General features: G+C 67.4%; 114 protein-coding genes, 2 tRNA genes and 1 pseudogene (1 of these 117 only partly in view). 41 read left to right on the top strand and 76 right to left on the bottom strand.

The window, feature by feature from the left end; genetic code table 11:
- The 3 genes and pseudogenes from D6T64_RS15920 to D6T64_RS15915 all read right to left on the bottom strand — a co-directional run.
- On the bottom strand, positions 1-954 hold the 5' portion of the coding sequence (locus D6T64_RS15920) for an outer membrane protein assembly factor BamB family protein (RefSeq protein ID WP_233551259.1). The gene continues 942 nt to the left of window position 1, outside the view; the window shows 954 of its 1,896 coding nt (coding positions 1-954); it begins with the start codon at positions 952-954; its stop codon lies beyond the left edge, outside the window.
- A 123-nt stretch (positions 955-1,077) separates the two neighbouring features.
- A pseudogene (locus D6T64_RS23675) lies at positions 1,078-1,176 on the bottom strand (hypothetical protein); the annotation flags it as partial.
- A 24-nt stretch (positions 1,177-1,200) separates the two neighbouring features.
- On the bottom strand, positions 1,201-2,079 hold the full coding sequence (locus tag D6T64_RS15915) for a MurR/RpiR family transcriptional regulator (RefSeq protein WP_233551274.1): 879 nt from the start codon (positions 2,077-2,079) through the stop codon (positions 1,201-1,203).
- A 187-nt stretch (positions 2,080-2,266) separates the two neighbouring features.
- Between D6T64_RS15915 and D6T64_RS15910 the strand changes: the two genes are divergently transcribed.
- From D6T64_RS15910 to D6T64_RS15895, 4 genes are all read left to right on the top strand, one after another.
- Positions 2,267-2,707, top strand: a complete 441-nt coding sequence (locus D6T64_RS15910) for a single-stranded DNA-binding protein (protein ID WP_119975657.1) — start codon at positions 2,267-2,269, stop codon at positions 2,705-2,707.
- Positions 2,708-2,778: 71 nt separating this feature from the next.
- A complete protein-coding gene (locus D6T64_RS15905; RefSeq protein WP_199719193.1) occupies positions 2,779-3,282 on the top strand; it encodes a hypothetical protein in 504 nt (167 codons plus the stop codon).
- A gap of 238 nt (positions 3,283-3,520) precedes the next feature.
- Complete coding sequence (locus D6T64_RS15900; protein WP_119975656.1) at positions 3,521-3,790, top strand: hypothetical protein; 270 nt, start codon at positions 3,521-3,523, stop codon at positions 3,788-3,790.
- A 42-nt stretch (positions 3,791-3,832) separates the two neighbouring features.
- A complete protein-coding gene (locus tag D6T64_RS15895; protein WP_158594902.1) occupies positions 3,833-4,141 on the top strand; it encodes a helix-turn-helix domain-containing protein in 309 nt (102 codons plus the stop codon).
- A gap of 116 nt (positions 4,142-4,257) precedes the next feature.
- Here the strand turns inward: D6T64_RS15895 and D6T64_RS15890 are convergent, their stop codons facing one another.
- The 6 genes from D6T64_RS15890 to D6T64_RS15865 all read right to left on the bottom strand — a co-directional run bounded on the left by D6T64_RS15890 (position 4,258) and on the right by D6T64_RS15865 (position 8,788).
- Positions 4,258-4,701 (bottom strand): DUF7255 family protein, encoded by a 444-nt coding sequence (locus D6T64_RS15890; protein WP_233551254.1) that lies wholly within the window; start codon positions 4,699-4,701, stop codon positions 4,258-4,260.
- A 158-nt stretch (positions 4,702-4,859) separates the two neighbouring features.
- A complete protein-coding gene (locus tag D6T64_RS15885; RefSeq protein ID WP_119975654.1) occupies positions 4,860-5,402 on the bottom strand; it encodes a hypothetical protein in 543 nt (180 codons plus the stop codon).
- 384 nt (positions 5,403-5,786) lie between these two features.
- Positions 5,787-6,053: a helix-turn-helix transcriptional regulator gene (locus D6T64_RS23530; RefSeq protein WP_325049807.1), complete on the bottom strand. Its 267-nt coding sequence runs from the start codon at positions 6,051-6,053 to the stop codon at positions 5,787-5,789.
- 296 nt (positions 6,054-6,349) lie between these two features.
- Positions 6,350-6,423, bottom strand: a tRNA-Ile gene (locus D6T64_RS15875).
- A 17-nt stretch (positions 6,424-6,440) separates the two neighbouring features.
- On the bottom strand, positions 6,441-7,700 hold the full coding sequence (locus D6T64_RS15870) for a glycosyltransferase (RefSeq protein ID WP_233551250.1): 1,260 nt from the start codon (positions 7,698-7,700) through the stop codon (positions 6,441-6,443).
- Between the two features lie 152 nt (positions 7,701-7,852).
- Positions 7,853-8,788, bottom strand: a complete 936-nt coding sequence (locus D6T64_RS15865; RefSeq protein ID WP_199719186.1) for a DMT family transporter — start codon at positions 8,786-8,788, stop codon at positions 7,853-7,855.
- Positions 8,789-8,831: 43 nt separating this feature from the next.
- Between D6T64_RS15865 and def the strand changes: the two genes are divergently transcribed.
- On the top strand, positions 8,832-9,404 hold the full coding sequence (gene def / locus D6T64_RS15860; protein ID WP_119975651.1) for a peptide deformylase: 573 nt from the start codon (positions 8,832-8,834) through the stop codon (positions 9,402-9,404).
- 10 nt (positions 9,405-9,414) lie between these two features.
- Here def and D6T64_RS15855 read toward each other — a convergent pair whose 3' ends face one another.
- From D6T64_RS15855 to D6T64_RS15790, 14 genes are all read right to left on the bottom strand, one after another.
- The gene (locus D6T64_RS15855) at positions 9,415-9,720 is read right to left on the bottom strand and encodes an AzlD domain-containing protein (RefSeq protein ID WP_119975650.1); all 306 of its coding nucleotides are present in this window, start codon (positions 9,718-9,720) and stop codon (positions 9,415-9,417) included.
- Positions 9,717-10,499 carry an AzlC family ABC transporter permease gene (locus D6T64_RS15850; protein WP_119975649.1) on the bottom strand — a complete coding sequence of 261 codons (783 nt, stop codon included), beginning with the start codon at positions 10,497-10,499 and terminating at the stop codon, positions 9,717-9,719. Before D6T64_RS15850 ends, D6T64_RS15855 begins: the two co-directional genes overlap by 4 nt.
- Positions 10,500-11,372, bottom strand: coding sequence for a sensor histidine kinase (locus D6T64_RS15845; protein WP_119975648.1), 873 nt, complete (start codon positions 11,370-11,372; stop codon positions 10,500-10,502). It lies immediately after the preceding gene.
- A gap of 89 nt (positions 11,373-11,461) precedes the next feature.
- A tRNA-Asn gene (locus tag D6T64_RS15840) sits at positions 11,462-11,534 on the bottom strand.
- A gap of 144 nt (positions 11,535-11,678) precedes the next feature.
- Entirely contained in the window at positions 11,679-12,695 is a 1,017-nt protein-coding gene (locus D6T64_RS15835; RefSeq protein ID WP_119975647.1) for a D-isomer specific 2-hydroxyacid dehydrogenase family protein, read from the bottom strand.
- Positions 12,682-13,527 carry an ATP-binding cassette domain-containing protein gene (locus tag D6T64_RS15830; protein ID WP_233551248.1) on the bottom strand — a complete coding sequence of 282 codons (846 nt, stop codon included), beginning with the start codon at positions 13,525-13,527 and terminating at the stop codon, positions 12,682-12,684. Before D6T64_RS15830 ends, D6T64_RS15835 begins: the two co-directional genes overlap by 14 nt.
- Positions 13,528-13,752: 225 nt before the next feature.
- The gene (locus tag D6T64_RS15825) at positions 13,753-15,387 is read right to left on the bottom strand and encodes an ABC transporter substrate-binding protein (protein ID WP_119975646.1); all 1,635 of its coding nucleotides are present in this window, start codon (positions 15,385-15,387) and stop codon (positions 13,753-13,755) included.
- A 40-nt stretch (positions 15,388-15,427) separates the two neighbouring features.
- A complete protein-coding gene (dnaG, locus tag D6T64_RS15820; protein WP_119975645.1) occupies positions 15,428-17,350 on the bottom strand; it encodes a DNA primase in 1,923 nt (640 codons plus the stop codon).
- Positions 17,350-18,600, bottom strand: coding sequence for a deoxyguanosinetriphosphate triphosphohydrolase (locus tag D6T64_RS15815; protein WP_233551246.1), 1,251 nt, complete (start codon positions 18,598-18,600; stop codon positions 17,350-17,352). The genes dnaG and D6T64_RS15815 overlap by 1 nt, the downstream gene beginning before the upstream one ends.
- Positions 18,593-19,744 carry a tRNA dihydrouridine synthase DusB gene (gene dusB, locus D6T64_RS15810; RefSeq protein ID WP_119975643.1) on the bottom strand — a complete coding sequence of 384 codons (1,152 nt, stop codon included), beginning with the start codon at positions 19,742-19,744 and terminating at the stop codon, positions 18,593-18,595. The genes D6T64_RS15815 and dusB overlap by 8 nt, the downstream gene beginning before the upstream one ends.
- Positions 19,745-19,846: 102 nt before the next feature.
- Positions 19,847-20,512 carry a DsbA family oxidoreductase gene (locus D6T64_RS15805; RefSeq protein WP_233551244.1) on the bottom strand — a complete coding sequence of 222 codons (666 nt, stop codon included), beginning with the start codon at positions 20,510-20,512 and terminating at the stop codon, positions 19,847-19,849.
- A gap of 37 nt (positions 20,513-20,549) precedes the next feature.
- A complete protein-coding gene (locus D6T64_RS15800; RefSeq protein WP_119975642.1) occupies positions 20,550-21,404 on the bottom strand; it encodes an isoprenyl transferase in 855 nt (284 codons plus the stop codon).
- Positions 21,401-22,141 carry a DNA repair protein RecO gene (gene recO, locus D6T64_RS15795; protein WP_119975693.1) on the bottom strand — a complete coding sequence of 247 codons (741 nt, stop codon included), beginning with the start codon at positions 22,139-22,141 and terminating at the stop codon, positions 21,401-21,403. Before recO ends, D6T64_RS15800 begins: the two co-directional genes overlap by 4 nt.
- 37 nt (positions 22,142-22,178) lie before the next feature.
- A complete protein-coding gene (locus D6T64_RS15790) occupies positions 22,179-22,544 on the bottom strand; it encodes a nuclear transport factor 2 family protein (protein WP_119975641.1) in 366 nt (121 codons plus the stop codon).
- A gap of 151 nt (positions 22,545-22,695) precedes the next feature.
- On the opposite strand from D6T64_RS15790, the gene D6T64_RS15785 reads away from it, so the two are divergent.
- Positions 22,696-23,373, top strand: coding sequence for a hypothetical protein (locus D6T64_RS15785; RefSeq protein ID WP_119975640.1), 678 nt, complete (start codon positions 22,696-22,698; stop codon positions 23,371-23,373).
- A gap of 76 nt (positions 23,374-23,449) precedes the next feature.
- Here D6T64_RS15785 and leuA read toward each other — a convergent pair whose 3' ends face one another.
- On the bottom strand, positions 23,450-25,222 hold the full coding sequence (gene leuA, locus D6T64_RS15780) for a 2-isopropylmalate synthase (RefSeq protein WP_119975639.1): 1,773 nt from the start codon (positions 25,220-25,222) through the stop codon (positions 23,450-23,452).
- A gap of 337 nt (positions 25,223-25,559) precedes the next feature.
- Here leuA and D6T64_RS15775 point away from each other — a divergent pair, with 337 nt between their 5' ends.
- Positions 25,560-26,129: a hypothetical protein gene (locus tag D6T64_RS15775; protein WP_147364590.1), complete on the top strand. Its 570-nt coding sequence runs from the start codon at positions 25,560-25,562 to the stop codon at positions 26,127-26,129.
- A gap of 143 nt (positions 26,130-26,272) precedes the next feature.
- Positions 26,273-27,058 carry a hypothetical protein gene (locus D6T64_RS15770; RefSeq protein WP_119975637.1) on the top strand — a complete coding sequence of 262 codons (786 nt, stop codon included), beginning with the start codon at positions 26,273-26,275 and terminating at the stop codon, positions 27,056-27,058.
- A gap of 413 nt (positions 27,059-27,471) precedes the next feature.
- On the opposite strand, the gene era is transcribed toward D6T64_RS15770, so the two are convergent.
- From era to hrcA, 8 genes are all read right to left on the bottom strand, one after another.
- Complete coding sequence (era, locus tag D6T64_RS15765; RefSeq protein ID WP_119975636.1) at positions 27,472-28,374, bottom strand: GTPase Era; 903 nt, start codon at positions 28,372-28,374, stop codon at positions 27,472-27,474.
- A complete protein-coding gene (locus tag D6T64_RS15760) occupies positions 28,361-29,686 on the bottom strand; it encodes a hemolysin family protein (protein ID WP_119975635.1) in 1,326 nt (441 codons plus the stop codon). Before D6T64_RS15760 ends, era begins: the two co-directional genes overlap by 14 nt.
- A complete protein-coding gene (gene ybeY, locus D6T64_RS15755; RefSeq protein ID WP_119975634.1) occupies positions 29,683-30,150 on the bottom strand; it encodes an rRNA maturation RNase YbeY in 468 nt (155 codons plus the stop codon). Before ybeY ends, D6T64_RS15760 begins: the two co-directional genes overlap by 4 nt.
- The gene (locus tag D6T64_RS15750; protein WP_377011570.1) at positions 30,147-31,259 is read right to left on the bottom strand and encodes a PhoH family protein; all 1,113 of its coding nucleotides are present in this window, start codon (positions 31,257-31,259) and stop codon (positions 30,147-30,149) included. Before D6T64_RS15750 ends, ybeY begins: the two co-directional genes overlap by 4 nt.
- Positions 31,249-31,626, bottom strand: a complete 378-nt coding sequence (locus D6T64_RS15745; RefSeq protein ID WP_119975633.1) for an HIT domain-containing protein — start codon at positions 31,624-31,626, stop codon at positions 31,249-31,251. Before D6T64_RS15745 ends, D6T64_RS15750 begins: the two co-directional genes overlap by 11 nt.
- A 71-nt stretch (positions 31,627-31,697) precedes the next feature.
- A complete protein-coding gene (locus D6T64_RS15740) occupies positions 31,698-32,483 on the bottom strand; it encodes a 16S rRNA (uracil(1498)-N(3))-methyltransferase (protein ID WP_119975632.1) in 786 nt (261 codons plus the stop codon).
- 24 nt (positions 32,484-32,507) lie between these two features.
- On the bottom strand, positions 32,508-33,617 hold the full coding sequence (gene dnaJ / locus D6T64_RS15735) for a molecular chaperone DnaJ (protein WP_119975631.1): 1,110 nt from the start codon (positions 33,615-33,617) through the stop codon (positions 32,508-32,510).
- A 42-nt stretch (positions 33,618-33,659) separates the two neighbouring features.
- Complete coding sequence (gene hrcA, locus D6T64_RS15730) at positions 33,660-34,730, bottom strand: heat-inducible transcriptional repressor HrcA (protein ID WP_119975691.1); 1,071 nt, start codon at positions 34,728-34,730, stop codon at positions 33,660-33,662.
- A gap of 209 nt (positions 34,731-34,939) precedes the next feature.
- Between hrcA and D6T64_RS15725 the strand changes: the two genes are divergently transcribed.
- A complete protein-coding gene (locus tag D6T64_RS15725; protein ID WP_119975630.1) occupies positions 34,940-35,401 on the top strand; it encodes a DUF4870 domain-containing protein in 462 nt (153 codons plus the stop codon).
- Between the two features lie 62 nt (positions 35,402-35,463).
- Positions 35,464-35,874, top strand: coding sequence for a DUF4870 domain-containing protein (locus D6T64_RS15720; RefSeq protein WP_325049805.1), 411 nt, complete (start codon positions 35,464-35,466; stop codon positions 35,872-35,874).
- A gap of 60 nt (positions 35,875-35,934) precedes the next feature.
- Here the strand turns inward: D6T64_RS15720 and hemW are convergent, their stop codons facing one another.
- The 5 genes from hemW to D6T64_RS15695 all read right to left on the bottom strand — a co-directional run bounded on the left by hemW (position 35,935) and on the right by D6T64_RS15695 (position 41,418).
- Positions 35,935-37,161 carry a radical SAM family heme chaperone HemW gene (gene hemW / locus D6T64_RS15715; protein ID WP_119975628.1) on the bottom strand — a complete coding sequence of 409 codons (1,227 nt, stop codon included), beginning with the start codon at positions 37,159-37,161 and terminating at the stop codon, positions 35,935-35,937.
- Positions 37,162-37,165: 4 nt separating this feature from the next.
- Positions 37,166-37,813, bottom strand: coding sequence for a DUF1990 family protein (locus D6T64_RS15710; protein ID WP_119975627.1), 648 nt, complete (start codon positions 37,811-37,813; stop codon positions 37,166-37,168).
- A gap of 4 nt (positions 37,814-37,817) precedes the next feature.
- Positions 37,818-39,671: a translation elongation factor 4 gene (lepA, locus tag D6T64_RS15705; protein WP_119975626.1), complete on the bottom strand. Its 1,854-nt coding sequence runs from the start codon at positions 39,669-39,671 to the stop codon at positions 37,818-37,820.
- Between the two features lie 110 nt (positions 39,672-39,781).
- Complete coding sequence (locus D6T64_RS15700; RefSeq protein WP_119975625.1) at positions 39,782-41,023, bottom strand: amidohydrolase; 1,242 nt, start codon at positions 41,021-41,023, stop codon at positions 39,782-39,784.
- A 29-nt stretch (positions 41,024-41,052) separates the two neighbouring features.
- Entirely contained in the window at positions 41,053-41,418 is a 366-nt protein-coding gene (locus tag D6T64_RS15695; RefSeq protein ID WP_119975624.1) for a hypothetical protein, read from the bottom strand.
- 104 nt (positions 41,419-41,522) lie between these two features.
- Here D6T64_RS15695 and D6T64_RS15690 point away from each other — a divergent pair, with 104 nt between their 5' ends.
- Positions 41,523-42,101 (top strand): DUF4097 family beta strand repeat-containing protein, encoded by a 579-nt coding sequence (locus tag D6T64_RS15690; protein WP_147364589.1) that lies wholly within the window; start codon positions 41,523-41,525, stop codon positions 42,099-42,101.
- A gap of 39 nt (positions 42,102-42,140) precedes the next feature.
- The gene (locus D6T64_RS15685) at positions 42,141-43,016 is read left to right on the top strand and encodes a hypothetical protein (protein ID WP_119975622.1); all 876 of its coding nucleotides are present in this window, start codon (positions 42,141-42,143) and stop codon (positions 43,014-43,016) included.
- Positions 43,017-43,032: 16 nt separating this feature from the next.
- Here D6T64_RS15685 and D6T64_RS15680 read toward each other — a convergent pair whose 3' ends face one another.
- Positions 43,033-43,986, bottom strand: coding sequence for a J domain-containing protein (locus tag D6T64_RS15680; protein WP_119975621.1), 954 nt, complete (start codon positions 43,984-43,986; stop codon positions 43,033-43,035).
- Positions 43,987-44,193: 207 nt separating this feature from the next.
- On the opposite strand from D6T64_RS15680, the gene D6T64_RS15675 reads away from it, so the two are divergent.
- Complete coding sequence (locus tag D6T64_RS15675) at positions 44,194-44,847, top strand: DUF1345 domain-containing protein (RefSeq protein ID WP_233551242.1); 654 nt, start codon at positions 44,194-44,196, stop codon at positions 44,845-44,847.
- A 22-nt stretch (positions 44,848-44,869) separates the two neighbouring features.
- On the opposite strand, the gene D6T64_RS22695 is transcribed toward D6T64_RS15675, so the two are convergent.
- On the bottom strand, positions 44,870-45,034 hold the full coding sequence (locus D6T64_RS22695; RefSeq protein ID WP_158594901.1) for a hypothetical protein: 165 nt from the start codon (positions 45,032-45,034) through the stop codon (positions 44,870-44,872).
- A 56-nt stretch (positions 45,035-45,090) separates the two neighbouring features.
- Positions 45,091-45,828 (bottom strand): SOS response-associated peptidase, encoded by a 738-nt coding sequence (locus D6T64_RS15670; RefSeq protein ID WP_119975619.1) that lies wholly within the window; start codon positions 45,826-45,828, stop codon positions 45,091-45,093.
- Positions 45,829-45,938: 110 nt separating this feature from the next.
- On the opposite strand from D6T64_RS15670, the gene D6T64_RS15665 reads away from it, so the two are divergent.
- Positions 45,939-46,799 (top strand): DUF3097 domain-containing protein, encoded by an 861-nt coding sequence (locus D6T64_RS15665; protein ID WP_119975618.1) that lies wholly within the window; start codon positions 45,939-45,941, stop codon positions 46,797-46,799.
- A gap of 265 nt (positions 46,800-47,064) precedes the next feature.
- On the top strand, positions 47,065-47,268 hold the full coding sequence (gene cspE / locus D6T64_RS15660) for a transcription antiterminator/RNA stability regulator CspE (protein ID WP_035840308.1): 204 nt from the start codon (positions 47,065-47,067) through the stop codon (positions 47,266-47,268).
- 227 nt (positions 47,269-47,495) lie between these two features.
- On the opposite strand, the gene D6T64_RS15655 is transcribed toward cspE, so the two are convergent.
- Together D6T64_RS15655 and D6T64_RS15650 are read right to left on the bottom strand one after the other, a co-directional pair.
- Positions 47,496-48,089: a TMEM175 family protein gene (locus D6T64_RS15655; protein WP_119975690.1), complete on the bottom strand. Its 594-nt coding sequence runs from the start codon at positions 48,087-48,089 to the stop codon at positions 47,496-47,498.
- A 51-nt stretch (positions 48,090-48,140) separates the two neighbouring features.
- Positions 48,141-48,620, bottom strand: a complete 480-nt coding sequence (locus D6T64_RS15650; protein ID WP_119975617.1) for an Lrp/AsnC family transcriptional regulator — start codon at positions 48,618-48,620, stop codon at positions 48,141-48,143.
- A 106-nt stretch (positions 48,621-48,726) separates the two neighbouring features.
- Here D6T64_RS15650 and D6T64_RS15645 point away from each other — a divergent pair, with 106 nt between their 5' ends.
- A complete protein-coding gene (locus D6T64_RS15645) occupies positions 48,727-49,995 on the top strand; it encodes a trans-sulfuration enzyme family protein (RefSeq protein ID WP_119975616.1) in 1,269 nt (422 codons plus the stop codon).
- Between the two features lie 12 nt (positions 49,996-50,007).
- Here the strand turns inward: D6T64_RS15645 and D6T64_RS15640 are convergent, their stop codons facing one another.
- Positions 50,008-51,825, bottom strand: a complete 1,818-nt coding sequence (locus tag D6T64_RS15640; RefSeq protein ID WP_119975615.1) for a DEAD/DEAH box helicase — start codon at positions 51,823-51,825, stop codon at positions 50,008-50,010.
- Positions 51,826-51,929: 104 nt separating this feature from the next.
- On the opposite strand from D6T64_RS15640, the gene D6T64_RS15635 reads away from it, so the two are divergent.
- Positions 51,930-52,718: an SGNH/GDSL hydrolase family protein gene (locus D6T64_RS15635; protein WP_119975614.1), complete on the top strand. Its 789-nt coding sequence runs from the start codon at positions 51,930-51,932 to the stop codon at positions 52,716-52,718.
- 13 nt (positions 52,719-52,731) lie between these two features.
- On the opposite strand, the gene D6T64_RS15630 is transcribed toward D6T64_RS15635, so the two are convergent.
- Complete coding sequence (locus D6T64_RS15630) at positions 52,732-53,985, bottom strand: D-alanyl-D-alanine carboxypeptidase family protein (protein WP_119975613.1); 1,254 nt, start codon at positions 53,983-53,985, stop codon at positions 52,732-52,734.
- The gene (locus tag D6T64_RS15625) at positions 53,985-54,818 is read right to left on the bottom strand and encodes a TrmH family RNA methyltransferase (protein WP_119975612.1); all 834 of its coding nucleotides are present in this window, start codon (positions 54,816-54,818) and stop codon (positions 53,985-53,987) included. Before D6T64_RS15625 ends, D6T64_RS15630 begins: the two co-directional genes overlap by 1 nt.
- Before the next feature lie 199 nt (positions 54,819-55,017).
- On the opposite strand from D6T64_RS15625, the gene D6T64_RS15620 reads away from it, so the two are divergent.
- From D6T64_RS15620 to D6T64_RS15595, 6 genes are all read left to right on the top strand, one after another.
- Complete coding sequence (locus D6T64_RS15620) at positions 55,018-55,854, top strand: Sir2 family NAD-dependent protein deacetylase (RefSeq protein WP_233551270.1); 837 nt, start codon at positions 55,018-55,020, stop codon at positions 55,852-55,854.
- Positions 55,851-56,471 (top strand): histidine phosphatase family protein, encoded by a 621-nt coding sequence (locus D6T64_RS15615; RefSeq protein ID WP_233551240.1) that lies wholly within the window; start codon positions 55,851-55,853, stop codon positions 56,469-56,471. Before D6T64_RS15620 ends, D6T64_RS15615 begins: the two co-directional genes overlap by 4 nt.
- Positions 56,472-56,509: 38 nt before the next feature.
- Positions 56,510-57,343 (top strand): VOC family protein, encoded by an 834-nt coding sequence (locus tag D6T64_RS15610; protein ID WP_119975610.1) that lies wholly within the window; start codon positions 56,510-56,512, stop codon positions 57,341-57,343.
- A 72-nt stretch (positions 57,344-57,415) separates the two neighbouring features.
- Positions 57,416-58,198, top strand: coding sequence for a LamB/YcsF family protein (locus D6T64_RS15605; RefSeq protein ID WP_119975609.1), 783 nt, complete (start codon positions 57,416-57,418; stop codon positions 58,196-58,198).
- A 4-nt stretch (positions 58,199-58,202) separates the two neighbouring features.
- Positions 58,203-59,828 (top strand): 5-oxoprolinase subunit B/C family protein, encoded by a 1,626-nt coding sequence (locus tag D6T64_RS15600; RefSeq protein WP_119975608.1) that lies wholly within the window; start codon positions 58,203-58,205, stop codon positions 59,826-59,828.
- Between the two features lie 4 nt (positions 59,829-59,832).
- Positions 59,833-61,563, top strand: a complete 1,731-nt coding sequence (locus D6T64_RS15595; protein WP_119975607.1) for an acetyl/propionyl/methylcrotonyl-CoA carboxylase subunit alpha — start codon at positions 59,833-59,835, stop codon at positions 61,561-61,563.
- Between the two features lie 276 nt (positions 61,564-61,839).
- On the opposite strand, the gene D6T64_RS15590 is transcribed toward D6T64_RS15595, so the two are convergent.
- On the bottom strand, positions 61,840-62,226 hold the full coding sequence (locus tag D6T64_RS15590) for a hypothetical protein (RefSeq protein ID WP_147364588.1): 387 nt from the start codon (positions 62,224-62,226) through the stop codon (positions 61,840-61,842).
- 59 nt (positions 62,227-62,285) lie between these two features.
- Here D6T64_RS15590 and D6T64_RS15585 point away from each other — a divergent pair, with 59 nt between their 5' ends.
- Both D6T64_RS15585 and D6T64_RS15580 read left to right on the top strand, forming a co-directional pair.
- A complete protein-coding gene (locus D6T64_RS15585; protein WP_119975605.1) occupies positions 62,286-62,798 on the top strand; it encodes a GNAT family N-acetyltransferase in 513 nt (170 codons plus the stop codon).
- A gap of 34 nt (positions 62,799-62,832) precedes the next feature.
- The gene (locus D6T64_RS15580; protein WP_119975604.1) at positions 62,833-63,543 is read left to right on the top strand and encodes a GntR family transcriptional regulator; all 711 of its coding nucleotides are present in this window, start codon (positions 62,833-62,835) and stop codon (positions 63,541-63,543) included.
- Between the two features lie 86 nt (positions 63,544-63,629).
- On the opposite strand, the gene D6T64_RS15575 is transcribed toward D6T64_RS15580, so the two are convergent.
- From D6T64_RS15575 to D6T64_RS15560, 4 genes are all read right to left on the bottom strand, one after another.
- On the bottom strand, positions 63,630-64,493 hold the full coding sequence (locus D6T64_RS15575; RefSeq protein ID WP_119975603.1) for a putative hydro-lyase: 864 nt from the start codon (positions 64,491-64,493) through the stop codon (positions 63,630-63,632).
- Complete coding sequence (locus D6T64_RS15570; protein WP_233551238.1) at positions 64,494-65,747, bottom strand: NRAMP family divalent metal transporter; 1,254 nt, start codon at positions 65,745-65,747, stop codon at positions 64,494-64,496. It abuts the gene before it with no gap.
- A 151-nt stretch (positions 65,748-65,898) separates the two neighbouring features.
- Positions 65,899-66,987 carry a glycosyltransferase family 4 protein gene (locus D6T64_RS15565; RefSeq protein ID WP_119975602.1) on the bottom strand — a complete coding sequence of 363 codons (1,089 nt, stop codon included), beginning with the start codon at positions 66,985-66,987 and terminating at the stop codon, positions 65,899-65,901.
- Positions 66,984-67,886, bottom strand: coding sequence for an alpha/beta fold hydrolase (locus D6T64_RS15560; protein WP_119975687.1), 903 nt, complete (start codon positions 67,884-67,886; stop codon positions 66,984-66,986). Before D6T64_RS15560 ends, D6T64_RS15565 begins: the two co-directional genes overlap by 4 nt.
- A 119-nt stretch (positions 67,887-68,005) precedes the next feature.
- Here D6T64_RS15560 and treS point away from each other — a divergent pair, with 119 nt between their 5' ends.
- The gene (treS, locus tag D6T64_RS15555; RefSeq protein ID WP_119975601.1) at positions 68,006-69,703 is read left to right on the top strand and encodes a maltose alpha-D-glucosyltransferase; all 1,698 of its coding nucleotides are present in this window, start codon (positions 68,006-68,008) and stop codon (positions 69,701-69,703) included.
- A gap of 169 nt (positions 69,704-69,872) precedes the next feature.
- On the opposite strand, the gene D6T64_RS15550 is transcribed toward treS, so the two are convergent.
- The 3 genes from D6T64_RS15550 to glgA form a co-directional block, all read right to left on the bottom strand.
- Entirely contained in the window at positions 69,873-70,124 is a 252-nt protein-coding gene (locus tag D6T64_RS15550; RefSeq protein ID WP_119975600.1) for a type B 50S ribosomal protein L31, read from the bottom strand.
- A 136-nt stretch (positions 70,125-70,260) separates the two neighbouring features.
- The gene (locus D6T64_RS15545; RefSeq protein ID WP_119975599.1) at positions 70,261-71,043 is read right to left on the bottom strand and encodes an ABC transporter ATP-binding protein; all 783 of its coding nucleotides are present in this window, start codon (positions 71,041-71,043) and stop codon (positions 70,261-70,263) included.
- A 75-nt stretch (positions 71,044-71,118) separates the two neighbouring features.
- Complete coding sequence (gene glgA, locus D6T64_RS15540; protein ID WP_119975598.1) at positions 71,119-72,300, bottom strand: glycogen synthase; 1,182 nt, start codon at positions 72,298-72,300, stop codon at positions 71,119-71,121.
- Positions 72,301-72,417: 117 nt separating this feature from the next.
- Here glgA and D6T64_RS15535 point away from each other — a divergent pair, with 117 nt between their 5' ends.
- Both D6T64_RS15535 and serB read left to right on the top strand, forming a co-directional pair.
- On the top strand, positions 72,418-73,662 hold the full coding sequence (locus tag D6T64_RS15535; RefSeq protein ID WP_119975597.1) for a glucose-1-phosphate adenylyltransferase: 1,245 nt from the start codon (positions 72,418-72,420) through the stop codon (positions 73,660-73,662).
- Between the two features lie 77 nt (positions 73,663-73,739).
- Positions 73,740-74,399 carry a phosphoserine phosphatase SerB gene (gene serB / locus D6T64_RS15530; protein ID WP_377011620.1) on the top strand — a complete coding sequence of 220 codons (660 nt, stop codon included), beginning with the start codon at positions 73,740-73,742 and terminating at the stop codon, positions 74,397-74,399.
- A 107-nt stretch (positions 74,400-74,506) separates the two neighbouring features.
- On the opposite strand, the gene fabG is transcribed toward serB, so the two are convergent.
- Positions 74,507-75,214: a 3-oxoacyl-ACP reductase FabG gene (fabG, locus tag D6T64_RS15525; RefSeq protein ID WP_233551237.1), complete on the bottom strand. Its 708-nt coding sequence runs from the start codon at positions 75,212-75,214 to the stop codon at positions 74,507-74,509.
- Positions 75,215-75,347: 133 nt separating this feature from the next.
- On the opposite strand from fabG, the gene D6T64_RS15520 reads away from it, so the two are divergent.
- Genes D6T64_RS15520 through D6T64_RS15510 form a run of 3 tightly spaced genes read left to right on the top strand, consistent with a single transcriptional unit; the run spans position 75,348 to position 76,830 of the window.
- Entirely contained in the window at positions 75,348-75,704 is a 357-nt protein-coding gene (locus tag D6T64_RS15520) for a DUF3099 domain-containing protein (RefSeq protein ID WP_119975595.1), read from the top strand.
- A complete protein-coding gene (locus D6T64_RS15515) occupies positions 75,701-75,991 on the top strand; it encodes a hypothetical protein (RefSeq protein ID WP_233551233.1) in 291 nt (96 codons plus the stop codon). The genes D6T64_RS15520 and D6T64_RS15515 overlap by 4 nt, the downstream gene beginning before the upstream one ends.
- The gene (locus D6T64_RS15510; RefSeq protein WP_119975594.1) at positions 75,988-76,830 is read left to right on the top strand and encodes an SURF1 family cytochrome oxidase biogenesis protein; all 843 of its coding nucleotides are present in this window, start codon (positions 75,988-75,990) and stop codon (positions 76,828-76,830) included. The genes D6T64_RS15515 and D6T64_RS15510 overlap by 4 nt, the downstream gene beginning before the upstream one ends.
- A 77-nt stretch (positions 76,831-76,907) precedes the next feature.
- Here D6T64_RS15510 and D6T64_RS15505 read toward each other — a convergent pair whose 3' ends face one another.
- The 7 genes from D6T64_RS15505 to sufB all read right to left on the bottom strand — a co-directional run bounded on the left by D6T64_RS15505 (position 76,908) and on the right by sufB (position 83,457).
- A complete protein-coding gene (locus tag D6T64_RS15505) occupies positions 76,908-78,506 on the bottom strand; it encodes an ABC-F family ATP-binding cassette domain-containing protein (RefSeq protein ID WP_119975593.1) in 1,599 nt (532 codons plus the stop codon).
- A gap of 70 nt (positions 78,507-78,576) precedes the next feature.
- The gene (locus tag D6T64_RS15500) at positions 78,577-79,185 is read right to left on the bottom strand and encodes a TetR/AcrR family transcriptional regulator (RefSeq protein ID WP_119975592.1); all 609 of its coding nucleotides are present in this window, start codon (positions 79,183-79,185) and stop codon (positions 78,577-78,579) included.
- A 125-nt stretch (positions 79,186-79,310) separates the two neighbouring features.
- Positions 79,311-79,640 carry a metal-sulfur cluster assembly factor gene (locus D6T64_RS15495; RefSeq protein WP_119975591.1) on the bottom strand — a complete coding sequence of 110 codons (330 nt, stop codon included), beginning with the start codon at positions 79,638-79,640 and terminating at the stop codon, positions 79,311-79,313.
- A gap of 4 nt (positions 79,641-79,644) precedes the next feature.
- The gene (gene sufC / locus D6T64_RS15490) at positions 79,645-80,409 is read right to left on the bottom strand and encodes a Fe-S cluster assembly ATPase SufC (RefSeq protein WP_119975590.1); all 765 of its coding nucleotides are present in this window, start codon (positions 80,407-80,409) and stop codon (positions 79,645-79,647) included.
- A 61-nt stretch (positions 80,410-80,470) separates the two neighbouring features.
- On the bottom strand, positions 80,471-80,797 hold the full coding sequence (locus D6T64_RS15485; RefSeq protein ID WP_119975589.1) for a non-heme iron oxygenase ferredoxin subunit: 327 nt from the start codon (positions 80,795-80,797) through the stop codon (positions 80,471-80,473).
- A 2-nt stretch (positions 80,798-80,799) separates the two neighbouring features.
- Positions 80,800-82,038, bottom strand: a complete 1,239-nt coding sequence (gene sufD, locus D6T64_RS15480; RefSeq protein ID WP_119975588.1) for a Fe-S cluster assembly protein SufD — start codon at positions 82,036-82,038, stop codon at positions 80,800-80,802.
- The gene (gene sufB / locus D6T64_RS15475; RefSeq protein ID WP_119975587.1) at positions 82,039-83,457 is read right to left on the bottom strand and encodes a Fe-S cluster assembly protein SufB; all 1,419 of its coding nucleotides are present in this window, start codon (positions 83,455-83,457) and stop codon (positions 82,039-82,041) included.
- A 294-nt stretch (positions 83,458-83,751) separates the two neighbouring features.
- Here sufB and D6T64_RS15470 point away from each other — a divergent pair, with 294 nt between their 5' ends.
- Entirely contained in the window at positions 83,752-84,693 is a 942-nt protein-coding gene (locus D6T64_RS15470; RefSeq protein ID WP_119975586.1) for a COX15/CtaA family protein, read from the top strand.
- Between the two features lie 61 nt (positions 84,694-84,754).
- Here the strand turns inward: D6T64_RS15470 and D6T64_RS15465 are convergent, their stop codons facing one another.
- The 5 genes from D6T64_RS15465 to D6T64_RS15445 form a co-directional block, all read right to left on the bottom strand.
- The gene (locus D6T64_RS15465) at positions 84,755-85,789 is read right to left on the bottom strand and encodes a glycine betaine ABC transporter substrate-binding protein (RefSeq protein ID WP_119975585.1); all 1,035 of its coding nucleotides are present in this window, start codon (positions 85,787-85,789) and stop codon (positions 84,755-84,757) included.
- Entirely contained in the window at positions 85,790-86,515 is a 726-nt protein-coding gene (locus D6T64_RS15460; RefSeq protein ID WP_119975685.1) for an ABC transporter permease, read from the bottom strand.
- Between the two features lie 107 nt (positions 86,516-86,622).
- Positions 86,623-87,930 carry an ATP-binding cassette domain-containing protein gene (locus D6T64_RS15455; RefSeq protein ID WP_233551229.1) on the bottom strand — a complete coding sequence of 436 codons (1,308 nt, stop codon included), beginning with the start codon at positions 87,928-87,930 and terminating at the stop codon, positions 86,623-86,625.
- Positions 87,923-88,564 (bottom strand): ABC transporter permease, encoded by a 642-nt coding sequence (locus tag D6T64_RS15450; RefSeq protein ID WP_119975584.1) that lies wholly within the window; start codon positions 88,562-88,564, stop codon positions 87,923-87,925. The genes D6T64_RS15455 and D6T64_RS15450 overlap by 8 nt, the downstream gene beginning before the upstream one ends.
- 208 nt (positions 88,565-88,772) lie before the next feature.
- On the bottom strand, positions 88,773-89,693 hold the full coding sequence (locus D6T64_RS15445) for a heme o synthase (RefSeq protein WP_119975583.1): 921 nt from the start codon (positions 89,691-89,693) through the stop codon (positions 88,773-88,775).
- Between the two features lie 283 nt (positions 89,694-89,976).
- Between D6T64_RS15445 and tkt the strand changes: the two genes are divergently transcribed.
- The 6 genes from tkt to pgl all read left to right on the top strand — a co-directional run bounded on the left by tkt (position 89,977) and on the right by pgl (position 98,234).
- A complete protein-coding gene (gene tkt, locus D6T64_RS15440) occupies positions 89,977-92,070 on the top strand; it encodes a transketolase (protein WP_119975582.1) in 2,094 nt (697 codons plus the stop codon).
- Between the two features lie 41 nt (positions 92,071-92,111).
- The gene (tal, locus tag D6T64_RS15435; RefSeq protein ID WP_119975581.1) at positions 92,112-93,236 is read left to right on the top strand and encodes a transaldolase; all 1,125 of its coding nucleotides are present in this window, start codon (positions 92,112-92,114) and stop codon (positions 93,234-93,236) included.
- Positions 93,233-94,837, top strand: coding sequence for a glucose-6-phosphate isomerase (locus D6T64_RS15430; protein ID WP_119975580.1), 1,605 nt, complete (start codon positions 93,233-93,235; stop codon positions 94,835-94,837). Before tal ends, D6T64_RS15430 begins: the two co-directional genes overlap by 4 nt.
- A gap of 105 nt (positions 94,838-94,942) precedes the next feature.
- Positions 94,943-96,484, top strand: coding sequence for a glucose-6-phosphate dehydrogenase (gene zwf / locus D6T64_RS15425; protein ID WP_119975579.1), 1,542 nt, complete (start codon positions 94,943-94,945; stop codon positions 96,482-96,484).
- Entirely contained in the window at positions 96,481-97,464 is a 984-nt protein-coding gene (locus tag D6T64_RS15420) for a glucose-6-phosphate dehydrogenase assembly protein OpcA (RefSeq protein WP_119975578.1), read from the top strand. Before zwf ends, D6T64_RS15420 begins: the two co-directional genes overlap by 4 nt.
- Entirely contained in the window at positions 97,464-98,234 is a 771-nt protein-coding gene (gene pgl, locus D6T64_RS15415; RefSeq protein WP_119975577.1) for a 6-phosphogluconolactonase, read from the top strand. The genes D6T64_RS15420 and pgl overlap by 1 nt, the downstream gene beginning before the upstream one ends.
- A 96-nt stretch (positions 98,235-98,330) precedes the next feature.
- On the opposite strand, the gene D6T64_RS15410 is transcribed toward pgl, so the two are convergent.
- The 10 genes from D6T64_RS15410 to uvrA all read right to left on the bottom strand — a co-directional run bounded on the left by D6T64_RS15410 (position 98,331) and on the right by uvrA (position 109,907).
- Positions 98,331-98,696: an RNA polymerase-binding protein RbpA gene (locus D6T64_RS15410; protein ID WP_119975576.1), complete on the bottom strand. Its 366-nt coding sequence runs from the start codon at positions 98,694-98,696 to the stop codon at positions 98,331-98,333.
- A gap of 68 nt (positions 98,697-98,764) precedes the next feature.
- Entirely contained in the window at positions 98,765-99,016 is a 252-nt protein-coding gene (gene secG / locus D6T64_RS15405; protein ID WP_119975575.1) for a preprotein translocase subunit SecG, read from the bottom strand.
- Between the two features lie 144 nt (positions 99,017-99,160).
- Positions 99,161-99,955 (bottom strand): triose-phosphate isomerase, encoded by a 795-nt coding sequence (gene tpiA / locus D6T64_RS15400; protein WP_119975574.1) that lies wholly within the window; start codon positions 99,953-99,955, stop codon positions 99,161-99,163.
- On the bottom strand, positions 99,949-101,160 hold the full coding sequence (locus D6T64_RS15395) for a phosphoglycerate kinase (protein ID WP_119975573.1): 1,212 nt from the start codon (positions 101,158-101,160) through the stop codon (positions 99,949-99,951). Before D6T64_RS15395 ends, tpiA begins: the two co-directional genes overlap by 7 nt.
- A 13-nt stretch (positions 101,161-101,173) precedes the next feature.
- On the bottom strand, positions 101,174-102,181 hold the full coding sequence (gap, locus tag D6T64_RS15390; RefSeq protein WP_119975572.1) for a type I glyceraldehyde-3-phosphate dehydrogenase: 1,008 nt from the start codon (positions 102,179-102,181) through the stop codon (positions 101,174-101,176).
- Between the two features lie 118 nt (positions 102,182-102,299).
- Positions 102,300-102,926: a superoxide dismutase gene (locus D6T64_RS15385; RefSeq protein WP_119975571.1), complete on the bottom strand. Its 627-nt coding sequence runs from the start codon at positions 102,924-102,926 to the stop codon at positions 102,300-102,302.
- A gap of 100 nt (positions 102,927-103,026) precedes the next feature.
- On the bottom strand, positions 103,027-104,016 hold the full coding sequence (gene whiA, locus D6T64_RS15380; RefSeq protein ID WP_119975570.1) for a DNA-binding protein WhiA: 990 nt from the start codon (positions 104,014-104,016) through the stop codon (positions 103,027-103,029).
- Between the two features lie 63 nt (positions 104,017-104,079).
- Complete coding sequence (gene rapZ / locus D6T64_RS15375; protein WP_119975569.1) at positions 104,080-104,955, bottom strand: RNase adapter RapZ; 876 nt, start codon at positions 104,953-104,955, stop codon at positions 104,080-104,082.
- A gap of 118 nt (positions 104,956-105,073) precedes the next feature.
- Complete coding sequence (gene uvrC, locus D6T64_RS15370; protein ID WP_119975568.1) at positions 105,074-107,026, bottom strand: excinuclease ABC subunit UvrC; 1,953 nt, start codon at positions 107,024-107,026, stop codon at positions 105,074-105,076.
- 13 nt (positions 107,027-107,039) lie between these two features.
- On the bottom strand, positions 107,040-109,907 hold the full coding sequence (gene uvrA / locus D6T64_RS15365) for an excinuclease ABC subunit UvrA (protein ID WP_119975567.1): 2,868 nt from the start codon (positions 109,905-109,907) through the stop codon (positions 107,040-107,042).
- A gap of 127 nt (positions 109,908-110,034) precedes the next feature.
- Here uvrA and D6T64_RS15360 point away from each other — a divergent pair, with 127 nt between their 5' ends.
- From D6T64_RS15360 to D6T64_RS15350, 3 genes are all read left to right on the top strand, one after another.
- Positions 110,035-110,649, top strand: a complete 615-nt coding sequence (locus D6T64_RS15360; RefSeq protein ID WP_119975683.1) for a PadR family transcriptional regulator — start codon at positions 110,035-110,037, stop codon at positions 110,647-110,649.
- 56 nt (positions 110,650-110,705) lie between these two features.
- On the top strand, positions 110,706-111,392 hold the full coding sequence (locus tag D6T64_RS15355) for an ABC transporter ATP-binding protein (RefSeq protein ID WP_119975682.1): 687 nt from the start codon (positions 110,706-110,708) through the stop codon (positions 111,390-111,392).
- Positions 111,389-112,665: ABC transporter permease (locus D6T64_RS15350; protein WP_147364587.1), on the top strand; the 1,277-nt coding region annotated here is incomplete at its 3' end. The genes D6T64_RS15355 and D6T64_RS15350, both read left to right, overlap by 4 nt.

Raw genomic sequence — 112,665 nt, 5'->3', positions numbered from 1 at the left:
GGCCGTAACGGGCGCGCTACGCAGCGGAGAATCGAGGCCGGCCTGCCACAGTGGTTCTCCCGAGCCGGCGTCGTAGGCTGCCAGGGAGCCACGGGCCTCATCGTCCACCGCAACCGGCACGACAACCCGCCCGCCGGTAATGATGAACGGCGTTCGCTGCCCAATAGCAGGTGTTGTTCTCGACCACCGCGACTGTACGGTATTCGCCCGGAGGGAACGCACGTCGGATCGTGGCGGATAAGTCCGTTGGGAGTCGATGGTGATTCGTTCGCCGTCCCACTCAACAATGCGATATGTCGCCGGTGAATTGTCCACGCCGCCGAACATGGCCGGCGGGGTGTTCACGTGCAGCGTGGCGCCGGTCGACACGACTCGGGACGTGTGTCGATGGCCGGAGAAGGTCGCAATCGGGGCTCGGGGCAACCCGTCAAGAATCGAACGCCACGGCTGGTCATGACAGAGCATGATCCACGGCATCCCGGGGTCAATGGCATCAAGGTCTGCGCGCAGCCAGACGTTCTGTGTCTCGTGGTCCAGGCCGAGCTCGTGGGTGAACCAGTCCATGGCGACGACATGTAATCCGGGCAGATCGAACGAGTACCAGCGGGGCCCAAGAAAGCTTTCATAGTGGCGAGGTTCACCGGAATGGATGGCGTAGCCGTTGCGGCTGATCAGGTCGGTCGGCTCGGGCACGAGATGGTCGTGGTTGCCGGGAATCGAGTGAACCGTCAGTTCGGTTGCCGTTGTCGCGGCGACAAAGTCGGCAAATTGTTCGGGTAGTCCACGGTCGGTCAGGTCTCCCGTGACGACAAAGGCCGCAAGTTTCGGATGTGCCGAGGCAATGTCACGGAATACCTGCGAAAGACGTTCACCGGTGCCGATTTCAACCGGCTGCGGATAGCCAGCCCCCGAGCCGAGGTGGGTGTCAGTCAGGTGAGCGAAACGGAAGGGCATTTGAATGCGATCCGCAGTGAGGGTGAAAACCGGGTCGGCCTCCGTTGCGTCGACGTACCATCGGTCGGTTCGCCAGCCAGCCGGCCGGGTGACGAAGACGAAACCTCGAGGTTCGTCAATTTGAAAATTCCCGTCGTCATCGGTGCGCGTGACCTGCAGGCCGTCGCTGACGACGATTCCTGGCAGGGGTAAGCCGGCCTCATTGAGTACAGTGCCGTGCATGTGTTCCTCTCTGGTTCTCAGCTGTTAGATGCGGTGAGAGTTGACGAGTGCTTCGGATGCCGCGCGCGCCTCGGCCGCTCCGTCAAGCCGCATGGCGAGCACGCTGTAGATGGCGTCGATCAGCGATAGGTGAACGATTCGGCTGGTCATCGCCTCGACTCGGTAGCGTGTCTCGGAGCTCCCCGCAACGAGGAGAGCGTCGGCAATCTCGGTCAACGGCGAACTCAGAAAGCTGGTGATGCCGACGACGACAGCCTGTGACTGAGCAGCCGCGCGGGCGACGTCCAGCGTCGACGTCGTCGATCCGGTGTGGCTGATGACGAAGCAGACATCGCGGTTATCGAGACCGCGTGCAATCACCTCCTGGGCGATGAAATCAGGGGTAAATGCGGCATCAAGTCCGAGTGTCGTGAACCGGTAAGCCGCGTCGAGAGCGAGAGGGGCCGACGTGCCGACGGCGGCGAAACGCACGCGGCGGGCATTCATCAGCGCGTCGACGATCGCAGCGATCGCAGCCGGGTCGAGGTGGGCCGCTGTGGCCTCAAGCGCTGCGCTACTCTCTCGCAGAGTTCTGAGCACGGTCGCAGTCAACGGATCATCGCTGAGTTCCACGTCCTGGCTCTGGGGCACGGCTGTCTCCCGGGAAAGCAGGAGCTTGAACTCCTGAAATCCGTGCAGCCCAAAACGCTGACAGAAGCGCACCACCGAGCCGACCGAGGTGTTCGAGAGTTGTGCAAGCTCGGTCACCGAATACATCATTACCGCTCGCGGGTCGGCGCGTACCGCTCGCGCGATCTGCGCCTCCGACGGCGAGAACGATGCCGAGTCCAGACGGATCTGCTCGAGGATGGGCTGCTCATCAGCACGCCACAGCCGCGAGACGCTCTCAAACTGTTTCTTCATGATGATCACGCTAGGAATCCCGTGTGAACGATCCGTGACGGCCACTCGAACGGTGGATGAAGTTTCCAGTTATTTTCATTTTTGGAATGAATTTCCACGTGTTCCCGCACGGAACGCACAGCGCACCTCCAAGTAGGCACGGTTCACAACGGTCCGACCATACACATATCTCAGGAGGCCCAGTCCCATGACACTTCACACCCAGCAGTCCCTGTCCGGCTTCATTGCATCGGAGCCGCAGCAGTCCATCACCGAGCACGGCGAGACCCGCTTTTATGCGCGCATCGGGCAGCCGCACTTCCGCCGCGAAGACGACGGCCGGTTCACGGTGCTCGCGCCGACCTTCCACGACCTCGTCGCTTACCGCGCCACCGCCGATCGGGCGCTCACCCGGTTCGCTAAGGGCGACAGCTTCGTCGCCGAACGCTACGTTCGTTCCTTTCAGGTCGAGCACGAGGGCACCGTCATGCAGCGCGAGGAGTTCGTAGCCAAGAAAATCGGCCACGACGTCGCCCGAACGAACTACGAAGTCGATCGCGCCCACCGTGCAGCCGCGGATGCGCCCGCCTTTCAAGAGGTCATCTCGCACGAGCTAGCGTCGTCCACCGCCGGCGCCGCAGCGAACTGAGCGTGGCGATGTCAGAATCCCTGGTCGAATGGGCCCACGGCGACCACGAGAACCAGTTCCGCGCGAGCTCTATGGACGAGCTCGACAGTCCGCTCGCAAACGAGCCGCCGCATCCGATCAATTGGAACCTGCTCAGCGCCGATGACGCCGAGGCCGAGTGGATCGAACTCAACCGCTGGGTGAACTGGCTGCGGCGCACGTACGGGCTGCCGGAATCCGTCGTGCCGCCGTTCTGGCACCGCCACCCCGAGCTGGTCTGGGAGCTGTCAGCGCTGCACCTGCACTGGCTCTGCGCCTACGACCCCGACCAACACGGCTCGGCACCGTTCGGCTGGCACCGAGACTTCGCGGATGCCCGCCAACGCCTCCACGACTGGGTCGCGACCTCAGGCACCCGCCTCGAGCGCGACCGGGCGACGCGGCAGACGTCGTGGCCGGGGGAAGCGCCTGCCGATGCCGTCGAAGATCTGGCCATCGGCAACCGCGACGAGGACTTCGTGCAGTTCGTCATCGACGACGTCGCCCGACGCCGAGATGCCGAGTCCTTGTTCTACGCCCGTAACGACTCTGCTTGATCGGCAGCAACCGTTCTATCGTTCGGCGCCGACAAGCGCCCACTACGCTGGGCCCATCGCGAGCAGGAGGCCTCATCAATGCCAACGTGGGCGATCGAGTATGAAGGCGACGCGTTCGCCCGGTTCTTCTCGTCCCTCGGTGAGTATGAACAGGCCGTCCTGGCGGCGGCGATCGAACGGGTCCTTGCCGTGCACGGCATCGACATCTGTCGGGGCGGGTGGGGCAAGCCGTTGTCCGGTGGGCTACGAGTTTCGCGTCCGCAAATCCCTGCAGGCAATCCTCTCTCAGGCGAACGTCGAGTTGCCGGCCGAGCTGGTCGACGTAGACCGGAACGTGCTCATTCGCGTCTTCTGCACCTTCTACGGCGACAAGATCGTGCTGCTCTACAGCGGGTACGACAAGAAGAATGATCCCTCCGAAAAGCGCCAGCAGCGCGAGATCACGAGGGCCCGCAAGATCCACGAACAATGGAAACGTACGCATCGCGAGCGCGATAGAAAGACTTGACGGGCTATGTGTTAACGCACATAATTGAGGCCGGAGGCACCCGTGTCGAAGAACTTTGCAGACCTAGCCACCCAGGCCAAAGCGGACTGGTCGGAGGACGCACGAACCGTTTACGAGGCGGCCCGCACGTCCTTTGACGCCGAGCTCGCGAGTCGCGTTGAGCTGGGAGCGCTGCTCGCCGCCGCTCGCAAGGCACGTGACCTGACCCAACCATCCCTGTCCAAGGTCACCGGGATTCAGCAGGCAGAAATCAGCCGAATCGAACGCGGCATCGGCAACCCGACCGCAGACACGCTCAACCGCCTGGCGGCTGCCCTCGGCCAGAAGATCACGCTGACACCAGCTCGATAGGCGGATCCGCCCCGGCCTCGAAGCCCTGATCCGCCGAGACCGAAGCGCTAAGCGCGGGCCCGGCGAGCTTTGGCCATGCTCCAGCCGCTCCCGGGTCGGCGGCTGGTGTGGACCCGCTACATCTTGTGCAGCCTGTCCCGTACCCGCTTGTACGCGGCGACCCCGTCTCGGTCCGGCGCAGCGGCTCGAATGACTGGCGGGTGCCCCATTGCGGGCGCCACCAAATCGCGGAGAGCGTCATGGTAGGCGCGCTGACGTTGTCTCCCTCCGGCGCCGAAACCGATCGCAGCCTTACTCTTCCTGTACTTGTCTGAGCGTTCCTCCCACGCATGGCAAAGCGAGCGATAGGCGTCGATATCAAAGCCCAGGTGCGCGTCCACCGGGTAACGGTCGAGGGTGAGCAGCCGAAAACTCGTGAAATGCTGAGATTCGTCGACTTCGATGAACGTACCGCTCCCGACATGCACGAAATCGCCAGGAAGCGAAGTGAGTCGTTTCGCGCTCTGTTCCCCGTGGCGCCCACCCAGCGCGCAAAAGATCGTGTCGAGAACCTCGCGCACCTGTGATGCTGAATCTGGGAGCCCAAGGTGACCGCGCTGGTTCAACCACGGGACTCGGGCGCGAGCCAACACGATGCCATCTGCTGAAGCCGCCAGCGCGAAGGCTCTCGCAGTCACCTACCGGCACGAGCCTCGCCCCGGTTCACGCGCAGCGAGAATTACCAATTCGCTTCCTCAAAGGAAATCACGATCTCGGTGCACATGGTTCTCAGGGCACTCGGGGTCGGATCAGACCAGTCAGGGTACGAGTTGCCCGCGCTGTTGATTCGGAGGGGCTTCAGCCCGCCCTTGCGGCTCAGGCTCTCGTAATGATCGGGAAGCCGGGGATCGACGTGGGCTCCGCCACCCACGTTGGCCGCGTGCCAAACAAAGTAGTGCCGGCTGAGGTTTGTCAGGTGTTCAGGCATTCCCTTGATGGGCTGGAAGCCCGACACGCTCGGGACTGAGACCCAGAGGGCGTCCGCGTGAGTCTCGCCGTTGGAGGGGACCATGTCAACGGCGGAGCGCCAGACCATCGAATCCCGCAGCTTCATCTGCGTGAGCAACGACGTCGACGAGTCCGTGGTGTGCACGAGAGAGCGAATCGACGTGGCGATGCGCTTTGACTCTAACGTGGTGCCCGCATCAAACCGTGCAGCCGATGACCGCAGCCAGTCCACGTGCTCTGCAAGAAGTTCGGCAAGGTCGCGGCGAACGGGCATAACCGAATGCTACCGCCCGATTCGCCTCGATCAGCCGTCGCTGTAGGCGCGTGAAGCGCCTTGGCGACAGTGAGGCATGGCGCTCCTTCAGAGAAACCAACCAAGCATCCGCAAGGCGAGCTCGGAGCGGATGCCGAGAATCTCAAGGAGCGGCACATGTCACCTCGTCGAGCACCATTCCTCTCTTCGAGCATCGTCATCGCAGGCGTCACACTTGCGAGCGCGTTCGTACCGTTGGGCGCAGCATCCGCTGTGGAACCCAGCGCCGCCGGCGGAACCAGCAGCGCCCGAGCGTTGCCCGACCCGCCCACGCCCGATGAGGCAGCGGCTACGGTCGGCACGGTGACTTCCGAATCGAACGGATCGACCATTACGGTCACCAACTCAGCTGGGCTGACCGCGGCGCTGGAAGCAATCAGGCCGGGTCAGACCACCGCCTTGGCGGACGGCATCTACCAGGTACTGATCGGCAGCCGGGGTCGCCCCGCCATCAGGTCTTGGCTCCGTGGTCGCGAAGCGACGGTCGGGCTCATGGAGTCCGTCCAGCCACCGGAGTACATCAGAGACTCGGAAGCGGATCTCTCGGCCGACTCGAAAGCCGGCGGGGCCGCGTCCATCGGTGCGCAGGTCGTAGATAGCCTGCGTCTGCACGCCGAGGTACTCGGCGAGCTCGCTTGTCTTAAGGATGGACTCGAGACCCAACTCTGAGAATCATTCACTGTTCATACCCGTACGTGCTCGAGATCGTCCCAGACCGAGCAGGCGGGCCACGGCGAACTTGGCAGGCGGCGGCTTGGCGAGATCGGGTCGCCGGGTCTCGACTGCTCGCCGGTTGTTGAGCCCGTCGAAACACGCGCTCGACCAGCGGATGGAGATTTTCGTAGAACATCTCGCCAAGTCTCGATCGCTCGTTCCTCGCGCCTCGACCAGCGGGGGTTGCGTTTTAGTAGGGCGACCGGGACTTGAACCCGGGACCGACGGATTATGAGTCCGCTGCTCTAACCAGCTGAGCTACCGCCCCATGCCACACACGAACAGCTAGTCCGTTGCGTGTGTCGCGGCATCGTCGGCGACCAGCAGGGCCACCGGCTCACCACGATACAGGCATTCGAATGTGTTGAGCGTGCGCTTGATGTCGTGCGTGGCGATCAGCTTGAGTGACTCGCGCTTCAGGGCCTCGAGGTTCGCGGCATCCGCTGTCAGCACGGTCGTGAGCTTGTCGGCGAGGTCCTGGGCGTTGCCGGGGGCGAACAGGTATCCGTTTTGCTCATCGTGCACGAGGTGCGGCAACGCCATCGCGTTCGCGGCGACGACGGGCAGGCCCGAGGCCATCGCCTCCATCGTGGCGATGCTCTGCAATTCGGCGATCGAGGGCATCGCGAACACGGTGGCGCGGGAGTAAGCCGCGCGCAGCTCGGCATCCGTCACGTAGCCGGTGAAGGTGACGCGAGAGCGGATGCCGAGGGTGTCGGCCAGGTGCTCGAGGTTGCGCTTCTGGTCTCCCCCGCCGACGATCTCGATCTGAGCCTTCAGCGACGGGGCGAGCAGGGCCGCCGCCTGCAGCAGCACGTCGATCTGCTTCTCACCGGTGACCCGGCCGACGAAGAGGATGCGGTTCTCGGTGCGCGGCTCGAAGTTGGGCGAGTAGTTGTCGGCGTCGATGCCGCAGGACACGGCGTGCACCTCGGTGAGGCCGGTGTACTTCTTCAAAAACTGGGCGGCGCGCAGGGTGGGCGTGGTAACGGCGGCGGCCCGGCCGAAGGTGCGTCGGGCGGCCCGCCATGCGGCCTTGATCACTCGGTCTTGGAAGCCGAGTGGAATCAGCGAGAACTTGACCATGTTCTCGGGCATGAAGTGGTTCGTGCCGATCATGCGGATGCCGCGTTCTTCGGCTTCGATCGACACGCCGCGCCCGACGTTGATGTGGGACTGGAAATGCACGACGTCGGGCTTGAACGAGTCGAGGATGAGGCGGCTTTCGCGGCGCACGATCCACGGCAGGGCGAAACGCAGCCAGTCATGCGGGTACCAGCGCCAGCTGTGCAGGCGGTGCACCATCATCGGCTGGCCCTCGTGCATTTCCATCCAGCTGCCGTGCTTGCGCGAGGCGGCCGGTGCCATGATCTGCACCTCGTGGCCGCGGGCGACGAGCCCGGCGGCGAGGCGCTCAGCGAACCGGGCGGCACCGTTCACATCGGGTGCGAAGGTGTCGGCGGCGATGAGCACGCGGATCGGCTTGGCTCTGCGAGCCTGGGCTTCGGGCGACGATTCGCTCTGCAAATCGGTCGAGTCTGGCACGTGTCGTGGTCCCTACGTTGGTGTGCCGGGGATCATCATCCGGCGAGAAAATCTGGGCGTCGTCGTCGCCTTCGAGATGTACTGACGCTCCATACTAAACCGACACGCCGTCTCTGCGCCCCGGCGCGCGGTCGGTTCTCATTCCCGGCACGTCATCGGTCCAGCTGGCTGCCGAGTTGGGTGTCGAGCTGGGGGTGGTAGCGCGCGAGGCGAAAGACCCCCCAGATGGCGAGCGACCCGGCGACGACGAATGCGACCCCGGCCCACGGCGGCGCCTGCGACGCCTCGCCCAGAACGATGATGCCGATGCCGACCGCGACGAGCGGATCGATGACGGTGAGGCCGGCGATGACCAGGTCGGGCGGGCCGGATGCGTACGCGTTCTGCACGAAATAGGCCCCGAGTCCGGCGGCCAGCAGCAACCCCAGCACGCAGGTCAGCGTGAGCCACTCGAAGTTGCCGTTCTGGATGCGGTTGATGATGACCTTGGCGAGGGTCGCGACGAATCCGTAGACGACGCCGGCGCCGAGGATGTAGAAGATCGCCTGGAACCGGTGGCGCAGGTACCCGAAGGCGAAGCCGAACAGGGTCAGCACGCCCGCGAGCACGATCAGGATCGTGATCAGGTTCTGGTCGGTCACCGGTTTATCGACGGCCGTGAACGCGGCCACCGTGACGAACAGGCCCACGCCACCCACGCACATCACGATCGCGATGACGGATGCCCGGTTCAGCTTCACCTGGCTCAGGCGGGCATTCAGCACCGCCGTCAGAACCAGTGCGACCGCGCCGAGCGGCTGCACCACGATGATCGGGGCGTAGGCGAGGCTTGACAGCTGGAAGACGATGGCCAGGCCCAGCATGAGCGAACCGAACACCCAGGACGGCCGCGCGAGCAGCAACATCAGCTGCCGCGGGTTCAGCCCGCCGGTGACCTCGGCGGTGCTCGCCTCGACCTTGGTGACACCGCGGTGCTGAAACTGCGCGCCGAGCGAGAGGAAGACCGCGCCGATGAGGGCCAGCGGAATACCGATCGCCTGCCGGGGGTCGATGGTGATTTCCGCTGCCAGATCAGTCAGGTCGGTCATCACCTGTCGACCCTATCCACAACCATGGCGATATTCTTGTCAAATGGCCGTGCGATCGATAGTAATTTCCGGGGATCCCGTTCTCCACTCCCCCGCAGCATCCGTCGTCGAATTCGACGACACGCTGCGCACTCTGGTGACGGATATGTTCGAAACGATGGATGAGGCGCCGGGGGTGGGACTGGCCGCGCCGCAGGTGGGTGTGGGACTGCGCCTGTTCACCTACAGCTTCGAAGACGACCAGGACGTGCTCTGGCGCGGCGTGGCGATCAACCCCGAGCTGTGGATCACCCCGGTGCCCGCGGGCGAGGCCGACGAGGACGACCCCAACGAAGACGAGGGCTGCCTGTCGTTTCCCGGGGAACGCTTTCCGCTGCGCCGGGCGCAGTCGGCCATTTTGCGGGCCGTGGACCTCGACCAGAAGCCGTTCGAGATTCGAGCCGACGGCTGGCTGGCCCGAATTTTTCAGCACGAGTACGACCACCTCGACGGCACCCTCTACGTGGACCGCCTCGAGCACGCGCACGCCAAGATCGCGGCGAAGATCACCCGCAAGCGCAGCTGGGGCGTGCCCGGGCTGAGCTGGCTGCCCGGCGTCGACGACCTCGAGGGCTGAGCCCGCCCCCTTAGCTGAAAGCGCGGATCGCCGCGGCGACGCCCGCCGCGGCGATCACGACGACGATGAACGGCGCCTTCAGGGCGAACAGCCCGGCCGCCACGATGACAGCGGGCACCCGGGCGTCAAGCACGATCGCCTGGCCGCTGCCGAGCGTCTGCACGGCGATGAGCGCCGCGAGGAGCGCCACGGTGAGTAGGTCGGCGATGCGGGCCGGGCGGGGCTTGTGCAGCAGCGCGGGCGGCACGAGATAGCCCAGCAGCTTGAGGGCGAGCACGGCAATGGATGCCGCGATGATGATCTGCCAGAGGGTCACGAGGGCATCCGCTCGCCGGAAATGGGGCCGGTGCCGGCCTGTCGGGGGCCGAACCAGTTGAAGAACCCGACCACGACCGCGACGAGGGCAGCGACGAGCACCGGCACACCGGGCATCAGCACCGGCGTGAGGAGCGCCGCGACCACGGCGGCGGCCACGGCCACCGCAACGGCCTGAAGGCGCTTGAGTCGAGGCCACAGCAGCCCGACGAAGGCGGCGGCCGCGGCCGCGTCGAGGCCGTAGGCGCGGGTGTCGCCGAGCGCGTCACCGATCAGGGCGCCGGCGAGGGTCGTGAGGTTCCAGCCGATGAACACGGCGAGGCCGGTGACCCAGAACCCGGTGCGGCGACTCGTCGCGGTCGGCTGGGCGAGGGCGACGGCCGTGGACTCGTCGATGGTCAGCCAGCCCGCCGCGAGCTTCTTGTACCAGGTGTCGTTCCAGCGGCCGCCGGCCACGACCGGGGCGGTGCGCATGCCGTACAGGCTGTTGCGCACACCGAGCAGGGTCGCGCTGGCGATCGCGGCCGGGCCGGAGGCGAGGCCGCCGGCGGCGAGCACCCCGATCAGGGCGAACTGGGAACCGCCGGAGAACATCACGAGGCTGATGAAGCTGGTCTGCCAGATCGTCAGGCCGGCGGCGACCGAGAGGGCGCCGAAGGACACGCCGTAGGTTGCCGTGGCCAGGCCGACCGCGAGGCCGGCGCGCACCGCGAGGCGGTGATTGCGGGCATCCGTCACCGCGAGCGGTTCGAACGGCTCGGGTGCGGTGTCGGGGCTCATCTAACGCGACAGGTCGACGCCGTGCACGCCGTTGTGAAAGCGCAGCGACGGAAACACGGCGGAGACCGAGAAGCCGAGGCCGGGAACCGTGCCGGCGTTGAAGACGCCGCCGAAGAGCTGGGCGCGCTCGCGCATCTGGGTGATGCCGGCACCGGCGATGCTCTCGCTGAGGGCCTTGAGGTCGTCGTCGATCGTGTACGCGGTGCGCGCGGCGACCTCGTCGTCGCTCGAGCTGTCGCGGCGGGCGGCGGCGCGGATGCCGTCGTCGTCGATCAGCATCTGCAGGCCGTCCTGGGTCCAGGCGAACGACACGCGCGCCTCGGTGCCGAGGCCACCGTGCTTGAGCGCGTTCGCGAGGGAGCTCTGCAGGATGCGGTAGATCGCCAGTTCGGCGCCGGGCTTCAACTCGAAGCGCTCCCCCGACTCGGTGAAGTTCACGACGAGGCCGGCGTCGCGCATAACACGGAACAGGTCGCGGGCGGACTGCGGCCCGGGCTGGGCGGCGGCGACGGCCTCCCCCTCGCGGGCGATGGTGAGCACGCGGCGCATGTCGGCCAGGGCGACGCGGCCCTCGTCGACGATGTTCGCGGCGGCGCGCACGGCGGTCGACGGGTCGCTTTCGGCCATGTAGCGGGCGCCCTCGGCGCGGGTGATCAGCCGGGCGATCGAGAGCACGGCGACATCCTGCAGTTCGCGGATGATGCCCAGCCGCCCCTGCTGCTCGGCGAGCGAGAGCTCGAGGTCGATGCGCATCCGCTCGTCGGCGTTGCGGGTGAAGACCCGTCGGCGTGAGCGCACGAGGGTGATGATCCAGAGCGCGAGAAAGACCACGGCGGCCGTGAGGGCGATGTTCGTGAGGAGTGCGGGGGTCACGAACGGGGCCTTTCGTCACGGCTCTACAGCTGGGCCAGAAAATGGGACTAAAAAAGGCCACCCGGGGTGGAGCCCTGAGTGACCTTTCGCTCCCCGACTTGGACTCGAACCAAGAACCTGCGCATTAACAGTGCGCTGCTCTGCCAATTGAGCTATCGAGGAATACGTGCACCAGAGACTTCCTGGTACGGACTAAACAATCATCATTCCTGCGAACAGGTTTTTGTGTTGAACAGCGTTGCTACTTTACCAAGATCTGGGCCGTGCGCAAATTCGCGGCCGAGATTGGGTGCGTCGGGCCGGGGGTCAGTAGCCGAAATGGGGGTCAACGACCCCTACAAATCGGCCCGTCGTCAGGTAAGCGCGTACATTGAGCCGGATTCGCTCGGCTAACAGCGGTGCTGTCATCTCGGGCGTGTCGGCCATATGCGGTGTGATCAGGCATCGAGCTTCGTTCCAGAGCGGATGCCCCGCCGGCAGCGGTTCGGGATCGGTCACGTCGAGCGCGGCCCCGGCGATCGCTCCCGCGGCCAGGGCCGTGACCAGGGCGCCCGTGTCGACGAGCCCGCCGCGGGCGATGTTCACGAGCCGGGCGTGGGCCGGCAGCAGCGCGAGTTCGGGCGCGCCGATCAGGTGCCGGGTGCCCGTCGTGAGGGCTGCCGCGACCACGAGCACGTCGGTGCCCGGCAGCACGGCCGCGAGCTGGTCGCTCGGCACGGTGTGGGCCGCCCCCGGCACCGGCTCGAAGCTGCGCCGCACGACGGTGATCTGCGTCTCGAACGGCGCCAGCAGGCGGATGAGTTCGCGGGCGATGCCGCCGGCCCCGATGATCACGACCTTGGCGCCGTAGAGGGAGCGCCCGTCGGGCACCGGGTCCCATTCCGTGGCGCGTGCGCGCTTCGGCAGCACCCGCATCAGGGCGAGGGTCAGGGCGAGGGCGTGCTCGGCGACCGGCTGCGCATAGGCGCCCTTGGCGCTCGTGACCACGAGGCCGGGGCGGGCGTGGGCGGCGAGCACGCCGGCGAAGGCGTCCACACCCGCCCAGGGGAGCTGCACCCAGCCGACCTGCGGATTGTCGGCGAGTACCCGGCCGAGCTCGCCGGCACGTTGGTAGGAGAGCCAGACGAGGCCGCGGGTGGCCGCGGACAGCGGGGCCAGCGTGCCGCCGGCATCCGTCACCGCGCGGGCGAACGCCGGGGTCGGCTCAGGCAGGATCGAGATCGGGCCGACCACGGGCCGTTCCACCGCAGGCAACACCGTGGCCGGGGTGCCGAGCACTGCGTGGTGCTGGGCGCTGACGGGCTGCGGCTCACTCATCGTCATCGGTGTCGTCCGCGGGCGTCAGGGCGGCTGCGAGCTGCGCCACGTACGGATGCCACGGGTCGGCGAAGACCTCGTCGATCGTGCCGAGGCCCACGAGCACTCCCTGGTGCATAACCCCGATGCGGTCGGCGACCCGGCGCAGCACGGCGAGGTCGCTGCTGATCACGAGGGCCGAGAACAGGCGTTCCCGCTGCAGCTCGGCGATGACGTCGATCACGGCGTCGCGCACGAGCACATCGACGCCCGCGGTGGGTTCGTCGGCGATCAGTAGCGCCGGTTCGAAAACGAGGGCCCGGGCGAGGGCCACGCGCTGGCGTTGGCCGGCCGACAGTTCGTAGGGGAATTTGCTCAGCATCGCGAGCGGCAGCCGTACGGCGTCGACCATGGTGGCGACTTTCACGCCGAGCGCTTTGCGGTTGTACCGGTCGTCACGCTCCAGGATCGGTACCGCGACGATCTCCGCCACGGTCAGGGTCGGCGGCAGCAGGTCTGCGGCGTCCTGCGCGAGCAGGCCGACCTCATAGGTCAGCCGCGCCAGGGCGCGCCGCTTGATGCGGCGCAGGGGATGCCCGAGCACGGTCGCGTCGCCGCCGGTGATTTCGGGGCGCACGCCGGCCCCGGGGTCGGTGACGAAGCCGTCACCGGAGAGCACCCGAGCGATGGTGCTCTTGCCCGATCCGCTCTCCCCAAGCAGGCCGAGCACCTCCCCCGGCGCGAGGCGCAGGTTCAGCCCGTGCACGGCGACACAGGCGGGACTGGCACCGTGCGGCGGATATTCGATCGTGAGATCGCTGGCCACGATGGGCACCGCGGATGCCCCGCCGTGCGTCACGCCACCACCGCACCGTTCCGGGACACGTCGAAGGGGCGGACGGGCGGCCGTGCAACGGAGCTCATCATCCGACTGTAGCCGCGGTATCCGCTCGACCGGCACCGCCCCCTCCCGCGAGTGAGCAATTTTTGCACTTCCCGAGCCCGGGAAGTGCAAAAACTGCTCACTCGCGGGATCGGGCGGGATCTCGCGGGATCGGGCGGGATCTCGCGGGATCGGGCGGGGCTAGGGTGCCCGGGTGAGGGCGGCGTAGCGGAAGGTCTGGGACGGGTCGAGGGTGTCGTCGAGTCCGGTGATGTCCGGGCCGGTCACGGCGACCTGGGTGCCCTGCAGCAGCGGCAGCGTCGGCAGTGCCGCGGCGAGGTCGTCCTGGATCTGTTCGATCAGGGCGGTGCGCTCCCCCGCGTCGACCGTGGTCGCCTGCGTGGCTATCAGGTCGAGCAGCGCCGGGTCGATCCCGGCAGCGACGACGGCGTCGTCGGCGAACACCGGCCGCAGGTAGCTGTCGGCGTCGGCGTAGGCGGGCTCGCGGCCGGACTGGTAGACGGGGTAGGCATCCGCCTGGCGCTCGACGGCGTACTGGGCCGCGCCGGTGTCCTGCAGGGTTACCGCGAACGCGCCGGTGGCCTCGAGCTGGGCTTCGAGCAGGGCGTATTCGGCCGCGGATTCCGGCCCGTACAGCTCGGAACTGAAGTGCAACGTGAACGCGACCGGCAGGGTGATGCCCGCGGCGGTGAGGGTTTCGGCGGCCTGTTCGGGGTCAGGGCCGCCATCCCCGTCGCCGTAGAACCCGGTCAGGGTGTCGGTCGCTCCGACCAGCCCGGTCGGCACGGCCGAATACAGCGGCAGCTTGCTGCCCGTGTAGACCTGGGCGGCGAGCTGATCCCGGTCGATCAGCTCGGCAACGGCCACCCGCACCGCGAGGGCCTTCGCGGCATCCGCTTCGGGCGTGGCGGCGCCAAACGGCTGGCTGTTCGGGTCGAAAGCGAGAAAGCGGATGTCCCCGCCCGGCGCCTCGACGAGGGTGACGGCGTCGTTGCCGCGCAGGTCGTCGATGTCGGAGGCGGAGAGCGCGCCGAGGGCCACGTCGATGTTCCCCTCCTGCACGTCGAGTTTCAGGTTGGCCGCATCGGCGTAGTACTTGACGGTGATGTTCTCGGTGCGGGCCTGACCGATGAGTCCCTGGTAGCCGTCGAACGCCCGGTACTCGAGCATGTTGTCGCGGTCGAAGCGCGTGAGTGTATAAGGGCCGGCGAAGGCTTCCGCGTCGACGATGTCGTCGTCGTTGGTGAGGGCATCCGCCGCGAAGGTCTGCTCGTCGACGATGGCGCCGGCCGCCCCGGCGAGCACCCGGGGGAAGAGGGCGTCGTTTTCGGTGTCGAGGGTGAAGACGACGGTCGTCTCGTCGACGGCCACGGTGCTCGTGAGGTTGGCCAGCGGCGCGCCCGCGCCGGCCCCCGCGTTGATGGTGCGCTGGCGGTCAAAGCTGAAGACGACGTCGGAGGCGGTGAGGGCGTTGCCGTTGGCCCAGTCCAGGTCGGGTTTCAGCACCACGGTGTACTCGGTCGCCGAGGTGAAGCCCGCGGACTGGGCGATGTCGGGCTCGAGGTCGGCGGTGCCGTAGGGGCTGGCGAGCAGGTACGGAAAGACCTGCGACTGTACCGCAAACGATCCGGCGTCGCCGGCGGCCGCGGGGTCGAGGGCCGTCACGGTGCCGGTCGTGCCCACCGTGATCGGTTCGTCGGCGTCGATCACGGGCAGCTGCGGCGAACACCCGGTGAGCGCGAGGGTGGCGACGAGGCCGGTCACCATCACGATGCGCAGCGCGGGTCGGCGAGGCGTGGTGTGCGGCGGTGTCATAGAGAACCCTCCCGAGGTAGGGACCGGGCCGGTCGGATGCTCATTCGTCGCGCAGCCCGCGGCGCTCGGCCTCGACCCGCACCAGTTCGCGCTGCAGCACCGCGTAGACCTCGCGTTGCTCGGGATCGGCGCGTTGCAGCCGGCCGAGCAGCTCGGCCTTCTGCCGCAACAGGTCGCGGTCGATCAAGGCGATGGTGATGTCCTTCACGTAGCGGTGCACTTCTTTCTCGCTGCGTTCGGGCAGGTTCGCCATGGCGAGTTCGTGCACGAGGTTCGCCAGCTGCGGCGGCACGTCGTTCAGCACACGCTCGAGCCAGTCAGCCTGGTCGGCGTGGTCGAGGTTTGCGGCGATCGCGTCGCGCACCACGGCCAGGCCGGTGTGGGTGAAGCTGGTCTGCGCGGCCCGGCCGACGATGTCGACGCCGACGATGACCGGCAGCTGAAGCATCGCCATGAGGCCGTCGCGCTCGAGTCGGGTGACGGGGTCGCCCGGCAGTTCGACGAGCGCGAACGGGCGTTCGACGGCCATGGTGGCGACGGATGCCGCGTCCCCCGGCCCCGGGGAGTGCCGCCCATAGTCGCCGGCCGCGCCCCCGGAACTGCCGTCGCGGTAGCCGTCGGCGCGCGCGTTGCCGGCCTGGGCCTTGGCCTTCGCGCCGGCGACGGCTCGGGACACCTCGACCATGTCGATGCCGAGCATGCGGGCCAGCTCGCGGGTGTAGCCGGGGCGCAGGGTTTCGTCGCGGATGTCGCTGACCAGCGGGGCGGCCGAGCGCAGCGCGGCCGCGCGGCCCTCGACGGTCTCAAGGTTGTACTGGCTGAGCAGCTGGCGGATCATGAACTCGAACATCGGCTTCTTGGAGTCGACGAGCCGGCGCACGGCATCGTCGCCCCGGTGCAGGCGCAGGTCGCAGGGGTCGAGGCCTTCGGGCGGCACGGCCACGTAGGTCTGCGCGGAGAAGCGCTGCTCTTCGGCGAAGGCGCGCATGGCGGCTTTCTGGCCGGCGGCATCGGGGTCGAAGGTGAAGATGACCTCGCCCGCTCCGCTGTCGTCGCTGAGCACCCGGCGCAGCACCTTGATATGGTCGACCCCGAACGAGGTGCCACAGGTGGCGACGGCGGTCGTCACGCCGGCGAGGTGGCAGGCCATGACGTCGGTGTAGCCCTCGACGATGACGACCTGCTGGTTGCGGGAGATGTCCCGCTTGGCGAGGTCGAGCCCGTAGAGCACCTGGGACTTGTGGTAGACGGGGGTCTCCGGGGTGTTCAGGTATTTGGGCCCGGGGTCGTCGTCGAGCAGTTTGCGGGCGCCGAAGCCGATGGTCTGCCCGGTGATGTCGCGGATCGGCCAGACCAGCCGGCCGCGGAACCGGTCGTAGATGCCGCGGTCGCCGCTGGAGACCAGACCGGAGAGTGTGAGCTCTTCGGTCGTGAAGCCACGATTGCGCAGGTGCTTGGTCAGTTCGTCCCAGCTTTTCGGCGCGAAGCCGATGCCGAACATGGTCGCGGCGGCCTCGTCGAACCCGCGGCTGCCGAGAAATGCGCGGCCGACCTCGGCGCCGGGGCTGCCGAGCTGCTCGACGAAGAAGTCCGCGGCGGCCTGGTTGGCGGCGAGCAGCCGCGCGCGGTTGCCGTGTTCGGGCGCGGCGCCGGTGCCGCCCTCGTAGTGCAGTTCGAGTCCGACGCGGGCGGCGAGGCGCTCGACGGCCTCGCTGAAGGTGACGTGGTCCATCTTCTGCAAGAAGGAGTACACGTCGCCGCTCTCGCCGCAGCCGAAGCAGTGGTAGAAACCGACCTGCGGGCGCACGTGGAAACTCGGCGTGCGTTCGTCGTGGAAGGGGCACAGGCCCTTGAGCGATCCGATGCCGGCGGACTTGAGGGTGACGTAGTCGCCGATGATATCGGCGAGGTTGGTGCGGGCCTTGACCTCTTCGATATCGCTCTGGCGAATGAGCCCGGCCATCAGGCCTGCACGAGGTGTTCGTACCAGGCCAGTGCCGACTGGTCGGTGAGGCTCGCGACCTGGTCGACGACGACCCGCTTGCGGGCGGCATCGTCGGTGGCCGCGGCCCAGTCCTCCTGGGATCCGGGGTCGAGGTGCTGGTCGCCGGTCTCAAGCAGCCGGTCGGCGAGCAGGGTGAGCACCTGGCGTTGCTGCACGTAGATCGGCTTGCGGGTGTTGCGCGTCATCACGAACGCGGCGACGATGCCCTTGAGCACGGCGATCTCGGCCTGGATCTCGCGTGGCACGACAACGTGCGCTCCAAAACGGATGAAGTTCTCCGCCGGGAACTCCTGTCGGGTCGCCCGCACCGCGGCGCCGCTGAACCGGCCGATCAGCTGGCTGGTGAGGTTCTTCAGGCGGCCCTGGTCGCGGCGGCCGGCGGTCCAGCCGTCGAGCCAGACATCCAGTGCGTCGAGCCGGTTGAACGCTTTCTGCAGGTCGTTCTCGGACATGTCGTCGCCGACCCACTCCGACATCGTCGCGAGCAGTTCGTCGTGCTTGGCGCGGCTGCTGAGCAGGGCGACGTCGACGTATCCGTTGACGATCGCGTCTTCGAAGTCGTGCACGGAGTAGGCGATGTCGTCGGAGAGGTCCATGACCTGCGCTTCGATGCAGAGCTGGCGGGGCGGAGCCTGGTCGCGCAGCCAGTCGAAGGCGGGCAGGTCGTCTTCGTAGAAGCCGTACTTGGCGCGGCCGCTGGGGTCGGCGACCGAGGAGTTGACCGGCCACGGGTATTTGCAGCTGGCGTCGAGGCTCGCGCGGGTGAGGTTGAGGCCGTAGGAGCGGCCATCCGCCCCGAAGACCTTCGGCTCGAGGCGGGTCAGCAGGCGCAGGGTCTGCGCGTTGCCCTCGAAGCCGCCGATGTCGGCGGACCAGGTGTTCAGGGCCTTCTCGCCGTTGTGTCCGAACGGCGGATGCCCGATGTCGTGCGCGAGGCAGGCGGTGTCGACGATGTCGGGGTCGACGCCGAGCCGGTGCGCGATCTCACGCCCGACCTGCGCCACCTCGAGGGAGTGCGTGAGGCGATTGCGGGCGAAATCGAGGCCGGCCGTGGGGCTGAGCACCTGCGTCTTCGCCGCGAGGCGGCGCAGGGCGCTCGAGTGCAGCAGGCGGGCGCGATCGCGCGCAAAATCGCTGCGACGGGAGCTGTGTTCCTCGGGAAACCAGCGTGCCTCGTCGTGTTCGTTGTACCCGTTGCCGTTAGCCACCGCTGGTATCCCCTTCGCCCTCGGTCAAGTTGACGCGGTCCCGGCCGACCAGTTCGCGCGACTCGAGCCAGTACTGCGGCAGGGACGTCTTCTTCGGCGAGCCCGCCCGGCCGCGCGGCCCTTCGGCACCGGCGCCCGGGTAGGGCAGGTCGCCGTCGAGGGTGCCGAGCAGGTCGCCCAGCTGGGCGAGGGATTCGACCATGGCGAGGCTCGCGCGGGTGTCGCCGCCGACCGGGTAGCCCTTGAAATACCAGGCGACGTGCTTGCGAATATCGCGGCAGGCCCGGGCTTCGCTCTCGAAGAACTCGGTGAGCAGTTCCGCGTGGCGGTAGAAGGCCGCGGCGACCTGGCCCAGCGAGGGCTCGATCGTGAGCGACTCGCCCTTGAAGGCCGCGGCGAGGTCGCCGAACAGCCACGGGCGGCCCAGGCAGCCGCGCCCGACGACGACCCCGTCGCATCCGGTTTCATCCATCATGCGCAGCGCGTCGCCGGCCGACCAGATGTCGCCGTTGCCGAGGATCGGGATGTCGGTGATGGTGTTTTTCAGGGTGGTGATGGCCGACCAGTCGGCCTGGCCGGAGTAGTAGTCAGCGGCGGTGCGGGCGTGCAGGGCGATCGCGGAGACGCCGGCGCCCTGGGCGGCCTTGGCAGCCTCGAGGTAGGTGAGGTGGTCGGCGTCGATGCCCTTGCGCATCTTGATGGTCAGCGGCACGTCACCGGATGCGGTGACCGCGGCCTCGACGATGTCACGGAACAGTCCGCGCTTCCACGGCAGGGCCGCCCCGCCGCCCTTGCGGGTGACCTTGGGCACCGGGCAGCCGAAGTTGAGGTCGATGTGGTCGGCGCGGTCCTCGGCGACGAGCATCGTGACGGCCTCGGAAACCGTGTAAGGGTCGACGCCGTAGAGCTGGATCGACCGCACCGTTTCGCTCTCATGGTGGTTGATCAGGCGCATCGACTCGCGGGTGCGTTCGACGAGTGCCCGGGAGGTGATCATCTCGCTCACGTAGAGGCCGGCGCCGAATTCGCGGCACAGCCGACGGAAAGCGGTGTTCGTGATGCCGGCCATCGGCGCGAGCACTACGGGGATATCGAGCTCGAGCGGCCCGATGCGCAGCGGTTCGGTCGGGGAAGGGAAAGTCATGATCGTTCAAGTCTCCCAGATCGGGCGGCGCTTGCCCGCGCATTCCACGGGCTCAGCACCTAATCCCACCTGTTAGGGGATTATCGGTCGGCGCGCGGCGGGTCAGCGCTCGTCGCGGGCCTGGGTCAGCGCCTGCGTGAAGGCCTCGGGAGCCTGGGCGCCCGAGATGCCGTATTTGCCGTCGATGACGAAGAACGGAACCCCCTGGATGCCGTAGGCGGTGGCCTGGGCGACATCCGCTTTCACGGCAGCGAGGTGGTCGTGGGCGGTGAGGGCCCGCACCACGTCGGCCCGGTCGAGACCGATCTCGGCGGCGATGTCGGCGAGGTCTTCGATGCGGCCGACGTGCAGTCCGTCGACGAAATACGCCTTGAGCAGGCGTTCCTTCATGTCGAGCTGGCGGCCGTGGGCCTTGGCGTAGTGCAGCAGTTCGTGCGCAATGACCGTGTTGGTCTGGTGGATCGCGTCGTAGTCGTAGTGCAGTCCGACGCTCTCGGCGATGCCGGTCACGTTGGCGAGCATCTCGTGCACCTGCGCGACGGGCAGGCCCTTGGCCTGGCTGAGGTAGTCGACCGGGCTGCCGTCGAAGTCGACCGGGGTATCCGGGGAGAGTTCGAAGCTGTGGTATTCGACCTCGACGTTTCCGTCGAAGGCGGCCGCGCCGGCCTCGAACTTGCGCTTGCCGATGTAGCACCACGGGCACTGCACGTCCGACCAGATGTCGACCTTGATGGGAGCGGGCAGGGTGGCTTTCTCGGAGTTACTCACACGTGAGGCAACGTCTGTGCCGCCACACTATTCCCGCTCAGCTGGTGGGCGTGTCGATCGCCCCGCCGTAGCGGCGGTTGCGGGCGGCGTAGAGTTCCACGGCGCGCCACAGGTCGACCCGGGTGAAGTCCGGCCAGAGGGTGTCGAGAAAGACCATTTCGGCGTAGGCGCTCTGCCAGAGCAGAAAATTGCTGGTGCGCTGCTCCCCCGAGCTGCGCACGAAGAGGTCCACGTCGGGCATCTCCGGAATGTACAGGTGCCGGGCAATGGCCTTCTCGGTGACGCCGGAGGGCTTGAGCCGGCCGGCCGCGACGTCCTCGGCCAGGGCGCGCACGGCATCCGCCAGCTCGGTGCGACCGCCGTAATTCACGCACATGGTGAGCGTGAGCACGTCGTTGCCGGCCGTGAGCTGTTCGGCGTACTGCAGCTCGGTGATGACGGATGCCCACAGCCGGGGCTTCCGGCCGGCCCACCGCACACGCACCCCCCACTCGTTGAGCTGGTCCCGCCGGCGGTGCAGCACGTCGCGGTTGAAGCCCATCAGAAAGCGCACCTCATCGGGGGAACGCTTCCAGTTCTCGGTGCTGAAGGCATAGACGCTGAGGTGCTTCACTCCGAGCTGGATCGCACCGGCGACGACGTCGAGCAGCGCGGCCTCCCCCGCCTTGTGGCCCTCGACCCGGGTCAGGCCTCGGCCGTTCGCCCAGCGCCCGTTGCCATCCATGACCACGGCGACGTGGTTCGGAACGACCTTCGCGGGCAGCGCGGGCGGGTACAGACCGGTCCAGTCGAGCGGCTTGAACGCGACGGCGTCCTTGTGGGTGAACGGCTTGGGGGTTTTCGACGCGAACGGGTTCAGCGCTGACGGGTTCAGGGGGGACTTCGCTTTCATCGGGTGACGTGTTCGAGCGAACGCAGGCCGCGGCCCAGGTGGTACTGGGTGTGGGCGGCGACGATGCCGCCGGCCTGTGACCGGGTGCGGGGCTCGGTGGATTCCGCGTGCGGCCAGTCGCCGGTGAGCAGCGAACTCAGCAACGCGATGGTGCCGCGGTCCAGCCGCGGGGATCCGGGGGGCGCGCAGTTGTCGCAGACCACGCCGCCGAGCTGCACGACGACCGCGCTGTGGTAGCCCAGTTCCGTCAGCGCGCCGACGGCGCCGCAGCGGGCGCAGTCCTCGAAGCTCGGCGCCCAGCCGGCCATCGAGACGGCGCGCAGTAGGTAGGAGTCGAGGGTGAGCGAGGGACCGTGTTCCCGCCGCGACAGGGAACGCAGGGCGCCGACCAGCAGGATGTACTGCTGCAGGGAACCCTCGGTCTCGGTGAGTTTGTCGGCGGTTTCGACCATTACGCTGGCGGCCGTGTAACTGTCGTAGTCGGCGGTGATCAACGCGCCGTAGGACCCGAGCGATTCGGCCTGGGTGATGATGTCGAGGCTGCGGCCCTCGTAGAGTTGCACGTCGGCGACCATGAACGGCTCGAGCCGCGCCCCGAACTTGGAGCCCGTGCGCCGCACGCCCTTGGCGACGGCGCGTACCTTGCCGTGCTGGCGGGTCAGCAGGGTGACGATTCGGTCGGCTTCGCCCAGCTTGTGGGTGCGCAGCACGACAGCTTCATCACGGTAAACGGGCACAGTCCAGTATCCCCCCTGCACCTGTGCGCGAACCGCCTCAGCCGTCGGCGGGTTCTTCCATCCACCATTCGGTAAAGGCGCTCGCCCGGCCGTCGGGCGCGAGGCGAATCACCCACAGGTTGCGGTAGCGCGGACCACGCGCGTAGACGGTTGTCGCTTCGACGACCGCGACATGCTCATCACGCACCAGGGTGGTCCACTCGAAGCTGGTCTCCCCAGGCTCGTCGGCGGCCGAGAGCCACTCGGCCAGGATCTCGGCGTGTCCCGTCCACGGTTCCGAGTACGGTTCGGTGCGGTATTCCGCGTCTTCGGTGAAGAGGGCCACAATGTCGGCCGGGGCGTTGGATTCCCAGGCTCGGCGGTATCCGGCGATCCACTGGGCGAGGGCGCGATGATCGGTCATGGCACAGTTCTACCGCCTCCGACTCTCGGCCGATAGTCACCGGCCTCCCAGAGTCGGGAATGCGGTCAAGACAGGCCAGAACTGGCTCTGGTTTTATCCCCGAACTGGGGGGAAACTGGGTGAAACAATTCCCGTCAGTAGGAGGTATCTCATGACCCCGGTCGAGGGCACTTCGCCCGACCTGATGCCCGTGCTCTCGCGCGGCAAGCATCGCACCCCACGCAGCGGCGGCTGCTTCATGGAATTCGCCTCGTACCTCGCGGGCGAGTCGTGGAGCGATCATCCCGCCTGCACGCATCCGGTTCTCGCGTCCCTCGCGAGAATGGTGAACGACTGCACGTCGGACACCGCCCGTTCCCAGCTCTCTCCCCTGATCCCGTCGGTGATCGGCCTGAAAGGCGACGATCGTCGGGTCGCGCCGGTCGTGGCGTTGCGCGCCGCGACCGCGGCTCTTCCGGTCGCCAGCGCTGAACGACAGCGGGCGCTCTCGGTCGGCATCCTCGCCTGCGAGCGGCGACTCGCCGCCCTCGACGAGAGTGCCAGCCGGCAGGCATCCGCTCAGGCCCGGGATGCGTTCGCCCAGGCCCCCGACGCCGAACGCTGGGCCAACGACTTCATCTTCTCGGTGCGGTCCTGGTCACGCACGAAGTTCACCAACCACACGGCGGATTCGATTCTGCGGGTGTCAGTGCAGGGCATCGCCGAGGCCTGCATCAACAACCCCGATGAGCGCCTGAACGCCCTGCTCACCCAGGCCATCGCCGACTGCGACGCGATCTTGCGCGCACCGACGGATGCCCGGGTCGCTCCGGTGCCGGCCCGGTTCTGATCGGTCTGCACCACGACGAACCGCCCCGAACCTTTCAGAGGGTTCGGGGCGGTTCGTCGTCGTGGTCGCGTGGTCGCTAGACCGCAGCGAGCTCGGGGGTTGCGGTCTGCTGCTCGACGCGGATGCCGCGGTTCACGGCCGACACGACGGCCTTGAGCGAGGCGGTCGAGATGTCGGCGTCGATGCCCACGCCCCAGTAGCGCTTGCCGTTGACGTCGAGTTCGACGTAAGACGCCGCGAGGGCATCGCCACCGGCGCTCATCGCGTGCTCGACATAGTCGTAGAGGGTGATGGCGATGCCGCGACTGGCCATGACGGTGAGGAACGCGTTGATCGGGCCGTTTCCGGTGCCGGTCGCGGTGCTCGTGGTGTCGCCGTCGCGCAGGTCGACGGTCAGGTCGACCGAACCGGCCAGGTCGCTCGCGGTGCGGGTGGAGAACAGTTCGAAGCGACCCCACTTCGCGTCGGGCTGCGTGTGCTCGGCGGGCAGGTACTCGTCGTTGAAGATGTTCCAGATCTGGTCACTGGTGACCTCGCCGCCCTCGGCATCCGTCTTCGTCTGCACGACGCCGGAGAATTCGATCTGCAGCTTGCGCGGCAGGTCAAGGGAGTGGTCGGTCTTGAGCAGGTAGGCCACGCCGCCCTTGCCGGACTGCGAGTTGACGCGGATGACCGCTTCGTAGCTGCGGCCGAGGTCCTTCGGGTCGATCGGCAGGTACGGCACGGCCCAGACGAGGTCGTTGACGGTGCAGCCGTCGGTGGCCGCCTGGGCGTCCATCGACTCGAAGCCCTTCTTGATGGCGTCCTGGTGGGAGCCGCTGAAGGCGGTGAAGACCAGGTCGCCGGCCCAGGGGCTGCGCTCGGGCACCGGCAACTGGTTGCAGTATTCCGCGGTGCGCTTGATGGTGTCGATGTCGCTGAAGTCGATCTGCGGGTCGATGCCCTGCGTGAACAGGTTCACGCCGAGCGCAACGAGGTCGACGTTGCCGGTGCGCTCGCCGTTGCCGAAGAGGCAGCCCTCGATGCGGTCCGCGCCGGCGAGGAATCCCAGCTCGGCGGCCGCGATCGCGGTTCCGCGGTCGTTGTGCGGGTGCAGGGACAGCAGCACGTTCTCGCGGTGGGCCAGGTTGCGGGACATCCACTCGATGGAGTCGGCGTAAACGTTGGGAGTGGCCATTTCGACCGTGGCCGGCAGGTTGATGATGACCTTGCGCTCCGGTGTCGGCTCGAAGATCTCGATGACCTGATTGGAGACCTCGACGGCGAACTCGAGCTCGGTGCCGGTGAAGCTCTCGGGCGAGTACTCGTAGTAGATGGTGGTGCCGGGGATCGTGGCTTCCATGCTCTTGCAGAGACGGGCGCCGAAGAGCGCCAGGTCGATGATGCCCTGCTTGCTCTCGCGAAAGACGACCTCGCGCTGCAGGATGCTGGTGGAGTTGTAGAGGTGCACGATGGCCTGCTTGGCACCGGCGATCGACTCGTAGGTGCGCTTAATGAGGTGTTCGCGGGCCTGGGTGAGCACCTGGATCGTGACGTCGTCGGGAATCGCGCCCTCGTCGATGAGGCTGCGCACGAAGTCGAAGTCCGTCTGGCTGGCCGACGGAAAACCAACCTCGATCTCCTTGTAGCCGATGCGCACGAGCAGGTCGAACATGATGCGCTTGCGTTCGGGGCTCATCGGGTCGATGAGTGACTGGTTGCCGTCGCGCAGGTCGACCGCGCACCAACGCGGGGCCTTCTCCATGTGCTTGGTCGGCCAGGTGCGGTCGGGCAGGTCCACGGCGAACTGCTCGTGGTACGCCTGATAGCGGTGGATCGGCAGTGCGGACGCGGTCTGGTTGTTCTTCATTTCTTCGGATCTCCTCGATCGGTATCGATGGTGTCAGCAGCCAACGACAAACTCCGCGACGAGGGAGGCCTTCAGATTAGGACTCGTCGCGGCAGCTAAGGAGGAGCAGACCGTTCAGCACCCCTCCAAGCTAGCACCGTTTGCCCACCCGCGAAGCTCCGCGACCCGCGCCACCGCGCCGCGCTAAGCCCGCGAGGGGTCCGCGAGTGAGCAGTTTCTGCACCAAAACTCCGCGGGAAGTGCAAAAACTGCTCACTCGCGAGATTTGAGCCGTGCGATGCCGGATTGGCCCTGTGGAGAACTCCCACGGGCGAGTCCCGTGCCCTACGGTGACCGCATGCGCCCACATTCCCGCACAATTCTGCCGAAACTCGTTGCTTTCGCAATCGTTGTCGGCCTGAGCGGATGCGCCGCCACCCCCGATTCCACTCCCCCGCCGCCCGCGCCCTCACCGACCGCGGCCGCCGCTCCCGTCTTCGCCAACAACGACGAGGCACTCGCCGCCGCCACGGAGGCCTACGCCGCCTACCTGTCGACCGCCGACCTAGTCACCGCGGAGGGCGGCACCAACCCTGAACGTATCGCGCCCTTCGTAACCGCGGAATATCTCGCGACCGAACTGGCCGAACTGGCCGAGTTTCAGGAGCTTCAGGTACGCACTACCGGCGCGACTGTCTTCAGAGTGACCAAGCTTCAGTACGCCGATTACCTCAACCCGACGGAAGTCGAGGTGGCTGTCTACATCTGCGAAGACGTCAGCGGTCTCGATGTCATTGACGCGGAAGGCACCTCGCTTGTGGCGTCAGACCGGCTGCCGCTGACTCCGTTCGAGGTTCGCTTTCAGATGAAATCCAGCATCCTGGTTGTATCGGCTCGAGTACCTTGGAGAGGTGGGGGCGTGTGTTGATCCTGCGTGGGCTGACAGTGATTGCGATTGTGCTGTCCTTCTTCTCGTCACCTTCCATCACTTGGAGCTTGAGTACGTCCGGCGACGTCCCATGTACTCGGCTGAAGAAGGCATTGAAGCTATGTGACGGGATCAGCACAACCTTGGACGGTACTGTCCTCAACCTCAGCACGACCGAGGAAGAAGCGGCGGCGGCAGACGTCGCCTATGCAAGACGGGCGAATGCCGTCTACGGCACAGGCCGGGTCACTGCCCCCCGAGCCCCGGGCCGCGGCACACGGATCTATGCCGGTCACATCGCGGGCCCCGGCCTCGTCGAGGACTGGCCGGACCGGTTCTACCGCGTCTGCTTTCCCGGCGAACCGGACGATCCGTGCAACCCGCCTGCGCCGGTCGATCTGGTCACCCCGGGGATCCCCGCCGTGCGCATCAGCGATCTGGCCAGTTTCACCCCGGACTCCCCCACCCAGCAGATGCAACCCAACGGCTGGATGGTGAAGGGGCTCGCGACGAACTTCGTGGCGCGAGCATCCGCTCACGAACAAACCGGGGAATTGCTCGGCCAGCCCGCCGACGTGCGCTTCACCCCGGCCGGCTACGGCTGGGACTACGGCGACGGCACCACCGGCAGCTCCGCCACGGGCGGAGCCACCTGGCAAGACCTCAACGTGCCAGAATTCAGCGAGACCGCAACGAGCCACACCTACGAACCCGGCCAATACACGATCACTCCGAGCGTCACCTACACCGCCGAATACCGCTACTCCGGATCCGATTGGCAGCCCGTTGACGGCACCATCACCATTCCCGGAACACCGACGACCGCGACGGCCTGGGTGGTGCGCACCGCGCTCGTCGCCAAGAACTGCCTCGACGACCCCGACGGCATCGGCTGCAACACGAAAGACGACCCCATCCCCAACCAGTGAGCGGCCAGGGGTGAGAAGCCACGGCGGCCAATCCCGTTGGTTGAGATTTCGGCAGGCTCAATCCGGCGGCCTGCGCGCGAAGCGCGCTGGTCGAAACCGGGCGAGCCGACCCCCAGACCGTACGTCGGCTCGCGGTGGTTTCGATACGCGGGCGAAAGGCGTGCCCGCTACTCAACCAGCGGATGGGGAATTCCGCTGGTTGGGCCTGCGCGCGAAGCGCGCTGGTCGAAACCGGGCGAGCCGACCCCCAGACCGTACGTCGGCTCGCCGTGGTTTCGACACGGGCGCGCCAACAGCATGCGCGCCCTGCTCAACCAGCGGAACCTCGCCCCGCTGGTTGGGCCTGCGCGCAGAGCGCGCTGGTCGAAACCTCGTAGGCCAGCCCTCAGGCTGCAGGTCGGCCCTGGGGCGGGCTAGAAGCCGAGGCGGCCGAGCTGCTTCGGGTCGCGCTGCCATTCCTTGGCGACCTTGACCCGCAGCGAGAGAAACACCCGCTTGCCAACGAGCGGCTCGATCTGCTTGCGCGCACGGCTGCCGACGTCTTTCAGGCGGCTGCCCGACTTGCCGATGATGATGCCCTTCTGGCTGTCGCGCTCCACGAACAGGTTCGCGTAGACCTCGACCAGTTCCTGGTCGTCACGCTCGATGATGTCGTCGATCGTGACCGCGATCGAGTGCGGCAGTTCGTCGGTGACGCCCTCGAGCGCGGCCTCACGGATGTACTCCGAAATGCGTGACTCGAGCGTCTCGTCGGTGATCGTGTCGGCGGGGTAGAGCGGAGCGTTCGAGGTGGGAACCAGGCGCATCAGCTCGGTCGCGAGCGTGTCGAGCTGGATGCGACTGGTCGCCGAGATCGGAACGATCGCTTCCCAGTCGCGCAACTGCGATACCGCGAGCAGTTGGTTGGCCACGTTCGTCTTCGACGACGCGTCGATCTTCGTGACGATGGCGACCTTCTTGGCGCGAGGGAAGGCATCCAGCTGCTCGTTGATGAACTTGTCGCCCGGGCCGATGGGCTCGTTGGCGGGGATGCACAGGCCGATCACGTCGACGCCGGCGAGGGTCGCCGTGACGAGGCTGTTCAACCGCTCACCCAGCAGGGTGCGCGGTTTGTGGATGCCGGGGGTGTCCACCAGGATCAGCTGGCCGTTCTTCTGGTGCACGATGCCGCGAATCGCCCGGCGGGTGGTCTGAGGCTTCGACGACGTGATCGCAACCTTTTCCCCCACGAGAGCGTTGGTCAGGGTGGACTTGCCCACGTTCGGGCGGCCCACGAACGACACAAAGCCGGCTCGGTACTGGTCAGTTGCGCTCATCTGGTGTTACTCCTTCGTCATCCGTCACTCCGAGGAATGCGGTCTGCGCGTCAATCAGCGCGTCGTCTCGGTGCACCAGAACGGTGCTGATTCTTTTGCGGCGGCCCTCGGTGCGTTCGGCGACCAGGACGAGGCCACTGATAGCGGCCTCCGACCCGGCGACGGGCAGCCGTCCGAGCACCTTGGCCAGCAGCCCGCCGACCGAATCCACGTCGTCGTCGTCGAGCTCCAGCTCGAAGAGCTCGCCGAGCTCATCGACCGGAAGTCGGGCGCTGACCCGAAAATGGCCGTCGCCGAGGTCTTCGACCTCGACGATCTCCCGGTCGTACTCGTCGCTGATGTCGCCGACGAGCTCCTCGATCAAGTCTTCCAGGGTGACCAGCCCGGCGATTCCGCCGTACTCGTCGACGACCATGGCGAGGTGGTTGGACTCGAGCTGCATCTGGCGCAGGGTCTCGTCGGCCTTTTTCGATTCGGGAACGAAGACCGCCGGGCGGGCAAGGTCGGCCACGGTCAGGGTTTCGGCGTTCGCCGGCCGCTCATAGACGAGGCGGGCCACGTCGCGCAGGTAGAGGATGCCGGTCACGTCATCGACCTCGTCGCCCTGCACGGGCACCCGGGAGTAGCCCTTGCTGAGGAAGAGGCCCATGGCGGCGCCGAGGAGGGCATCCGCTTCGATGGTCACCATGTCGGTGCGCGGCACCATGACCTCACGCACGAAGGTTTCGTTGAACTCGAAGATCGAGTGGATGAGTTCGCGGTCGTCTTCTTCGATCACGTCGAGTTCGGTCGCCTCGTCGACCATGCTGAGCAGCTGGTCCTCAGAGGTGAAGGTGGCGAGCCGGGTGCGGCCGGGCGTGACGCGGTTGCCGAGGGCGACCAGGGCGTTGGCGACCGGGCCGAGCAGCACGCGTACGAAGTGAACGAGCGGAGCGTTGAGCTTCAGCAGGTTGACCGGATTTGCGCGGCCGACACTGCGGGGGCTCGCGCCGACGAGCACGAACGATACCGCCGTCATGATCAGGGCTGAGAGCAGCAGCGCGAGCCAGAGCGCGTCGATCGTGGTCGCGAAGACCAGGGTCACGAGCACCGCCGCGGTGGTCTCCGCGATGATGCGCATGAAGTTGATCGCGTTCAGGTGAGCGCCGGTGTCGTTGGCGATGGCCAGCAGGGACCGACTGGCGCGCGAGTTCTCGGCCAGCTCGGCAATATCAGCGCGGGACTGCGCGGTGATCGACGCGTCGACGGCCGCCATGAGACCCGCGAAACCCACCAACAGGATGGCCGCGGTGAGGAACCACCCGACGATCATTGGGCGCGGCGTCGATCCTGCATGCTGAAGCCGACAAGGATGTCGCGCTGGATGCCGAACATCTCTTTTTCTTCGGCCGGTTCGGCGTGGTCGAAGCCGAGCAGGTGCAGGATTCCGTGGGTGGTGAGCAGCAACAGCTCATCGAGGGTGCTGTGGCCGGCGGTCTCCGCCTGGGCCTGGGCGACCTGCGGGCAGAGCACGATATCGCCGAGAAGCCCGGGAGGCGTCTCCTGCTCCTCGGTGCCGGGACGCAGTTCGTCCATCGGAAAGCTGAGCACGTCGGTGGGGCCGGGTTCGTCCATCCACTGCACGTGCAGCTGCTCCATGGCGCCCTCGTCGACGAGCACGATGGCCAGTTCGGCGTCGGCGTGCACGTGCATGGTGTCGAGCGCGAACGCCGCCAGCCGTTGGATGGCGGCCTCGTCGACAGGGATGGCCGACTCATTGTTGATTTCGATGCTCAACTGGAACTCCGTTTCGGAAGGCGAACGCGTGAACTCGGTGCGCGTGGGGCGGCCCGGTTCGCGAATTCACGCGCCTCGAGCCCTTCCTGGTGCAGGGCCTGTTTCTTGGCGTCGTACTCGGTATAGGCGTCGACGATGCGGCCGACGAGGGAATGGCGAACGACGTCGTCGCTCGAGAGGTGGGAAAAGTGGATGTCGCCGACCGCGTCGAGCACGCGGCCGACGAGCTTGAGGCCGCTCGTGCCGACCGGCAGGTCGATCTGGGTGATATCGCCGGTGACGACCATTTTGGACCCGAAGCCGAGCCGGGTCAGGAACATCTTCATCTGCTCCGGCGTGGTGTTCTGCGCCTCGTCGAGCACCACGAATGACGAGTTGAGGGTGCGGCCGCGCATGTAGGCGAGCGGGGCGACCTCGATGGTGCCGGCGGCGAGCAGCTTGGGCAGCAGTTCGGGTTCGAGCATCTCGCCGAGGGCGTCGTAGAGGGGGCGCAGGTAGGGATCGATCTTGTCGGTGAGGCTGCCCGGCAGAAACCCGAGGCGTTCGCCGGCCTCGACGGCCGGGCGGGTCAGGATGATGCGATCGACCTCTTTGCTCTGCAGCGCGCGCACCGCCTTGGCCATCGCGATATAGGTCTTGCCGGTGCCGGCCGGGCCGATCCCGAACACGACGGTGTTCGCGTCGATCGCGTCGGAATACTCTTTCTGGCCCAGGGTTTTCGGGCGGATGCTCTTGCCCCGCACCGTGAGGATCGCCGGCCCCAGCAGGTCGGAGGGACTCACCGTGCTGTCGGCGTGCAGCATGCGCGCGGACGTGGTGATGACTTCTTCGTCGACGGTGTGGCCGTCGCTGACGGTGTGCTGCAGCTCCTCAATGAGACGGTGCACGGCGTCGCGCTCAACGGTCTTGCCGGTGAGGGTGATCTCGTTGCCGCGCACGTGCACGCTGACCGACGGGTATTGCTTCTCGATCGTGCGCAGGAACCGGTCTGAGGGCCCGAGCAGGCTGACCATGGAACCGTCGATCAGGATGCGCAGCTGGTCGTCGGGCTCGGCTCGATCGGTCGGGTCGTTCGCTGCCGACCCGGGAGTTGCCGGGTTAGAGGGCACCAAGCGAGTCCTCCCCGAGCGTTTCGCTCGCTGTCGGTGATCCGAGCACGTGGGCGTGCACGTGGAAGACGGTTTGGCCCGCGGCTTCCCCGGTGTTGAAGACGAGGCGGAACTGCCCGTTGGTGCGCTCGGCGGCGATCTGGCGGGCGAGGCCGACGAGGTCGGCGAGCAGGGCGGGGTCGCCGGCGGCCAGTTCGACGACGTTGCGGTACTGCGGATCCTTGGTGGTGATCACGACATGTACCGGCGCTTTGGGCGCGATGTCCTCGAACGCAATGAGCCGGTCAGTCTCGGCGACGATGGTGGCCGGGATCTGCCGGTCGATGATGCGGCTGAAGATGGACGGTTCGGCACCGGAAGAAGACATACCTCTATCTTAAGCGAGCGATGCGGCGTGACGCGCTACCCGCCGCGCCGCGCGCCCGGCTACCGGTCGCGCTACCACCGGTGCAGCGCGGCATTGAGCACCGCGAGGGCTGCCGGACCGGCGGTCGAGGTGCGCAGCACGGTGTCCCCGAGCCGCACCGCTGTCGCGCCGGCGGCTTCGAGGGTGCTGATCTCCGCCGGTGACAGGCCCCCCTCGGGCCCGACGACAAGCACGATGTCGCGGCTGTCGACGGTGCCGTCAGCATTCTCGGCGGCAGCGGATGCCGCCACCTCGGTCAGCCGCAGGGTCGCGGTCGGCTCGAGCAGCAGCATCCGCGTCTGCCCGGCAAGCACGGCGAGCTGCTTCGTGCTGGTCAATTCGGCCACGGTCGGCAGCCAGGGGCGAATCGACTGCTTGCTCGCTTCGCGCACGATGGTGGTCCAGCGTTCGCGGCCCTTGGCAACCTTGGCACCTTCCCAGCGGGACACCGAGCGCCCGGCGAGCCACGGCACGATACCGTCGATGCCGAGCTCGGTCGCGGCCTGCACCGCCATTTCGTCGCGGTCGCCCTTGGCCAGGGCCTGCACCAGGCGGATGCGCGGACTCGCCGCCGGCGTCACGGTCGCCGTGTCGACGCGCAGCGTCAACACCGCACCCCCGGGGGCCTGTGCCCCCTGGGCGCTCTCGACGGTTCCGCTGAGGACCAGGCCGGAGCCGTTACCGAGCAGCAGCAGCTCCCCCGCGTGCACCCGGCTGACCGTGACGGCGTGCCGGGCGTCCGGTCCGCTGAGCGTCACCAGAGCGCCGGGCGGGCAGCCCTCCGGCGTGAGGCCGGCGTCGAGATAGAAGTGTGCCATTGAAGTCCCCGGTAGACGACGCGGCTAGCCGCGGAACCGGTCGCGGATCTTCGCGAACAGGCCCTGCTGAAACTGGCTGAGCGACGGCGCCGGAGCCGCATGCCGGGAAGCGAACTGTTCGATCAGGTCACGTTCCTTATGGTCGAGGCGGGTCGGGGTGACAACCTGCACGCCAACGCGCAGGTCGCCGCGGCCGGCACCGCGCAGCCGGGTCACGCCGCGTTCCTTGATGGTGAGCACCTCGGAGCTCTGCACGCCGGCCTTGATCTCGACCTCGATGTCGCCGTCGAGGGCGGCGACCGTGACGCTGGTGCCCAGAATGGCGGACGTCATCGGCACCTCGAGGGTGCAGAGCAGATCGTCGCCGTCGCGGCTGAACACGTCGTGGTGGCGCACCTTCATTTCGAGGTACAGGTCGCCGTTCGGGCCGCCGGCCGGGCCGACCTCGCCGCTGCCGGGCATCTGCAGGCGCAGGCCGGTGTCGACGCCGGCCGGGATGTCGACCGGAACGGTGCGGCGGGCGCGCACGCGGCCCTGGCCCTGGCAGGTCATGCAGGGCGTGGCGATGATGGTGCCGTAGCCGCGGCAGGAGCCGCAGGGGCTCGACGTCATGACGTTGCCGAGCAGCGAACGCACGGCGCGCTGGATGCTGCCGGTGCCGTGGCAGATGTCGCAGGTGATCGGCGAGGTTCCCGGGCGGCAGCAGGTGCCCGAGCAGGTCTCGCACATGATCGCGGTGTCGACCTCGAGGTCGCGGTGCGTGCCGAAGATGATCTCGTCGAGGTCGAGTTCGACGCGAATGAGGGCGTCCTGGCCGCGCTCCCGTCGCGACCGGGGTCCGCGGGTGCTGCCGCCGCCACCACCGAAGAAGGTCTCGAAAATGTCGCCGAAGTTGCCGAAGTTGCCGGCGCCGCCGCCGTCAAAACCAGCCTGCGGGCCCAGGTCGTACTTCTGGCGCTGCTTGGCGTCGCTGAGCACATCGTAGGCGTGCGTGACGAGCTTGAATTTCTCCGAGGCATCCGCCCCGGGGTTCACGTCGGGGTGCAGCTGACGCGCGAGGCGGCGGTACGCCTTCTTGATCTCGTCGGTGGTGGCTTCCCGGCTCACGCCGAGGACTTCGTAGTGGTCAGCCAAAGGTGGCTCTCCTTGAATAGATGGTGATGTCGTGTCGGTCGATTAGTTCTCGCCCAGAAGGCGGGAAAGATAGCGGGCCACGGCGCGAACCGCGGCCATGTTGTTGGAATAGTCCATGCGCGTGGGGCCGAGCACGCCGAGGCGGGCGAGGTTGCCGTGCGAGGTGTAGCCGCTGGAGAGAACGGATGTCTCGGCGAGGCCGAACGGGGCATTCTCGCGCCCGATGCTCACCGACACGCCGCGGCTGCCGGACACCCGCTGGTCGGTGGCCATTTCGCCGAACAGGCGCAGCAGCACCACCTGCTCCTCGATGGCTTCGAGCACCGGGTAGACGCTGCCCTGAAAGTCTTCCTCGGTGCGCACCAGGTTGGCGGCCCCGGCCATGACCAGTTTGTCCTGCCGGTTCGCGCCCACCTGCTCGCCGAGCGTCGCGGTGATCAGGTGCACGGCATCCGTCAGCTCGGGGCTGCCGATCCAGACGAAGGCGGCCAGGGCAGTGGCGGCTTCGCCCATGCTCAGGCCGACCGCGGCGGTGTTGAACCGGGCGCGCAGCTCGCCGAGCGTGATTTCGTCGATGCGACCGGGGAGGTCGACCACGCGCTGCTCGACACCGCCGGAATCGGTGATCAGCACCGAGAGGATGCGGGTCTGCACCGGCCCGGTGGATTCGGCGCTGCCGTCGCTGGTTCCGAGCAGCACGAACTCGATGTGGCGCACCTTCGCCCGCGACAGCGACGGGTACTGCACGAGGGCGACCTGGTGGGTCAGCTGGGAGAGCAGGCGCACGCTGCGGGCCAGCACGTCGTCGAGGTCGCCGGAGTGCCCGAGGAAGGTCTCGATGGCTTGGCGCTGGGCCGGCGTCAGCGGGCGCAGGTCGGCGAGGTGGTCGACGAAGACGCGGTAGCCCTTGTCGGTCGGGATACGACCTGAGGACGTGTGCGGGGCCGCGATGAGCTCTTCTTCTTCGAGCAGTGCCATGTCGTTGCGGATCGTCGCGGCGGAGACCCCGAAGGCGTGCCGATCGACGATGGACTTCGACCCGACGGGTTCGCGGGAGGCGACGTAGTCCTGCACGATGACACGGAGAACGTCGAGGCCACGATCGGATACCACGACAATCGCCTCCTCAGGCTGGCTACGGGTGATGCGGATGATGCGGGTGCGCAGGAGTTCGGGCGCGCTGGCACTCGCGATGAATGAGTGCCAATCATATCGCGGCTGGCTGGATGTACCCATTGCCGCCCGCCAACACGGCGCGTACCGTTAGGTCTGCAGGCCTCAGCCCGCTACACGCTTGTCCACCATTCGCTGGAAGGACCCTGATGAGCGACTCGAACGCCCAAAACCCGAACGCACAGAACCCGAACGCACAGAACCCGAATGACCCGAATCTGTCTGGTCGGCCGCCGCAGCCGCCGTACCAGCCGCAATATCCGTCCGCACCGGCCGCCGCCGGGCTGACCCCCGCGAAGGACATCGAGTGGGGGTCCTACGCCCACCTGGGCGGCCTGCTCGGTTTCGTGCCGGCCCTCATCATCTGGATCGTCTTCAAGGACCGCGGCCGGTTCACCGACGCCGAGGGCAAAGAGGCGCTGAACTTTCAGATCACGGTTCTGATCGGCTACGTCGCCGCGACCGTGCTCACCGTCGTCACATTCGGCCTGCTGAGTTGGCTGTTCACGGTCATCTGGATTCTCAGCGCCATCTTTTCGGTGATGGGCTTCCTGGCCGCGAAAGAGGGCCGCAACTATCGCTACCCGTTCGCGCTGCGCCTGATCAAATAGGCATCCGATAAGCGGATGCTCCGCGACGGCCGCCGCGCACGCGCGGCGGCTATTCTGGGTGCATGTCTACGACTCCCCCGCCCACTGGCCCGCCGACCCCGCCGATGCCCCCGCAGCCGCCGATGTACGGCGCAGCTCCGGTGACACCGATGAACCCGTCCGACGAAAAGATGTGGGCGACCCTCATCCACGTCGGCGGCGTCTTCGGGCTCTTCCTGCCATCCCTGATCGGCTACCTCGTCCTCAAGGACCGCGGCCCGTTCATCCGCTCGCACACGATGACGGCCCTGAACTTTCAGATCACCGTGCTGATCGCCACCGTCGTGGGCTCGGCCCTGACCGCCATCTTCATCGGGTTCATCGTGTTGTTCGCCGTCTGGATCCTCAACATCATCTTCAGCATCATTGCCGCCCTCGCCGCCAACCGCGGCCAGTTCTACAGCTACCCGCTCACCATCAAGTTCCTGAGCTAGTCCAGGCCCTGAGCTAGTCCAAGCCCGGCCACTCCGCACCCCGACAGGTGGGACCCGCCGCTAGTCCGGCAGGATGCGGCGCACGACCGCGTCGGCGAGCAGCCGGCCGCGCAGGGTCAGCTCCAGGTCGCCGTGGATGGCGGCCCGCGCGTTCACGAGTTCGTCGGCGATCAGGCCGGCGATCTCGTGCCGGCCGTGCTCCGTAAGCGACGCGATCGGGATGCCGGTGCGGATGCGGCTGAGCAGCAGCACCCGTTCCACCTCGCGGGTTTCGGCGTCGAGGGTTTCCCGGCCGACCGCCGGGGAATGCCCGGCGAGCACCCGTTCGGCGTAGGCCGCGGGGTGCTTGGCGTTCCACCAGCGCACACCGCCGACGTGGCTGTGCGCGCCCGGGCCCACTCCCCACCAGTCGTGACTGCGCCAGTAGGCGAGGTTGTGCCGGGACTCGTGGGAGACATCCGTCGCCCAGTTGCTGACCTCGTACCAGTGGAACCCGGCGGCGCCGAGTAGTTCGTCGGCGAGTTCGTAGAACTCGGCCTGGGTGTCGTCGTCGATCGCGGCCACGTCGCCGCGGCGAATCTGGCGGGCGAGTTTGGTGCCCTCTTCGACGATGAGCGAATAGGTGCTGATGTGGTCGGGGGCCTGATTGATGGCGTACTCGAGGCTGGTGCGCCAGTCGGCGACGGTCTCCCCCGGGGTGCCGTAGATCAGGTCGAGGCTGACGTCGAGGCCGGCATCGCGGGCCCACTGCACGACGAGCGGAACCCGCTCGGGATCGTGGGTGCGCTCGAGGGTCGCGAGCACGCGCGGCACGGCGGACTGCATGCCGAACGACACCCGGGTGAAGCCGGCGTCGGCAAGGCCCTGCAGGTAGGCGGCGTCGACGGAGTCCGGGTTCGCCTCGGTCGTGATCTCGGCGCCGGGCACGAAACCCCACTGGTCACGAACGGCGTGCAGCATGCGGGTGAGGTCCCCGACCGGCAGCAGGGTTGGTGTGCCGCCGCCGAAGAATACGGTCGAGACCGGGCGGGCGGGAACGCCGGACTCGATGAGCACGCGCCCGGCGGACTCGACCTCGAGCACGGCCTGGCTCGCGTAGTCGCTCTGCTTCACACCGCGCAGTTCGGTCGCGGTGTAGGTGTTGAAGTCGCAGTAGCCGCACCGCACCCGGCAGAAGGGCACGTGCAGGTAGACGCTGAACTCGCGGTCTCCGGCGTCGACGGCGGCGGATGCCGGCAACAGCCCGTCGAGCGGGGCGGGGTCGCCGAGGGGATGCGGACCGGCCACGGCTTTAGAGCGCCCCGACGGGGTGCAGGGCCTTGAGGTACCGCTTCGTGAAGCGGTTCTGCTGCAGGCGCAGGAACGGCCACACCAGCCGGTATTTCCAGGTGCTCGGGCGCGAGAAGGCACGGATCGACAGCCAGACCGAATCGTCGTCACGCTTGTCGACGATGAAGGATTCTTCGCCGCTCTCCGGATGCCCCGCCATGGTGCCGTAGGCGAAGCCCACGCGGGTGGGCTCATCGATCACATACACGACCCGTATGGGCGCCTTCACGGTGAGGGGCCCCACCGGGAAGCTGAGCTCGGCGGTCATGCCGTTGACGATGTAGGGGGTGCCGTCGTCGGCGAAGGTGTCCTCGGCGACGGTCTTGAGGGCATCCGTCTTCGGTGCCCCGTCGGCGCCGAACTCGACCCCGGTGTACTGCACACCGGTGCCGGTGCCGAGGTCGGTGACGGTCATGCCGCTCCCCCGCTGCACGCCCCACGTCATGAGCAGCTTGGTCGCGGCCTGAAAGCGTTCGTCGCCGCTGCCGAGGCGCACTTCGACCTCGATCGGACGGTAGCCCTTGGGCGGGTACGTCATCAGGTCGGGGGCGAGGGTGCCCCCGATCGCGCCGTAGGTCACGGCCGATTCGGTGAAGGTGGAGCGACGCATGAGGCTACTTCTTTTCTTTCTTCGGGGGTTCGTCGCCGGACAGCGCGGCGATGAAGGCCTCCTGGGGCACCTCGACGCGGCCGACCATTTTCATGCGCTTCTTGCCCTCTTTTTGCTTCTCGAGCAGTTTGCGCTTGCGGGAGATGTCGCCGCCGTAGCACTTGGCGAGCACGTCCTTGCGAATCGCGCTGATCGATTCGCGGGCGATGATGCGGGCGCCGATCGCGGCCTGGATCGGCACGTCGAACTGCTGGCGCGGGATCAGCTTGCGCAGCCGGCCGGTCATCAGCACGCCATACTCGTAGGCCTTGTCGCGGTGCACGATGGCGCTGAACGCGTCGACCTGTTCGCCCTGCAGCAGGATATCGACCTTCACGAGGTCGGCCTCGGCCGAACCGGTGGGTTCGTAGTCGAGCGAACCGTAGCCGGCGGTGCGGCTCTTGAGGTTGTCGAAGAAGTCGAAGACGATCTCGCCGAGCGGCATCGTGTAACGGATCTCGACGCGGTCCTCGCCGAGGTAGTCCATGCCCAGCAGGGTGCCGCGGCGGCTCTGGCAGAGTTCCATGATCACGCCGACATAGTCCTTCGGCGCGAGAATGGCTGCCTTGACGATCGGTTCCATCACCTGGGCGATCTTGCCGTTCGGAAACTCGCTCGGGTTGGTCACCGTGACGGTCTTCTTGTCGTCGGTGGTCACCTCGTAGGGCACGCTCGGGGCCGTCGTGATGAGGTCGATGCCGAATTCGCGGTCGATGCGCTCGGTGATGATCTCGAGGTGCAGCAGGCCGAGAAAACCGCAGCGAAAACCGAAACCGAGGGCGACGGATGTCTCGGGCTCGTACCCGAGGGAGGCATCCGACAGCTTGAGCTTGTCGAGTGCTTCGCGCAGGGCGGGGTAATCGCTGCCGTCGATCGGGTAGAGGCCGGAGAAGACCATCGGCTGCGGTTCCGTGTAGCCGGGGAGGGCATCCGTCGCCGGGCGCAGGGCCGTGGTCACGGTGTCGCCGACCTTGGACTGGCGCACGTCCTTCACGCCGGTGATCAGGTAGCCGACCTCGCCGACGCTGAGGCCCTTGCTGATGGTCGGTTCGGGCGAGATGACACCGATCTCGAGCACCTCGTGGGTGGCCCGGGTCGACATCATCTGGATCTTCTCGCGCGGGTGCAGCGTGCCGTCGATCATGCGCACGTAGGTGACGACGCCGCGATAGCTGTCGTAGACCGAGTCGAAGATCATGGCGCGGGTCGGCGCGTTCGGGTCGCCGACCGGGGCCGGGATGGTGCGGGTGGCGAGGTCGAGCAGCTCGGCCACGCCGGCGCCGGTCTTGCCGGACACCCGCAGCACGTCTTCGGGCTTGCCGCCGATCAGGTCGGCGAGCTCCCGCGCGTACTTGTCGGGTTCGGCGGCCGGCAGGTCGATCTTGTTGAGCACCGGAATGATCGTGAGGTCGTTCGCGAGGGCGAGGTAGAGGTTCGCGAGCGTCTGCGCTTCGATCCCCTGGGCCGCGTCGACGAGCAGGATGGCGCCCTCACAGGCAGCGAGGCTGCGGGAGACCTCGTAGGTGAAGTCGACGTGCCCGGGGGTGTCGATCATGTTCAGGGCGTAGGTGACGCCGTCCATCTCCCAGGGCATGCGCACGGCCTGGCTCTTGATCGTGATGCCGCGCTCGCGCTCGATGTCCATGCGGTCGAGGTACTGGGCGCGCATGGCCCGGTCGTCGACGACGCCGGTGATCTGCAGCATCCGGTCGGCGAGGGTCGACTTGCCGTGGTCAATGTGGGCAATGATGCAAAAGTTGCGGATGAACTCAGGGGCCGTGGCGGCCGGTTCAAGCGCCTTGAGGGCTCTGGGTGACATAGTTTGTCCATTCTTCCATGCTTCGTGCGCGTTGGCCGTCGCCCGGGTGTTCGCCGCACGCCGCGGGTATCTCGCTCACGAGTGGGCGCAGATGGTGCCAGTGGCCGGGGTCAGGCGCTGAGGCGGGTGGCGCGCTCGACGACCCGGCCGAAGCCGTCGGCGTAGCGGTACACCTCGACACCGTCGATGAGCACGAGCTCGGCGCGGGAGGCGAGGTCGAGGGGGTCGCCCGACCAGATCACGACGTCGGCGTCGAGGCCCACGGTGAGCGACCCGACCCGGGAGTCGAGCCCGAGAATGGCGGCCGGGTTCACGGTCAGGGCCTCGAGGGCGGTCTGTACCGGCAGGCCTTCCTTCACGGCGAAGGATGCCTGGTGCACGAGAAAGTTCACCGGCACGACGGGGTGATCGGTCGTGATGGCGACCCGCACGCCCGCGGCGGCCAGCACGGCGAGGTTGCCGATGGCGCGGTCGCGCAGTTCCACCTTGGTGCGGGCGGTGAGCATCGGCCCGAAGATGACCGGGATGTTCTTCTCGGCGAGCACGTCGGCGATCTTGTGGCCCTCGGTGCCGTGGTTGATCACGAGGCGATAGCCGAACTCTTCGGCGAGGCGGATGGCGGTGGCGATGTCGTCGTGACGGTGCACGTGCTGGTCCCACGCCAGTTCGCCGGACAGCACCCGGCCGAGTGCTTCCTTGCCGAGGTCCCGCGTGAAGGGCTCACCCTTCACCTCGGCGGCGTCGCGGGCCCGCACGTAGTTCTGGGCCTCGACGAAGGCCTGACGGATGATCAGGCTCACCCCGAGACGCGTGCTCGGCGTCTGCTTCTTGTCGCCGTAGACCCGCTTCGGGTTCTCGCCGAGGGCGCTCTTGATACTGACGGACTCACTGATGACCTGCTCGTCGATGGTGCGGCCGCCCCAGCTCTTGATCGCGACGGACTGGCCACCGATCGGGTTGCCCGACCCCGGCTTGACCACGACGGTGGTGACGCCACCGGACAGGGCGTCACGAAAGCCCTCATCGTCGATGTTGACGGCGTCGATCGCGCGTACCGCGGCCATGTTCGGGCCGGTCATTTCGTTGGTGTCGTTGCCGGCCCATCCGTTGGCCTCTTCATGGATGCCCACGTGCCCGTGCGCTTCGATGAAGCCCGGCAGCACCCACTTGCCGGCCGCATCGATGACGTGCGCGCCGGCCGGAACGGCGAGATCGGCGCCGATGGCGCCGATGCGACCGTCTTCAATGAGCACGGTGCCGTTCGGGATCGTAGCGCCGAGAACGGGCACGACGCGGGCGTTGATGATGGCGGTCAGTGCGGGTTTCAGGGCGGATGTCGGTGCGAGTGTCATGCTCCAACCCTAGGCAGGCTAGCGGCGCGTTATTGCGGCGGGGCGTCGACGATGCCGATGAAGTGGGTGCCGACACCGTCATACTCGGTGCGGCCGAGACCCGACTCCGCCTCGGGCAGTTCGTCGGCGCCGTGGTGCGAACAGCTCACATAGGTGAACTCCGGCCACCACTTCTTGGGGCGTGCCGCCTCGGTATCGCCGCAGATGGAGCACTCGAGCTGAATCCAGACCGGCTTCTTGCCGGTGCGGTTCGCGCGGGACTGCAGCAGCCAGGCCGGCGGATCGCTCTCGAGCTTGGCGAACTGGGCCTCCCCCATGCGCGACGGAATGTCGTGGCGCTTGGCCATCTCGAGGGGTATGTCCAGGCGCAGGGCCACTTCGTGTCGCGTTATCATCTCCCTCAGGATAATTCATCGCGGGCGAGGATAGGCGTTCGCTCTGGTCCGCGTGCACGCGGCCGGGGTACAGTGTTTCCAGGCGGGGCGCCTGGAAAGCATCTATGAACCAACCTCGCTCTCGCGCCCACAAGGCCATATTGATCGTCACCCTGAGCATTCTGCTGCCGATCATCCTGGGCAGCATCATCTTCGTGGCGGCGTCCTTTCGCGGCACCTCCCTCGACGCCTCTGAGCGCCTCCTGCCCGGCCTGGGCGTCGTCGTCGACGCGCGCAACGTGGCCGTGACCCTCGGCCCGAGCACCGACGGGCAGGTGCACGTCTCCGCCCACGGGTCCTACTTCGGCCAGCGCCCGGTCGTCACCGCCGAAACCGTGGCGGGCACGACGACCGTCTCGGTGGACCGGTGCGTGAACCAGTGGTTCAACCGGTGCGACCTGACCCTGACGGTCACCGTTCCGGAGGACATCACGCTGGCCGCCGCCACCGACAACGGCCCGATCCGGGCCAGTGGCCTGACCGGTCGGCTGACCCTGTCGACCACGAACGGCGCGATCGACGCCCGCGGCACCCGAGGGCCCGTGGAACTGCGCAGCACGACCGGTGAGGTCACGCTGCACGGCAATCGCTCGACCGTGGTCGACGCGTCATCCGGCGGCCAGCTGCTCGTCACGGACGACTGAACGGCTCCGGGAACAATCCCTGTCATGGAACAATGAGGGATGCCTGACACTCACTCCCCGCTGGGACTGCTCCTTGATGTGGACGGGCCCATTGCGAGCCCCGTCACCCGCACGATCGCCACGCCGAGCATCATCACGGACCTGCTGCTGCTCGCCGCCGCCAACGTTCCGATCGCCTTCATCACCGGGCGCAGCGCGGCGTTCATTCGCGAGCAGGTCGTCGCCCCACTCGTCGTCGCCGGGCTGCCGGAGAAGTTCCGCATCTACGGGGTGTGCGAGAAGGGCGCCGTCTGGTTCCCGATCACCGCGGCGGGCATGGGCGAGGTCGAGGTGGACGCATCCGTCTCGCTGCCACCGGCCGTGGTCACCGCCGTGCGCCAGCTGGTCGCCGACCGCTTCGCCGACACGATGTTCTTCGACGAGACCAAGCAGGCGATGATCTCGGTCGAGCAGCGCACCGACGTGGACACCGCGACCTACCTCGACGCCCAGCGTTCCTTCGACGAGAAGGCCTTCGAGATTCTGGCCGCACACGGGGTGGGCGTGCGCCTGAAGGATCGTGAGCGACCGGATGCCGCGGGGCTGGTTCCCTTTCGCATCGACCCGACGATCATCTCCACCGACATCGAATCGGTCACCCTCGACAAGAACCACGCCGCCGAGCGCGCCCTGGCCTTCTTCGCCGAAACGGGCCGGTTGCCCTCGCTTTGGCGCTCGGTGGGCGATTCCCGCAGCGACTACCGCATGGCCGACCACCTGCACGAGGCCGGCTACGACGTGAGCCACGTCGACGTGCGCCCCGACGATGGCATTCTCGATAAGCCCTACCCGGTGATCGTCATGGGTGAGCAGATCCACGACGAGGCCGGGGCGAGCTTTCTCGACTACTGGGTCGACCGGCTGGGCCTGCGCTGACCCGGCGGGTCAGGAGCTAGCCCTCGACGAAGCGGATACCCTCCTGCAGGCGGCTGCGCAGGTCGAAGACCTTGTCGAAGCTGCCCCGGTCCATGCCGGGCAGGCCATTACGCAGCAGCCCGATCAGGCGGGAGCGCGGCACGGCGAGCGTCGTCGGGCGCCGGCCCCGCGCCGGCACGACGAGCGGTTCCGGCAGGGCGTCATCGGGCAGCACCACGATCAGCGCGGTGAACCGCACCTTGAGGGTGCGGGTCAGGGACTTCGCGCTGGCCTGCAGGTTGTCCATCGGGGTCGTCTCGCCGAGGGACTCCCCCACCAGTTCGCCGCGTCTCAGCTCGACGGCGCCGCCCCAGTCTTCGGAGAGGATGCCGAACAGGCCCGCCGGACCGAGCACCACGTGGTCGAGCTTGTCGCTGCCGCGGCCGGGGTCCACGTCGTGCCAGGCGGTGAAACCGATGCCGAGCCCGGAAACCAGCTGCGCGGTGGCCTCTTCGGCGAGGGCCTTGGCCAGGTAGTGCCGAATCTCGCGTGGTGCCCGGCGCACCAGGTCGGGAGCGTAGGGGTCGTCGACGGTCGTGCCGCGGCCGGCCCATTCGCGCAGCAACGACAGGTAGCGCTGGCGGGCCTGTCCACCCGGGTGGCCGTGCATCCGGGCTTTCATGCTCGACGCGTTACTCGCACTGCTCGGGCTGCGGGCAGCGGATGCCCCGGCCGACGCCGAATAGGAGTGTCCGCTGGCTGAGGCATCCGTTCCGTCGAAGCGGCCGCGGTCGTAGGCCGCACGATCCTTCGGGTTGCCGATGCGTTCCCAGGCCACCTGCACGGCATGGAACTGCGCAGCACTGCCGCCGACGTCGGGGTGCGTGCGGCGCAGCATCTGGCGGTACGCCCGTCGTAGCTCGTCTTCACTGGCGGACGGGCTCACTCCGAGCACTTCGTAGGGGGTGGACGCGGCGGGACTGTCGTGCATCCTCGGTGGAACCTTTCGGCAAGCAGATGGGGGCAGAGGTCGGGACTGCGGTGGTAAGGGGCACTGCGGTGTTCTCGAGCATTCAACATACCGTCACAGTCTGATATGCCGCCGACCGTGGGCCGGGTGGCGGCTGCACGGCGGCTCCGAGCGTTTCACACGGCCTCGAGCGGGGACACCGGCCCGGAACTGTGTCACGATCAGCCTGTGAAGACTTCCGCGCAGCTGCCTCGGGTGCACCGCTCCAGCATCCGTCTGATCGTGATGCTCGTGGTCGGCCTGCTGGCAGCGACGGTCTCGGGGCTGATCGGCGGGTGGAACTACCCGATCATCGTCGGCTGGGCGGCCGCCTGCCTGACCTATGTCGTGTGGGTGTGGCTGGTCGTCGGGCACCTCGATGCCGCCGCAACCGCAACCCATGCGACCCGTGAAGACCCGGCCCGGAGGGTGACCGAGGTGCTGATCCTGCTGGCGAGCATTGCCAGCCTCGGCACGATCGTGTTTCTGCTCACGGCCGACACCGTCACGGCAGGCTCCGAGCGAGCCCTGGTCGCCGGGCTCGCGGTTCTGAGCGTGGCGCTGTCGTGGACGCTGATCCACACCCTCTTCACCCTGCGCTATGCCTCGCTGTACTACAGCGCCCCGATCGGCGGGGTCGACTTCAATCAGGAGGATCGCCCCCGGTACACCGATTTCGCGTACCTGTCGTTCACCCTCGGGATGACCTATCAGGTCTCAGACACCAACCTGACGAACCACGCGATGCGCATGACGGCGCTGCGGCACGCGCTGCTGTCGTTTCCGTTCGGATCGGGGATCCTGGCGACCGTGGTGAACCTCGTCGCCGGGCTGTCGTTCTAGACGACCGGTCGGGCTCGACGACCTACTTGCGCAGGATGTGAACCGGGATGGCGAGGGCCAGGCCGACGCAGACGATTCCGGAGAAGAAAATGGGCAGGTGCAGGCTGGTGACCTCGAAGGCCAGGCCGAAGAGCCACATGCCGAGAACGAAGACGACCATGGCGAAGAAAAAGCTGACGACATGCATGGGAGGTCCTTTCGAGGCTGTGCCGCAGCGAACCGCACAGCACTGCTCCGAGCGTACTAGTTCTGGTAGTCGCCCGTCGCCGCTGCCTCGGCCCCGTGACCGACGGGCTCGATGAGCTCGGGACCGTTACCCACGACCGGTGCGACCTCGTAGAACTGAAGCTCGGCGGCAACCTCACGGCTCGCCTCTACGGCGGCCGTCACGAGGTCGTGATCGCCCACGGTGTGCGGGTCGAGCCACTGGTCCCACCATTCTTCGGGCAGGGTGACCGGGATCCGTTCGTGGATCTGCTGGAGCGGGCCCTGGGCATCCGTCGTCAGGATCGTCGCGGAGAGCAGCCAGCGGGCCGGATCGTCGGCGGCCAGGGCCGGGTTCTTCCACCAGGCGTAGAGACCGGCGAAGGCGAGCGGCATTCCGTCATCGGAGTGCACGAAGTAGGGCGTCTTGACGGTGCCCACGGTGTGCCACTCGTAGTACCCCGTCGCCGGGATCAGGGCGCGGCGCGAGGCGACGGATGTCTTGAACGTCGGCTTCTCGGCGGCGGTCTCGGACCGGGCGTTGAAGGTGGGGTACGGCGACTTGACCTCGGTCGCGAAGCCCGGCACGAGCGACCAGCGGGCCGACTCGAGACGCCGCACCACCGCACCCGTCTTGGCGGACTCGAGCACGATCGGAATCTGCTCGGTGGGTTTGATGTTGAACGACGGCTCGGGGAGGTTCTCCCCCTCGTGCTCGACGTCGAACATGGCCGCAAGGTCCGGCGACGTATCGGTAATGATGTAACGACCACACATGTTTCAAGGGTAACCCGACGGCCGGCGGGGCACGGGGAACCTTGATACCCCTGGTGTCGCCCCTTGTGTCGCCCGTGAGCTTGTGTTGGTGGTGAACTAACGTCGAAGACATGACTGACAGCCACGGACCCGACCGCTATAGCCAGGATGTGCTCGCAACGGGATGGCGCGACGTGGGCCGCACGGTCGTTCCGACCCGGGAGGCGGTGCGCGACCTCGTCGTGGAGGAGGCCGCTACCGGGTTCTGCGGCGCGATCATCCGCCTCGAGAAGAACATCGTGACGCTCGAGGACTTTCACGGCAAGCTACGCCTGTTCCCCCTCGGCAGCGGGTTTCTGATCGACGGCGATCCGGTCGTGCTGGTGCGGCCGACCGCCGCGCCGAAATCCCGCGCCCGCACTGCTTCGGGATCGATGGCGGTAGCGGATGCGCCCGCCCGCGTCGCGCGGGCCAGCCGCATCTTCGTGGAGGGTCGCCATGACGCCGAACTCGTGGAGAAGGTATGGGGCGCCGACCTGCGCATCGAGGGCGTCGTCGTGGAGTACATCGAGGGCGTCGACAACCTGGCGGAGTTGCTCGTTCAGTTCGCTCCCGAGCCCGGCCGCCGGGTGGGCGTGCTCGTCGACCACCTGGTGCGGGGGTCCAAGGAGAGCCGCATCGCCGATGCCGTGGCGCGCGGACCGTGCGGGCAGAGCGTGCTGGTGGTGGGGCATCCGTTCGTGGACGTCTGGCAGTCGGTGAAGCCGGCCCGGATCGGGCTGCGGGAGTGGCCGGAAATCCCGCGCTCGGTGGAGTGGAAGCACGGAATCTGTGACGCCCTCGGCTGGCCGCACGAGGAGCAGGCCGATATCGCCCGGGCCTGGCAGCGCATCCTTGGCCAGGTGCGATCGTACGCCGACCTCGAACCGGCGCTGCTCGGCCGAGTGGAGCAGCTCATTGATTTCGTGACCGTGGATTCGGGGCGTCCCTGAGGTAACGATTTGCCCTCACGACCCCCGTACAGAGCGCAAACACGCCGATGATCGACCGATTTGGCGCAGAATCACGAAGAATCCAGTGTTGTGGGATAGGGTTAATCCAGAAGTTGTAGTGCTTGCACGTCTTAAACGCATTGAGTGTGGTTCCCAAAGAATCACAGTTGATGCGCCACATTCCTTTCGGAAGCGGACGACGAATACCGCGACGAACGGTCCCGACAGTCGGGGCCGGTCTAACACTCCTGGAGGAGTTTTACAAATGGCAACAGGTACCGTGAAATGGTTCAACGCTGAAAAGGGCTTCGGCTTCATCGCGCCCGACGACGGAAGCGCCGATGTTTTCGCGCACTACTCCGCGATCGCGTCGAACGGCTACAAGTCGCTCGATGAGAACCAGAAGGTCGAGTTCGAGGTAACCCAGGGCCCCAAGGGTCCCCAGGCCGAGAACATCCGCGCCCTCTAAATAAGAGCTGCAGGAACGCCCCCACTTCGGTGGGGGCGTTCTTTCGTTAACCTGCATGGTGGGCCGAACCGCTGGGTGGGTAGAACTGCTGGGTGGGTAGAACTGCTGGGTGGGTCGCTCGCGTGCGCCGAGACCTTCTCGCGGGGCCCGGCCGGCGCAGCTACCGCGCAGCGGCGTAACGACCGCGCAGCGGCGGAACGACCGCGCAGCGGCGCAGCATCCGCGCTTCATTTGGTGTCGTGGTCGAGGCGGGCGACGTAGCGTTCCACCCGGCGGTCAGGCACCAGCCAGATCAGCGCCACGACCGCGTACACCGCGACGCCGAGCAACGGGTTGAACACCGCCAGCACAATGCCGACGACATAGATTATCGGTGACCCCCGACCCTTCCAATCCCGGCCGAGGGCTTGCGCGAGCGCCCCATCGGCGCCCTGATGCCGCACGAGTGCCCGCATCAGAATGTAGAACGCGATCGCCGCGAGCAGCAGGTTGAGCCCGTAGACCATCACCGGCACCTGCGCGAAACCGGATTCATCCGACCAGCGGGTCGTGAACGGAAACAGCGACAGCCAGAACAAGAGGTGCAGGTTGGCCCAGAGGATGCCGCCGGTCACCGTGTCGGCGAGCTGCACGACGTGATGGTGGTTGCTCCAATATATGCCGACGTAGAGGAAGCTCAGCAGGTAGCTGAGGATGGTCGGCACGACGGCGAGCAGTCCGGTCCAGGTGGGTTCCTCGGGCACGTGCAGCTCGAGCACCATGATGGTGATGATGATCGCGAGCACGCCGTCGCTGAACGCCTCGAGCCGGTTCTTGTTCATCCGATCCCCGTTCACGGGCATCGTAGAACCGGGCCGACCCCGAAACTAGGCCTATTTCACGAGGTCTTGCCAGCCGTCGCCGTCGACGTACTCGAAGATCAGGTTGGTCTCGGTGTGGGCGACCGCGGGGTGCTCCGCGAGGTGCTCGAGCACGAAGTCGCGCAGGTGGGAGGCATCCGCTGCCGCCACGTGCAGCAGGTAATCGTCGGCGCCGGCGGTGTGGAACAGGCCGATGACTCCGGGCCAGTGTGGGGCGGCGTTGCGGAAGTCGTCGATCTGCACGCGGGCGTGCTTGGCGAGGCGTACCGAGATGAGCGCCTGCAGCGACGCGCCGAGTGCGGCGAGGTCGATGTTGGCGCGGTAGCCGCGAATGTGGCCGGTCTGCTGGAGGCGGCGCAGGCGCAGCGACACGGTTGATTCCGCGACGCCGATCTCCGAGGCCAGTGCGGCACCCGAGGCACGCGCATTCACCGACAACGCGCGCAGCAACGCCCGGTCGACCCGGTCAAGTTCTGGTTTCTTCGAATCCATGAGCAGGCTCCCTCGTTCATCAGTAGCTTATGCGATGCGTGATCAATTCACAGCAGGGTCTGCAGGACCAGTTGTGTTTCGACACAGAATCTGTTTCCCTATCGGTATGTTGCCACCGTCGTCACCTCAGCCGTCGTCACATCAGCCGTCGTCACATCAGCCGTCCACCCACCTCGACACGCTCGCCGTGCACGCCGGAATGGCGGGAGTCACCGCATCCGGCTCGCACGTTCCCGTCATCGACCTCTCCAGCACCAATCCGCTGGCGAGTGTTCAGTCCGGCGGTGACAGCTACGAGAACCTCGCCACCGGCGGAACGCCGGGTCCGGGAGACTCCGCGGTCTACCAACGGCTGTGGCAGCCCGGCGTCGCCCGGTTCGAGACGGCCCTATCGGCGCTCGAGGGCAGCGAGGGCACCGTCGCTTTCGCCACCGGCATGGCCGCCCTGACCGCGGTGCTGATCGCCACGGTCACCGCGGGGCGCCCGCACATCGTGGCCCTGCGCCCGATCTACGGCGGCACCGACCACGTGCTCGCGACCGGCCTGCTCGGCACGACCGTCACCTGGACGGATGCCGCAGGTGTCGCCGCCGCGATCCGCCCCGACACCGGACTGGTGATTCTCGAGACGCCCGCGAACCCCACGCTCGAGCTCACCGACATCGGCGCCGTGGTGCGCGCCGCCGGCCCGGTGCCCGTGCTCGTCGACAACACCTTCGCCACGCCGGTGCTGCAGCGCCCGCTCGAATCGGGAGCCAGCCTCGTGCTGCACAGCGCCACCAAATACCTCGGCGGGCACGGCGACGCGATGGGCGGCACGGTCTCGGGCTCCGACGAGTGGATGGTGCGGCTGCGGCAGGTGCGGGCCCTCACCGGTGGGCTGCTACATCCGCTGAACGCGTACCTGCTGCACCGCGGCCTGCGCACGCTGCCGCTACGGGTGCGGGCGCAGCAGGCATCCGCCGCCGACATCGCCGAGCGTCTGGTGGGACACCCGGCCCTCGTGCGAGTGCTCTACCCGGGACTTCCCGGCCAAGACCCGCAGGGCCTGATCGGGCGGCAAATCGCTGGCGGCGGGGCACTGCTCGCGCTCGACGTGGTCGGCGGATTCGACGGCGCGGTGCGCTTCACCGAAGGCTGCCGGCTGATCGAGCACGCGGTCTCGCTCGGCGGAGTCGATTCTCTCGTGCAGCATCCGGCGTCGCTCACCCACCGGCCGGTCGAAGCCGGCAAGCGCCCCGGTGCCGGCATCGTGCGGCTGTCGATCGGGCTCGAGCACGTCGACGACCTGATGTTCGACATTCTGGGCGCCCTCGACCGGGTGCTCGAGTCGCAACCGGCGGCGACCGCGGAGTTCGCGACCGCGGGCTCCTAGCTGCGGCCCAGACTAGCTGCGGCCCAGCCGGCTGCGCAGCAGGTTGATACGCATCTGCAGTTGCGTGACGCTCGCCTGGGCGACCGCCGGGCCGCCACACAGCCGGCGCAGTTCGGCGTGGATCATGCCGTGCGGTTCGTTGGCGAGTTTCGACCACATGCCGACGAGGCTCGACAGCAGCGTGCGCTGCTCCTTGAGTGTGCGGTAGAGCGGAGCCGGCTCGATCGGGGCGATCTCACCGCTGACCGGGTCTTTGCGTTTCTCGGTCGACCGTTTGGCCTGCTTGGACTGGTGGTGCCGCAGCAGCTCGGAGACCTGCTCCGGTTCCAGCAGCCCGGGGATGCCGATGAAGTCGAACTCTTCGTCGGTGCCGGGTTCGGCGAGTTCACCGAACTCGTCACCGTCGAACATGACCATGTCGAAGGTCGCCTGCGAGTCTAGGGCCTGCCAGGTGCTGTCGTCGAGGCCGAGTTCATCCGACGCCTTCTCCTGCTTGTTGGCCGCGGCGACCATGGCGTCTTCGGGGTTGTACATGCCGTCGTCGCCGTCTTCACGGTTGCTGCGGTCGAGGGCGTGGTCGCGCTCCAGCTCGAGGGCGTTGGCCAGGCTGAGCAGGGTCGGCACGTTCGGCAGAAAGATCGAGGCCGTCTCGCCCCGCCGCCGGGCCCGCACGAACCGGCCGATGGCCTGCGCGAAGTAGAGCGGCGTGGCGGCACTCGTGGCGTAGACGCCGACCGCGAGGCGCGGCACGTCGACGCCCTCGGACACCATCCGCACGGCGACCATCCAGCGCCGGGTGTTCTTGGAGAACTCGTCGATGCGGTCGCTGGCCTCCTTCTCGTCGCTGAGCACGACGGTCACCGATTCGCCGCAGATCTCCTCGAGGATGGCCGCGTAGGCGCGCGCGGAGGACTGGTCGGTCGCGATGACGAGACCGCCGGCATCCGGGATGCCCTGCCGCACGGCGGTCAGGCGCAGGTTGGCGGCGCGCAGCACCGCCGGAATCCACTCGCCGGTCGGTTCGAGAGCGGTGCGCCAGGCCTGGCTGGTGATGTCCTTGGTGTTGCCCTCGCCGAGCTTGGCCTCCATCTCGTCGCCGGCCCGGGTGCGCCACTTCATGTGCCCGGCGTAGACCATGAACATGACGGGCCGCACGACGCCATCGGCGAGGGCGCGGCCGTAGCCGTAGGCGTAGTCGCTCTGCGACATGCGGATGCCCTGCTTGTCGGGCAGGTAGCTCACGAACGGGATCGGCGAGGTGTCGGAGCGGAACGGCGTGCCGGTCAGCGACAGCCGGCGGGTGGCGTGGCCGAAGGCCTCACGGATGGCGTCACCCCAGCTGAGCGCATCGCCGCCGTGGTGGATCTCGTCGAGGATCACCAGGGTGCGGCTCGACTCGGTGAGCTGCTTGTGCAGCGCGGCCCGGGCGGCGACCTGCGCGTAGGTCACGACGACCCCGTGGTAGTGGCTGCCGTAGGTGCGGTCGGCGTTCTTGAACATCGGATCGAGACGGATGCCCGCGCGCGCCGCGGCATCCGCCCACTGGTTCTTGAGGTGCTCGGTCGGCGCGACGACGGTGATGCGATCGATCGTGCGACGCGAACGCAGTTCGGCGGCGAGCCGCAGCGCGAAGGTGGTCTTGCCGGCGCCGGGGGTAGCGGCGGCGAGGAAATCGCGGGGTTCGTGCACGAAATAGGCGTCGAGGGCTTCGGCCTGCCAGGCCCGCAGCTTGCTGGCGGTTCCCCAGGCGGCCCGTTCGGGGAAGGAAGGCGACAGGTGTTCGGCTGCACTCGTTCCCTGTGCCGGGCCGAAAACTGATGGAGTATTCACTTCCCCCAAATCTACCAACTTGCGCCTCGTCCCGCACGCCGGGCACGACCCCCAGACACGACCCTTGCACTCGAACCCCGCACTCGAACCCTCAGAATGGAAGCATGACGAAGCAGCAACATCCCTGGTCGCGTTATGTGGCCCTCGGCGATTCCTTCACGGAGGGAATCGGTGACCCGGAGCCGACCAGCCCCGGTGGACACCGAGGCTGGTCCGACCGGGTCGCCGAGGTTCTCAGCCAGGGCAGCGACGACTTCGCCTACGCCAACCTCGCCGTGCGCGGCAAACTGATCCGCCAAATCAGCACCGAACAGATCAACCCGGCGCTCGCGCTGCACCCCGACCTGATCACCATTTCCGCCGGCGGCAACGACGTCATCCGTCCCGGCAGCGACCCGGATGCCATCGCTGCCCGCTGCGAAGACGCGGTGCGGCGCCTGAGCGTCGACGGCGCGACGATCGTGCTGTTCACCGGCGCCGATGTGGGGTTCTCCCCCGTGTTCCGCGGCATTCGCGGCAAGGTCGCGATCTATAACGAGCACCTGCGCGCCATCGCCACCCGCTACGACTGCATCGTGGCCGACCTGTGGTCGCTGGCGGAGATCCAGGACGCCCGCATGTGGGCGCCCGATCGGCTGCACCTCAACGCGCTCGGCCACCACACCGTCGCTCGGCTGGTGCTCGGGGCGTTGAACGTGCCGAACACGCTCGCGCCGAGCGAACCCGAGCCGATGCCGGGCACGACCTGGCGGCAGGCCCGCACCGAGGACCTCGCGTGGGCGCGCGCCTACCTGGTGCCGTGGGTGTTGCGCCGGGTGCGGCACCAGTCCTCGGGCGATCACGTGCTGCCCAAGCGGCCGCTCGCCGGGCCGTTCCGCCAGCCCGAGGCCTAGGCCCGGGCGGGCCCTAGCCGTCGATCAGCTCGCCGGGGTGGCCCATCCGCCAGCCGAGGCCCGGATCGGTCAGGTCGGTCTCGAGTTCGAGCGGCACCGTCACGGTCTGGTCGCCGACAAGAAAGTCGAGGCTGCCGATGTCGTCGCCGACGGCGCCGAGCTGCATCGATTCAGCCGCGGCGGTGCCGGTGATCGCCGTGTCCGACCAGACGAGAGCGGATGCCGCCTCCGCAGCGACCACCCGTGCGCTCTGGCCCCACGCGGTCGAGTACTGGCCGAACGACTCCCCCGCCTCGGCGAGGGTGACCTGCTGGAACCCGGGAGCCATACTCTCGATCAGCGCGGCCACGGCCTGTCGCACCTCGAGCCCGGACTCACCGTTCAGCACAACACCGACCACGGTGACGGTTTCGGAGCCGACCGTGATGTCGGCGGAGAAGAGCAGGCAGGAACCCGCGACATCCGTCGTGCCGGTCTTCATGCCGGTGACCGTGACGTCGCTGACGCCGGGGAGCGGGCCGAGCAGGGTGTTGGTGTTCTCGACGGTGCCGATCACCGGCAGGTCGATCGTGGGGATCGCGACCATCGAGGCGAGGGCCGGGTTCGCGGTGACGAGCTTCGCCAGTTCGATCAGGTCGGCGGTGGTGCTGACGCTGTTCGAGGAGATGCCGCTCGCGTCGGCGACGACGGTTCCGGTGAGGCCGTGCTCGGCGAGCCAGTCGGCGGCGGCGGAGAGATACGCCTGCTCGGAGCCGTAGGCCCAGACGATCAGGGACTCCGCGTAGTTGTTTCCGGAGGCCAGGAGCATGGCGAGCATCGCCTCGCGCTGGCTGAGCTGCATGCCGCCGACCACGGGCGCGACCGAACCGCCCTCGGCCAGGGCCTCGTAATAGAAGTCGATATCGACTTCCGTGAAGGTGATTTCGGGGCCCGGCGCGTCGCCGCTCAGCGGCTTGGCGTCGAGAATGACGAGCGAGGTGACCATCTTTGTGATGCTCGCGATCGGCACGGTGCCGGTCGAGCCGCTCGCGGCGAGCACGCCCGGAAACCCGACCGCCCCGACGGCGCTCGAGCCGAAGCTCGGCAGCGCGGGCTGCACGGCCGGCTGGGTGGCGTCGGCCGGCTGGGTGAGGGTCGCGGCGGCGACGGGAACCGGCGCGAGGCCGGTTCCGCCGACGTAGATGATGCCGACGAGGGCGACGGTGACGAGGCTGACGACCGCGATGCGGCGACGACGGTAGGTCTCGCGGCGCGTGTAGTAGGGCATCAGTCGATCCTACGGACCCGGGGGGTGTTCGGCACGCGCAACGCGTACAACGCGACGGCACTCGCCGCGGCGACGTTGAGGGAGTCGACGCCGTGCAGCATCGGGATCGTGACGACCGTGTCGGCGTCGGCCAGGGCCCGGTGGCTCAGGCCGTCGCCCTCGGTGCCCATGACGATGGCGAGGCGCTCCGGGGCATCCGCTGCGAAATCTTCGAGGGACACGGCGTCGTCGGACAGCGCGAGGGCGGCGAGGTGGAAGCCGGCCGCGTGCAGCATCGGCGTCGCCACGTCCCATTCGGGCAGCCGCGTCCATGGCACCTGCAGCACGGTGCCCATGCTCACGCGCACGCTGCGGCGGTAGAGCGGGTCGGCGCAGCGCGGGCTGATCAGCACGGCGTCGGCGCCGAGGCCGGCGACGGCGCGAAAGATCGCCCCGACGTTCGTGTGGTCGACGATGTCCTCGAGGATCACCAGGCGGCGGGCGTCCCGGATCAGGTCTTCGACCGGCGCCAGGGCGGGCCGGTGCATCGACGCGAGGGCACCGCGGTGCAGGTTGTAGCCGGTGAGCGTCTCGAGCACGGCCGGCTCCCCCACGTAGACGGGCACGTCGGGCCAGTCGGCGAGCAAGGGTTCGACGGTGGGCAGCCACTGTTCCTGCAGCAGCACCGAGCGCGGCCGGTGGCCGGCCTGCAGGGCGCGCATCATGACCTTGGTCGACTCGGCGATGTAGAGCCCGTCTTCGGGTTCGGACAGGCGGCGCAGCACGACATCGGTGAGCCGGGAGTAGTCGGCCAGTCCGGGCAGGGAGAGATCGTCGATGGGAATTATCTGCACGGCTGGTGCCTTTCGTCAAGAGAACTTCTCCCAGCCTGACAGGTGAGTAAACAAAGAGGAAAACCGACGCGTTTAGACTCGAGGTGGAGAGTCAATCGAACGGATGGAGCACCTCGTGGCTGAACTTGTGTCGAGTCCCGGTTTGCTCGCCGACCCCGCGCCGGCGCCTGCCCCCGCAGACCCTCGAAGCGAACACGATCTGGATGCCGTCGCCGAGCTGCTGCGCGGTAAGCCCGCCGCCGTGCTGACCGGCGCCGGCCTCAGCACCGACTCGGGAATTCCGGACTACCGCGGCGAGGGCGCCCCCAAGCGCACCCCGATGACGTTCCAAACCTTTATCGCCGACGAACGCGCCCGCAAACGGTACTGGGCGGGCAGCCACCTCGGCTGGCGTCAGTTTCGCGCCGCGGGCCCCAACCTCGGCCACCTCTCCCTCGTGCGCCTCGAAGCGAACGCCGCGATCACCGGCGTGATCACCCAGAACGTCGACGGCCTGCACACCCGCGCCGGCTCCCGGCACGTCGTCGAACTGCACGGCTCGATGGACCGCGTCATCTGCCTCGACTGCGGCCAGGCCTTCGGCCGCGACAGCATCGCGGCACGGCTCGAAGCCGCGAACCCCTCTCTGGCCGGGGTCGAGACGGGGCCGGGCCAGGCGGATGCCGTGCGCATCGCCCCCGACGGAGACGCCGACGTCAGCGACATCGACGCCTTCACCGTTCCCGAGTGCTCGGTCTGCGGCGGAATGCTCAAGCCCAACGTGGTCTTCTTCGGCGAACTCGTGCCCACCGGCCGGTTCCTCGAGGCCACGGCGCTCGTCACCGCGGCGGAAGCCCTCGTGGTGGCCGGGTCGTCGCTCGCAGTGAATTCGGGCATCCGTTTGGTGGAACTGGCCCGGCGCCGAAAACTGCCCATCATCGTCATCAACCGTGGCGCCACCAAGGGTGACGGCCGTGCGGTCATCAAACTCGAGGCCGGCACCTCGGAGACCCTCGCCGGACTCGCCGACCGGCTCGCCCCGGGACGCGTGCGATGACGGGGAGCACGGCCGCGGTGACCCGGCTCTCGATCGTGCGGCACGGCCAGACCGACTGGAACCTGCACAAGCGCATCCAGGGCAGCACCGACATTCCCTTGAACGCGACCGGGCGGGCCGAGGCGGCCACGACCGGCCTGGGCCTGCTGACCCGGTCCTGGGACGGGATCGTGGCGAGCCCGCTGATGCGGGCGGCCGAGACGGCGCGAATCATCGCCGGCGAGCTGGGCCTGGCCCGGCCCGAACTGGTGCCGGCCCTCACCGAACGCCACCACGGCGACATTGAAGGGCTCTCGTTCACGGAGCGCCAGGAGAAGTTCCCGAACGGCGTCGTCGTGCCTGGGCTCGAATCCCGTCAGGCGGTGCTCGACCGGGTGCTGCCGGCGTTCAGCCTGTTGGCGGCGGCGCATCCCGGACAGAGCCTGCTCGTGGTCAGCCACGGCGGCGTGATCGGCACCCTGCTGCGCCACGCGACCGACGGAGAACGGCCCCGTCACGATGAGCTCATCGCCAACGGTTCGGTGCACGACTTCGAATGGCGTGAGGGGCGGCTCGTGCTGCTGCACTTCGCCGCGACCGTGCGCACACCGCAGGACGCCGGACATACGCCAGGGTAGGCATCCGCTGCTGTGACGACGACCAGAAGGAGAAGAGTATGACGGCACGAACCTATCCGGCCGGGGTGACCTGCTGGATCGACACCGAACAGCCAGACCCCGCAGCCGCGAGCCGCTTCTACGGCGGGCTGTTCGGCTGGACCTTCACGAATGTGATGCCGCCGCAGGCACCGTCGGTCTACCTGATCGCACAGTTGGCCGGCCAGGATGTGGGCGCGATCGGGTCCGGGCCGAGCGAGGCGCCGGAGTCGGCCACCTGGAACACCTACATCGCTGTCGCCGAAGCGGATGCCGCCGCGCTCGCGCTGGCCGCCGCGGGCGCGACCGTGACGGACGAACCGCACGATGCCGGGCCCGGCGGCCGCACCGCGAGCGTCCTCGACCCGCAGGGCGCCGAATTCCGGCTCTGGCAGGCATACCGGCGACTCGGCGCACAGTCCGTGAACGTGCCCGGATCCTGGAACTTCAGCGACCTGCGCACGGCCGATATCGCCGGCGCACGAGCGTTCTACGGCGACGCCTTCGGCTGGGAGTACCTGAACCTCGGCGACAGCGTCGAAACGATGGTGAGCGTGCCCGGTTACGGCGACCACCTCGCGGCGACCAGCGACCCCGAGATCTACCAGCGCCAGGCCGGTTCCCCGGCCGGCTTCGCCGACGTGATCGGCGCCATCGAGGGTGTCGCGCCCGATGTCGGATCGTCCTGGCACGTCAAGTTCAGCGTGGCCGATCGCGACGCCAGCGTTGCCCGCGCGGTCTCGCTCGGCGCGACCCTGCTCGAAACCTCGGAGTCCCCGTGGGCGGCGTTCGCCGAGGTTCGCGACCCGCAGGGCGCCGAATTCACGCTGAGCGAGTTTCGACCGCCGGCCTGACCACCGGATGCCGACCAATTTTCGCCGGATTGTTGAACAATCTGTCGAAATGGGGCAGGCTGGGCGAAACGAATGGGGACCCCAGTGGGCATCGACCGCACGACCATCGACCTGAACAGTGACGTCGGCGAGTCCTTCGGCATGTACACCCTCGGCGATGACGCCGCCATCATCAGCTCAGTCTCGAGCGTGAACGTGGCCGGCGGGTTTCACGCCGGCGACCCGAGCACCATCCGCGCCACCTGCGCCGCCGCCGCGGCGGCGGGCGTCACGGTCGGTGCCCACCCGGGCTACCGCGACCTCGCCGGCTTCGGCCGGCGGTTCATCGACATGGAGCCCGCCGAGCTCAGCAACGACGTGATTTACCAGATCGGTGCCGTGCAGGCCCTCGCCCGGGCCGCCGGCACGAGCGTGCGCTACGTGAAGCCGCACGGTGCCCTCTACAACGCCATCGCCCACCACCCGGTGCAGGCCCAGGCCGTGCTCGACGCGATCCTCACGGTCGACCCCACGCTGCCGTTGATGACCCTGCCGGGTTCCGAGGTCGGCCGACTCGCCCGCGCCTCGGGCCTCCGCACGGTCGCCGAGGCCTTCGCCGACCGGGCCTATAACGCCGACGGCAGCCTCGTCAGCCGCACCCGGCCGGGCGCCGTGCTGCACTCCGTATCGGCGGTCACCGACCAGGTGCTGCGCCTCGTGCTCGAGGGGCAGGTCGTCGCGATCGACGGCACCGTCATCGACATGCCGGTCGAGAGCATCTGCCTGCACGGCGACACACCCGACGCGGTCACCCTGGCCGCCGCCATCCGGTTCGCGCTCGTCGGCGCCGGCGTCACGATCCAGAGCTTCGTGTAAGCGGATGCTGCCCCCCACTTCGGTTTCCGGGCTGCGGATGCACCCGGTCGGCGACCGCGGCGTTCTGGTGCAGCTGCGGAGCCTCGACGAGGTGCTCAGCCTGCACGACTGGCTGCAGCGGCATCCGCTGCCCGGCCAGGTCGACGCGGTCGCTGCTGCCGAGACCGTGCTGATCACGGCCGATTCCGCCGCGGCCGCCCGCGGCTTCGCGGCCGCCCTGAGCGCCGCGGACCTCAGCCCGGTCACGGCGACGGATGACGCCCTCGTCACCCTCGACACGGTGTACGACGGCGCCGACCTCGACGAGGTCGCGCGACTGACCGGCCTCAGCCGTGACGGCGTGATCGCGGCCCATGCGGAGCAGGTCTGGACCGCGGCCTTCGGCGGGTTCGCGCCCGGCTTCGCCTACCTGGTCGGTGACGGACGGCTGGCGGTGCCGCGCCGCGACACCCCGCGGCCCGCCGTTCCGGCCGGTGCGGTTGCCCTGGCCGACCGGTACTCGGCGGTGTATCCGCGCGCCAGCCCGGGCGGCTGGCAGCTCATCGGGCGCACGAACGCGACCCTCTGGAACCTCGAGAGGCCCGAACCGGCCCTGGTCCGACCGGGAAACCGGGTGCAGTTTCGGAGTGTGCGCGAGCTCGTGACGGCGGATTCCAGCGGTGCGGTGGCGGCCAGGATAGTGACCGACGGGGCGGCATCCGCTTTCATCGTGGTGCAGCCCGGCGCCCAGACGACCGTGCAGGACCTCGGACGTCCCGGCTTCGCCGACCTCGGCGTGACCCGGTCGGGTGCGCTCGACCGGGGTGCGCTGCGCCGGGCAAACCGGCTGGCCGGCAACCCGGCGACCGCGGCGGTGCTCGAAAACGCCCTCGGCGGGCTCGTGCTCGACGTGCGAACGGACCAGGTTTTGGCAATGACCGGCGCTGCCCTGACGATCGACGTGACGAACGACGGCGTGCTGCGCACCGTTTCGACCGACGCCCCTTTCGCCGTGCACGCCGGAGACCGCCTGGCGCTCGGCACGCCCACCTCGGGCATGCGCTGCTACGTCGCCGTGCGCGGCGGTTTCGACGTCGCCCCGGTGCTCGGCAGTCGGTCGACCGACACGATGTCCGGGCTCGGTCCGGCGCCCCTCGCCGTCGGCAGCGCGCTGCGCGTACTGCCCGCCCCCTCGACGAGCGTCGTCGGAGACGCCGAGCCGTCCCCCGAACCGCCGCCCGCCGTGACCGAGCTGCGGTACGTGCCCGGACCCCGTGCCGACTGGATCGCCGCCGAGTCGCTCGCCGCCTTCACACAGACGGTCTACACCGTCAGCGCCCGGTCCAACCGCATCGGACTGCGGCTCGACGGGCCGGCGCTCTCGCGGTCACTCGCTCCCGGCCTGCCGACCGAGCTGCCCAGCGAGGGAACCGTGTACGGGGCGATCCAGATTCCGGCTTCCGGCCTGCCGGTGCTGTTCCTTGCCGACCACCCGGTGACCGGCGGCTACCCGGTGGTCGGCGTCGTGCTGCACGCCGACCTCGACCGGGCTGCGCAGCTGCCGGCCGGCGCGCGGCTGCGGTTCGTGCCGGCCGCGGATGCCGCCAGCCCACTTTTCGACCCATCCCCCGCTACTAGATCAGAAGGCTGACACCGTGCAGAAGATCCTCATCGCCAACCGCGGCGAAATCGCCGTGCGCATCCTGCGCGCCTGCGACGACGCCGGCCTCGAGTCCGTCGCGGTCTATGCCGACTCCGACGCCGATGCCCTGCACGTACAACTCGCCACCGAAGCATATGCCTTGGAGGGAATGAGCCCCGCCGACACCTATCTGAACGTCGAGAAGTTGCTCACGATCGCCCGCCGCGCGGGGGCGGACGCCGTGCACCCGGGCTACGGCTTTCTCTCTGAAAATGCCGACTTCGCCCAGGCGGTGATCGACGCCGGACTGGTGTGGATCGGGCCGTCGCCGGCGAGCATCCGTCTGCTGGGAAATAAGATCTCGGCCCGGGAGATCGCGATCCGGGTCGGGGCCCCGCTCGTGCCGGGCACCGACAGCACCGTCGAGTCGGCCGCCGAGGTGCGCGCGTTCGCCGAGCAGTTCGGCTTGCCGATCGCCATCAAGGCGGCCTTCGGCGGCGGCGGCCGCGGCCTCAAGGTGGTCTGGGAGCTCGACGCCATCGAGGAATCCTTCGACTCTGCCGTGCGCGAGTCGCAGGCGGCGTTCGGCCGCGGCGAGTGCTTCGTCGAACGCTTCCTGGTGCGGCCCCGGCACGTGGAGGCCCAGGTGCTCGCCGACGGCCACGGCACCGTCATCGTCGTGGGCACCCGCGACTGTTCCCTGCAGCGCCGCAACCAGAAACTCGTCGAGGAGGCGCCCGCGCCGTTCCTGACCGCGGCGCAGAGCGAGCAGATCTACACCTCGGCGAAGGCGATCTGCCGCGAAGCCGGGTATTCCGGCGCCGGCACGGTCGAGTACCTCGTGGCCGACGACGGCAGCGTGTCATTTCTCGAGGTCAACACCCGTCTCCAGGTCGAGCACCCCGTCACCGAAGAGACTTCGGGCATCGACCTCGTGCTCGCCCAGTTCCAGGTCGCCGCCGGCGGACCGCTGCCGGTTTCGGCCGACCCGGAGCCGCGCGGGCACGCGTTCGAGTTTCGCATCAACGCCGAGGACCCGGGCCGCGGTTTTCTGCCCTCCCCCGGCACCGTGACGCTGTTCGCGCCGCCGACCGGGCCCGGCGTGCGGGTCGACACCGGAGTGCAGAGCGGCGACACCATTCCCGGCCAGTTCGACTCGCTGCTCGCCAAGCTGATCGTCACCGGGGCGGATCGGCCGCAGGCCCTGCGCCGCGCCCGCCGCGCGCTGGCCGAATTCACCGTGCACGGGGTCGCGACCGTGCTGCCCTTCCACCGTGCGGTAGTGGCCTCCCCCGATTTCACGGCGACCGACCGGCTCGGTGTGCACACCGGCTGGATCGAGACCGACTTCGGCGATCGGCTCGCGCACGACGCGGAATTCAGCCACGGGGCGGCATCCGTCGCCCGGCGCTCGATCACGATCGAACTCGACGGCAAACGGATGTCGCTGGGCCTGCCCGCAGACCTGCTCGCCGCCCTTGCCGGTGGCGCGGGGGCGGCCGCGACGCCCGCTGCTGAAGTGGTCGACCCGGCCCAGTTGCGCTCGACGATGGGCGGCACCGTGGTCAAGTGGCTCATCGAGGCCGGTGCGACCGTCGCCGAGGGCGACCCGGTGCTCGTGCTCGAGGCGATGAAGATGGAGTCGACCGTGGTGGCACACCGCGCGGGAGTGCTCGCCGAGCTCGCGGTCGAGGCGGGCGACACCGTCGTCGTGGCCCAGCCGCTCGCCACCATCACCGCCTGACCGGCCCGTGTGGCACGGCCGGCCGGCACGGCTGCTTGCCAGCGGATGCCGACCCCGGCCGCGTACGGAATCCGCTACTCGGGTACTGCGCCGCTGCGNATCCGCTACTCGGGTACTGCGCCGCTGCGCGGGGTGTACGCGCCACCCGCGGAGGGGCGCACTACCCGCGCAGCTCCGGATGGAGGCCCCAACATCACCCGATTCCCGTCGCTGCGCGGGGGGGGGGGGTTACGCCGCTACGCGGGGGCACCGGGACGTACCTGAGCGCCTGGCCCATTAATACTCCGGCGAGTCCTCGGAGCTGAGCACAGTGAAGCTGCCGCTGCCCGTGCGCTGCACGGTCAGCACCACGGCTTCCTTCCAGGTGATGCCCTGGTCGCTGGTTGTGCCCGAGACCGTCGTCATGTCCAGGCCGACGAGGTCGACCGAGGGGCCGCCGCACTGCACGGGAAAACTCTCCATCACCGCCCCGCACAGGCGAGTCCCCGACGAATCGTCATAGAGCAGCCCGGTCACCGAGACCGGAGTGTCGGCGGAGCGGGACACGAGCTCGTCGACCGAGATCGAGGCATCCGCTGCGGTGCCGCCGGAGCAGGCCGCGAGCGTTCCGAGGCCGGCAACGACCAGCACCACCGCGACCGCGTCGCGCAACATGAATCTCATCGGCATGCCCCTCTTCGAGGTGAGAAAACGAGCCCGGTTCCGTTCCCTAAGCTTAGAAGATGACTCCCCCAGACACCGAGCGGCTGCATTTTCGGCCGATGACCGCCGATGACCTCGACGACCTGGCGGCCCTGCTCGGCGACCCGGCGCTGATGACCTACTACCCCGCCCCGAAAACGCGGGACGAAGCGCGAGGCTGGATCGACTGGAACCTGCGCAATTATGCCGAGCACGGCTACGGGCTCTGGATCATCGAAACGCGAGCCGGCCAGTTCGTCGGCGACTGCGGCCTCACCTGGCAGCAGGTCAACGGCAGGCTGGAACTCGAGGTCGGCTACCACGTGCGCTCGGCCGATCAGGGCCACGGCTACGCCACCGAGGCTGCACTGGCCTGCCGCAACTTTGCGCGGGACACGCTGCAGGTGCCACGGCTCGTGGCGATCATCCACCCCGACAACCAGGCGTCGCGGCGGGTCGCGCACAAGCTCGGGATGCGTTTTGTCGAAAATGACCTCGGTGGCGCGATTCCGGTGCGCTCCGTGCTCGGCATGCACTTCCCGGTTTCGTTGTAGCCGCCCCCCAGACGCGAGCCGATACTGTGAGCCTATGACCCTCGACGAGATCCTCAGCGACCTGCGCCGACAGACGGCGGTGGTGCGCCACGCGCAGACCGGAAGCTGGGTGGCATCCGTCTTGCGGGATCGAATCGGCGCCGGCCAGCTCGCCCCCGGCGCGAAACTGTCCGAGGAGGCGCTCTGCGACGTGCTCGGCGTGTCCCGCAACACGCTGCGCGAGGCGTTCTCGACCCTCGCCGCCGAGCACATCATCGCCCGCATCCCCAACCGCGGGGTCTTCGTCGCCCGCCCGACCGCCGACGACATTCGCGAGATCTACCGCGTGCGCCGCTTTCTCGAGCCCGCGGCACTGCTCTGGACCCCGCAGACGGATGCCCCGCTGCTGCACGCTGCCGTCGCCCGCGCCCGGGCGGCCCGCGACGCGAACTCAGTCGCGGGCATGGCGACGGCCAACCAGGACTTCCACGCGGGCGTCGTCGCCCTGACCGGCAGCGAGCGGCTGAGCCTGCAGATGAGCCAGGTGCTCGCCGAGATGCGCCTGGTCTTTCACTCGATGGCGGCCGACCCCGAGTTTCACGAGCCGTACATCGAGCGCAATGCCGACATTGTCGGCCTGTTCGACGCGGGCGACCGGGCAGGAGCGGTCGCGGCCCTCGCCGACTACCTCGATCGCGCCGAAGCACGCCTGCTCGCAGCCCACGCCGCGGCGAGTGCCGCTCCCGGCACCGACACCGTGCGCTGACCCAGCTCCGGTCGGGGCAGGTTCGGGTGCTGCGCACAGCAGTCGCTGCACCCCACACCGTGGCGGCCAGATCGGCGTGCTCGTGGTCAGGGCACGTAGTAGTCGCTGTCGCGGGCATCCGTGATGAGCATGTGCCCCGGCGCGTGGCCGAAGGCGAGGGCCGGGCGGGACTCCATGATCGCGGCCTGCGGGGTGACGCCGCAGGCCCAGAACACGGGAACGTCTCCCGGCGCGAGGTCGACGGGGTCGCCGAAATCCGGCCGGGACAGGTCTGTGATGCCGAGCTCGGCGGGGTCGCCGAAGTGCACGGGCGCGCCGTGCACCGCCGGGTAGTGCGCGGTGATGTTGACCGCGTCGAGCACCTGGTCCGCGGGAATCGGCCGCATCGAGACGACGAGCGGCCCGGTCAGTGCCCCGGCCGGCGTGCAGCGGCGAGCGGTGCGGTACATCGGCACGTTGACGCCCTGGTCGATGTGCCGAACCGGCACCCCGCCGGCCTGCAGAGCCGACTCGAAGGTGAAACTGCAGCCGACGATGAAGGTCACGAGGTCGTCCCGCCAGCGTGCGAGCAGGTCGGTCGGAGTCTCGACGAGTACGCCGTGTTCGTAGACGGTGTACCGGCCGAGGTCCGTGCGGATGTCTCCCCCGGCCAGCAGCGCCCCGCTCGTCTGGCCCGCCTCCAGAACGCCGAGAATCGGGCAGGCCTGCGGGTTGTTCTCGGCGAACAGCCGCACGTCGGCGGCTGACTCCGCGGGCACGATGATGAGGTTCGCCTGGGTGAAGCCACGGGACCAGCCCGCGGTGGGGGTGCTGAGTCCGGCCCGGAACAGGGACCGGGCCGCGGCGGGACTGACGGCGCCGGGATCCTGGGGCGGGCGCGGGGCATCCGCTGCCGAGGATCGCGCCGAGATCAGGGCGGCCGGGGCGGGATCGTTCGCGTGGCGACCCATCTAGACCCACAGCTGGCTGAGGCCGCCGAGCGACTGGTAGCCGAGGAACAATGTGAGCAGCCAGGCCGCGACGCCGATTCCGAGCAGCCACTTCGGGTACACGTAGCCGCCGAGCAGGTCGCGGCGACGCCAGGCAACCCAGATGATGAACGCGAAGCCGACGGGGAGGATGAGCCCGTTAACAGCGCCGGCCATGATCAGCAGCGTCGCGGGTGCCTGGCCGATGAAGGTGAACACGGTGGTCGAGACGGCGATGAAAACGACCGTGGCGATGCTGCGCACCCGCGGCGAGGTCTTCGCGGTGGTGACGAACGAGATCGACGTATAAGCGGCGCCGATCACGGAGGTGATCGATGCGGCCCAGAGGATGATGCCGAACAGTTTGAAGCCGATGATTCCGGCCGCGGATTGGAAGGCTTCGGCGGCCAGGTTGTCGCTCGTGAGTGCGACGCCGCCGGCGACGACGCCGAGGATCGCGAGGAACAGGAGCACCCGGATCACGCCGGTGATGATGATGCCGAGGACCGAGCTCTGGGTGATCTCGCGCACGTTTTCGGGACCGGAGACACCGGCGTCGATCATGCGGTGGGCACCGGCGTAGGTGATGTAGCCGCCGATGGTGCCGCCGATGAGCGTGGTGATGATGAGGAAGTCGATGTTGTCGGGGATGACCGCGTTGCGGAGCGCCTCACCGAGCGGCGGGCGCGACACGATCGCGACGTAGCCGATCAGCAGGATCATCACCGCGCCGAGCACGACGACGATCTTGTCGAGGGCGAGGCCGGCCCGCTTGCTGAGGAAGATGGCGATGGCGACCACGGCGGAGAGGATGCCGCCGAGGCGGGCATCGATGCCGAATAAGACGTTCAGGCCCAGGCCGGTGCCGGCGATGTTGCCGACGTTGAAGACGAGGCCCCCGAGGCAGATCAGCGCGGCGAGAAACCAGCCGGCGCCGGGAAGCACGGTGTTGGCCAGTTCCTGCGCGCGCTTGCCGCTGACGCCGATCACGCGCCAAACGTTCAGCTGCACGGCGATGTCGACGAGGATCGACACCACGATCGCGAAGGCGAACGCGGCCCCGAGCTGCACGGTGAAGTTCGTGGTCTGCACGATGAAGCCGGGGCCGACCGCGCTCGTGGCCATGAGGAACATGGCGCCGAGCAGGGCGCTGCGGTGCTTGTTCTTGGGGCGCCGGGGCTGCGTGCCCCTCGGCTGCGTGCCTTCCGGCGTCGTGCCGGGAACCGTCGTTGCCATGGTGCGCTCACTTCTCTGGGACAGAGCACCCGATCACCGATGCGGCGGGCACTGATTGTCGAGAAGCCTACGATTGTTGAACAATCCATGCAAGCAGATTGGGCGCATCCGTCCGGGGATTTACACGCTCGTAACCTGCGTTCCGCCCTGATCAGGCCTTTGGCCGGGTCACCGTTTCTTCCAGCACCCGCAGCAACCGCTCGGCCGAGGCCTCCCAGGTGAAGCGCTCGGCCTCCCCGAGCGACCGATCCGCGACCCGGGCCCATTCCCCCGGCTGCCCGAGGCGACGCACGGCGGCGGCGAAATCCGTGGCGCTCTCGGGCTGGGCGTAGAGAGCCGCGGCGCCGCCGATCTCGCGAAAAATGGGAATGTCGCTCACGATGACCGGGATGCCGAGGCTCATCGCCTCCACCAACGGAATGCCGAACCCCTCATCACGGCTCGCGGTGACGAGCGCCGTCGCCGAACCGAGCACCGCCAGGTACTCCTCGTCGGTCACCCCGTTATGGAAGACGAGCCGCGCCCGCGGCGCAAGGCCCTCCAGACGAGACTGCTCGTCGGGGGCGATGCGGCTCATCAGGTGCAGTTCGTGCTCGGGCAGCTGCGCGGCAGCCCGCACGAGGGTGTCGACGTTCTTGTACGGCATGAAGGAGCCCATGTAGACGAGACGGCCGGTCTCGGGCGCGCGACGGGCCAGCGCGACGGATGCCGCGGCATCCGTCACCGGGTTCGCCGCGTTGGAGACGACGGTCACCGGTCGCTCGGTCAGGTGGTGCTGCTCGAGCAGGTCCCGGGTCGTCTCCGACACCGTCACAATGCCGTCGGCCCGGTTCAGCAGCAGCCGCTGCGGCCACCAGCTGAGGTGGTACAGCCGCCAGAGCACCCGGATCGCGGCGGGCAGGTTGCGCGGCGGCGTGCGGTTGCGGTAGTAGATCAGGTCGTGCACGGTCAGCAGCAGACGGTAGTTGCGCCCCCACGACCCCATGGTCTGCATCGGGCTGAACACCACATCGGGGTGCAGCCGGTTCACCTGCCAGGCCACCAACGGTTCGCGGATGCTGGTGGGCGCGCTCACCCGCTGCCACGGCAGCGCGGGCAGCAGGGCCAACTGCCGAGGGTCGCTGATCAGCATCGTCACCGGGTGCAGCCGGGCCAGCGCGGTGACGAGGCCCGCGGTGTAGCGGCTGATGCCGTCGTGCCGGTCGAAGCGGGTGTACCGGCAGTCGACGACAATCTTCATGACTGGTCCTGGAGTGCCAGGAAGGCGGTGATCGCGGCCGCCGCCTGAGCCGGCTTTTCGTAGTGGATGAGGTGGCCGACGCCCTCGATCACCGTCAGCGATGCCTGCGGAAAAAGGCGGAGCAGCCGGTGTTGCGCGGCGAGCGGCGTGATGTCGTCGCGGTCGGCGGCCACCAGCAGGGTCGGCGCCGTGATTCGCCGGGCGTACTCGCTCACGTCGTGGCCGACCGAAGCCCGGAACGCCTCGAGCACGACCTGCCGGTTTGCGAAAGCCGAGAAGTAGCGGTCGTGTTCGGCGTGGATCCAGGTGCGCAGGGCAGGCTCGCGGGTCTTGGTCATGGACACGCTCATCACGCGCACGATGGCACGATTGCGCAGAAGTGCGTAGCCCAGGCGTTCCGGCAGCCGAGCGCCCGCCCAGTAGTAGAAGACCGCCAGGCGGGTCAGCACGCCACGAGGCCCGGATAGCGCGGGCGCGGCGATCGGGTTCACGAGCACGACCGCATCCGCCGGCAGGCCGCCGGCCACCGCCGCGGAGACGATGATCGAGCCGAAGGAGTGCCCGAGCAGGACCACGCGCCCGGTCGGCGCGAGCTGCTGCACGAAGCCGGCCAGCCAGGCGGCATACCCGTCGATGTCGTGGGAGCGTTCCGGAAACGGGGTGGACTCGCCGAAGCCGGGCAGGTCGGGTGAGACGATCCGCACCCCGGGCAGGTTCTGCGCCACGACGGGTTCGAGGCCGTGGTGGTCGCCGCGGAAGCCGTGCACCATCACGATCGTGGTGGTCGCGGCCGGGTCGCCGTACTCCCAGAAGCGGGTCGTGGAGCCGAGCACGGAGAGGCTGCGGCGCGTCACGGGAATCGCCTGGAGCGACAGGTCGAAGGGCGAGGAAGCGATCATCAGGTCAAGTTTATGGTGCCATCTCGCGCGGCAGTCGACCGTGACGCTGACCATGAACCTAGACTCAAGCTATTCACCCCGTGCTGACAGTGCCTCCCCGTGGGGCCGAGAGGACAACCGTGAGCTTCACCGCCCCCATCCAATTGCCCGGTCTGACCCTTGATCCGCTGTGGTACCGGCGTTCGGTGTTCTACGAGGTCATGGTGAGATCCTTCGTCGACAGCAACGCGGACGGCTCCGGCGATCTCTCCGGCCTCGTTTCCAAGCTGGATTACCTGCAGTGGCTCGGAATCGACACCCTCTGGATTCCCCCGTTCTACAACTCGCCGCTCAAAGACGGCGGCTACGACGTTTCCGACTTCCGCTCGATCCTGCCCGAGTTCGGCACCCTCGACGAGTTCAAGGACCTGGTCACCAAAGCCCACGAGCGCAACATGCGCATCATCATCGACCTGCCGCTCAATCACACGTCCGACCAGCACGAATGGTTCCAGCAGTCGCGGGCCGACCCCGACGGCCCCTACGGGGATTTCTACGTGTGGAGCGATACCGACGAGAAGTACCCGAACATCCGCGTCATCTTCATCGACACCGAGGAATCGAACTGGGCCTTCGATTCGGTGCGGCGCCAGTTCTTCTTCCACCGGTTCTTCTCGCACCAGCCCGACCTGAACTTTGAAAACCCGGCCGTGCACGAGGCGATGATCGAGGTCATCCGCTTCTGGCTCGACCTCGGCGTCGACGGCTTCCGGCTCGACGCCATCCCCTACCTCTACGAGAGCGAAGAGGGCAACGGCGAGAGCGAACCGCCCACGCACGACTTCATCAAGAAGCTGCGCCAGATGGTCGACCGCGACTACCCCGGCCGCATCATGATCGCCGAGGCCAACCAATGGCCGCGCGAGGTGGCCGCGTTCTTCGGCACCGACGACGAACCCGAATGCCACATGGCGTTCGACTTTCCCCTGATGCCGCGCATCTTCTATTCCCTGCGCTCGCAGCACGCCAACGAACTCGTGCGCGTGCTGTCCGAGACGACGGACATTCCCGAGGGCGCCGGCTGGGGCGTGTTCCTGCGCAACCACGACGAGCTCACCCTCGAGATGGTCAGTGAGGAATACCGCCAGGCGATGTACGGCTGGTACGCCTACGACCCACGGATGCGGTCCAACATCGGTATCAGGCGCCGCCTGGCCCCGCTGCTCGACAACTCCCGTGCCGAACTCGAACTCGCCCACGCGCTGCTGTTCGCGCTGCCCGGCAGCCCGTTCCTGTACTACGGCGATGAGATCGGCATGGGTGATAACATCTGGCTGCCCGACCGGGACAGTTCGCGCACACCGATGCAGTGGACCCCCGACCGCAACGCGGGGTTCTCCGATGCCGACCCGGGCAAATTGTTCCTGCCCGTCGTGCAGTCCCTGGTCTACAACTACACGCAGACCAACGTGGAGTCGCACCTGGCCCAGTCCGGGTCGCTGCTGCACTGGGTGCGCAACGTGATCCACGTGCGCAAGGCGCACCCCACGTTCGGGCTCGGGGCGATTCGGGTGCTCTCGACCAACCACGAATCGGTGCTCGCCTTCACCCGCACCTACGCCGGCTCGGGAACGATGTTCGGCGACCAGCCCGAGACGCTGCTCTGCGTGTTCAGCTTCGCCCACAACCCCGTCGCGTTCCGGATCGAAGACGCCGAGATGGCGGGCACCCGCCTCTATGATGTGTTCGGAGGCGCGGTGTTCCCGACCTTCGACGACGACGGCGCCCTCACCCTGACCCTCGGCGCCCAGAGCTTCTACTGGCTGCACTGCGGCTGATCATTCTCGCGAGTGACTCTCGCGAGTGAGCATTTTCTGCACTTCCCGGGCCTGTGAAGTGCAGAAAATGCTCACTCGCGGGGCAGGGCGGGGTGGGGGCGCGAGTGCGGGGTACAAAAAAGGAGCGGCCCGCATAGCGGGGCGCTCCTTTTTCGGGAAGGGGTGTGGCTTATTTGCCGAAGCCCTTGTAACGCGAGTTGAACTTCTCCACGCGTCCGGCGGAGTCCATGATGCGCTGCTTGCCCGTGTAGAACGGGTGCGACTCGGAGGAGATTTCCACGTCGATGACCGGGTACGTGGTGCCGTCTTCCCACTCGATGGTCTTCTTGCTGGAGACCGTGGAGCGGGTCAGGAACGTCGCGCCGGAGGCGAGGTCGCGGAAGACAACCGCGTTGTACTCGGGGTGAATGTCAGACTTCATGAAAATTTCCTCTACGCACTTCAGGTGGACAGACTTGTAACTGGCCACAGTGCTGCTCGATTGTCGGGGAGGCCAAACGGCCAACTCCTGACTTTAGCAGGCCGCAGCGAACGGATGCGACGCACCGGCGAAAAAATCAGACCGCGCGCGCCGCGAATCGGCCGTCGTTTTCGGTCAGCTCGATCGACAGCCCGAAGGCCTGGCTGAGGTTCGCTGCGGTGAGGGCTTCGGCAAGCGGTCCGGCGGCGACGACGCCGCCGTGGGACAGCAGCAGCGCGTGGGTGAACCCGCGCGGAATCTCCTCGACGTGGTGGGTGACCATGATGATGGCCGGCGAGTCGACCGCGCTCGCGTAGCCGCTCAGCAGTTGCAGCAGGCTTTCGCGCGCGCCGAGGTCGAGGCTCGCGGCGGGCTCGTCGAGCAGCAGCATCTCGGGGTCGGTCATCACGGCCCGGGCGATCTGCACCCGCTTCTGCTCGCCGTCGCTCAGGGTGCCGAATTTGCGGGCGGCGAGGTGGTCGAGCTTCCATTCGGAGAGCACCCGCTGGGCGCGGCGCTCATCGATGTCTTCGTATTCTTCGTTCCAACGCCCGGTGACCGAGTAGGCCGCGGTCATGACGACGTCGAGCACCTTCTCGTCGGCCGGAACACGGCGGGCCATGGCGGTCGAGGCAAAGCCGATGCGCGGGCGCAGCTCGAAGAGATCGGTGCCGCCGAGCGGCTCGGCGAGAATCTCGGCTTTTCCGCTCGTCGGGTGGATGAGCGCGGCAGCGATCTGCAGCAGCGTGGTCTTGCCGGCACCGTTCGGGCCGAGGATCACCCAGCGCTGGTCGTCGTCGACGCTCCAGTCCACTGAGTCGAGGATGGTTGTGCCACCCCGGACGACGGAAACCCCGGAAAAGTGAAGAACGTTGACCATACAGCCATGCTATCTGGCCGCCCGCGACGTGAATCACAGCGCGGGCGGCATCCGCTCGTCAGAACGGGTTGATGCCTACAGCAGCGAGGTGTAGATCTCCCGGGTGCGGGTCGCGATCTGGCTCCAGCCGAACTCCCGTTCGGCACGGATGCGGCCGGCGCGGCCCATCTCGGCGGCCCGTGCCGGGTCACTGACGACCTCGGTGAGGGTGGCAGCGAGGTCGGCGACGAACCGGTCGGGGTCGAGCGGGGTGCCGGTGCCGTCGGTCATCTGGTCGATCGGCACGAGCCGGCCGGTCTCACCGTCGGCGACGACCTCGGGAATGCCGCCGGTCGCGGTGCCGACGACGGCGAGGCCGCAGGCCATGGCCTCGAGGTTGACGATGCCGAGCGGTTCGTAGATGGACGGGCAGACGAAGGCGGTGCCGTTGGTGAGCACGGCGGCCAGCTCGGGCTGGGACAGCAGACGGTTGATCCAGACCACGCCGGTGCGGGTCTGCTGCAGCGCTTCGACGCCGGCGGTGACCTCGGCGAGAATGCCAGGGGTGTCCGGGGCGCCGGCACACAGCACGAGCTGCACTTCGGGCGGCAGCGCCGCGGCGGCACGCAGCAGGTAGGGCAGGCCCTTCTGGCGGGTGATGCGCCCGACGAAGACGACGGAGGGCCGGTCGGGGTCGATGCCGAGGGCCCGTACCACGTCGAGGTCGACGAGAGGCTTCCACGTCTCGAGGTCGATGCCGTTGTAGACGGTGCGTACCTTGGACTCGTCGAGCGCGGGGTAGCTGCGCAGGATGTCTCGACGCATGCCGTCGCTGACGGCGATCACGGCATCCGCTGCCTCGAAGGCGGTCTTCTCGATCCAGCTCGAGACGCGGTAGCCGCCACCGAGCTGCTCGGCCTTCCACGGCCGCAGGGGCTCGAGGCTGTGCGCGGTGACGACGTGCGGCACTCCGTGCAGCAGCTTGGCGAAGTGCCCGGCACCGTTGGCGTACCAGGTGTGCGAGTGCACCACGTCGGCGCCGGCGACGTCCTGGGCCATCTGCAGGTCGACGCCGAGGGTGGCGAGCGTGGGGTTCGCGCCGGCGAGTTCGACCGGCACCGGGTAGGCGAAGGTGTCGGCGTCGGTTCGGGGCGCTCCGAAGCAGCGCACGACCACGTCGAGGTCGGTCCGCAGGGCCCGCACGAGCTCGGTCACGTGCACGCCCGCTCCCCCGTAAATCTCCGGCGGATATTCCTTGGTCAACAAATCGATGCGCATGCGCTAAAGCTAGCGCGGCCCGGCGACGGATGCATCCCCGCAGACTCATCTCAGAACATCCCCGACACATCCCCCGATGGGTGGCCGGGGACCCCGGATGGCTCTACTGTAAGGAGCATGAAGGCCAAGAAGATTTTCGGAATCGTTCTCGCTGGTGGTGAGGGAAAACGGTTGATGCCGTTGACCGAGGACCGCGCCAAGCCGGCCGTCCCGTTCGGCGGGCATTATCGCCTCGTCGACTTTGCACTCTCCAACCTCATCAACTCGGGTGTCACCAAAGTTGTGGTGCTCACCCAATACAAGTCACACAGCCTCGACCGTCACGTCTCCCAGACGTGGCACGTCACCGGGGGGCTGTTCAACTCCTACATTGCGTCCGTGCCCGCACAGCAGCGGCTCGGCAAACGCTGGTTCAGCGGTTCGGCCGACGCGATCCTGCAGAGCCTCAACCTGATCCACGATGAAAAACCCGACATCGTCGTCGTGGTCGGTGCCGACCACGTCTACCGCATGGACTTCAGTCAGATGATCGACGCCCATATTGCGTCCGGCGCGAGCGCCACCGTGGCCGCCATTCGGCAGCCGATCGGCCTGGCCGACCAGTTCGGTGTCATCGAGGTCGACCCGACCCACCCGGATCGCATCTCCGAGTTCCTCGAAAAGCCGAAAAACGCGAAGGGCCTCGCCGACAACCCCAACGAGGTTTTCGCCTCGATGGGCAACTACGTCTTCAACACCGACGCGCTCATCGAAGCCGTGCTGCGCGACGGCGAACGCACCGACTCCAGCCACGACATGGGTGGCGACATCATTCCCGACTTCGTCGGCCGCGGCGAAGCGGGCGTCTACGACCTGCAGCGCAATGAGCTGCCGGGTTCGACCGACCGCGACCGCTACTACTGGCGCAACGTGGGAACGATCGACTCGTTCTTCGAGGCCCACCAGGACCTCATCTCGGCCCTGCCGGTCTTCAACCTGTACAACCAGGAATGGCCGATCTTCAGCATGCAGCTGAACTCCCCGCCGGCGAAGTTCGTGCGCGACGGCAAGGGCGCCCTCGGCACCATGATCGACTCGATCGTGTCGCTCGGTTGCGTCATTTCCGGCGCCCACATCGAGCGGAGTGTGCTCGGCCCGTGGACGACGATCAGCTCCGGCGCGCAGGTGGTGGACTCGATCGTCTTCGACCGCGTCAACATCGAGGCCGGGGCCATCGTGCGCCGGGCCATCCTCGACAAGGAGGTCGTCGTCGAAGCCGGCGCTCAGGTCGGAGTGGATCGCAGCCGCGACCTCGCCCGTGGTTTCAGCGTCACCGAGTCGGGCATCACCGTGGTCGGCAAGGGCGTTCGCGTTCAGCCGTGACGAATTCGCTCCTTGCTCCCGCTCCCGCTCCTGCTCCCCTGCCCGCCCACGCGCTGCCCGACCGGGCGGCGCGCTCCGTGACCCCCTACCCGCGGGGGCACCCTGCGTTCCTCGTCGTGCTCGACGCGGACTCGACCCTGATCCGCGATGAGGTCATCGAACTGCTGGCGGATGCCGCGGGTTCCCGCGCGCACGTCGCCGCGATCACCGAGGCGGCCATGCGCGGCGAACTCGATTTCGCCGAAAGTCTGCGGGAGCGCGTCGGGACCCTCGCCGGGCTTCCGGTGAGCGTGTTCGCCGACGTGGGGCGTCTCATCCGCAAGACACCGGGAGTGCACGAGCTGATCGACGGCCTGCACGCGAACGGCAGCCGGGTCGGCGTGGTCTCGGGCGGCTTTCACGAGCTGCTCGACCCGCTCGCCGCCGAGCTCGGGCTCGATCACTGGCGCGCCAACCGCCTCGAGGTGCGCGACGGTTTTCTGACCGGCGGCCTGGTCGGGCCGATCATCGACGCACTCGCGAAAGCGGATGCGCTCACCGAGTGGGCTCTGGCCGACGGGGTGCCGCTGGCCCGCACGGTGGCGGTCGGCGACGGGGCCAACGACCTCGAGATGATGAAGGTCGCCGGCCTCGCGGTGGCGTTCAATGCGAAACCCCGGGTGAAACGGGAGGCGGATGTCGTGATCGACGCCCTCGACCTCAGCCAGGTGCTGCCGCTGCTCGGCCTGCGCGGCTAGAAACATCTCGCGAAAAACACCTCGCGAGTGAGCAATAAATGCACTTCCCGGGCTCGGGAAGTGCATTTATTGCTCACTCGCGGAGAAGCGCGGAGAAGAGGGCGCGGCTAATGGCCCATGCCGAGGCCACCGTCGACGGGGATGACCGCGCCGGAGATGTACGCGGCGTCGTCGCCGGCGAGCCAGGTGACCACCCGGGCGACCTCGGTCGGGGTCGCGAAGCGGTTCGCGGGAATATTGCGCTTGTACTCGGCCTGCTGGGCCTCGGGCAGTGCGGCGGTCATGTCGGTCTCGATGAAGCCGGGCGCGACGACGTTCGCGGTGATGCCGCGCGAGCCGAGCTCACGGGTGACCGAACGGGCCAGGCCCACGAGACCGCTCTTCGAGGCGGCGTAGTTGACCTGCCCCGCCGAGCCGTAGAGGCCGACCACGCTGGAAATGAGCACGATGCGACCGAAGCGGGCCTTGAGCATCCCCTTCGACGCCCGCTTCACGACACGGAAGGCGCCGCTCAGGTTGGTGTCGATGACCGAGGTGAAGTCCTCGTCGGACATGCGCATGAGCAGCGTGTCCTTGGTGATGCCGGCGTTGGCCACGACGACCTCGACCGGGCCGAGGGCCCCTTCGATCACGGTGAACGCCGCATCGATCGATGCCGCGTCGGTGACGTCGGCGCGCACGGTGAGGCTGCCGGCGGGGCCCTCGCCCGAGCGTGAGGTCACGGCCACCCGGTGGCCCTGGGCGACAAACTCTGCGGCAATGGCAAAACCGATGCCGCGGTTGCCTCCGGTCACGAGCACGGTGCGAGTCGACAAATTGAGCTTCCCATCAGGTGAGTCGGGCCCGGGACCCGGCTGGGAATTCAGTCCGGACGTCCCCGCGGATGCCCAACGAGACGTATTCTTGTAAGTGGTGCAGTTGCACCACAACCCCCTAACGATAGCCGACATGAAACAGCAGTCGATAACTTCCCTCCCTATGTCCCCCGAGGAGGAACGACGCCGTCGCATGATCAAATATTCGCTTGCCATGGGCGTGCGTGTCATCTGCATCCTGCTCATGCTCGTCGCGCAGGGCTGGTGGCTGCTCGTCTGCGCGATCGGCGCGATCGTGCTGCCGTACGTGGCCGTGGTCATCGCGAACGTGCAGGTCAGTCCCCCGCAGGCGCCGGTGCTTCGGCCCGGCGGCGTGGAACTCTACCGCGGCGACGACACCGGCACTACCGGCCAGGGCGGTACAACGCAGCACGGCTACGACGCCAGCAGCGACACCGGCGAAATCTACCGCCCCGAGAGCGGCACATGATCGGTCTGGGCTCGCCCGCGACCGACACCTGCTCACGCGCCGGCTGCCGAGAAACGGCCGCCTGGCGCCTCGACTGGCGTAATCCGCGCATCCACACCGAAGACCGGGTGAAGACCTGGGTCGCCTGCGGCGACCATGTCGACTACCTGCGTGAATTCCTCGCCGCGCGCGACTTTCCCCTCAGTGTCAGTCCCCTGCGTGTCAGTCCCCTGCGTGTCAGTCCCCTGCGTGTCAGCCCTCTGCGTGTCAGCCCTCTGGCTGCAGCGGATGCGGCGGCCGATTCATGACGGACTGGAAGTTCGCGTTCACTCGCCGCTGGGCGGGGTATCTGGCCCTGGTCATCGTCTTCGCCGCGGTCTGTTCCGGCCTCGGGGTCTGGCAGCTCGCCCGTCGGGACGAAGCCCTCGTCGAACTGTCGAAGATCGACGCCAACTTCGACTCCGCGCCGGTGCCACTCGACGCGGCCCTGACCACCCTCACCTCGTTCTCGGAGTCCCAGAAGTGGCTGCCGGTCGAGATGACGGGCACCTACCTCGTCGAGGACGAGCTCCTGGTGCGCAATCGCCCCCTGAACATCAACCCCGGCTTCGAGGTGCTCACCCCGCTACGCCTCGCCGACGGCACGGTGTTCATCGTCAACCGCGGCTGGCTACCCACCGGCCAGGAACAGGATGCCCCCGACGTGGTTCCGGCTCCCCCGACCGGCACGGTCACCGTCACGGCCCGACTGAAGGCCGGCGAGCCCACGTTGAACAACCGCACGGCGAGCGGCAACCAGATCGCCACCATCAACCTCGAAGACGTCGCCGAGCGCCTGGACCTGCCCACCTACACGGGAGCCTACGGCTTGATGGACACCGAGACTCCCGCCGTGGCGGAGCGTCCGACGGCGGTCGTCAAGCCCGTCCGCGATGAGGGTCCGCACCTGTCGTACGCCTTCCAGTGGTTCGTGTTCGGACTGATGGCCTTCGTCGGCCTCGGCTGGGCGCTGCGCGAGGAGTACCGCGTCGTGAACGCGGCCGACCCGGAGGAGCGCGAACGCGCCGACGAACGGGCCCGCAAGCAGGCTGCAAAGCCGAAGAGCGATGCCGAGGTCGAGGACGCCCTGCTCGACCGGCAGCACTAGAGCAGCCGGCCAGCAGGCAGCACACACGACACGAGCCCGGTCAGGAAGATTCCTGACCGGGCTCGTGTCGTGTGGCGCTACGCGAGCGAGATGAGCTCGAGGTAGTCCTTGTTCCAGTGGTCCTCGGTGCCGTCGGGCATGATCAGCACGCGCTCCGGGTTCAGGGCCTCCACGGCTCCCTCATCGTGGCTGACCAGAACCACGGCGCCGGTGTAGTGCGCCAGGGCGTCGAGGATCTCTTCACGGCTGGCCGGGTCGAGGTTGTTAGTGGGCTCATCGAGCAGCAGCACGTTGGCGCCCGAGACGACGATCATGGCCAGCGCGAGACGGGTCTTCTCGCCACCGGAGAGCACCCCGGCGAGCTTGTTCGAGTCGTCCCCGGTGAACAGGAACGAGCCGAGCACGCGCCGGGCTTCCATCTCGGTGATGTTCGGCGACGACGACACCATATTCTGCAGCACGCTGCGCTTCACGTCGATGGTCTCGTGTTCCTGCGCGTAATAGCCGATGCGCAGGCCGTGACCGGGCAAAACCTCTCCGGTATCGGGCGCGTCGACGCCGGCGAGCATGCGCAGCAGGGTCGTCTTGCCGGCACCGTTGAAGCCGAGGATGACGACCTTGGAGCCGCGGTCGATGGCGAGGTCGACCGAGGCGAAGATCTCGAGCGAGCCGTAGCTCTTCGACAGGTTCGTCGCCATGATCGGGGTGCGGCCGCAGGGCGCGGGATCGGGGAACCGCAGCTTGGCCACGCGCTCTTCGGCGCGCACGTCGTCGAGCCCCGACAGGAGCTTCTCGGCGCGGGCAACCATCTGGTGAGCGGATGCCGCCTTACTGGCCTTGGCGCCGAATTTCGCGGCCTGCGCGGTGAGCGTCGAGGCCTTCTTCTCGGCGTTGGCGCGTTCCTTCTTGCGACGGTCGGCATCCGCTGCCCGCTGCGTGATGTAGTGCTTCCAGTCCATGTTGTAGATGTCGATGACCATACGGTTGGCATCGAGGTAGAAGACCCGGTTCACGGTGTCGCCGACGAGTTCGATGTCGTGGCTGATGATGATGCAGCCGCCGCGGTAGTTCTTCACGAACTCGCGCAGCCAGATGACGGAATCGGCGTCGAGGTGGTTGGTGGGCTCGTCGAGGATCATCGTGTCCGCGGCCGAGAACAGGATGCGGGCCAGCTCGATGCGGCGACGCTGTCCACCGGAGAGAGTGCGCAGCGGCTGGTCGAGGATGCGGTCGGGCAGCTTCAGGTTGCTCGCGATGGCCGAGGCTTCCGCCTCGGCGGAGTAGCCGCCGAGGGCGTTGAACTGGTCGGTCAGGGTGCCGTAGGTGCGCATCGCGGCGGCGCTGATCTTCTCGTCGGAGCTCGCCATGGCGAGGCTCGAGTCGTGCATGCCGAGCGCGATAGTGCCGAGGCCGCGGGCATCGAGGATGCGGGTGCGGGCGAGCATGTCCGGGTCGCCGGAGCGCGGGTCCTGGGGCAGGTAGCCGATTTCGCCGCTGCGCTCGATGGACCCGGCGGTCGGGTTGGTTTCACCGGCGAGGGTCTTGGTCAGTGTCGTCTTGCCGGCGCCATTGCGGCCGACCAGTCCGATCTTGTCGCCGTCCGAGACACGGAAGCTGACGTCCTCCATGAGGACGCGCGCACCAACGCGGATTTGAAGATCTTGCACGTTGAGCACAGCAATAGTCCGTTCAGAAAGGGATGTGGAGAGGGGAAAAAGTGTGGACCGACCGGTCCAACTGTCTATTCTACAGGAGGGCGCCGCGGAGGGTTTTTTCGAGCCAGTCCCGATAGGTATCCGGGGACCAGCCGACGTCGCGCACGAGGGTGCGATAGCCGTGCGGATGCGCGAGTGCCCAGATTGCCGCGGCGGCCTCGTGGTCGCTGAGCCCGACCCGCAGGGAGCGCCGAGCGCGCAGGGCCGCCGCGTCTTCGCCATAGGAGTGCAGCCTGGCCGTGTCCCGCCGCCGTTCGAAGGCCGCAACGTCAGCGTCCACCGCCGCCGCCTCACTGACGATCTGCTGGATGCCGGCGGTACGTTCGTTCACGAGGGCGCAGCCATCCGCCAGGGCGCGGATGATGTCGCTCGCCGAGTGCGCGTCGTCGATGCGCTGGCGCATGGCTGCGGCCACGGCGTCGGGTGAGCCGCTCGCAGTGGCCGCCCGTTCGAGCAGCGCGGCGAGCAGCTCGGCCTTGGACCCGACCGAGTTGTAGATGGTCTGCACGGCGACGCCCGCCTCGGTGGCGATCGCACCGATCGAGGTTTTCACGTAGCCGTGCTGCAGCATCAGCCGGCCGGCCGCCCGCACGATGTCTTGCCGGGTGCCGGCCGCCTGGGCTTCGCGTCGCGCATTCATTTTATTAGCATACCCTTCTAGCGAGTGGAATCAGATTCGACCGAGCGCGGCATCCGCGAAAACGCCCCGGGAACCTGCCAGATGGCAGGTTCTCGGGGCGTTCCGGTCGTGCGCGGTGGTGCGAGCTACATGGCGAAGCCGAGGGCGCGCATCATGTCGCGGCCGTCATCGGTGATCTTTTCGGGACCCCACGGCGGCATCCAGACCCAGTTGATGCGGAACTGCTCCACGACACCGTCGAGGGCTTCGGCGGTTTGCTCTTCGAGCACGTCGGTCAGCGGGCAGCCGGCCGAGGTGAGAGTCATGTGGATGACGAGCGCGTTGTTCTCGTCGTCCCAGCCGAGGTCGTAGATGAGCCCGAGGTCGACGACATTGATGCCGAGCTCAGGGTCCATGACGTCTTTGAGCGCTTCTTCGATCTCGTCGTAGCGCGTCGGGGTGAGGGAAGAAACCATGCGACTAGTTTACGATCTCGGGAACGAGAAAACGATCGTAGCCCTCGTCCTCGAGGCGGTCGGCGAGCTCCGGACCACCCTGCTCGGCGATCCGGCCGTTCACGAACACGTGCACGAAGTCGGGGTGGATGTAGCGCAGGATGCGCGTGTAGTGCGTGATGAGCAGCAGGCCCAGGCCGGTGTTCTCCTTGGCGCGGTTCACGCCCTCGGACACGATCTTGAGAGCGTCGACGTCGAGGCCGGAGTCGGTCTCGTCAAGAACAGCGAACTTCGGCTTGAGGAGTTCGAGCTGCAGGATCTCGTTGCGCTTCTTCTCGCCACCGGAGAAGCCCTCGTTCACGTTGCGCTCGGCGAAGGACTTGTCCATGCGCAGGTTGGTCATCGCGCCGCGAACGTCCTTGATCCAGGTGCGGATCGCGGGGGCTTCGCCGTCGATGGCCGTCTTGGCCGTGCGCAGGAAGTTCGTAACGGTGACGCCGGGAATCTCGACCGGGTACTGCATGGCCAAGAACAGGCCGGCGCGGGCACGCTGGTCGACGGTCATGGTGAGTACTTCGGCACCGTCGAGCAGGATGGAGCCGCCCTCGACGTGGTACTTGGGGTGGCCGGCGATCGTGTACGCGAGGGTGGACTTGCCGGAGCCGTTCGGGCCCATGATGGCGTGGATTTCACCCTCGTTGATGGTGAGGTTCACACCATTCAGGATCTGCTTCACGCCCTGGTCGGTCTGAACGCTGACGTGCAGGTCCTTGATTTCAAGAACTGACATGGATGTTGTTTCGCTTTCTATACGTGACACCGAGCGCTCGGCTGGTGTCGACCCGCGGGTGTTAGACCGCGAGGATGACTGAGGGGTCGATGTAGACGTCGCCGTCGACCAGGGAAACCTGGTAGACGGGCACCGGGTCGTAGGCGGGCAGTGTGATCGGCTTTCCCGTCTTGAGGGAGAACATGGAACCGTGTGCCCAGCACTCGAGGGTGTCGCCCTCGACGAACCCCTCGGACAGCGAGATGTCGCCGTGCGTGCAGGTATCGCCGATGGCGAAGACGTCACCGTTCATGTCGCGCACGACGGCGATCGGGATGCCGTCGATCTCGACCTTGATCGCCTGGTTGGGTTCGAGCTCGTCGAAACCGCAGATCTTCGTGGCGGCCATGGTCAGCGAGCCTCAACGGCGGCGGGCAGCGATGCCGAGCTGAGCAGCTCGGCCTCGATGGTCTCCTGCAGGCGGGCTTCCAGAGTCGGCGAACCGATCTGCTGAATCACCTCGGTGAGGAAGCCGCGCACGACGAGTCGACGGGCTTCTTCTTCGGTGATGCCGCGGGACTGCAGGTAGAAGAGCTGCTCGTCGTCGAAGCGTCCGGTGGCACTCGCGTGACCGGCCCCGACGATGTCGCCGGTTTCGATTTCTAGGTTCGGGATGGAGTCGGCGCGGGTGCCTTCGCTCAGCACCAGGTTGCGGTTCTGCTCGTAGCTGTCGGTGCCGGCGGCCTTGTTGCCGATCAGCACGTCGCCGATCCAGACCGTGCGGGCATCCTGGCCCTGCAGCGCACCCTTGTAGGTGACGCGGCTGCGGCTGTGCGGGGCATCGTGGAAGACGTAGACCTGCTGCTCAAGGTGCTGGCCGGCATCCGCGAAGTAGAGGCCGAGCAGCAGCGTGTCGGAGCCCGATCCGGCGAGGCGCACCGAGGGGTTGACGCGCACGATGCTGCCGCCGAGGGACACGACGACGTGCTTGAGGCGTGCGTCCTTGCCGACGGACGCGAAGTGGTTGGTCAGGTGCACCGCTCCGGTGTTCCATTCCTGCACGCTGACGACGGTGAGGTTGCTGGACTCACCGAGGATGATCTCGACGTTCTCGCTCAACCGGGCGTCGCCGGTATTCTGCAGGATGACCGTGGCCTGGCTGAAGGGCTTGGCCTCGATGATGACGTGCGCGGCACGCGGCGAGGCGCCGAGGTCGGCACGGGTGACCGTGATTTCCTTGGCTTCTTCACCGCTGACGGTGATCGCGAGGGCCTTCTCGAAGGTGCTCCAGGCGTTGGCCGCGGCGCGTTCTTCGGGCGTGCCGGCCGTGCCGATGCGGGCATCGCTGCGGTCGACCCAGTCGACGGTCACGCCGTCGACTGGGTCTGAGCTGATCGGGTAGACGGAGCCGTCAAGCTCACCGGCCGTGAGGTCGGTGAACTTGGCGACCGGGGAAAGCTTCCAGACGGCTTCACGACCGGTGACAGCGTCGAAATCGGCGACGTTGACGCTCTTGAACCGATCGGAACGGGTCTGTACCGGCACATAGCCGAACCGTCCGTCGGTGTGCGCCTTGTTGCCGTGCTGGGTTGTCGATTCCGGAGGTGCGGTGGGGGCAGGGGTGGTCTTGAGTGTGGGAACGGCGGACATTTAGCCGACGGATCCTTCCATGCCCATTTCAATGAGCTTGTTGAGTTCAAGGGCGTACTCCATCGGGAGCTCCCGGGCGATGGGTTCGATGAACCCGCGCACGATCATGGCCATGGCCTCGTCTTCGGGCATGCCACGGCTCATCAGGTAGAAGAGCTGCTCTTCGCTGACCCGCGAGACGGTCGCCTCGTGGCCGAGCTGCACGTCGTCGACACGGATGTCTATCGACGGGTAGGTGTCGGACCGGGACTGCGTGTCGACCAGGAGCGCGTCGCAGCGCACGGTGTTCGCGGAGTGGTGAGCGGATGCATCCACTCTCACCTCGCCGCGGTACCCGCTGCGTCCGCCACCGCGAGCGATGGACTTGGAGACGATCGAGGACTGGGTGTACGGGGCCATGTGGATCATCTTGGCGCCGGCGTCCTGGTGCTGGCCGGGGCCGGCGAAGGCCACGGAGAGCGTCTCACCCTTGGCGTGCTCGCCCATCAGGTAGATGGACGGGTACTTCATGGTGACCTTGGAGCCGATGTTGCCGTCGATCCATTCCATGGTCGCGCCTTCGCCCGCCGTGGCGCGCTTGGTGACCAGGTTGTAGACGTTGTTCGACCAGTTTTGAATGGTCGTGTAGCGAACGCGGGCGTTCTTCTTCACGACGATCTCGACGACCGCGGAGTGCAGCGAGTCGGACTTGTAGATCGGGGCGGTGCAGCCCTCGATGTAGTGCACGTAGCTGCCCTCATCGGCGATGATCAGCGTGCGCTCGAACTGGCCCATGTTCTCGGTGTTGATGCGGAAGTAGGCCTGGAGCGGAATCTCGACGTGCACGCCCGGGGGGACGTAGACGAACGAGCCGCCCGACCAGACGGCCGTGTTGAGCGCGGCGAACTTGTTGTCGCCGGAGGGGATGATGGTGCCGAAGTACTCTTCGAAGAACTCCGGGTGCTCCTTGAGCGCCGTGTCGGTGTCCATGAAGATGACGCCCTGGGCTTCGAGCTCTTCGTTGATCTGGTGGTAGACGACTTCGGACTCGTACTGGGCGGCGACGCCGGAGACCAGGCGCTGGCGCTCGGCCTCGGGGATGCCGAGCTTCTCGTAGGTGTTCTTGATGTCGTCGGGCAGGTCTTCCCAGGTCTGGGCCTGCTTCTCCGTGGAACGCACGAAGTACTTGATGTTGTCGAAGTCGATCTCGGACAGGTCGGCGCCCCAGGTGGGCATCGGCTTGCGCTCGAACAGCTGCAGCGCCTTCAGGCGTCGCTGGAGCATCCAGTCCGGTTCGTTCTTCAGGTTGGAAATGTCGGTGACGACCTCCGGGGAAATGCCTCGACGCGCGTAGGCGCCGGCCTTGTCCGAGTCGGCCCATCCGAATTCATATGTACCCAGGCCCTCAAGATCGGGGCGGTCTAGCAGAACATCCGACATACTTACCTCTTCTCCTATCCGAAACAACCCGGATATCAGTCCGGTCATTCCCCGGCTGCCCCCTAAATCGGAAACAGCAGAGAATGGATTGTGTGGACGGCTACAGTGCGTACCTAGCTACGCGGCGTACCTAGACTATTCATGGACTCGTGCAACTGCGACGCAGTCCCAGCTCCGCGAATCCACCGAATGGCTCAATTCTACAGGTTGATGCCGAAGACCGGTGTGCTTACCGGGGTTTTAACATGCGCAGCGTCATACAGGCGAAAAAACAGAGCAGAAGTGGTGAACCGGATGTCCCGATGGATTCCAACGCGAATTGACGGAAAAATACGCACGATCGCCTGGCTCTCGCTGATCAGCGAGGTCACGATCATCGGCACCGGTGGCGCTGTGCGCCTGACCGGTTCGGGCCTCGGCTGTCCGACCTGGCCGGCCTGCACGCCGGGCTCGCTCATTCCGACCTCGGAAATGGGCATCCACGGCGTCATCGAGTTCGCCAACCGGCTGATGACCGGGGTCATCGGCATCATCGCGATCGTCGCCGTCATCCTGCTGTGGAACCTGCGCCGCGAACGCCGCGACCTGTTCGTGCTGTCCCTCGTGCTGATCGGCGGCATCGTCGCCCAGGCCCTGGTCGGCGGGGTGACCGTGTTGACCGGGCTGAACCCGTTCATCGTCGGCTTCCACTACATCGCCTCGCTGCTCATGGTCTGCGTCGCCGCCGTGCTCGTCTACCGCGTCTACTCCCCCGTCGGGGCCCGCACCCGAATCGTTCCGGTCGTGGTTCTCGCCCTGACCCACGCGACAAGCTTCTTCGTCGCGATCACGATCGCCGTCGGGGTGCTCACCACGGCGTCCGGCCCGCACTCCGGGGACATCGATGCCGGTCGCAGCGGGTTCAACGTCGAGCTTCTCGAACACCTGCACGCCTGGCCTGCCTACGTGATGTTCTTCCTCACGCTCGTACTGCTGGCGGTATCCGCTGCCCGTCGCCTGCCCGTGCGGCGCTGGGTCGCCGTGCTCCTCCTGGTCGAGATCGCTCAGATCGCCATCGGACTGGTGCAGGCGAACTTCGGCCTTCCGGCCGTGCTGGTGGGTACGCACATGGTGCTCGCGAGCATCCTCGCCGCCGTGATGACGGTCACGATCCTGAGCCTCAAAAAGGTGACGGATGCCCCGGGCACCGAGTCGGCAGCATCCGCCTCGACCGAACCGGTGCTGAGCAACCACTGACAACGGGCAGAGAAAAACCCCGCGTCCGAGGACGCGGGGTTTTTTCATGCCTGCTCGGCGGTTACTCGCTCGGGTCGGTGATGAATCCCTCGTCGAGCATCCACGCGTAGGCGACGTCGGCGGGTTCTTCGCCGTCGACGTCGACCTCGCGGTTCATGACGCGCAGCACCTCGTCGGTGAGCTTCGGCGAGATCTGCGCGAAGATCTCCTCCAGCTCCGGGTAGGTCGCGATGGTCTCACTGAAGAAGACCGGCGCCACGTTGTAGGCGGGGAAGAACGAGAGATCGTCGGTCAGCACGGTGAGGTCGAGGGCGTCGATTCGCCCGTCGGTCGTGAAGACCTCCCCGAAGTTGCACGCGCCGGCGTCGGTCGCGCTGTAGATCGCGCCGGTGTCGTAGATGCCCACGTTGCTATCCGGCACGCTGTCTGCCGCACCACGTTCCATGCCGTAGTGGGCGAGCATGGGGTTCAGGCCGTCGGGGCGGGAGTTGAATTCGGATTCCACGCAGAACGTGCGGGCCTCCACCGGCAGCGCGGCGAGCTCGGACATGGTCGAGATGCCGCCGAGTTCGGCGACCGCCTCGGTGCGCACGGCCATCGCGTAGGTGTTGTTCATCGGAGCCGGTTCACCCCAGGTGACCCCGTTTTCGATGTCGACGTCGTAGACGGCCTGCCACATCTCGTCCTGGTCGCTGATGGCCTCGGCCTGGCCGAGATAGGTCAGCCACGCCGTGCCGGTGTACTCCCAGAGCACGTCGGCCTGCCCGGACAAGAGCAGCTCGCGGGCCGGCTGGCTGCCGGGCACATTGCTGAGGTCGGTGACGTCGAAGCCGGCGGCGGTTCCGGCGATGACCGCGATCTTGCCGAGCAGCAGCTGTTCGGTGAAGTTCTTCGAGGTGACCGTGAGGTCCACGCCCCCCGCGCCATTGACGGGAACGATCGAGCCCGGGCCGACCGGGGGCACGTAGGAGGTCACCGGCTGCAGTCCGCACCCGGTCAGGGCGATCGCGGAGAGCGCGAGCACTCCCGCCGTGAGCACCCCACGACGGGTGCGATTCGTGCGAGAAGAAGACGTGCAAGAGGAAGAACGGTACATCTAGAGTCCCTTCGGGCGGGCGACGTGTTCGACAACACGGCCGACCCAGTCGATCAGCAACGCCAGCAGAGCCACGAGCAGGGCTCCGGTGACGAGCACCGTGGTCAGTGACAGGTTGACGCCGGTCGTGATGAGGATGCCGAGGCCGCCACCGTTGATGAACGTCGCGAGGGCCGCGGTGCCGACCAGCAGCACCAGGGCGGTGCGCACTCCGGAGAGCATCACCGGCACGGCGAGCGGAAGCTCCACCGTGAACAGCACCGCGGTGGCGCTCATTCCCATGCCGCGGCCGGCTTCGACGAGGCGCGCGTCCACCTGGTCGAGACCGATCATCGTGTTGCGCAGCACGGGGAGCACGGCGTAGAGCACGAGGCTCAGCGTCGCCGCCCAGAAGCTGAAGCCGACCCACAGGGCCAGCAGCACCACGACACCGACCGCGGGTGCGGCCTGGCCGAAGTTCGCGATCGCGAGTACCGGAGCAGTGAGAAACCGAAGCGGCTTGCGCGTCAGGGCGATACCGAGCGGAATGGCGATGACGAGCACGATGGCTGCCGCGAGCAGCGTCAGCTGCAGATGCTCCACGGTATATCCCCACAGCGCGGCCGGGGCCAGCGTCGTGAGTTCGATCGTGGAGAGGTCTGCCGTCAGCAGCCAGACCAGCAGCGCGAGGCACGCGAGAATGATGCCGGCGAGCTGGTAGACCAGGCCCTTCCACGATGCCCAGATGGCGCGGCCACGGCTGACGGTGGCGGTCGACGCGGCCGGGTCGACCGGGATGCCGGCGGCCGAGTCTCCCCCGGCGATACCGGCTTCAGCGTTCAGGGTGCGGGTATTCACTGCGCGGCCCGGGTGTCTGCCGCGAGCTCGTCGGCAGCTTCAGCGACCGAATCGACCGAAGCGGCCGAGGCGGCCGAAGCGGCCGAGGCCTGCACCTGGAACATGCCGGTGTTGAGCCCGACGGGTGCCTGGTCGGATTCGAGCACGGCGGCCGTCTGGGAGCGGGTGATGGCGTCCATGACGGTCTGCACGTCGATGACACCCTTGAACATGTCCCGGCGCCCGGTGACGAGAGCGGCGCCGGCGCTCGAGACGAGCATGGTATCGAGCGCGTCGTTCAGCGTGGCTCGGATGCCGACAACCGGAAGCTTCGGGTCGGGAACGTCGCTGATGACGTCGAGTCGGCCGAGTTTGCGCCGGGACAGCCACTGGATGGGACGACGACGGTCGTCGACGATGACCGCGTGGCCGTGGCCGGCCTCGGCGACGCGGGCGAGCACATCCGCTGCCCGTTCGCCGGGGTTGCCGACGACGGCCTCGGCCAGACCGACCTCTTCGACGCGGGTGAGGGTGAGCTGCTTGAGGCCGGCGCCGGAGCCGATGAAGTTCTCCACGAACTCGCTGGCCGGGTCGCCGAGGATGCGCTCGGGGGTGTCGTACTGCTCGAGCTGGGCGCCCTCGTTGAAGATGGCGATCCAGTCGCCGAGCTTCACGGCCTCATCGAAGTCGTGCGTGACGCAGACGATGGTCTTCTGCAGCTCGTCCTGGATGTTGAGGAGTTCGTCCTGCAGGCGCAGGCGGGTGATCGGGTCGACCGCGCCGAACGGCTCGTCCATGAGAAGCACGGGCGGGTCGGCCGCGAGGGCGCGGGCCACGCCGACACGCTGCTGCTGGCCGCCGGAGAGTTCCTTGGGGTAGCGGTCGCGATAGAGCGCCGGGTCGAGGGAGACGAGCTCGAGCAGTTCGTCGACCCGGGCTGCGATGCGCGCCTTGTCCCAGCCGAGCATCTTCGGCACGATGCCGATGTTGGTCGCGACGGTCATGTGCGGGAAGAGTCCCCCGGCCTGGATGACGTAGCCGATGCCGCGGCGCAGGGTGTCACCATTCATCTCGGTGACGTCGTCGCCGTCGACGACGATGCGCCCCTCGGTCGGCTCAATGAGGCGGTTGATCATCTTCAGGGTCGTGGTCTTGCCGCAGCCCGAGGGTCCGACGAACATGACGATCTTGCCGGCCGGGATCTCCATGGTGAGGCCGTCGACGGCGGGTTTGACCTGGCCGGGAAAGCGTTTGGTGACGTGGTCGAGCAGGATGCTCGCACCGGTGATCCCGGTGGGGGTGGTGGTTGCACTGGTTTCAGACACGGATACCTCGGGGGATGGTCAGGCGGCCGAGGCCGACGAGTAGAAGGTCAAGAATGAGGGCGAGCACGATGACGCCGATAACACCGGTCAGTACCGACTCGAGTGAGTTCGCGCCACCGCTGCGGGAGAGCCCCGAGAAGATGAACCCACCGAGGCCCGGGCCGAGGGAGTACGCGGCGACAGCCGCGATTCCCATCACCATCTGGGCAGAGACTCGAACGCCGGTGAGGATGATCGGCCAGGCCATCGGCAGCTCCACCTGCACGAGCGTGCGGAACCGGCTCATGCCGATGCCGCGGGCGGACTCCACGATCGACGGCGCAATGCCGGACAGCCCGACAACGGCGTTGCGCAGGATCGGCAGGGTCGCGAAGAATGCGACCACGATGACGGCAGGAGCTACTCCGAAGCCGAGCGGCGCGATCAGCAGTCCGATCAGGGCGAACGCCGGAATGGTCAGGCCGATGGCCGAGACCGAGTTGGCCACGGAGGTGAGGGCCTTACTGCGGTAGACGAGGGCGGCGAGCACGACGGCCAGCACTGTCGCGAGGATCAGGCACTGCACCACCAGGCTGAAGTGTTGCCACCCGCTGAATAGGATCTGCTCATAACGATCCCCTAGAAAATCCCACACATTAAAACCTCTTCACCTCGTTCACGCACCGATTCACCGCCACCGGCAGAGGCGCAGCTGGTGGCGCGGGTGCCGAACTGGATGGGGACGCGGGCTGAGAGCCGTAGGCGAGGGTGAGGGGCTAGTCTCTCACGACTACCCCCATCCGGCCGCAGCGAGACGTTACGGTTCGATCACGCGAGCCGCTTCTCTCGGAAGGGAAGTGGGGCTAGAAGGGGAGGAGTGGGTCTACCCCGACGGCCACGAAGAGCAGCGTGAGGTAGGCGATCGAGCCGTGGAACACGCGCATGGGCGACACGTGCTCGTGGCGGATGGCGAGGTTGTACAGTCGGTGGGTCTCGTAGATGAACCAGCCACCGGTGACGAGGGCGATGCCGGTGTAGAGCAGACCCATGTCGGCGACCGGGATCAGCAGCAGCGAGCAGGCGACGGTGGCCCAGGCGTACAGGATGACCTGCAGGCCCACTTGGGCACGACCGCGCACCACCGAGAGCATCGGCACTCCGGCGGCGCGGTAGTCCTCGCGGTACTTCATCGACAGCGGCCAGTAGTGCGGCGGCGTCCACAGGAAGATGATCATGAACAGGATGAACGGGGGCCAGGACAGGTCACCGGTGACGGCGGCCCAGCCGATGAGCACGGGCATGCAGCCGGCGACACCGCCCCAGACGATGTTCTGCGCGGTGCGGCGCTTGAGCACGATCGTGTAGAAGACGACGTAGAGCAGGATGGCGCCGAACGAGAGTGCCGCGGCAAGCCAGTTCGTGAAGATCCAGAGCCAGGCGATGGATGCCGCACCCAGTACCCACGCGAAGACCAGCGCCTGCCGGTCGGTCAGTTCTCCCGTGACGAGCGGGCGCCGCTTGGTGCGGTTCATGACCCGGTCGATGTCCCGGTCGATGTAGCAGTTGAACGCGCCCGCCGAACCGGCGCTCAGCGAGCCACCGATCAGGGTGGCGACCATGAGCCAGAGGCTCGGCAGCCCGCGTTCGGCGAGGATCATGGTGGGGGCGGTGACAACCAGCAGGAGTTCGACCACACGCGGTTTCGTCAGGGCGACATACGCCATGACGGTGCGACGGATGCTGCGGGTCCCGCTCACGGCGGTCTTCTCTAAAGCGACGTCCATTGCTCCTCTAACCCCGCGCGAGTGTGTGACACCACGCAAGCCTTCTAATTCTAGGCCATCCCGCCGCAGGGGCCGTTCATGTCACGTTAGGACATGAACCAGCGGCCATCCGTATACTTAATGGGCTGGCCAATTGCAGTTGTCACTCGTGGGCCACCCCCAGGGGCCCCACCCCGACATCGCGAGTCAACCGGCGCGACAACGCATTCTTGTGTGCGGTCGCTCAGATACTGGGGTGGGTTATGACAACTCGCCCTCTTCGCCTTGAGAAGGGTCAATACACGTGGCAGCAATGCAGTGGGATTCCATCGACAATCTAGCGGTCAACACCGCCCGAGTTCTCGCGGCCGATGCCGTCGAGAAGGTTGGAAATGGGCATCCCGGCACAGCCATGAGCCTCGCTCCCGCCGCGTACCTTCTCTTTCAGAAGGTCATGCGCCGCGACCCGGCCGACAATGAATGGATCGGTCGCGACCGCTTCATCCTGTCGGTGGGCCACAGCTCACTCACCCAGTACGTGCAGCTCTACATGGGCGGTTACGGACTCGAACTCGAAGACCTCAAGGCCCTGCGCACCTGGGGTTCCAAGACTCCGGGCCACCCGGAATACGGCCACACCGACGGCGTGGAGATCACCACCGGCCCGCTCGGCCAGGGACTCTCCTCGGCGGTGGGCTTCGCCTACGCCTCGCGCTTCGAGCGTGGCCTGTTCGACCCCGACACCGCGGCCGGCGAGAGCCCGTTCGACCACTTCGTCTACGTCATCGCCGGTGACGGCGACCTGCAGGAGGGCATCACGAGCGAGGCATCCTCGCTCGCCGGCCACCAGCAGCTCGGCAACCTGATTGCCATCTACGACAGCAACCAGATCTCGATCGAAGACGACACCAACATCGCCTTCACCGAGGATGTCGCCGCCCGCTACGACGCCTACAACTGGCACGTGCAGACCGTCGACTGGAAGAAGACCGGCTCCTACGTCGAAGACGTCGCCGAGCTGAACGCCGCCATCACCGCCGCCCAGGGCGTCACCGACAAGCCGTCGCTGATCATCCTCAAGACGATCATCGGCTGGCCGGCACCGAAGAAGCAGAACACCGGCAAGATCCACGGCTCGGCGCTCGGCGCCGAAGAACTCGCCGGCGTCAAGACCGTGCTCGGCTTCGACCCGGAGAAGAGCTTCGATGTGGCCCCCGAGGTCATCGCGCACACCCGCCAGGCCCTCACCCGCGGCGCTGCCGCACACGCCGAGTGGACCATCGGCTTCGATGCCTGGGCCCTCGCCAACCCCGACCGCAAGGTGCTGCTCGACCGCGTGCTCAGGGGCGACCTGCCCGACGGTGTCGACGAGGCCCTGCCCGTCTTCCCCGCCGGCACCGCCGTCTCCACCCGTGCCGCGTCCGGCAAGGTCCTCACCGCCCTCGGCGAGGTCATCCCCGAGCTCTGGGGCGGTTCGGCCGACCTGGCCGAGTCGAACAACACCACCATCGGCGGTGCCGCCTCGTTCATCCCGAGCGAGCACTCCACCGGTGCCTGGACCGGCAACGAGTACGGACGGGTGCTGCACTTCGGCATCCGCGAGCACGCCATGGCGGCGATCCTCAACGGCATCGTGCTGCACGGGAACACCCGCCCCTTCGGCGGCACGTTCCTCATCTTCAGCGACTACATGCGCCCGGCCGTGCGTCTCGCCGCGCTCATGAAGGCGCCGTCGATCTTCGTCTGGACCCACGACTCGGTCGCTCTCGGCGAAGACGGCCCCACCCACCAGCCGATCGAACAGCTCGCGACCCTGCGCGCCATCCCCGGACTCGACGTGGTGCGCCCCGGCGACGCCACCGAGGTCGGCGTCGCCTGGCGCACCATGCTCGAGCGTCGTAACGGCCCGGCCGGCATCGCCCTGACGCGCCAGAACATCCCGGTGTTCGCTCGCGGCGAAGGAGCAGCCGAGGGTGACACCTTCGCATCCGCCGAACTGGCCAAGCACGGTGCGTATGTGCTCGCCGAGGCGGCCAATGGCACCCCCGACGTGATCCTCATCGGCACCGGCAGTGAAGTCCAGCTCGCGGTCGACGCCCGCGAAGCACTCAAGGCCGACGGCATCAACGCCCGCGTGGTGTCGGCGCCCTGCCTCGAATGGTTCGACGAGCAGACCGCGGAGTACCGCGAGTCCGTTCTGCCGGCCGCCATCACCGCCCGCGTCTCCGTTGAAGCCGGAATCGGCCTCACCTGGCGCGGCATCGTGGGAGACCGCGGCCGCAGCGTCTCCATCGAGCACTTCGGTGCCTCGGCGGACTACCAGACCCTGTTCCGCGAATTCGGCATCACGACCGAAGCCGTCATCGCCGCCGCCAGAGAATCCATTGCCGCGCACTAGCGCCGCCACCACGCACTCAAGAATCTAGGAGATCAATAAAAATGACCGAACAGACCACTCCCCTCGCCCAGCTGTCCGCCGCCGGTGTCAGCATCTGGCTCGACGACCTGTCCCGTGAGCGCATCGCCTCGAACGGGCTGCAGAAGCTCATCGAGAGCCACAACGTTGTCGGCGTGACCACCAACCCGACGATCTTCGCCGGCGCTCTCGCCAAGGGTGAGGCCTACGCCGACCAGGTGGCCGCCCTCGCCGCCGCCGAGGTATCCGTTGCCGAGGCCGTCTTCGAAATCACGACGGATGACGTCACCGCCGCGAGCGACATCTTCCGCCCCGTCTATGACCGCACCCACGGCGAAGACGGCCGCGTCTCGATCGAGGTCGAGCCCGGTCTCGCCCACGACGCCGCCGGAACCGTCGCGCAGGCCCAGGAACTGTGGGCGAAGGTCAACCGCCCGAACGCGATGATCAAGATCCCCGCGACCATCGAGGGCCTCGAGGCGATCACCGAGACCATCGCGCTCGGCATCAGCGTCAACGTCACCCTGATCTTCAGCCTCGAGCGTCACCGTCAGGTCATCAACGCGTACCTGTCCGGCCTCGAGAAGGCCAAGGCCGCCGGAATCGATCTCTCCACGATCCACTCCGTCGCCTCGTTCTTCGTCTCGCGCGTCGACACCGAGATCAACGCCCGCCTCGAGGCCATTGGCACCCCCGACGCCCTCGCCCTGAAGAGCAAGGCCGGCGTCGCCAACGCGCAGCTGGCCTATGAGGTCTTCGAGCAGGCCTTCGCGAGCGAGCGAGCCCTGGGCCTGCTCGCCGCCGGCGGCACCAAGCAACGCCCGCTCTGGGCTTCGACCGGTGTCAAGGATGCCAGCCTGCCCGACACCCTCTACGTGACCGAGCTGGTCGCGCCCGAGGTCGTCAACACCATGCCCGAGAAGACCATGCAGGCCACCTTCGAGCACGGCGTCATCCCCGCCGACTCGGTCACCGGCTCCTACGCCGAGGCCAACGCCGTGCTCGACGCCCTCGCGGCGCAGGGTATCTCCTACGATGACGTCACCCGCGTGCTCGAAGAAGAAGGCGTCGCGAAGTTCGTCATCTCCTGGAACGAACTGCTCGAAACGGTTCAGTCGGCGCTCGACGCCGCCAAGGTCCTTCGATGAGCTTTCGCATTTCGGTGAGCGGGGCGGCGGCCGCGGCCGTTCGCTCCGCCGTGCCGACCCTGGTCGATGACCTCGTCGCCTCCGGCATCACGGCCCTCGACCCGGCCCTCTGGGGTCCGGACGCCCAGTCCGAGGCCGCCCTGCGCCTCGGCTGGACCGAGTCCGTCGCGATCTCCCGCCCGCTCGTCGCCGAGATCGTCGCCCTGCGCGACGACCTGCACGCTCGCGGCATCACGCACATCAACCTCGCCGGCATGGGCGGTTCGTCGCTGGCCCCCGAGGTCATCACCCGCACCGCGGGCGTTGAACTCACCGTGCTCGACGCGACCGACCCCGGCCAGGTGCTCGCCGCCCTCGGCACCAACCTCGCCACCTCGGCGCTCGTGGTGTCGAGCAAGTCGGGTTCGACGGTCGAAACCGACAGCCAGCGCCGTGTCTTCGAACGCGCCTACCTGGCCGCCGGCATCGACCCGGCCGAGCGCATCATCGTGGTGACGGACCCCGGTTCGCCGCTCGAGGCATCCGCTACCGCCGCCGGCTACCGCGTGTTCACGGCCGACCCGAACGTGGGCGGGCGCTATTCGGCCCTGACCGCCTTCGGGCTCGTGCCGTCGGGCCTCGCCGGCGTCGACATCGGCGCCCTGCTCGACGAGGCCGAGGCGATCGCCCTGTCCGTCGCCGTCGACTCTCCCGAGAACCCCGGACTGGTGCTCGGCGCGGCGATTGCCGCGACCGTTCCCCGCCGCGATAAGCTCGCGATCCTCGCCGACGGCACCCACATCGTGGGCTTCGCCGACTGGGTCGAACAGCTCATCGCTGAGTCGACCGGCAAGCTCGGCCGCGGCATCCTGCCCGTCGTCATTGAAGCGACCGCACCCGAGCTGACGGCGGCCCTGCCCGACGTGCAGCTCGTGCGCGTGGTCGCGGACGCCGGAACCGAGATCCTGCTCGACGACGGCACCGATGAGATCCGCGTCAGCGGAACCCTCGGCGCGCAGTTCCTGGTCTGGGAATACGCGACCGTCGTCGCCGGCCGTCTGCTCGGCATCAACCCGTTCGACCAGCCCGACGTGGAGTCGGCGAAGATCGCGACGCGTGGCCTGCTCGACTCCCGCCCGGCGCCCGAACCGGCCGCGTTCATCTCGGACGGCATCGAGGTGCGCGGCACCGCCCACGTCATCGGTGCGGCGAGTGACCTCGCCTCGGCGATCGACGCCCTGCTGGAAGAGCTCGGACCCGACGGGTACGTGGCCATCCAGGCCTACGTGAACCGTCTGGCGCTTCCCGAGCTCGCCAGCCTGCGCGACGGTGTCGCGACGCTCTCCAAGCGTCCCGTCACCTTCGGCTGGGGACCCCGGTTTTTGCACTCGACCGGTCAGTTCCACAAGGGCGGACCGGCCACGGGCGTGTTCCTGCAGATCCTCGCCACCCCGGCCGAGGACCTCGACATTCCGGAGCGCCCGTTCACCTTCGGTGAATTGGTGCAGGCGCAGGCCAGCGGCGACGCGAGCGTTCTCGCGGCCGCCGGTCGCCCGGTGCTCACGCTGACGCTGACGGATCCGGCCGCGAACCTCGCGACCCTCTTCGCGGCACTCAAGTAGGCTCGATCTACACCTGCACGCGCTCCACCCGCACCACCAGCACCATCGGACGGGGCCTTCGGGCCCCGTCCCGTTCGATACCCCATACCTCCCCGAAGGAGCTGCATGTCACCGGTGGAAATCACCCCGGAGTTCAACCCGCTGCGTTCACCCTCTGACTATCGCCTGAACAGAATCGCGGGGCCCAGCAGCCTCGTCATCTTCGGCGTCACCGGTGACCTCGCTCGGAAGAAACTCATGCCCGCGGTCTACGATCTCGCCAACCGCGGCCTGCTCCCCCCGGGCTTCGCCCTGGTCGGCTTCGCCCGCCGCGACTGGGACAACGAAGACTTCATGCAGGTCGTTCACGACGCGGTCAAGGAACACGCCCGCACCGACTTTCACGAGGATGTCTGGGCCCAACTGGCCGAGGGCATCCGCTTCGTCTCGGGAACCTTCGACGACCCGGCCGCGTTCGAACGCCTCAAGGACACGATCGAAGAACTCGACCGTGAACGCGGCACCATGGGCAACCATGCCTTCTACCTGTCGATCCCGCCGAAGGCGTTCCCGGAGGTCACCGAACAGCTGCGCCGTTCGGGACTCGCCGAGCAGAAGGACGGCCAGTGGCGCCGCGTCGTCATCGAAAAGCCCTTCGGAAGTGACCTGAAAACCGCCCGCGAGCTCAACGCCGTGGTCGAATCGGTCTTTCCCCCGGACTCCGTCTTTCGCATCGACCATTACCTGGGCAAGGAAACGGTGCAGAACATCCTCGCGCTGCGCTTTGCCAACCAGATGTTCGAGCCGCTGTGGAACGCCAACCACGTCGAGCACGTACAGATCACCATGGCCGAGGACATCGGCGTCGGCGGCCGCGCCGGCTACTACGACGGCATCGGTGCCGCCCGCGACGTGATCCAGAACCACCTGCTGCAGCTGCTCGCCCTGACCGCGATGGAGGAGCCCATCTCCTTCGACGCCGCAGACCTGCGTGCCGAAAAGGAGAAAGTGCTCGCCTCGGTGCGCCTGCCCGACGACCTCGGACTCGGCACCGCACGCGGCCAGTACACCGGCGGCTGGCAGGGCGGTGAAAAGGTTGACGGCTTTCTCGAGGAAGACGGCATGAACCCGGAGTCCGTCACCGAGACCTACGCCGCGCTGCGACTCACCATCGACACCCGCCGTTGGGCCGGAGTGCCGTTCTACCTGCGCGCCGGCAAACGTCTCGGCCGCCGCGTGACGGAGATCGCGGTCGTCTTCAAACGGGCTCCTCAGTTTCTCTTCGCCCCGAGCCAAACGGCTGAACTCGGCCACAACGCGCTCGTCATCCGGGTACAGCCCGACGAGGGTGTCACCATCCGCTTCGGATCCAAAGTGCCCGGCGTGAACATGCAGGTGCGCGACGTGACCATGGACTTCGGCTATGGCCACGCCTTCACCGAGGCCAGCCCGGAAGCCTACGAACGCTTGATCCTCGACGTTCTGCTCGGCGACCCGCCCCTGTTCCCCCGCCACGAAGAGGTCGAACTGTCGTGGAAGATCCTCGATCCGATCGAAGAATACTGGGCCACCCAGGGACAACCCGAACAGTACCGCCCCGGAACCTGGGGTCCCTCCTCGGCCGATGAACTGCTGGCCCGCGACGGCCGAACCTGGAGACGACCATGATCGTTGATCTGCCCAACACGACCACCAGCAAGATTTCCAAAGCGCTGGTGCGCATTCGCGAGGAGGGCGGAGCGGTCGCCCTCGGACGGGTACTCACGCTCATCATCTCGTCGACCCTCGGCCACGAAGAGGAGGCCATCGCCGCGGCCAACGACGCGTCCCGCGAGCACCCGATGCGGGTGATCGTGGTCTCCACCCAGGTTCCGAACGCCGGTGACCCGCAGCCCGCTGCCCGCGTGGACGCTGAGATTCGGGTGGGCGGCGACGCCGGCGCGAGCGAGGTCATCCTGCTGCGCGTCTACGGTGAAGCCGCGAGCGACCCCGAAAGCCTCGTCACCGGCCTGCTGCTCTCCGACGCCCCGGTCGTGACGTGGTGGCCGGGAGAGGCCCCCGAGATTCCCTCGGAGACTCCCCTGGGGCGCCTCGCGAACCGCCGCATCACGGATGCCGCGGCGCAGTCCCACCCGCAGGATGCGCTGTTCCACCTGTGCAGCAGCTACCGTCCCGGTGACACCGACTTCGCGTGGACCCGCCTGACGTTGTGGCGGGGCCAGCTGGCCGCGGTGCTCGACCAGCCCCCGTATGACCCTGTCACTGCCGTACAGGTAACCGGAGCGGCCGCGTCACCGTCGACCACGATGCTGGCGGCTTGGCTGCAGATGCAGCTGGGCGTCACCGTCGACTACGAGCTGACCTCCGGCCCGCTCGCGAACGGTGTGCACGGTGTGCACCTCACCCGGACGTCCGGGGTCATTTCGCTCGAACGGGAGATTCCCGACGTGGCCACGCTCAGCCAGCCGGGACAACCGCTGCAGGACCTGACGCTCAAACGTCGGAGCCTGCGCGACTGCCTGGCCGACGAGCTGCGCCGACTCGACCCGGACGAACTGTATGGTGAAGTCATCATGCGTGGCCTTCCCGGTTTGCACGAGCGTCCGGGAATGCAGGAGAAGGTCACCGCCGAGGCTGGGGAGAAATAGTGAGCAACGAACGGCGTGTGCTGGTTCATCGAGACAAAGAAGCGCTGGCAACGGCGGTTGCGGCGCGGTTCATCACCAAGATGGTCGACATCCTCGACGAACAGGCAGCAGCACACGTTGTCCTGACCGGAGGTTCGGTCGGTATCGCGGTGCTGTCGGCGATCAACGAGTCGTCGGCTCGGGACACGATCGACTGGACCCGGGTGAATTTCTGGTGGGGTGACGAGCGTTGGCTGGTACGGCACGATCCCGAGCGCAATGAATTGCAGGCCCGGGTGGCCCTGCTCGACCACATCGACGTTCCCGAAGAGAACGTTCACCCGATGGGAGCGGCCGGTGAGGGCGTCGAGCTCGATGACGCCGCCGCCGCCTATGCGGAGGAACTCAGCTCCACCGCCCCATCCGGTGCACTGATGCCGAGCTTCGACATCACGTTCCTCGGCGTCGGGCCCGACGGCCACATCGCGTCGCTGTTTCCGCACCGGTCGGCCATTCGGGAACGGGAGGCGAGTGTGCTCTCCGTGCGCCGCTCCCCCAAGCCACCGGCTGAGCGCATCACGCTGACCAGGCCCGTCCTGAACTCTTCCGAGCGGGTCTGGCTGGTCCTCGCCGGGTCCGATAAGGCATCCGCCCTGGGCCTCGCACTGGCGGGCGCCAGCCGCGATGAAGTTCCGGTTGCCGGGATCAAGGGTCGACGCCGCACGGTGTTCTTCATCGACAAGGCTGCGGGCGCAGAGGTTCCGGAGAACCTCATCGCGCCGACCTACTAGACACACCCCGATCTACTAGCAGCGCTCCGATCTACTAGACACACACAGAAGGCCCCGACCAGATGGTCGGGGCCTTTGTGGTGGGCGGGTCGATCGCTAGTTCGGCGCGATCTTGCCGCGGCGCACACGAAGCTGCTGCAGCGCCTCTTCGAGGAGCGACTCGGCTTCCTCTTCGGTACGGCGCTCTTTCACATAGGCGAGGTGGGTCTTGTAAGGCTCGAGCTTGACGACCGACGGCGGATTGGCCTTGTCGCGGCCGGCCGGCAGTCCGGACGACGGGCAGTCGATGGTGACGGGGATCTCCTCGTCGGGGAGCGTCGCCGCGAAGTACCGCACGGTCTCATTGCCGAGGGCATCCCAGTAGGAAACCTTGATGCGCTCCGCGTGATAGCCGCGGTCTTGCTCACCCATCGGTCCGGCTCCTACACGCGAACCCCGAATTGCGCTGCCACCTGATGCCATGATGTTCCTCCGCTGCTAAATAAAGTCAGATGCTTGCGTTCAGATGCTTGATCGGGTCTGACGGGGCGCTACACGCCCGTGTCGAACTTAGTGATCAAACCCAGCACCACGATGCATGTGATCCAGGCCAGGCCCAGAACCACGGTGATGCGATTGAGGTTACGTTCCGCCAATCCGGAGGCACCGAGGTTTGATGTCATGCCGCCCCCGAACATGTCGGAGAGGCCACCGCCCCGCCCCTTGTGCAACAGAATGAGCATGGTGAGCAGGAGGCTCGTAATTCCGAGTAACACCTGCAACACAACCTGGAGAATCTCCACACGAAACCTTTCACAATGCGGCGGGCACGTTGGACACCGCCGCGGACACTGGCAATTATAGCCTGCTGCCGCCCTCCAGCGTCATGCCTCACGGCACGCGCCGAAAAGCGGCAGCAGGATCGTACGGTTGAGACAGCCCTCAGGTCAGCCGACGTGCTTGAGGTAGCGCACGATGTTGCCGAACTCGGTCACGTCGAGGCTCGCGCCACCGACGAGGGCACCGTCGACGTTGGGCTCACGCATGTACGCTGCGATATTGCTCGACTTGACGGAACCGCCGTAGAGGATGCGCGTCTTGTCGGCGACGTCCTGGCCGAGGGTTTCCTGCAGAACGAGCCGCAACTGTGCCGCAACCTGCTCCGCCTGCTCGGGCGTGGCGGCCTTGCCGGAGCCGATGGCCCAGACCGGCTCATACGCCACGACGATGTCCGCCGCCTTGTCGACACCGGCGAGGGCCGCACGCAGCTGCGCGACGGGCACCGCACTCGGGCCGTGCAGCTCGAGGTCCGCGGCGGTCTCACCGACGCAGATCAGCGGAACGAGGTTGTGGGTGAGCGCGGCCGCGACCTTCGCCGCGACCTGCTCGTCCGTCTCGTTGTGCAGCGTGCGGCGTTCCGAGTGCCCGATGATGACGTACTGGCACTCGAGCTTGGCCAGGAACGCGGCCGAGATCTCACCCGTGAAGGCGCCGGACTCCTGCGCCGACACATCCTGGGCACCAAAAGCCAACGGAAGCTTGTCGGCCGAGATCAGCGTCTGCACGCTGCGGATGTCCGTGAACGGCGGGAAGACCGCCACCTCGACCGCGGTGAAGTCGTGGTTCGCGTCCTTCAGGCTCCAGGCGAGCTTCTGCACGAAGGCGATGGCCTGGAGGTGATCCAGGTTCATCTTCCAGTTGCCGGCAATGAGCGGCGTGCGTCGCGGGTTAATGGTTACCATCCGAGGACCTCCAGTCCGGGCAGGCGCTTACCTTCGAGGAACTCGAGGCTGGCACCGCCGCCAGTAGAAATGTGACCAAACTGGTCGTCGGTGAAACCGAGGATGCGCACGGCCGCGGCGGAATCGCCACCGCCGACGACGCTGAGTCCGTCAACCTCGGTCAATGCCTGGGCAACCGTGCGGGTGCCTTCGGCGAAGGGGGCGAGTTCGAACACGCCCATCGGTCCGTTCCAGAACACCGTCTGGGACGAACGAATGATCGCCGCAAACGCGGCAGCGGACTCCGGCCCGATATCAAGGCCGAGACCGGCCGCGCCGTAGGGGGTGTCTTCGATCGCGTCAGCCGCGGTGATGGTGTGCTCGGCATCGGCCCCGAACTTAGAGGCCACCACGATGTCCGTGGGCAGCACGATCTTCACACCGAGGCGTTCGGCCTCGGCGAGGTAGCCGCGCACCGTGTCGAGCTGATCGGCTTCGAGCAGGCTCGCGCCGACCTTGTGGCCCTGGGCCGCGAGGAAGGTGAAGAGCATGCCGCCACCGATCAGCAGCGAGTTGACCCGCGGCAGGAGGTGACCGATCACGCCGAGCTTGTCGGACACCTTGGAACCACCCAGAACCACCGCGTAGGGCGCTTCAGGCTTTTCGGTCAGGCGTTCGAGCACGCCGAGCTCGGTCTGGATGAGCAGGCCCGCGGCGCTCGGCAGGATGGCAGCGAGGTCGAAGACGCTCGCCTGCTTGCGGTGGACAACGCCGAAGCCGTCAGAGACGAGGGCGTCTCCGAGGGCGGCGAGCTGCTGGGCGAAGGCCACACGTTCCGCCTCGACCTTGCTGGTCTCGCCGGCATTGAAGCGGAGGTTCTCGAGGACCACCAGTTCGCCGTCGGCGAGGGCGGCCACGGCAGCCGTCGCCGAACTGCCCACGGTGTCGGTCGCGAAGGCGACCGGCTTGCCGAGCAGTTCGCCGAGGCGCGCCGCCACCGGCTTGAGGCTGTACTTGGCGACGGCCTGGCCGTCGGGGCGTCCCAGGTGGGACACCACGACAACCTGGGCGCCGGCGGCGAGGAGTGCGGTGAGGGTGGGCAGTGACGCCCGCACCCGACCATCGTCGGTGATCTGACCATCCGTCAACGGAACGTTCAGATCGCAGCGAACGATGACGCGTTTGCCCTGGAGGGAACCCAGTGAATCGATAGTGCGGAGCGCCACAGCCTGTCCCGGCTCAGAGGCGGTCGGCGACGAAGACGGTGAGGTCAACCATGCGGTTGGAGTAACCCCACTCGTTGTCGTACCAGGACGCAACCTTGACCTGGTCGCCGATGACCTTGGTGAGGCCGGCGTCGAAGATCGAGGAGTGCGGGTCGCCGACGATGTCGCTGGAGACGATGGGCTCCTCGGTGTACTTCAGGATGCCCTTGAGGGGGCCCTCAGCGGCAGCCTTGTAGGCGGCGTTGACCTCGGCGACGGTCACCGGGCGCGAGGCCGTGACCGTCAGGTCGGTGATGGAACCGGTCGGGACCGGAACGCGCAGCGCGTAGCCGTCGAGCTTGCCGGCGAGTTCGGGGATGACGATTCCGAGGGCCTTGGCGGCTCCGGTCGAGGTGGGGATGATGTTCGCGGCGGCGGCGCGGGCACGACGAAGGTCGGCGTGGGGGCCGTCCTGCAGGTTCTGGTCGGCGGTGTAGGCGTGCACGGTGGTCATGAGGCCACGCTCGATGCCGAAGTTGTCGAGGAAGACCTTGGCGAGCGGCGCGAGGCAGTTCGTGGTGCAGGACGCGTTGGAGATGATGTTGTGCACGGCGGCATCGTAGACATCTTCGTTCACACCGAGAACGAGGGTAGCCACGTCGGCGCCGGTCGCGGGAGCGGAGACGATGACCTTCTTGGCGCCGGCGTCGATGTGCTTCTGCGCGTCGACGGACTTCGTGAAACGGCCGGTGGACTCGATGACGATGTCAACGCCCAGGGCGCCCCAGGGCAGGTTGGACGGGTCGCGCTCGGCGAGGACCTTGATCGGCTTGCCGTCGACGATGATGGTGTCGCCATCAACCTCGACGGTGGCGTTCAGACGGCCGCCGACGGTGTCGTACTTGAGGAGGTGCGCGAGCGACTTCGTGTCGGTGAGGTCGTTCACGGCGACGATTTCGATGTCGCTGCCCAGGGCGAGGGCGGCGCGGAGGTAGTTACGGCCGATACGGCCGAATCCGTTGATACCGATCTTTACAGACACAGGTGACTCCATTTTTTCGAGCGCCGGACGGCGCGGGGAAGGAAGAAAAGCAAGTTTGGGGAGCTGGGGCGCCAGAGCGCCGCCCCAGCCGATCGTACGGGTCGTGCGGGGCGTGCGCCTACTTGAGGAGAAGCAGACCGTTGGTCTTCTCGCGGGCCAGGGCGAAGCGCTCCTGCACGTTCGCCCAGTTGGCGATGTTCCAGAAGGCCTTGACGTAGTCGGCGCGCACGTTCAGGTAGTCGAGGTAGTAGGCGTGCTCCCAGACGTCGAGCATCAGCACGGGCACGGTGCCGGCGGCGAAGTTGCCCTGCTGGTCGAAGAACTGCTGGATGATGAGGCGCTCACCGATGGAGTCCCAGGCGAGCACGGCCCAGCCGGAACCCTGCACGCCCATGGCGGCAGCGGTGAAGTGGGCCTGGAACTTCTCGAATGAACCGAAGAAGTCGTCGATCGCGGCAGCGAGCTCGCCGACGGGCTTGTCGCCGCCGTTCGGGGACAGGTTCGTCCAGAAGATCGAGTGGTTCACGTGGCCGCCGAGGTTGAAGGCCAGGTCCTTTTCGAGCTTGTTGACGTTGGCGAGAGCACCGGTCTCGCGGGCCTCGGCCAGCTGTGCGAGGGCGGCGTTGGCGCCGGTCACATAGGCCTGGTGGTGCTTGCTGTGGTGCAGCTCCATGATTTTGCCGCTGATGCTCGGCGCGAGGGCCGAATAGTCGTAAGCCAGTTCGGGAAGGGTGTATTCAGCCATAACTTATCTCCTCTGGTGTTCGTCGACGCTGGTACTGGTCGACTCGCGGGTAACCGGCGCGTGAAACGCGCCGGACAAATGAGTGACTTATTCAGTCTACTCAGGTCATTTGCGGCTCATCAGCGTGTGCCGGGTAGTGCGGCTCGGTGCCGGGGATGCCCTCATCGGCCGCCTTTTTGTCGGCCATTGCGAGCAGGCGACGGATGCGCCCGGCCACCGCGTCCTTCGTCATCGGCGGATCCGCGTGATGACCGAGTTCGTCGAGGCTCGACTCACGGTTGTTCAAGCGCAGCTCACCGGCATAGCGCAGATGCTCGGGAATCTCGGCACCGAGGATGTCCATGGCCCGCTGGACCCGGGCGCAGGCCGCCACGGCGGCCTCGGCGGAACGGCGCAGGTTGGCGTCATCGAAGTTCACGAGCCGGTTCGCCGTGGCGCGCACCTCGCGGCGCTGGCGCATCTTCTCCCAGCTCTGCACGGTTTCCTGGGCGCCCATGACCTTGAGCATGGCGGCGATCGCGTCGCCGTCCCGGATGACGACGCGGTGAACACCGCGCACCTCGCGGGCTTTCGCCGCGATGCCGAGCCGGCCGGCCACGCCGACCAGCGCCATGGCGGCCTCATTGCCGGGGCAGACGACTTCGAGCGCGGCCGAACGGCCCGGGTCGGTCAGCGAACCATGGGCGATGAACGCACCGCGCCAGATGGCGGCGATCTCTTCTTTGGAACCGGTGGTGAGGCGGTTCGGCAGACCGCGGATCGGGCGCCGACGGGCATCCAGCAGCCCGGTCTGGCGGGCGAGGGTTTCGCCGCCCTCGATCACCTGCACGAGGTAGCGGTCGGTGCGGCGCACGCCGGAGGCGGGCTGCACCTGCACGGCGCTGCGCACGCCGTAGAGCTCGGTGAGGTCCTTGCGCACGCGGCGCACGATCTGGGGGGTGTCCAGTTCGGACTCGATCGCGATGCGCGTGTTGATCATGTGCAGCCCCCCGGAAAACCGGAGGATTGTGGCGAGCTCAGCGGCGCGCACGGTGGTCTTGGAGACCAGCACGCTGGAGAGTTCATTCTTGACGTCGGCGGTGAGGGCCAATCGCGTTTCCATTCTGTCTTATCCTGCTACTGCATGTTGTCGTGCTCGTGCGTTCTGCCTGAGCTATTCGCGCCCCAGGTCGCGGTCTTTGATCCTGACCGCGACGCCGGGAAGTTTTTCGATGCGGGAGGCGAGCTCCCGCGCCATGGCCACCGAACGGTGCTTGCCGCCGGTGCAGCCGATGGCGATCGTAGCGTGGCGTTTGTTTTCCCGCTGGTACCCGGCCACTACCGGCGCGAGCGCGGCCGCATAGTGGTCGAGGAACTCCAGGGCCCCCTGCTGCTCGAGTACGAAGTCGCGCACGTCGGGGTCCTGGCCGGTGTGGCCGCGCAGTTCCGGGATCCAAAACGGGTTGGGCAGAAAGCGCGCGTCGGCGACGAGGTCGACGTCCGTCGGCAGTCCGTATTTGAACCCGAAGCTCATGACGGTGACGTGCACGCCGGCCGCGCCCTCGGCCGAGAACCGTTCGGTGATCGTCGTGGCCAGCTGGTGCACGTTGAGGTCGGAGGTGTCGATGACGAGGTCGCTCGACTCGCGCACCGGTCCCATGCGCACTCGTTCGGCGGCGATGCCGTCGAGCAGGGTGCCTTCGCCCTGAAGCGGATGCGGCCGGCGCACCGATTCGAAGCGACGCACGAGCACGTCGTCGCGGGCTTCGAGAAAGATGACCCGCACCTGGGTGCCACTGCGCAGGGCCTGCACGATCTCTTGGAAGTCGCCGAAGAAATCCCGGCCCCGAATATCGACCACGGCCGCTATTTTGGGCAGGTTGGTGCGGGCGCGTTCGACGAGCTCGACGAGGGGACGCAGCATTTGAGGCGGCAGATTGTCGACGACGTACCAGCCGAGGTCTTCCAGAGCATTGGCAACGGTCGAGCGACCCGCGCCCGACATTCCCGTGACGATCAGCATCTCCTGCTTGTCGGGGTCTGTTGTCATTCTGACTTGCGCCTTCGGTTGAGGGTCTTCACGCATCTAAGCCTACAGATCGACCACTGCGATCCGGACCGCGTGATCAGGAACGCGCGATCAGGAACGCGTGATCAGGAACGCGCGCTCAGGACCGCAGGTGCTCGTGGATGGTCGCTGCGAGCACCGGCCCGATGCTGCGTACGTCGCTGATCGCCTCGACGTCGGCCTCTTTCAGCCGGGCGACCGAACCGAAGTGCTGCAGCAGCACCTTGACCCGGGCCGGGCCGAGACCGGGAATCTCGCCGAGAACCGAGGAGATGTCCCTCTTGCGCCGGGCCCGCTGGTGGGTGATGGCGAAGCGGTGGGCCTCGTCGCGGATGCGCTGGAACAGGAACAGGGCGTCGCTGTTGCGCGGCAGGATCACCGGGTAGTCGGAGTCGGGCAGCCAGATCTCCTCGAGGCGCTTGGCGATGCCACAGAGCTGGATGCCGGTCACCCCGGATTCGCGCAGTGCCCGAGCGGCCGCGGAGACCTGCGGCTGGCCACCGTCGACGATCAGCAGATTCGGCTGATAGCGGAACTTTTTCCGCTTGGCGTCGGCGTCGAGGTCCGCCGCGAGGGGCATCGCCACGATATCGACGGTCGGGTCGAGGGCACCGGGATCGACCGCAGGGATCTCGAGGAGGGCGCCCGGGGCATCCGTGGGCACGTCGACGCCCGGGCGCAGGTAGGCGAGGCGCCGGGTGAGGGTGCGATAGATGGAATCGGTGTCGTCGGTGGTTTCGGGGATGTTGAAGCGGCGGTATTCGTCTTTGCGGGGAAGGCCGTCTTCGAAGACGACCATCGAGGCGACGACGTTGGTGCCGCTGAGGTGCGAGGCGTCGTAGCACTCCATGCGCAGCGGCGCCTGGGTCATGCCGAGGGCCTCCTGGATGTCTTCGAGCGCTTTCGACCGGGAGACGAAGTCGGAGCTGCGCCTCGTCTTGTAGAGCATCAGGGCATGCTTGGCGTTCTGGCCGGCCGTCTCGAGCAGGGCGGCCTTCTCGCCGCGCTGCGCGGCGACCAGGCGCACCTTGCGGTGGCCGACCCCGGCCAGCCAGGTTTCCAGGGCCTCCGCGTCGTCCGGCAGCTCGGGAAGCACGATTTCGCGGGGCGGATTGACGCCGCCGGTGTAGGCGGTCTGCAGGATCGAATCGAGCAGCTCACCGGTCGTGACGTCGAGCTCCTTGTCGACCATCCAGCCGCGCACACCACGGATGCGTCCACCGCGCACGATGAACTGCTGCACGCTCGCGGCCAGCTCATCCTGTTCGATCCCGAACAGGTCGATGTCGACGGTGTCACGGAGCACCACGGCGCTCTTCTCGAGCACAGATTCGAGGGCCTTAGCCTGGTCGCGGAGCTTCGCGGCGCGCTCGTAATGCTGCTCGGCGGCGGCGACCTTCATCTCGGCCGTGAGCTGGTTGATCAGCTTGCGGTCGTGGCTGTTCATGAAGTTGACGAACTCGTTGACGATCAGGCGGTGCTCCTCGAAGCCGACCTTGCCCGAGCACGGTCCGAAGCACTTGCCGATCTGCCCGGCGAAGCAGGGCTTGCCGGATTCCATGGCGCGCTTATAGTTCGCGTTGTTGCAGGTGCGGATTGGGAAGGCCTTGAGCATGAGTTCGACGGTCTCGTTGACCGCCCAGACCTTGGGGTACGGGCCGAAGTAGCGGGCTCCCTTGATTCCGGTGGTGCGAGTGACGAGCGCCCGGGGTGCGTCGTCGGCGAGGGTGACGGCCAGGTACGGGTAAGACTTGTCGTCCTTGAACTGCACGTTGAAGGGCGGGTCGAACTCGTTGATCCAGGTCCACTCGAGCTGCAGGGCCTCGACCTCGGTGCCGACGACGGTCCATTCGAGTGAGGTCGCGGTGGTGACCATGCGGCGGGTGCGTTCGTGCAGGCTGCTGAGTGGCGCGAAATAGTTCGCGAGCCGGGCCCGCAGGTTCTTGGCCTTGCCGACATAGAGCACCCGCCCCCCGGGGTCGCGAAAACGATAGACCCCGGGGTTCGTGGGTATTTCGCCCGTTTTGGGGCGATAGCTCAGCGCATCAGACATCAGTGGACCGAGCCTAACGCCCGGCGAGGATCTCCTTCAGGAAGGTTCCGGTGAAGCTCTTCTTGACCGTACTGATGTGCTCGGGGGTGCCGGTGGCGAGCACTTTGCCGCCGCCGGATCCGCCCTCCGGGCCGAGGTCGATGACCCAGTCCGCGCTCTTGATCACGTCGAGGTTGTGCTCGATCACGATGACGGTGTTGCCTTTGTCGACGAGGCTGTTGAGCACCAGCAGCAGCTTGCGCACGTCTTCGAAGTGCAGCCCGGTGGTGGGCTCGTCGAGCACGTAGACGCTGCGGCCGTTGGAGCGGCGCTGCAGCTCGGTCGCGAGCTTGACCCGCTGGGCCTCGCCGCCGGAGAGCGTGGTGGCGCTCTGGCCGAGCCGCACGTAGCCGAGGCCCACCTCGACGAGGGTCTTCAGGAAGCGGTGTATGGCGGAGATCGGCTCGAAGAACTCGGCCGCCTCCATGATCGGCATGTTGAGCACCTCGGCGATGTTCTTGCCCTTGTAGTGCACGGTGAGGGTGTCGCGGTTGTAGCGGTCTCCCCCGCACACCTCGCACGCGACGTAGACGTCGGGCAGAAAGTTCATCTCGATCTTGATCGTGCCGTCGCCGGAGCAGGCCTCGCAGCGGCCGCCCTTGACGTTGAAGCTGAACCGTCCGGGCAGGTAGCCGCGGGTCTTCGCTTCGATGGTCTCGGAGAACAGGTTGCGGATCTTGTCGAAGACGCCGGTGTAGGTGGCCGGGTTGGAGCGCGGGGTGCGCCCGATCGGGGCCTGGTCGACGTGCACGACCTTGTCGAGTTGGTCGAGGCCGGTGACCCGGGTGTGCTTGCCCGGCAGCTTGCGGGCGCCGTTCAGGCGGTTGGCGAGCACCCGGTAGAGGATGTCGTTGACCAGTGAGGACTTGCCGGAGCCGCTGACGCCGGTGACGGCGGTGAACACGCCGAGCGGGAAGGTGACGGACACCTTCTGCAGGTTGTTGGCCTCGGCGCCGGTGACGGTGATCTCGCGTTCCGGGTCGAGCGGGCGGCGCGTCGAGGGAGTCTCGATGCTCTTGCGGCCGGAGAGGTAGTCGCCGGTGAGGGACTCGGTGTTGGCCAGCAGGCCCTCGTAGGAGCCGGAGTGCACGACGTGGCCGCCGTTGACGCCGGCGCCCGGTCCGATGTCGACGACCCAGTCGGCCATGCGGATGGTGTCCTCATCGTGTTCGACGACGATCAGGGTGTTGCCGAGGTCGCGCAACGCGACGAGGGTTTCGATCAGGCGGCGGTTGTCACGCTGGTGCAGCCCGATGCTGGGCTCGTCGAGCACGTAGAGCACACCGGTCAGCCCAGACCCGATCTGGGTGGCCAGACGGATGCGCTGGGCCTCGCCGCCAGACAACGTCGCCGCCGCGCGGGCCAGGTTCAAATAGTTGAGGCCGACCCGAATCAGGAAGTCGAGGCGCACCTTGATCTCGCGCAGCACTTGGGCGGCGATGGTCGCCTCCCGGTCGGTGAGGGCCAGCTGTTCCATGAACCCGCGGGCGTCGCTGAGGCTGAGCGCGCAGACATCCGCGATGCTCGCGTCGTGGATGCGCACCGCGAGCACCTCGGGCTTGAGCCTGGTTCCGTTGCAGACGTGGCAGTCGACCTCACGCAGGTATTCGGCCCAGCGCTGGCGCTGGGTGTCGCTCTCGGCCTGCAGGTACTGGCGTTCGATGTACGGCACAACACCCTCGAAGCCGGAGGTGTAGCTCATCTCGCGGCCGTAGCGGTTCTTCCACTTCACCCGCACCTCGAAGTTGTCGCCGCGCAGCACGGCGTTCTGCACCTCCTCGGTCAGTTCACCCCACGGGGTGTCGAGCGAGAAGTCGAGGTCGTGAGAGAGGCCGTCGAGCAGCTTCTCGTAGTACTGGAAGAGCCCCTTGCCCTGGGTGGTCCAGGGCAGAACGACGCCCTCGGCGATGCTGAGGTCGGGGTCACCGAGCAGCAGGTCGGCGTCGACGGACATGCGCGTGCCGAGGCCGGAGCATTCGGGGCAGGCGCCGAAAGGAGCGTTGAACGAGAAGGTGCGCGGCTCGATCTCGGTGAGCTGCACCGGGTGGTTGTTCGGGCAGGACAGCTTTTCGCTGTAACTCTGCCAGGCCTCGTCACCGGTCTTGTCGATGAAGTTGATCTGCACGACGCCGTCAGTGAGCTTGAGGGCGGTCTCGAGCGAGTCGGTGAGGCGGGTGAGCAGCTCGGGGCCGGCAACGAGCCGGTCGATCACGACGGAGATGTCGTGCTTCTGCTGCTTCTTCAGGGTGGGCGCTTCGCTCAGCTGGATCTGGTTGCCGTCGACGATGGCGCGGGAGTAGCCGCCGGCCGCGAGCTCCTTGAACAGGTCGACGAACTCGCCCTTTTTCTGCGAGATGACCGGGCTGAGCACCTGGTAGCGGATGCCGCCCTCGAGCTCCATGAGCTGGTCGGCGATCTGCTGCACCGTCTGGCTCTGGATGATCTCGCCGCAGATGGCGCAGTGCGGCACCCCGATGCGGGCCCACAGCAGGCGCATGTAGTCGTAGATCTCGGTGATCGTGCCGACCGTCGACCGCGGGTTGCGGTTGGTGGACTTCTGGTCGATCGAGACGGCCGGACTCAGGCCCTCGATGAAGTCGACGTCGGGCCGGTCGACCTGGCCGAGGAACTGGCGGGCGTAGGCGCTGAGTGATTCCACGTAGCGGCGCTGGCCCTCGGCGAAGATCGTGTCGAAGGCGAGCGACGACTTTCCCGAGCCGGAGAGGCCCGTGAACACGACGAGCGAGTCCTTCGGAATCTCGAGGTCGACGTTGTGGAGATTGTGCACGCGCGCGCCGCGCACGCTGAGCTTGGAACCTGTTTTCACCGGGGTAATTGACACTCATCAATTCTATTCAGTGCCACCGACACTGCCTGAACGTTGCCTGTCATGCCGGGCGGGTCATCCGTTGCCGAGTATGTATATACTCGGAAACGTATTTGCAATGTTCCGTTATTTCGGGGGTTCCATGTCCGTTCGTCAGAGTCTGCTCGCCATCCTCAATCAGGGCCCGTGTTACGGGTATCAGCTTCGGGCGGAATTCGACCGCCGCACCGGGTCGACCTGGCCGCTGAACGTCGGCCAAATTTACAACACGCTGGACCGTCTGGAGCGCGACGGGCTCGTGCAGAAGGCGACCGCTGAGATCGACTCGGAGGGTGGCGAGGCGCACAACACCGTCGAGATCACGGATGCCGGTCGGCTCGAGGTCGCCCACTGGCTCGACTCCCCCGTCGTGCGCACGACGGCCACCCGCGACGAACTCGCCATCAAGCTCGCGATCGCCGTCACCCTGCCCGGCGTCGACATCGCCCACGTGATCCAGGTGCAGCGCACCGCGACCTTCCGCACCCTGCAGGAGCTGACCCGCACCAAGAACGCGACGGATGACCCGGAGTCGTCGGAGCAGCTCGCCTGGCTGCTCGTGGTGGATTCGCTGATCTTCGCCGCCGAGGCCGAGGCCCGCTGGCTCGACCACTGCGAGAACCGACTCGCCCGAGCGCTGGCAGCCGGCACCGCGGCACCGCTGCCGCTGTCAACCGACGTGCCCAAGCGCGGCCGCCCGGCCAAGGCCCGCGCGTGACCGGCCCTGGTCTTCAGATCGACGCCGATCTGCTGCTGCGGCTCGACGGGGTCTCGATGCAGTACGGCCGCGGCGAGACCGCGGTCACGGCCTTGGCCGGGGTCGACCTGCAGGTGAGCCGCGGTGAACTCGTCGCGGTGATGGGGGCATCCGGTTCGGGAAAATCGACGCTGCTGACCGTGGCCGGCGGGCTCACGCCGCCGACCGCCGGCGAGGTCATCGTCGAGGGGCACTGGCTGAGCCAGCTGTCGGCCCGGGAGCTCGCCGTGCTGCGGCGACGCAGCCTGGGCTTCGTGTTTCAGGACTTCAATCTCATTCCCTCGCTCACTGCGCTGGAGAACGTGAGCCTGCCGCTCGAACTCGACGGGTGGACGTCGAAGAAGGCACACCGACCCGCGATGGATGCTCTGCGCGTGGTGGAACTCGGCGATCGTGCCCAGCACTATCCGGCGGACCTCTCGGGCGGCCAGCAGCAGCGGGTCGCGATCGCCCGTGCGGTGGTCGGCGGCCGCTCGCTGATTCTCGCCGACGAACCGACGGGAGCCCTCGACAGCACGACCGGAGAACTGGTGCTGCGAATGCTCCGCTCCCGGGTCGACGCGGGCGCGGGCGGCATTCTGGTCACCCATGACGCCCGCCACGCGGCCTGGGCGGACCGGATCGTCTTTCTGCGCGACGGCCGGATCGTGGACGAGTCGCGGGCATCCGCTGTCTCGAGCCTGCTCGGCGGGCTGCCGCGATGACCGTCTCGCTCACGGGTGGCCGCTCGGGCGGAACGCGCATCGCGTTTCGGATCGCCCGGAGGATGGCCGGACAGTCCCGCGGGCGGAGCGCCCTGATCGCGCTGCTCGTGGCCATTCCCGTGCTGGGGCTGGTCGGCATCACCACGGTGGTGGCGAGCAACGAGGCGACTCCCGCCGAACGCGCGGTCCTCGAGCTCGGGGCGACCGAAGCGCGGATCAGCATCGTTACAGTGCCCACCGCTGATTTCTCCCAGGATCCGCTCGACGACCGGTTCTTCCGTTACGGCTACGCGGAAGATGCCGAGCAGTCGCTCAATGCAGTGCCGGTGTCCGCCGAGTCGCTGTTCCCTTTCGACACCCGTCTGCTCTCGATCCGTTCGACGGATGTCGTGGCCGAGACGAAGGACGGGCTCGGATCCTTTCCGGCCGTGCAGGGGCAGCCGTGGGATCCCGCCTTCGCCGGAAAATGGGACGTGACGGCCGGAACGGCCCCGACCGCAGACGACGAAATCATGGTGACCGCCGCTACGCTCGATCGACTCGGCGCCGGCATCGGGGGCACGGCGACCCTCACCGCGCCCAACGCCGGATCGTTCACGATCGTCGGCACGATCAGCAGTTCGAGCCTCGACGACGACGCGGTTGCCTTCTACGGCCTTCCCGGCGCGTTCGACGGCATCCTGCCCGGGGCCTCCGATTGGATGACCCAGTGGTACCTGCCCGACACCCCGCTGTCGTGGAGCCAGGTTGAAGAGCTCAACCCGCACGGGGTGAGCGTGCTCTCCCGTTCGGTGCTGCTCGACCCGCCCCCGGCGGGCAGTGTGAGCTTTGACTCGGGCGGCTCCTCCCCCGATTTTCTTGTTATCTTCATCGCCCTGCTCGGCGGCTTCGCGCTGTTCGAGGTGGCTCTGCTCGCGGGAGCCGCGTTCACGGTCGGCGCCCGCACCCAGCAGCGCACTCTCGCCACGCTGGCCAGTGTCGGTGGCGACCGACGGATGCTGTTTCGGGTCATGTCCTTCGGCGGAGTCATTCTCGGCAGTGTCGGCGCCGTCGTGGGAACCCTGCTGGGGCTCGGCGGCGCCTGGATCTTCCTGGGCGTCTGGGCTCACGGCAACGCCAGCCGGTACCCGGGGTTTCACGTCGATCTGGTGTCCCTGCTCGTCATCGCGGCCTTCGCGGTTCTCGCCGGTTGGTGCGCGGCCGCGGTTCCGGCGCGCGCGGCCGGCCGGATCGACGTGCTCGCGGCCCTGCGCGGCGCCCAGCGCCCGCCGCG

The organism is Cryobacterium melibiosiphilum (assembly GCF_003602235.1).
GTDB classification, from domain to species: domain Bacteria; phylum Actinomycetota; class Actinomycetes; order Actinomycetales; family Microbacteriaceae; genus Cryobacterium; species Cryobacterium melibiosiphilum.
The sequence above is the reverse complement of the archived record's forward strand: the minus strand, read 5'-3'. Positions and strand labels throughout refer to the sequence as shown.

Excerpts from the sequence above, each read along its gene's own strand:
- sufC (WP_119975590.1), bottom strand. The coding sequence starts at position 80,409 with ATGTCAGTTCTTGAAATCAAGGACCTGCACGTCAGCGTTCAGACCGAC.
- D6T64_RS15465 (WP_119975585.1), bottom strand. The coding sequence starts at position 85,789 with ATGTACCGTTCTTCCTCTTGCACGTCTTCTTCTCGCACGAATCGCACC.
- D6T64_RS15535 (WP_119975597.1), top strand. The coding sequence starts at position 72,418 with ATGAAGGCCAAGAAGATTTTCGGAATCGTTCTCGCTGGTGGTGAGGGA.
- D6T64_RS15800 (WP_119975642.1), bottom strand. The coding sequence starts at position 21,404 with ATGAAAGCGAAGTCCCCCCTGAACCCGTCAGCGCTGAACCCGTTCGCG.
- D6T64_RS15775 (WP_147364590.1), top strand. The coding sequence starts at position 25,560 with ATGCGCCCACATTCCCGCACAATTCTGCCGAAACTCGTTGCTTTCGCA.
- D6T64_RS15740 (WP_119975632.1), bottom strand. The coding sequence starts at position 32,483 with ATGGCACACTTCTATCTCGACGCCGGCCTCACGCCGGAGGGCTGCCCG.
- sufB (WP_119975587.1), bottom strand. The coding sequence starts at position 83,457 with ATGTCGGATGTTCTGCTAGACCGCCCCGATCTTGAGGGCCTGGGTACA.
- zwf (WP_119975579.1), top strand. The coding sequence starts at position 94,943 with ATGTCACCGGTGGAAATCACCCCGGAGTTCAACCCGCTGCGTTCACCC.
- D6T64_RS15850 (WP_119975649.1), bottom strand. The coding sequence starts at position 10,499 with ATGAGCCCCGACACCGCACCCGAGCCGTTCGAACCGCTCGCGGTGACG.
- D6T64_RS22695 (WP_158594901.1), bottom strand. The coding sequence starts at position 45,034 with ATGCATGTCGTCAGCTTTTTCTTCGCCATGGTCGTCTTCGTTCTCGGC.
- D6T64_RS15385 (WP_119975571.1), bottom strand. The coding sequence starts at position 102,926 with ATGGCTGAATACACCCTTCCCGAACTGGCTTACGACTATTCGGCCCTC.
- D6T64_RS15575 (WP_119975603.1), bottom strand. The coding sequence starts at position 64,493 with ATGGGTCGCCACGCGAACGATCCCGCCCCGGCCGCCCTGATCTCGGCG.
- D6T64_RS15500 (WP_119975592.1), bottom strand. The coding sequence starts at position 79,185 with ATGAATGCGCGACGCGAAGCCCAGGCGGCCGGCACCCGGCAAGACATC.
- D6T64_RS15630 (WP_119975613.1), bottom strand. The coding sequence starts at position 53,985 with ATGCCCTACTACACGCGCCGCGAGACCTACCGTCGTCGCCGCATCGCG.
- D6T64_RS15510 (WP_119975594.1), top strand. The coding sequence starts at position 75,988 with ATGACGGACTGGAAGTTCGCGTTCACTCGCCGCTGGGCGGGGTATCTG.
- D6T64_RS15360 (WP_119975683.1), top strand. The coding sequence starts at position 110,035 with ATGTCCGTTCGTCAGAGTCTGCTCGCCATCCTCAATCAGGGCCCGTGT.
- D6T64_RS15825 (WP_119975646.1), bottom strand. The coding sequence starts at position 15,387 with ATGACACCGCCGCACACCACGCCTCGCCGACCCGCGCTGCGCATCGTG.
- D6T64_RS15420 (WP_119975578.1), top strand. The coding sequence starts at position 96,481 with ATGATCGTTGATCTGCCCAACACGACCACCAGCAAGATTTCCAAAGCG.
- uvrC (WP_119975568.1), bottom strand. The coding sequence starts at position 107,026 with ATGTCTGATGCGCTGAGCTATCGCCCCAAAACGGGCGAAATACCCACG.
- D6T64_RS15680 (WP_119975621.1), bottom strand. The coding sequence starts at position 43,986 with ATGCACGACAGTCCCGCCGCGTCCACCCCCTACGAAGTGCTCGGAGTG.
- D6T64_RS15560 (WP_119975687.1), bottom strand. The coding sequence starts at position 67,886 with ATGATCGCTTCCTCGCCCTTCGACCTGTCGCTCCAGGCGATTCCCGTG.
- D6T64_RS15470 (WP_119975586.1), top strand. The coding sequence starts at position 83,752 with ATGTCCCGATGGATTCCAACGCGAATTGACGGAAAAATACGCACGATC.
- D6T64_RS15585 (WP_119975605.1), top strand. The coding sequence starts at position 62,286 with ATGACTCCCCCAGACACCGAGCGGCTGCATTTTCGGCCGATGACCGCC.
- D6T64_RS15915 (WP_233551274.1), bottom strand. The coding sequence starts at position 2,079 with ATGAAGAAACAGTTTGAGAGCGTCTCGCGGCTGTGGCGTGCTGATGAG.
- D6T64_RS15685 (WP_119975622.1), top strand. The coding sequence starts at position 42,141 with ATGCCTGACACTCACTCCCCGCTGGGACTGCTCCTTGATGTGGACGGG.
- D6T64_RS15720 (WP_325049805.1), top strand. The coding sequence starts at position 35,464 with ATGTCTACGACTCCCCCGCCCACTGGCCCGCCGACCCCGCCGATGCCC.
- leuA (WP_119975639.1), bottom strand. The coding sequence starts at position 25,222 with ATGAAGAACAACCAGACCGCGTCCGCACTGCCGATCCACCGCTATCAG.
- dnaG (WP_119975645.1), bottom strand. The coding sequence starts at position 17,350 with ATGGCCGGGCTCATTCGCCAGAGCGATATCGAAGAGGTCAAGGCCCGC.
- glgA (WP_119975598.1), bottom strand. The coding sequence starts at position 72,300 with ATGCGCATCGATTTGTTGACCAAGGAATATCCGCCGGAGATTTACGGG.
- D6T64_RS15700 (WP_119975625.1), bottom strand. The coding sequence starts at position 41,023 with ATGACACTCGCACCGACATCCGCCCTGAAACCCGCACTGACCGCCATC.
- def (WP_119975651.1), top strand. The coding sequence starts at position 8,832 with ATGGCCGTGCGATCGATAGTAATTTCCGGGGATCCCGTTCTCCACTCC.
- D6T64_RS15550 (WP_119975600.1), bottom strand. The coding sequence starts at position 70,124 with ATGAAGTCTGACATTCACCCCGAGTACAACGCGGTTGTCTTCCGCGAC.
- tal (WP_119975581.1), top strand. The coding sequence starts at position 92,112 with ATGACCGAACAGACCACTCCCCTCGCCCAGCTGTCCGCCGCCGGTGTC.
- D6T64_RS15545 (WP_119975599.1), bottom strand. The coding sequence starts at position 71,043 with ATGGTCAACGTTCTTCACTTTTCCGGGGTTTCCGTCGTCCGGGGTGGC.
- D6T64_RS15600 (WP_119975608.1), top strand. The coding sequence starts at position 58,203 with ATGCTGCCCCCCACTTCGGTTTCCGGGCTGCGGATGCACCCGGTCGGC.
- D6T64_RS15790 (WP_119975641.1), bottom strand. The coding sequence starts at position 22,544 with ATGACCGATCATCGCGCCCTCGCCCAGTGGATCGCCGGATACCGCCGA.
- D6T64_RS15605 (WP_119975609.1), top strand. The coding sequence starts at position 57,416 with ATGGGGACCCCAGTGGGCATCGACCGCACGACCATCGACCTGAACAGT.
- D6T64_RS15565 (WP_119975602.1), bottom strand. The coding sequence starts at position 66,987 with ATGAAGATTGTCGTCGACTGCCGGTACACCCGCTTCGACCGGCACGAC.
- D6T64_RS15785 (WP_119975640.1), top strand. The coding sequence starts at position 22,696 with ATGACCCCGGTCGAGGGCACTTCGCCCGACCTGATGCCCGTGCTCTCG.
- D6T64_RS15570 (WP_233551238.1), bottom strand. The coding sequence starts at position 65,747 with ATGGCAACGACGGTTCCCGGCACGACGCCGGAAGGCACGCAGCCGAGG.
- D6T64_RS15725 (WP_119975630.1), top strand. The coding sequence starts at position 34,940 with ATGAGCGACTCGAACGCCCAAAACCCGAACGCACAGAACCCGAACGCA.
- lepA (WP_119975626.1), bottom strand. The coding sequence starts at position 39,671 with ATGTCACCCAGAGCCCTCAAGGCGCTTGAACCGGCCGCCACGGCCCCT.
- D6T64_RS15590 (WP_147364588.1), bottom strand. The coding sequence starts at position 62,226 with ATGAGATTCATGTTGCGCGACGCGGTCGCGGTGGTGCTGGTCGTTGCC.
- D6T64_RS15515 (WP_233551233.1), top strand. The coding sequence starts at position 75,701 with ATGATCGGTCTGGGCTCGCCCGCGACCGACACCTGCTCACGCGCCGGC.
- D6T64_RS15885 (WP_119975654.1), bottom strand. The coding sequence starts at position 5,402 with ATGCCCGTTCGCCGCGACCTTGCCGAACTTCTTGCAGAGCACGTGGAC.
- D6T64_RS15695 (WP_119975624.1), bottom strand. The coding sequence starts at position 41,418 with ATGATAACGCGACACGAAGTGGCCCTGCGCCTGGACATACCCCTCGAG.
- D6T64_RS15835 (WP_119975647.1), bottom strand. The coding sequence starts at position 12,695 with ATGACGATGAGTGAGCCGCAGCCCGTCAGCGCCCAGCACCACGCAGTG.
- D6T64_RS15635 (WP_119975614.1), top strand. The coding sequence starts at position 51,930 with ATGACGAAGCAGCAACATCCCTGGTCGCGTTATGTGGCCCTCGGCGAT.
- D6T64_RS15580 (WP_119975604.1), top strand. The coding sequence starts at position 62,833 with ATGACCCTCGACGAGATCCTCAGCGACCTGCGCCGACAGACGGCGGTG.
- D6T64_RS15485 (WP_119975589.1), bottom strand. The coding sequence starts at position 80,797 with ATGGCCGCCACGAAGATCTGCGGTTTCGACGAGCTCGAACCCAACCAG.
- D6T64_RS15430 (WP_119975580.1), top strand. The coding sequence starts at position 93,233 with ATGAGCTTTCGCATTTCGGTGAGCGGGGCGGCGGCCGCGGCCGTTCGC.
- sufD (WP_119975588.1), bottom strand. The coding sequence starts at position 82,038 with ATGTCCGCCGTTCCCACACTCAAGACCACCCCTGCCCCCACCGCACCT.
- rapZ (WP_119975569.1), bottom strand. The coding sequence starts at position 104,955 with ATGACAACAGACCCCGACAAGCAGGAGATGCTGATCGTCACGGGAATG.
- era (WP_119975636.1), bottom strand. The coding sequence starts at position 28,374 with ATGAGCGCAACTGACCAGTACCGAGCCGGCTTTGTGTCGTTCGTGGGC.
- D6T64_RS15690 (WP_147364589.1), top strand. The coding sequence starts at position 41,523 with ATGAACCAACCTCGCTCTCGCGCCCACAAGGCCATATTGATCGTCACC.
- D6T64_RS15670 (WP_119975619.1), bottom strand. The coding sequence starts at position 45,828 with ATGTGTGGTCGTTACATCATTACCGATACGTCGCCGGACCTTGCGGCC.
- D6T64_RS15745 (WP_119975633.1), bottom strand. The coding sequence starts at position 31,626 with ATGTCTTCTTCCGGTGCCGAACCGTCCATCTTCAGCCGCATCATCGAC.
- D6T64_RS15645 (WP_119975616.1), top strand. The coding sequence starts at position 48,727 with ATGTTGCCACCGTCGTCACCTCAGCCGTCGTCACATCAGCCGTCGTCA.
- D6T64_RS15615 (WP_233551240.1), top strand. The coding sequence starts at position 55,851 with ATGACGGGGAGCACGGCCGCGGTGACCCGGCTCTCGATCGTGCGGCAC.
- D6T64_RS15655 (WP_119975690.1), bottom strand. The coding sequence starts at position 48,089 with ATGAACAAGAACCGGCTCGAGGCGTTCAGCGACGGCGTGCTCGCGATC.
- tpiA (WP_119975574.1), bottom strand. The coding sequence starts at position 99,955 with ATGGTAACCATTAACCCGCGACGCACGCCGCTCATTGCCGGCAACTGG.
- D6T64_RS15760 (WP_119975635.1), bottom strand. The coding sequence starts at position 29,686 with ATGATCGTCGGGTGGTTCCTCACCGCGGCCATCCTGTTGGTGGGTTTC.
- D6T64_RS15710 (WP_119975627.1), bottom strand. The coding sequence starts at position 37,813 with ATGCGTCGCTCCACCTTCACCGAATCGGCCGTGACCTACGGCGCGATC.
- D6T64_RS15445 (WP_119975583.1), bottom strand. The coding sequence starts at position 89,693 with ATGGACGTCGCTTTAGAGAAGACCGCCGTGAGCGGGACCCGCAGCATC.
- D6T64_RS15865 (WP_199719186.1), bottom strand. The coding sequence starts at position 8,788 with ATGACCGACCTGACTGATCTGGCAGCGGAAATCACCATCGACCCCCGG.
- D6T64_RS15650 (WP_119975617.1), bottom strand. The coding sequence starts at position 48,620 with ATGGATTCGAAGAAACCAGAACTTGACCGGGTCGACCGGGCGTTGCTG.
- D6T64_RS15610 (WP_119975610.1), top strand. The coding sequence starts at position 56,510 with ATGACGGCACGAACCTATCCGGCCGGGGTGACCTGCTGGATCGACACC.
- D6T64_RS15410 (WP_119975576.1), bottom strand. The coding sequence starts at position 98,696 with ATGGCATCAGGTGGCAGCGCAATTCGGGGTTCGCGTGTAGGAGCCGGA.
- D6T64_RS15905 (WP_199719193.1), top strand. The coding sequence starts at position 2,779 with ATGGACGAGCTCGACAGTCCGCTCGCAAACGAGCCGCCGCATCCGATC.
- D6T64_RS15520 (WP_119975595.1), top strand. The coding sequence starts at position 75,348 with ATGAAACAGCAGTCGATAACTTCCCTCCCTATGTCCCCCGAGGAGGAA.
- dusB (WP_119975643.1), bottom strand. The coding sequence starts at position 19,744 with ATGACTTTCCCTTCCCCGACCGAACCGCTGCGCATCGGGCCGCTCGAG.
- D6T64_RS15910 (WP_119975657.1), top strand. The coding sequence starts at position 2,267 with ATGACACTTCACACCCAGCAGTCCCTGTCCGGCTTCATTGCATCGGAG.
- D6T64_RS15495 (WP_119975591.1), bottom strand. The coding sequence starts at position 79,640 with ATGGTTTCTTCCCTCACCCCGACGCGCTACGACGAGATCGAAGAAGCG.
- D6T64_RS15665 (WP_119975618.1), top strand. The coding sequence starts at position 45,939 with ATGACTGACAGCCACGGACCCGACCGCTATAGCCAGGATGTGCTCGCA.
- D6T64_RS15355 (WP_119975682.1), top strand. The coding sequence starts at position 110,706 with ATGCAGTACGGCCGCGGCGAGACCGCGGTCACGGCCTTGGCCGGGGTC.
- cspE (WP_035840308.1), top strand. The coding sequence starts at position 47,065 with ATGGCAACAGGTACCGTGAAATGGTTCAACGCTGAAAAGGGCTTCGGC.